This is a genomic window from Pseudomonas sp. PB3P13, assembly GCF_054897735.1.
Map to the genome: position 1 here is coordinate 4,169,103 of NZ_CM142702.1, position 115,343 is coordinate 4,284,445.

103 protein-coding genes, 1 tRNA gene and 2 pseudogenes (1 of these 106 only partly in view) are annotated in these 115,343 nt (G+C 58.6%); 56 read left to right on the forward strand and 50 right to left on the reverse strand.

The features are described 5' to 3' along the window. Positions 1 to 207, forward strand: partial view of a CoA transferase gene (locus ACYZT1_RS19190; protein WP_462016228.1) — the final stretch only. 1,125 nt of this gene lie to the left of the window's left edge; only the last 207 of its 1,332 coding nucleotides appear in the window; the start codon falls outside the window, past its left edge; it ends in the stop codon at positions 205 to 207. A gap of 229 nt (positions 208 to 436) precedes the next feature. Here the strand turns inward: ACYZT1_RS19190 and arcD (ACYZT1_RS19195) are convergent, their stop codons facing one another. Then, positions 437 to 1,864: an arginine-ornithine antiporter gene (gene arcD, locus ACYZT1_RS19195; protein ID WP_462016229.1), complete on the reverse strand. Its 1,428-nt coding sequence runs from the start codon at positions 1,862 to 1,864 to the stop codon at positions 437 to 439. 428 nt (positions 1,865 to 2,292) lie between these two features. Between arcD (ACYZT1_RS19195) and arcD (ACYZT1_RS19200) the strand changes: the two genes are divergently transcribed. From arcD (ACYZT1_RS19200) to ACYZT1_RS19255, 12 genes are all read left to right on the forward strand, one after another. Further along, a complete protein-coding gene (arcD, locus tag ACYZT1_RS19200) occupies positions 2,293 to 3,720 on the forward strand; it encodes an arginine-ornithine antiporter (protein WP_462016230.1) in 1,428 nt (475 codons plus the stop codon). Between the two features lie 32 nt (positions 3,721 to 3,752). Next, positions 3,753 to 5,009 (forward strand): arginine deiminase, encoded by a 1,257-nt coding sequence (gene arcA, locus ACYZT1_RS19205; RefSeq protein WP_462016231.1) that lies wholly within the window; start codon positions 3,753 to 3,755, stop codon positions 5,007 to 5,009. 65 nt (positions 5,010 to 5,074) lie between these two features. Beyond that, entirely contained in the window at positions 5,075 to 6,085 is a 1,011-nt protein-coding gene (locus ACYZT1_RS19210; RefSeq protein WP_462016232.1) for an ornithine carbamoyltransferase, read from the forward strand. A 190-nt stretch (positions 6,086 to 6,275) separates the two neighbouring features. After that, positions 6,276 to 7,205, forward strand: a complete 930-nt coding sequence (gene arcC, locus ACYZT1_RS19215; RefSeq protein WP_462016233.1) for a carbamate kinase — start codon at positions 6,276 to 6,278, stop codon at positions 7,203 to 7,205. 12 nt (positions 7,206 to 7,217) lie between these two features. Further along, positions 7,218 to 7,580 (forward strand): DUF5064 family protein, encoded by a 363-nt coding sequence (locus ACYZT1_RS19220; protein ID WP_462016234.1) that lies wholly within the window; start codon positions 7,218 to 7,220, stop codon positions 7,578 to 7,580. Between the two features lie 226 nt (positions 7,581 to 7,806). Beyond that, positions 7,807 to 9,315 (forward strand): sigma-54-dependent transcriptional regulator, encoded by a 1,509-nt coding sequence (locus tag ACYZT1_RS19225; protein ID WP_462016235.1) that lies wholly within the window; start codon positions 7,807 to 7,809, stop codon positions 9,313 to 9,315. 442 nt (positions 9,316 to 9,757) lie between these two features. After that, positions 9,758 to 10,141, forward strand: a complete 384-nt coding sequence (gene gcvH / locus ACYZT1_RS19230) for a glycine cleavage system protein GcvH (RefSeq protein WP_462016236.1) — start codon at positions 9,758 to 9,760, stop codon at positions 10,139 to 10,141. 11 nt (positions 10,142 to 10,152) lie between these two features. Continuing rightward, positions 10,153 to 13,017 carry an aminomethyl-transferring glycine dehydrogenase gene (gene gcvP / locus ACYZT1_RS19235; RefSeq protein WP_462016237.1) on the forward strand — a complete coding sequence of 955 codons (2,865 nt, stop codon included), beginning with the start codon at positions 10,153 to 10,155 and terminating at the stop codon, positions 13,015 to 13,017. Positions 13,018 to 13,120: 103 nt separating this feature from the next. Then, on the forward strand, positions 13,121 to 14,497 hold the full coding sequence (locus ACYZT1_RS19240; RefSeq protein ID WP_462016238.1) for an L-serine ammonia-lyase: 1,377 nt from the start codon (positions 13,121 to 13,123) through the stop codon (positions 14,495 to 14,497). 41 nt (positions 14,498 to 14,538) lie between these two features. Further along, positions 14,539 to 15,663 carry a glycine cleavage system aminomethyltransferase GcvT gene (gene gcvT, locus ACYZT1_RS19245; protein ID WP_462016239.1) on the forward strand — a complete coding sequence of 375 codons (1,125 nt, stop codon included), beginning with the start codon at positions 14,539 to 14,541 and terminating at the stop codon, positions 15,661 to 15,663. Positions 15,664 to 16,063: 400 nt separating this feature from the next. Then, on the forward strand, positions 16,064 to 16,276 hold the full coding sequence (locus ACYZT1_RS19250) for a cold-shock protein (protein WP_003175786.1): 213 nt from the start codon (positions 16,064 to 16,066) through the stop codon (positions 16,274 to 16,276). A 95-nt stretch (positions 16,277 to 16,371) separates the two neighbouring features. Then, positions 16,372 to 16,860 (forward strand): RDD family protein, encoded by a 489-nt coding sequence (locus ACYZT1_RS19255; protein WP_462016240.1) that lies wholly within the window; start codon positions 16,372 to 16,374, stop codon positions 16,858 to 16,860. Between the two features lie 134 nt (positions 16,861 to 16,994). Here the strand turns inward: ACYZT1_RS19255 and nadA are convergent, their stop codons facing one another. The 19 genes from nadA to ACYZT1_RS19350 all read right to left on the reverse strand — a co-directional run bounded on the left by nadA (position 16,995) and on the right by ACYZT1_RS19350 (position 32,126). Further along, positions 16,995 to 18,053 carry a quinolinate synthase NadA gene (nadA, locus tag ACYZT1_RS19260; RefSeq protein WP_462016241.1) on the reverse strand — a complete coding sequence of 353 codons (1,059 nt, stop codon included), beginning with the start codon at positions 18,051 to 18,053 and terminating at the stop codon, positions 16,995 to 16,997. Between the two features lie 271 nt (positions 18,054 to 18,324). Then, positions 18,325 to 18,400: transfer RNA gene (locus ACYZT1_RS19265), tRNA-Lys, on the reverse strand. A 63-nt stretch (positions 18,401 to 18,463) separates the two neighbouring features. Continuing rightward, positions 18,464 to 19,156 carry a 7-cyano-7-deazaguanine synthase QueC gene (queC, locus tag ACYZT1_RS19270; RefSeq protein ID WP_462016242.1) on the reverse strand — a complete coding sequence of 231 codons (693 nt, stop codon included), beginning with the start codon at positions 19,154 to 19,156 and terminating at the stop codon, positions 18,464 to 18,466. A gap of 1 nt (position 19,157) precedes the next feature. Continuing rightward, on the reverse strand, positions 19,158 to 19,805 hold the full coding sequence (gene queE, locus ACYZT1_RS19275; RefSeq protein ID WP_462016243.1) for a 7-carboxy-7-deazaguanine synthase QueE: 648 nt from the start codon (positions 19,803 to 19,805) through the stop codon (positions 19,158 to 19,160). Positions 19,806 to 19,970: 165 nt separating this feature from the next. Next, on the reverse strand, positions 19,971 to 20,816 hold the full coding sequence (gene ybgF, locus ACYZT1_RS19280) for a tol-pal system protein YbgF (protein WP_462016244.1): 846 nt from the start codon (positions 20,814 to 20,816) through the stop codon (positions 19,971 to 19,973). 6 nt (positions 20,817 to 20,822) lie between these two features. Next, positions 20,823 to 21,323: a peptidoglycan-associated lipoprotein Pal gene (pal, locus tag ACYZT1_RS19285; protein WP_028621922.1), complete on the reverse strand. Its 501-nt coding sequence runs from the start codon at positions 21,321 to 21,323 to the stop codon at positions 20,823 to 20,825. A gap of 55 nt (positions 21,324 to 21,378) precedes the next feature. Further along, a complete protein-coding gene (gene tolB / locus ACYZT1_RS19290; protein WP_462019285.1) occupies positions 21,379 to 22,629 on the reverse strand; it encodes a Tol-Pal system beta propeller repeat protein TolB in 1,251 nt (416 codons plus the stop codon). Positions 22,630 to 22,676: 47 nt separating this feature from the next. Continuing rightward, entirely contained in the window at positions 22,677 to 23,756 is a 1,080-nt protein-coding gene (gene tolA, locus ACYZT1_RS19295; protein ID WP_462016245.1) for a cell envelope integrity protein TolA, read from the reverse strand. Next, complete coding sequence (tolR, locus tag ACYZT1_RS19300; protein ID WP_161781290.1) at positions 23,756 to 24,208, reverse strand: protein TolR; 453 nt, start codon at positions 24,206 to 24,208, stop codon at positions 23,756 to 23,758. The genes tolA and tolR overlap by 1 nt, the downstream gene beginning before the upstream one ends. A 23-nt stretch (positions 24,209 to 24,231) precedes the next feature. Beyond that, positions 24,232 to 24,927 (reverse strand): protein TolQ, encoded by a 696-nt coding sequence (gene tolQ / locus ACYZT1_RS19305; protein ID WP_008147369.1) that lies wholly within the window; start codon positions 24,925 to 24,927, stop codon positions 24,232 to 24,234. Beyond that, the gene (ybgC, locus tag ACYZT1_RS19310; RefSeq protein WP_462016246.1) at positions 24,917 to 25,384 is read right to left on the reverse strand and encodes a tol-pal system-associated acyl-CoA thioesterase; all 468 of its coding nucleotides are present in this window, start codon (positions 25,382 to 25,384) and stop codon (positions 24,917 to 24,919) included. Before ybgC ends, tolQ begins: the two co-directional genes overlap by 11 nt. Before the next feature lie 127 nt (positions 25,385 to 25,511). Beyond that, positions 25,512 to 26,573, reverse strand: a complete 1,062-nt coding sequence (ruvB, locus tag ACYZT1_RS19315; protein ID WP_462016247.1) for a Holliday junction branch migration DNA helicase RuvB — start codon at positions 26,571 to 26,573, stop codon at positions 25,512 to 25,514. Then, positions 26,574 to 27,191 carry a Holliday junction branch migration protein RuvA gene (gene ruvA, locus ACYZT1_RS19320; protein ID WP_462016248.1) on the reverse strand — a complete coding sequence of 206 codons (618 nt, stop codon included), beginning with the start codon at positions 27,189 to 27,191 and terminating at the stop codon, positions 26,574 to 26,576. Between the two features lie 114 nt (positions 27,192 to 27,305). After that, positions 27,306 to 27,830, reverse strand: a complete 525-nt coding sequence (ruvC, locus tag ACYZT1_RS19325) for a crossover junction endodeoxyribonuclease RuvC (RefSeq protein ID WP_462016249.1) — start codon at positions 27,828 to 27,830, stop codon at positions 27,306 to 27,308. Between the two features lie 114 nt (positions 27,831 to 27,944). Further along, entirely contained in the window at positions 27,945 to 28,691 is a 747-nt protein-coding gene (locus ACYZT1_RS19330; RefSeq protein WP_462016250.1) for a YebC/PmpR family DNA-binding transcriptional regulator, read from the reverse strand. A 136-nt stretch (positions 28,692 to 28,827) separates the two neighbouring features. Further along, positions 28,828 to 30,603, reverse strand: a complete 1,776-nt coding sequence (gene aspS / locus ACYZT1_RS19335) for an aspartate--tRNA ligase (protein ID WP_462016251.1) — start codon at positions 30,601 to 30,603, stop codon at positions 28,828 to 28,830. Positions 30,604 to 30,709: 106 nt separating this feature from the next. Then, positions 30,710 to 30,931 (reverse strand): FmdB family zinc ribbon protein, encoded by a 222-nt coding sequence (locus tag ACYZT1_RS19340; protein WP_462016252.1) that lies wholly within the window; start codon positions 30,929 to 30,931, stop codon positions 30,710 to 30,712. Positions 30,932 to 31,063: 132 nt separating this feature from the next. Next, a complete protein-coding gene (locus tag ACYZT1_RS19345; protein ID WP_462016253.1) occupies positions 31,064 to 31,402 on the reverse strand; it encodes a ribbon-helix-helix domain-containing protein in 339 nt (112 codons plus the stop codon). Positions 31,403 to 31,655: 253 nt separating this feature from the next. Continuing rightward, positions 31,656 to 32,126, reverse strand: a complete 471-nt coding sequence (locus tag ACYZT1_RS19350; protein ID WP_462016254.1) for a Dps family protein — start codon at positions 32,124 to 32,126, stop codon at positions 31,656 to 31,658. 308 nt (positions 32,127 to 32,434) lie between these two features. Here ACYZT1_RS19350 and ACYZT1_RS19355 point away from each other — a divergent pair, with 308 nt between their 5' ends. Then, a complete protein-coding gene (locus tag ACYZT1_RS19355; RefSeq protein WP_462016255.1) occupies positions 32,435 to 33,037 on the forward strand; it encodes a cold-shock protein in 603 nt (200 codons plus the stop codon). Positions 33,038 to 33,110: 73 nt separating this feature from the next. Here the strand turns inward: ACYZT1_RS19355 and ACYZT1_RS19360 are convergent, their stop codons facing one another. Beyond that, positions 33,111 to 33,317: a SlyX family protein gene (locus tag ACYZT1_RS19360; protein WP_462016256.1), complete on the reverse strand. Its 207-nt coding sequence runs from the start codon at positions 33,315 to 33,317 to the stop codon at positions 33,111 to 33,113. A gap of 2 nt (positions 33,318 to 33,319) precedes the next feature. Next, on the reverse strand, positions 33,320 to 33,745 hold the full coding sequence (locus tag ACYZT1_RS19365) for an HIT domain-containing protein (RefSeq protein WP_462016257.1): 426 nt from the start codon (positions 33,743 to 33,745) through the stop codon (positions 33,320 to 33,322). 896 nt (positions 33,746 to 34,641) lie between these two features. Between ACYZT1_RS19365 and ACYZT1_RS19370 the strand changes: the two genes are divergently transcribed. Continuing rightward, positions 34,642 to 35,991 carry an OprD family porin gene (locus ACYZT1_RS19370; RefSeq protein ID WP_462016258.1) on the forward strand — a complete coding sequence of 450 codons (1,350 nt, stop codon included), beginning with the start codon at positions 34,642 to 34,644 and terminating at the stop codon, positions 35,989 to 35,991. A gap of 60 nt (positions 35,992 to 36,051) precedes the next feature. Here the strand turns inward: ACYZT1_RS19370 and ACYZT1_RS19375 are convergent. From ACYZT1_RS19375 to ACYZT1_RS19385, 3 genes are all read right to left on the reverse strand, one after another. Continuing rightward, positions 36,052 to 37,274, reverse strand: a protein-coding gene (locus ACYZT1_RS19375) for an IS3 family transposase (protein WP_462016259.1) whose coding sequence is annotated in 2 segments (ribosomal slippage) — positions 36,052 to 36,923 and positions 36,923 to 37,274 — 1,224 coding nt in all. Because the reading frame shifts where the segments join, the coding sequence is not laid out codon by codon here. A 109-nt stretch (positions 37,275 to 37,383) separates the two neighbouring features. Further along, positions 37,384 to 38,226 (reverse strand): mechanosensitive ion channel family protein, encoded by an 843-nt coding sequence (locus ACYZT1_RS19380; protein WP_462016260.1) that lies wholly within the window; start codon positions 38,224 to 38,226, stop codon positions 37,384 to 37,386. Between the two features lie 42 nt (positions 38,227 to 38,268). Continuing rightward, a complete protein-coding gene (locus tag ACYZT1_RS19385) occupies positions 38,269 to 38,754 on the reverse strand; it encodes a YajQ family cyclic di-GMP-binding protein (protein WP_008029244.1) in 486 nt (161 codons plus the stop codon). A gap of 140 nt (positions 38,755 to 38,894) precedes the next feature. On the opposite strand from ACYZT1_RS19385, the gene ACYZT1_RS19390 reads away from it, so the two are divergent. The 3 genes from ACYZT1_RS19390 to ACYZT1_RS19400 are packed head-to-tail and all read left to right on the forward strand — an operon-like array spanning position 38,895 to position 42,479. Then, entirely contained in the window at positions 38,895 to 39,812 is a 918-nt protein-coding gene (locus ACYZT1_RS19390; protein ID WP_462016261.1) for a putative 2-dehydropantoate 2-reductase, read from the forward strand. Positions 39,813 to 39,857: 45 nt separating this feature from the next. After that, positions 39,858 to 41,894 (forward strand): sensor histidine kinase, encoded by a 2,037-nt coding sequence (locus ACYZT1_RS19395; RefSeq protein WP_462016262.1) that lies wholly within the window; start codon positions 39,858 to 39,860, stop codon positions 41,892 to 41,894. Positions 41,895 to 41,897: 3 nt separating this feature from the next. Beyond that, a complete protein-coding gene (locus ACYZT1_RS19400; RefSeq protein WP_462016263.1) occupies positions 41,898 to 42,479 on the forward strand; it encodes a cob(I)yrinic acid a,c-diamide adenosyltransferase in 582 nt (193 codons plus the stop codon). Positions 42,480 to 42,578: 99 nt separating this feature from the next. On the opposite strand, the gene ACYZT1_RS19405 is transcribed toward ACYZT1_RS19400, so the two are convergent. The 4 genes from ACYZT1_RS19405 to secA form a co-directional block, all read right to left on the reverse strand. Next, positions 42,579 to 43,529 (reverse strand): Nudix family hydrolase, encoded by a 951-nt coding sequence (locus tag ACYZT1_RS19405; protein ID WP_462016264.1) that lies wholly within the window; start codon positions 43,527 to 43,529, stop codon positions 42,579 to 42,581. Beyond that, complete coding sequence (locus tag ACYZT1_RS19410) at positions 43,526 to 44,158, reverse strand: glutathione S-transferase family protein (RefSeq protein ID WP_462016265.1); 633 nt, start codon at positions 44,156 to 44,158, stop codon at positions 43,526 to 43,528. The genes ACYZT1_RS19405 and ACYZT1_RS19410 overlap by 4 nt, the downstream gene beginning before the upstream one ends. Positions 44,159 to 44,326: 168 nt before the next feature. Beyond that, a complete protein-coding gene (argJ, locus tag ACYZT1_RS19415) occupies positions 44,327 to 45,544 on the reverse strand; it encodes a bifunctional glutamate N-acetyltransferase/amino-acid acetyltransferase ArgJ (protein ID WP_462016266.1) in 1,218 nt (405 codons plus the stop codon). A gap of 122 nt (positions 45,545 to 45,666) precedes the next feature. Further along, positions 45,667 to 48,402, reverse strand: coding sequence for a preprotein translocase subunit SecA (gene secA / locus ACYZT1_RS19420; RefSeq protein ID WP_462016267.1), 2,736 nt, complete (start codon positions 48,400 to 48,402; stop codon positions 45,667 to 45,669). A gap of 307 nt (positions 48,403 to 48,709) precedes the next feature. On the opposite strand from secA, the gene ACYZT1_RS19425 reads away from it, so the two are divergent. Next, positions 48,710 to 49,165 (forward strand): DUF721 domain-containing protein, encoded by a 456-nt coding sequence (locus tag ACYZT1_RS19425; protein ID WP_462016268.1) that lies wholly within the window; start codon positions 48,710 to 48,712, stop codon positions 49,163 to 49,165. A gap of 117 nt (positions 49,166 to 49,282) precedes the next feature. Here ACYZT1_RS19425 and ACYZT1_RS19430 read toward each other — a convergent pair whose 3' ends face one another. Next, entirely contained in the window at positions 49,283 to 50,761 is a 1,479-nt protein-coding gene (locus ACYZT1_RS19430; RefSeq protein WP_462019286.1) for a helicase HerA-like domain-containing protein, read from the reverse strand. Between the two features lie 227 nt (positions 50,762 to 50,988). On the opposite strand from ACYZT1_RS19430, the pseudogene ACYZT1_RS19435 reads away from it, so the two are divergent. The 5 genes and pseudogenes from ACYZT1_RS19435 to ACYZT1_RS19455 form a co-directional block, all read left to right on the forward strand. Beyond that, a pseudogene (locus ACYZT1_RS19435) lies at positions 50,989 to 51,963 on the forward strand (HAMP domain-containing protein); the annotation flags it as partial. A 93-nt stretch (positions 51,964 to 52,056) separates the two neighbouring features. Beyond that, complete coding sequence (locus tag ACYZT1_RS19440) at positions 52,057 to 52,821, forward strand: methyl-accepting chemotaxis protein (protein WP_462019287.1); 765 nt, start codon at positions 52,057 to 52,059, stop codon at positions 52,819 to 52,821. 146 nt (positions 52,822 to 52,967) lie between these two features. After that, the gene (locus ACYZT1_RS19445; RefSeq protein ID WP_462016269.1) at positions 52,968 to 54,089 is read left to right on the forward strand and encodes a glycosyltransferase family 4 protein; all 1,122 of its coding nucleotides are present in this window, start codon (positions 52,968 to 52,970) and stop codon (positions 54,087 to 54,089) included. After that, the gene (locus ACYZT1_RS19450) at positions 54,082 to 54,858 is read left to right on the forward strand and encodes a DUF2334 domain-containing protein (RefSeq protein WP_462016270.1); all 777 of its coding nucleotides are present in this window, start codon (positions 54,082 to 54,084) and stop codon (positions 54,856 to 54,858) included. The genes ACYZT1_RS19445 and ACYZT1_RS19450 overlap by 8 nt, the downstream gene beginning before the upstream one ends. Beyond that, positions 54,855 to 55,850, forward strand: a complete 996-nt coding sequence (locus ACYZT1_RS19455; protein ID WP_462016271.1) for a lysylphosphatidylglycerol synthase transmembrane domain-containing protein — start codon at positions 54,855 to 54,857, stop codon at positions 55,848 to 55,850. Before ACYZT1_RS19450 ends, ACYZT1_RS19455 begins: the two co-directional genes overlap by 4 nt. Before the next feature lie 574 nt (positions 55,851 to 56,424). Here the strand turns inward: ACYZT1_RS19455 and purU are convergent. Beyond that, on the reverse strand, positions 56,425 to 57,273 hold the full coding sequence (gene purU, locus ACYZT1_RS19460) for a formyltetrahydrofolate deformylase (protein ID WP_462016272.1): 849 nt from the start codon (positions 57,271 to 57,273) through the stop codon (positions 56,425 to 56,427). 337 nt (positions 57,274 to 57,610) lie between these two features. Here purU and mvaT point away from each other — a divergent pair, with 337 nt between their 5' ends. Then, complete coding sequence (gene mvaT / locus ACYZT1_RS19465; RefSeq protein ID WP_007945872.1) at positions 57,611 to 57,988, forward strand: histone-like nucleoid-structuring protein MvaT; 378 nt, start codon at positions 57,611 to 57,613, stop codon at positions 57,986 to 57,988. 90 nt (positions 57,989 to 58,078) lie between these two features. Here the strand turns inward: mvaT and sbcB are convergent, their stop codons facing one another. Next, positions 58,079 to 59,509 carry an exodeoxyribonuclease I gene (gene sbcB / locus ACYZT1_RS19470; protein WP_462016273.1) on the reverse strand — a complete coding sequence of 477 codons (1,431 nt, stop codon included), beginning with the start codon at positions 59,507 to 59,509 and terminating at the stop codon, positions 58,079 to 58,081. A 186-nt stretch (positions 59,510 to 59,695) separates the two neighbouring features. Between sbcB and ACYZT1_RS19475 the strand changes: the two genes are divergently transcribed. The 5 genes from ACYZT1_RS19475 to ACYZT1_RS19495 all read left to right on the forward strand — a co-directional run bounded on the left by ACYZT1_RS19475 (position 59,696) and on the right by ACYZT1_RS19495 (position 67,087). After that, positions 59,696 to 60,421: an RDD family protein gene (locus ACYZT1_RS19475; protein ID WP_462016274.1), complete on the forward strand. Its 726-nt coding sequence runs from the start codon at positions 59,696 to 59,698 to the stop codon at positions 60,419 to 60,421. Continuing rightward, the gene (locus tag ACYZT1_RS19480; protein WP_462016275.1) at positions 60,418 to 61,395 is read left to right on the forward strand and encodes a stage II sporulation protein M; all 978 of its coding nucleotides are present in this window, start codon (positions 60,418 to 60,420) and stop codon (positions 61,393 to 61,395) included. Before ACYZT1_RS19475 ends, ACYZT1_RS19480 begins: the two co-directional genes overlap by 4 nt. Beyond that, positions 61,382 to 62,926 carry a DUF4129 domain-containing protein gene (locus ACYZT1_RS19485; protein WP_462016276.1) on the forward strand — a complete coding sequence of 515 codons (1,545 nt, stop codon included), beginning with the start codon at positions 61,382 to 61,384 and terminating at the stop codon, positions 62,924 to 62,926. The genes ACYZT1_RS19480 and ACYZT1_RS19485 overlap by 14 nt, the downstream gene beginning before the upstream one ends. After that, positions 62,923 to 64,086 carry a DUF4350 domain-containing protein gene (locus ACYZT1_RS19490; protein ID WP_462016277.1) on the forward strand — a complete coding sequence of 388 codons (1,164 nt, stop codon included), beginning with the start codon at positions 62,923 to 62,925 and terminating at the stop codon, positions 64,084 to 64,086. Before ACYZT1_RS19485 ends, ACYZT1_RS19490 begins: the two co-directional genes overlap by 4 nt. A gap of 637 nt (positions 64,087 to 64,723) precedes the next feature. After that, a complete protein-coding gene (locus ACYZT1_RS19495; protein ID WP_462016278.1) occupies positions 64,724 to 67,087 on the forward strand; it encodes a tetratricopeptide repeat protein in 2,364 nt (787 codons plus the stop codon). A 32-nt stretch (positions 67,088 to 67,119) separates the two neighbouring features. Here the strand turns inward: ACYZT1_RS19495 and ACYZT1_RS19500 are convergent, their stop codons facing one another. Both ACYZT1_RS19500 and ACYZT1_RS19505 read right to left on the reverse strand, forming a co-directional pair. Beyond that, positions 67,120 to 67,539 carry a DUF4345 domain-containing protein gene (locus ACYZT1_RS19500; RefSeq protein ID WP_462016279.1) on the reverse strand — a complete coding sequence of 140 codons (420 nt, stop codon included), beginning with the start codon at positions 67,537 to 67,539 and terminating at the stop codon, positions 67,120 to 67,122. An 89-nt stretch (positions 67,540 to 67,628) separates the two neighbouring features. Beyond that, entirely contained in the window at positions 67,629 to 69,656 is a 2,028-nt protein-coding gene (locus ACYZT1_RS19505) for an alkyl/aryl-sulfatase (protein WP_462016280.1), read from the reverse strand. A 146-nt stretch (positions 69,657 to 69,802) separates the two neighbouring features. On the opposite strand from ACYZT1_RS19505, the gene ACYZT1_RS19510 reads away from it, so the two are divergent. From ACYZT1_RS19510 to ACYZT1_RS19525, 4 genes are all read left to right on the forward strand, one after another. After that, positions 69,803 to 70,759: a LysR family transcriptional regulator gene (locus tag ACYZT1_RS19510; RefSeq protein ID WP_462016281.1), complete on the forward strand. Its 957-nt coding sequence runs from the start codon at positions 69,803 to 69,805 to the stop codon at positions 70,757 to 70,759. Between the two features lie 115 nt (positions 70,760 to 70,874). Then, entirely contained in the window at positions 70,875 to 71,327 is a 453-nt protein-coding gene (locus tag ACYZT1_RS19515; RefSeq protein WP_462016282.1) for a hypothetical protein, read from the forward strand. Positions 71,328 to 71,643: 316 nt separating this feature from the next. Continuing rightward, on the forward strand, positions 71,644 to 73,302 hold the full coding sequence (locus ACYZT1_RS19520; protein ID WP_462016283.1) for an arylsulfatase: 1,659 nt from the start codon (positions 71,644 to 71,646) through the stop codon (positions 73,300 to 73,302). 55 nt (positions 73,303 to 73,357) lie between these two features. Then, a complete protein-coding gene (locus tag ACYZT1_RS19525; protein WP_462016284.1) occupies positions 73,358 to 74,365 on the forward strand; it encodes an HAD family hydrolase in 1,008 nt (335 codons plus the stop codon). Between the two features lie 63 nt (positions 74,366 to 74,428). Here the strand turns inward: ACYZT1_RS19525 and ACYZT1_RS19530 are convergent. Further along, a pseudogene (locus ACYZT1_RS19530) lies at positions 74,429 to 74,782 on the reverse strand (transporter); the annotation flags it as partial. 221 nt (positions 74,783 to 75,003) lie between these two features. On the opposite strand from ACYZT1_RS19530, the gene ACYZT1_RS19535 reads away from it, so the two are divergent. Together ACYZT1_RS19535 and ACYZT1_RS19540 are read left to right on the forward strand one after the other, a co-directional pair. Further along, positions 75,004 to 76,272, forward strand: coding sequence for an OmpP1/FadL family transporter (locus ACYZT1_RS19535; RefSeq protein ID WP_462016285.1), 1,269 nt, complete (start codon positions 75,004 to 75,006; stop codon positions 76,270 to 76,272). A gap of 44 nt (positions 76,273 to 76,316) precedes the next feature. Continuing rightward, positions 76,317 to 76,994, forward strand: coding sequence for a DUF3313 domain-containing protein (locus ACYZT1_RS19540; protein WP_462016286.1), 678 nt, complete (start codon positions 76,317 to 76,319; stop codon positions 76,992 to 76,994). Between the two features lie 300 nt (positions 76,995 to 77,294). On the opposite strand, the gene ACYZT1_RS19545 is transcribed toward ACYZT1_RS19540, so the two are convergent. Beyond that, on the reverse strand, positions 77,295 to 78,314 hold the full coding sequence (locus ACYZT1_RS19545; RefSeq protein WP_462016287.1) for an AraC family transcriptional regulator: 1,020 nt from the start codon (positions 78,312 to 78,314) through the stop codon (positions 77,295 to 77,297). A gap of 119 nt (positions 78,315 to 78,433) precedes the next feature. Between ACYZT1_RS19545 and ACYZT1_RS19550 the strand changes: the two genes are divergently transcribed. From ACYZT1_RS19550 to ACYZT1_RS19565, 4 genes are all read left to right on the forward strand, one after another. Next, positions 78,434 to 80,026: a GMC family oxidoreductase gene (locus ACYZT1_RS19550; protein ID WP_462016288.1), complete on the forward strand. Its 1,593-nt coding sequence runs from the start codon at positions 78,434 to 78,436 to the stop codon at positions 80,024 to 80,026. Between the two features lie 292 nt (positions 80,027 to 80,318). Continuing rightward, entirely contained in the window at positions 80,319 to 81,077 is a 759-nt protein-coding gene (locus ACYZT1_RS19555; RefSeq protein WP_462016289.1) for a bestrophin-like domain, read from the forward strand. A 321-nt stretch (positions 81,078 to 81,398) separates the two neighbouring features. Next, the gene (locus tag ACYZT1_RS19560; protein WP_462016290.1) at positions 81,399 to 82,400 is read left to right on the forward strand and encodes an AAA family ATPase; all 1,002 of its coding nucleotides are present in this window, start codon (positions 81,399 to 81,401) and stop codon (positions 82,398 to 82,400) included. Further along, positions 82,397 to 83,728, forward strand: a complete 1,332-nt coding sequence (locus tag ACYZT1_RS19565; protein WP_462016291.1) for a DUF58 domain-containing protein — start codon at positions 82,397 to 82,399, stop codon at positions 83,726 to 83,728. The genes ACYZT1_RS19560 and ACYZT1_RS19565 overlap by 4 nt, the downstream gene beginning before the upstream one ends. Before the next feature lie 262 nt (positions 83,729 to 83,990). Here ACYZT1_RS19565 and ACYZT1_RS19570 read toward each other — a convergent pair whose 3' ends face one another. Beyond that, positions 83,991 to 84,350, reverse strand: coding sequence for a PilZ domain-containing protein (locus ACYZT1_RS19570; RefSeq protein ID WP_462016292.1), 360 nt, complete (start codon positions 84,348 to 84,350; stop codon positions 83,991 to 83,993). Positions 84,351 to 84,588: 238 nt separating this feature from the next. Beyond that, positions 84,589 to 84,963: a tetratricopeptide repeat protein gene (locus ACYZT1_RS19575; RefSeq protein WP_462016293.1), complete on the reverse strand. Its 375-nt coding sequence runs from the start codon at positions 84,961 to 84,963 to the stop codon at positions 84,589 to 84,591. Positions 84,964 to 85,120: 157 nt separating this feature from the next. Here ACYZT1_RS19575 and pyk point away from each other — a divergent pair, with 157 nt between their 5' ends. Next, complete coding sequence (pyk, locus tag ACYZT1_RS19580) at positions 85,121 to 86,572, forward strand: pyruvate kinase (RefSeq protein WP_462016294.1); 1,452 nt, start codon at positions 85,121 to 85,123, stop codon at positions 86,570 to 86,572. A 240-nt stretch (positions 86,573 to 86,812) separates the two neighbouring features. Next, complete coding sequence (locus tag ACYZT1_RS19585; protein WP_462016295.1) at positions 86,813 to 88,111, forward strand: NHL repeat-containing protein; 1,299 nt, start codon at positions 86,813 to 86,815, stop codon at positions 88,109 to 88,111. Between the two features lie 71 nt (positions 88,112 to 88,182). Here the strand turns inward: ACYZT1_RS19585 and ACYZT1_RS19590 are convergent, their stop codons facing one another. Beyond that, positions 88,183 to 89,118 carry an iron-sulfur-binding ferredoxin reductase gene (locus ACYZT1_RS19590; protein WP_462016296.1) on the reverse strand — a complete coding sequence of 312 codons (936 nt, stop codon included), beginning with the start codon at positions 89,116 to 89,118 and terminating at the stop codon, positions 88,183 to 88,185. Then, complete coding sequence (locus ACYZT1_RS19595) at positions 89,111 to 90,217, reverse strand: GGDEF domain-containing protein (RefSeq protein WP_462016297.1); 1,107 nt, start codon at positions 90,215 to 90,217, stop codon at positions 89,111 to 89,113. The genes ACYZT1_RS19590 and ACYZT1_RS19595 overlap by 8 nt, the downstream gene beginning before the upstream one ends. 417 nt (positions 90,218 to 90,634) lie before the next feature. On the opposite strand from ACYZT1_RS19595, the gene ACYZT1_RS19600 reads away from it, so the two are divergent. From ACYZT1_RS19600 to ACYZT1_RS19620, 5 genes are all read left to right on the forward strand, one after another. After that, complete coding sequence (locus ACYZT1_RS19600; RefSeq protein ID WP_462016298.1) at positions 90,635 to 92,158, forward strand: fumarate hydratase; 1,524 nt, start codon at positions 90,635 to 90,637, stop codon at positions 92,156 to 92,158. 108 nt (positions 92,159 to 92,266) lie between these two features. Then, entirely contained in the window at positions 92,267 to 94,027 is a 1,761-nt protein-coding gene (locus ACYZT1_RS19605; protein WP_462016299.1) for an ATP-binding protein, read from the forward strand. Beyond that, positions 94,027 to 95,361, forward strand: a complete 1,335-nt coding sequence (locus ACYZT1_RS19610; RefSeq protein ID WP_462016300.1) for a sigma-54-dependent transcriptional regulator — start codon at positions 94,027 to 94,029, stop codon at positions 95,359 to 95,361. Before ACYZT1_RS19605 ends, ACYZT1_RS19610 begins: the two co-directional genes overlap by 1 nt. A gap of 279 nt (positions 95,362 to 95,640) precedes the next feature. Continuing rightward, on the forward strand, positions 95,641 to 96,963 hold the full coding sequence (locus ACYZT1_RS19615) for an MFS transporter (RefSeq protein WP_462016301.1): 1,323 nt from the start codon (positions 95,641 to 95,643) through the stop codon (positions 96,961 to 96,963). A gap of 237 nt (positions 96,964 to 97,200) precedes the next feature. Then, a complete protein-coding gene (locus tag ACYZT1_RS19620) occupies positions 97,201 to 97,842 on the forward strand; it encodes a flavin reductase family protein (protein WP_462016302.1) in 642 nt (213 codons plus the stop codon). Here ACYZT1_RS19620 and ACYZT1_RS19625 read toward each other — a convergent pair whose 3' ends face one another. Both ACYZT1_RS19625 and ACYZT1_RS19630 read right to left on the reverse strand, forming a co-directional pair. Then, the gene (locus ACYZT1_RS19625) at positions 97,843 to 98,073 is read right to left on the reverse strand and encodes a hypothetical protein (protein WP_462016303.1); all 231 of its coding nucleotides are present in this window, start codon (positions 98,071 to 98,073) and stop codon (positions 97,843 to 97,845) included. It abuts the gene before it with no gap. 40 nt (positions 98,074 to 98,113) lie between these two features. After that, on the reverse strand, positions 98,114 to 98,467 hold the full coding sequence (locus ACYZT1_RS19630; RefSeq protein ID WP_462016304.1) for a putative quinol monooxygenase: 354 nt from the start codon (positions 98,465 to 98,467) through the stop codon (positions 98,114 to 98,116). 334 nt (positions 98,468 to 98,801) lie between these two features. On the opposite strand from ACYZT1_RS19630, the gene ACYZT1_RS19635 reads away from it, so the two are divergent. Then, positions 98,802 to 99,731 carry an AraC family transcriptional regulator gene (locus ACYZT1_RS19635; protein WP_462016305.1) on the forward strand — a complete coding sequence of 310 codons (930 nt, stop codon included), beginning with the start codon at positions 98,802 to 98,804 and terminating at the stop codon, positions 99,729 to 99,731. A 160-nt stretch (positions 99,732 to 99,891) separates the two neighbouring features. Here the strand turns inward: ACYZT1_RS19635 and ACYZT1_RS19640 are convergent, their stop codons facing one another. Next, complete coding sequence (locus tag ACYZT1_RS19640) at positions 99,892 to 100,053, reverse strand: hypothetical protein (protein ID WP_462019328.1); 162 nt, start codon at positions 100,051 to 100,053, stop codon at positions 99,892 to 99,894. Continuing rightward, positions 100,050 to 101,687, reverse strand: a complete 1,638-nt coding sequence (locus ACYZT1_RS19645) for a 5-guanidino-2-oxopentanoate decarboxylase (RefSeq protein WP_462016306.1) — start codon at positions 101,685 to 101,687, stop codon at positions 100,050 to 100,052. The genes ACYZT1_RS19640 and ACYZT1_RS19645 overlap by 4 nt, the downstream gene beginning before the upstream one ends. Before the next feature lie 159 nt (positions 101,688 to 101,846). Here ACYZT1_RS19645 and ACYZT1_RS19650 point away from each other — a divergent pair, with 159 nt between their 5' ends. After that, complete coding sequence (locus ACYZT1_RS19650; protein ID WP_462016307.1) at positions 101,847 to 102,728, forward strand: LysR substrate-binding domain-containing protein; 882 nt, start codon at positions 101,847 to 101,849, stop codon at positions 102,726 to 102,728. A gap of 87 nt (positions 102,729 to 102,815) precedes the next feature. Here ACYZT1_RS19650 and ACYZT1_RS19655 read toward each other — a convergent pair whose 3' ends face one another. Then, on the reverse strand, positions 102,816 to 103,694 hold the full coding sequence (locus ACYZT1_RS19655; RefSeq protein WP_462019288.1) for an MBL fold metallo-hydrolase: 879 nt from the start codon (positions 103,692 to 103,694) through the stop codon (positions 102,816 to 102,818). Between the two features lie 135 nt (positions 103,695 to 103,829). Here ACYZT1_RS19655 and ACYZT1_RS19660 point away from each other — a divergent pair, with 135 nt between their 5' ends. Continuing rightward, positions 103,830 to 104,735 carry a LysR family transcriptional regulator gene (locus ACYZT1_RS19660; RefSeq protein WP_462016308.1) on the forward strand — a complete coding sequence of 302 codons (906 nt, stop codon included), beginning with the start codon at positions 103,830 to 103,832 and terminating at the stop codon, positions 104,733 to 104,735. Between the two features lie 193 nt (positions 104,736 to 104,928). Beyond that, positions 104,929 to 105,105, forward strand: a complete 177-nt coding sequence (locus ACYZT1_RS19665) for a hypothetical protein (RefSeq protein WP_462016309.1) — start codon at positions 104,929 to 104,931, stop codon at positions 105,103 to 105,105. A gap of 10 nt (positions 105,106 to 105,115) precedes the next feature. On the opposite strand, the gene ACYZT1_RS19670 is transcribed toward ACYZT1_RS19665, so the two are convergent. Then, positions 105,116 to 106,012, reverse strand: coding sequence for a helix-turn-helix domain-containing protein (locus ACYZT1_RS19670; protein WP_462016310.1), 897 nt, complete (start codon positions 106,010 to 106,012; stop codon positions 105,116 to 105,118). A gap of 188 nt (positions 106,013 to 106,200) precedes the next feature. Here ACYZT1_RS19670 and pobA point away from each other — a divergent pair, with 188 nt between their 5' ends. Both pobA and ACYZT1_RS19680 read left to right on the forward strand, forming a co-directional pair. Continuing rightward, positions 106,201 to 107,385: a 4-hydroxybenzoate 3-monooxygenase gene (gene pobA / locus ACYZT1_RS19675; RefSeq protein WP_462019289.1), complete on the forward strand. Its 1,185-nt coding sequence runs from the start codon at positions 106,201 to 106,203 to the stop codon at positions 107,383 to 107,385. Between the two features lie 76 nt (positions 107,386 to 107,461). After that, complete coding sequence (locus ACYZT1_RS19680) at positions 107,462 to 108,979, forward strand: MDR family MFS transporter (RefSeq protein WP_462016311.1); 1,518 nt, start codon at positions 107,462 to 107,464, stop codon at positions 108,977 to 108,979. 129 nt (positions 108,980 to 109,108) lie between these two features. Here the strand turns inward: ACYZT1_RS19680 and ACYZT1_RS19685 are convergent, their stop codons facing one another. The 4 genes from ACYZT1_RS19685 to ACYZT1_RS19700 form a co-directional block, all read right to left on the reverse strand. Further along, entirely contained in the window at positions 109,109 to 109,957 is an 849-nt protein-coding gene (locus ACYZT1_RS19685; protein WP_462016312.1) for a cache domain-containing protein, read from the reverse strand. 174 nt (positions 109,958 to 110,131) lie between these two features. Continuing rightward, entirely contained in the window at positions 110,132 to 111,007 is an 876-nt protein-coding gene (locus tag ACYZT1_RS19690; RefSeq protein ID WP_462016313.1) for an ATPase, read from the reverse strand. 105 nt (positions 111,008 to 111,112) lie between these two features. Then, positions 111,113 to 112,105, reverse strand: a complete 993-nt coding sequence (locus tag ACYZT1_RS19695) for an NAD-dependent epimerase/dehydratase family protein (protein ID WP_462016314.1) — start codon at positions 112,103 to 112,105, stop codon at positions 111,113 to 111,115. Positions 112,106 to 112,198: 93 nt separating this feature from the next. Then, positions 112,199 to 113,098: a LysR family transcriptional regulator ArgP gene (locus ACYZT1_RS19700; protein WP_462016315.1), complete on the reverse strand. Its 900-nt coding sequence runs from the start codon at positions 113,096 to 113,098 to the stop codon at positions 112,199 to 112,201. A 95-nt stretch (positions 113,099 to 113,193) separates the two neighbouring features. Between ACYZT1_RS19700 and ACYZT1_RS19705 the strand changes: the two genes are divergently transcribed. The 3 genes from ACYZT1_RS19705 (at position 113,194) to ACYZT1_RS19715 (ending at position 114,976) form a co-directional block, all read left to right on the forward strand. Next, positions 113,194 to 113,595: an ACT domain-containing protein gene (locus ACYZT1_RS19705; RefSeq protein WP_462016316.1), complete on the forward strand. Its 402-nt coding sequence runs from the start codon at positions 113,194 to 113,196 to the stop codon at positions 113,593 to 113,595. A 6-nt stretch (positions 113,596 to 113,601) separates the two neighbouring features. Then, entirely contained in the window at positions 113,602 to 114,204 is a 603-nt protein-coding gene (locus ACYZT1_RS19710; protein WP_462016317.1) for a LysE/ArgO family amino acid transporter, read from the forward strand. Between the two features lie 175 nt (positions 114,205 to 114,379). Beyond that, positions 114,380 to 114,976, forward strand: coding sequence for a superoxide dismutase (locus ACYZT1_RS19715; RefSeq protein WP_462016318.1), 597 nt, complete (start codon positions 114,380 to 114,382; stop codon positions 114,974 to 114,976). The last annotated feature ends 367 nt before the right edge of the window (positions 114,977 to 115,343 follow it).

Below are 115,343 nucleotides of genomic sequence, written 5' to 3' on the forward strand. Positions count from 1 at the left end.
CGCACGGCGAAGCTGTTGATCGAGGGCGGCGCCGGGACTGAGGAGTCGTTACGGCCCGAGGATGCACACGATCAAGGCGTTTTGGTGGAGCAGACGCCATGGGGACCGGCGCATCGCTTGAATGTACCGCTGAAAATCAGCGGGACGCCGTTGCAGTGGACGCTGGCGTCCTGTGAATTGGGTTCCCATCGCGCTCAGTGGTGGTGACTGTTCTGCCGCCCTCGCGAGCAAGCCTCGCTCCCACATTGGTTGACCGCGTGTAACCGCAGCCACTGGGTCGCTGCAGGAGCGAGCGGTTCAGCGCTCCGACTTGCCCGCGAAGAGGCAGCATTGCCCACCTGATTCACCGCGCCATACACAAAACCCTGTGGGAGCAGGGGCTTGCCCGCGAAAAGGTCGGCGTTACCGACGTAAGTTCTGGATCAGTCCACAGCTTTCACAACGTCAACAACCCGCTGTACAACCCATAAGCCGCCAACCCTGCCCCCGCAAGCACGCAGGCAAAAATCCCCTTTTCGATACGCGTGAACAGCGGCAGGCCCTGCTCACGTTTTGCCTTGGCAAACAGAATCACCCCCGGCGCGTACAACAACGCCGACAGCAACAAATATTTCACCCCGCCGGCATACAGCAGCCACACCGCGTAAACCAGCGCAATGCCGCCAATCATCAGGTCCTTGGTGCGTTCCGCCGAGGCATGCTCATACGTTTCGCCGCGTCCGCTCAGCAACACCGCATACGCCGCCGACCACAAATACGGCACCAGAATCATCGAGGATGCCAGGTAGATCAGGCTGGTGTAAGTGCCGGCAGAAAACAGCGTGATCAGCAGAAATATCTGGATCATCACATTGGTCAGCCACAACGCATTGATCGGCACATGATTGGCGTTTTCCTTGGTCAGGAACGCTGGCATAGTTTTGTCCTTCGCGGTGGCGAAGAGGATTTCAGCGCACAGCAGCGCCCACGACAGCAGCGCGCCAAGCAACGAAACCGCCAGGCCCACGCTGATCAGCAAAGCGCCCCAAGGGCCGACGATATGTTCCAGCACCCCGGCCAGTGACGGGTTCTGCAATTTGGCCAGTTCCGGCTGACTCATGATCCCCAGCGACAACACATTCACTAACACCAGCAGCGCCAACACTCCGAGAAAACCGATCACGGTTGCCCGACCGACGTCGCTGCGTTTTTCCGCTCGGGCCGAATAGACACTGGCGCCTTCGATGCCGATGAACACGAACACCGTGACCAGCATCATGTGGCGCACCTGTTCCATCACGCTGCCAAAATCCGGGTTGCTGCGGCCCCAGATGTCCCTCGTGAAAATATCAGCCTTGAACGCCACAGCGGCGATCACGATAAAGATGATCAGCGGCACAATTTTCGCCACGGTGGTGACCTGATTGATGAACGCCGCTTCCTTGATCCCGCGCATCACCAGAAAATGCACGGCCCACAGCAACACCGACGCGCAACCGATGGCGATCGGTGTGTTGCCCTGACCGAAGACCGGAAAGAAATACCCGAGCGTGCTGAACAACAGAACGAAATACCCGACATTGCCCAGCCAGGCACTGATCCAGTAACCCCACGCCGACGAAAACCCCATGTAATCGCCGAACCCGGCCTTGGCATAAGCGTACACACCGGAGTCCAGCTCGGGTTTGCGATTGGCCAGGGTCTGGAAGACAAAGGCCAGGGTCAGCATGCCCACCGCGGTGATCGCCCAGCCAATCAAAATCGCGCCGACGTCGGCCCGGGCCGCCATGTTCTGCGGCAGGGAAAATATCCCGCCGCCAATCATCGAGCCCACGACCAGAGCGATCAGCGCACCCAGCTTCAGTTTGTGCGTCGGTTGCGGCATGCCTGCTTTTCCTTTTTCGGTGCGACCCGCGCCGCAATAACTGTCACATCAATATCTTTAACTTAGGCGAACTAGCAATAACGTTCACTGAAGATCCTCAATCTTTATAGCCGAGCCTTCTATGCAGAGCATCAGTAATAACAGGCTAAAGCAAACGTAAATAAGTTATTCCATCTACGCATCATCGGCAAAAAAATTTGCGTAAAGCGCAAAACCAACTAGCGTAAGTACTCCGAGCAATGCGAAGCGTTCCTGTCTGGTCGCATAAGGCCTCTAGACAGCGCCTTTGCAGCAATGCCGACAGGCTCGCGGAAACCCTTAAGTCTTTCAATAACAATGGAATGTGCCCATGCACTGATCTAAGTCAGCTGATTGATTAGCTAACAGAATTACTCTGTTGTCTCTCTTCTCCTGCACGGAGTCATGCAATGTCTGAATCCCCCGGAAAACTGAAACTCGGCGCATTGGTCGCGCTGGTGGTCGGCTCGATGATTGGTGGCGGGATCTTCTCTTTGCCGCAAAACATGGCCGCCAGCGCCGATGTCGGCGCGGTGCTGATCGGCTGGGCCATCACGGCAGTCGGCATGCTGACCCTCGCGTTCGTGTTCCAGACCCTGGCCAATCGCAAGCCCGATCTGGACGGCGGGGTCTATGCCTACGCCAAGGCCGGTTTCGGCGATTACATGGGTTTCTCGTCTGCGTGGGGTTACTGGATCAGTGCCTGGCTGGGCAACGTCGGTTACTTCGTGCTGCTGTTCAGCACCCTCGGTTACTTCTTCCCGATATTTGGGGAGGGGAACACGCCTGCCGCGGTCATCGGCGCTTCGCTGCTGTTGTGGGCCGTGCATTTTCTGGTGCTGCGCGGGATCAAGGAAGCGGCGTTCATCAACCTCGTGACCACGGTCGCCAAGATCGTGCCGCTGGTGCTGTTCGTGCTGATCGCGATTTTCGCCTTCAAACTGGAAATCTTCACCGCTGATATCTGGGGGGTGAAAAACCCTGATCTGGGCAGCGTGATGAACCAGGTGCGCAACATGATGCTGGTCACCGTCTGGGTGTTCATCGGTATCGAAGGCGCGAGCATTTTCTCGTCCCGGGCGGAAAAGCGCAGCGATGTCGGCAAGGCCACCGTAATCGGTTTCATCACCGTGCTGCTGTTCCTGATGCTGGTGAACGTTCTGTCACTGGGCATCATGACCCAGCCGGAACTGGCCAAATTGCAGAACCCGTCGATGGCCGCCGTGCTGGAGCATGTGGTCGGGCATTGGGGTGCGGTGTTGATCAGCGTCGGCCTGATCATTTCCCTGCTGGGCGCGTTGCTGTCGTGGGTGCTGCTGTGTGCGGAGATCATGTTCGCCGCCGCGAAAGACCACACCATGCCGGCGTTCCTGCGCAAGGAAAACGCCAACCATGTGCCGGTCAATGCCTTGTGGCTGACCAACGCGATGGTTCAGCTTTTCCTGATTATCACGTTGTTTTCGGCCAGTACTTACCTGTCGCTGATCTACCTCGCCACCTCGATGATTCTGGTGCCGTACCTGTGGTCGGCGGCTTACGCCCTGCTGCTGGCGGTGCGTGGCGAGAGTTATGAAAACGCTGTGGCCGAACGCAAGAAAGACTTGTTGATCGGTGGTATAGCCCTGATCTACGCGCTCTGGCTGCTGTACGCCGGCGGTGTCAAATACCTGCTGCTGTCGGCGTTGTTGTATGCGCCCGGCGCAATCCTGTTTGCCAAGGCCAAGCTTGAAGTCAACAAACCGGTTTTCACCAACGTCGAGAAGCTGATTTTTGCCGCAGTCGTCATAGGCGCTCTGGTGGCGGCTTACGGACTCTACGACGGCTTCCTGACCCTGTAACACCCGACTTGTTCATCTGGAGGATCACTGTAATGACCACGGAAAAAGTGAAGTACGGCGTACATTCCGAAGCCGGCAAACTGCGCAAAGTCATGGTTTGCTCCCCAGGCCTGGCCCACCAGCGGCTGACTCCCAACAACTGTGACGAACTGCTGTTCGACGATGTTCTCTGGGTTGCCCAGGCCAAACGCGACCATTTCGACTTCGTTACCAAAATGCGTGAACGCGGGATCGACGTGCTGGAAATGCACAACCTGCTGACTGACATCGTCGCGACCCCTGAAGCACTGGACTGGATTCTGGAGCGCAAGGTCACCGCCGATTCGGTGGGCCTGGGTTTAATCAACGAAGTGAAGTCATGGTTGCGCAGTCTCGAGCCGCGGCATATCGCCGAGTTCCTGATCGGTGGCGTGTCGGCCGATGATCTGCCGGACAGTTTCGGCGGCAAGACCATCCAGATGTTCCGCGACTTCCTGGGCCACTCCAGCTTCATCCTGCCGCCGCTGCCCAACACCCAGTTCACCCGCGACACCACTTGCTGGATCTACGGTGGCGTAACGCTGAACCCGATGTACTGGCCGGCGCGTCGTCAGGAAACCTTGCTGGCGACCGCCATCTACAAATTCCACCCGCAGTTCACCGGCGCCGAATTCGACATCTGGTACGGCGACCCGGACAAAGACCACGGCAGCTCGACCCTTGAAGGCGGCGACGTGATGCCGATCGGCAACGGCGTGGTGTTGATCGGTATGGGCGAGCGTTCATCGCGCCAGGCCATCGGCCAATTGGCCTTGAACCTGTTCAAGAACAAAGCTGTGGAACGGGTGATCGTGGCCGGTCTGCCGAAGTCCCGCGCGGCGATGCACCTGGACACCGTGTTCAGTTTCTGCGACCGCGACCTGGTGACGATCTTTCCGGAGGTGGTCAACCAGATCGTCGCGTTCACCCTGCGACCTGATGAGAGCAAACAGGGAGGTATCGACATTCGCCGCGAAGAAACCAGCTTCCTCGACACCGTGGCCGCCGCGCTTGACCTCAAAGCGCTGCGCGTGGTGGAAACCGGCGGCAACAGCTTCGCCGCCGAACGCGAGCAATGGGACGACGGCAATAACGTGGTGGCGGTGGAGCCCGGCGTGGTCATCGGTTACGACCGCAACACTTACACCAACACCCTGCTGCGCAAGGCCGGCGTGGAAGTCATCACCATCAGCGCCGGCGAACTCGGCCGCGGCCGTGGCGGCGGCCATTGCATGACCTGCCCGATCATTCGCGATCCTGTCGATTACTAAGCGACCATCCCGGCGGCCCATACCCGTGGCCGCCGGGCCGATTACCGAATCCAAGGAGAATCATCATGGCGTTCAATATCCACAACCGTAATTTGCTCAGCCTCGAACATCACACGCCTCGTGAGCTGCGCTACCTGCTTGATCTGTCCCGCGACCTCAAGCGTGCCAAATACACCGGCACCGAACAGCAACATCTCAAAGGCAACAACATCGCGCTGATCTTCGAAAAGACTTCGACCCGCACCCGCTGCGCCTTCGAAGTCGCGGCCTATGACCAGGGCGCGAACGTCACTTACATCGATCCGAACTCCTCGCAGATTGGCCACAAGGAAAGCATGAAGGACACCGCCCGGGTGCTTGGGCGCATGTACGATGCTATCGAATACCGCGGGTTCAAGCAGGAAATCGTCGAGGAGCTGGCGAAGTTCGCCGGGGTGCCGGTGTTCAACGGCCTGACCGACGAATACCACCCGACGCAAATGATCGCCGATGTGCTGACCATGCGTGAGCATGCCGACAAGCCGATCCACGAGATCAGCTACGCCTACCTGGGCGATGCGCGCAACAACATGGGCAATTCTTTGCTGCTGATCGGCGCCAAGCTGGGCATGGATGTGCGCATCTGCGCGCCCAAAGCCCTGTGGCCGCTGGATGATCTGGTCGCACGGTGCAAGCAATACGCCGAAGAAAGCGGTGCGCGCATCACCCTCACCGAAGACCCGCAAGCGGCAGTTAAAGGCGTGGACTTCATTCACACCGATGTCTGGGTGTCGATGGGCGAACCGGTCGAAGCCTGGGCCGAACGTATCCAGCAGTTGCTGCCGTATCAGGTCAACGCCGAACTGATGAAAGCCACCGGCAACCCGCGCACCAAGTTCATGCATTGCTTGCCGGCCTTTCATAACAGCGAGACCAAGATCGGCAAACAGATCGCCGAGCAATACCCGCACCTGACCAACGGCATCGAGGTGACCGACGACGTGTTCGAGTCCCCGGCGTGCATCGCCTTCGAGCAAGCGGAAAATCGCATGCACACCATCAAGGCGATCCTGGTCTCGACGCTGGCTGATCTCTGAGGACCGACACGACTCTCCCGGTTGGAACCAGCCCCTCTGTGGGAGTGAGCCTGCTCGCGATAGCGGAGTAACAGTCAACATCACCGTTGAATGTGAAAGGGTCATCGCGAGCAGGCTCACTCCCACACTGATCGGGTTCAAGCAGGGAGATCGAGTTGCTCGCAACATCTTTGTTTAAAAGGACTGCATTATGCGTATCGTCGTCGCCCTGGGCGGTAACGCCCTGCTCCGCCGTGGTGAACCCATGACCGCGGACAATCAACGCGCCAACATCCGCGTCGCCACTGAACAAATTGCCCGGATCCACCCCGGCAACGAACTCGTCATCGCTCATGGCAATGGCCCACAGGTTGGGCTGCTGTCGCTGCAAGCGGCGGCCTACACGTCAGTTTCACCTTACCCGCTGGACGTGCTCGGTGCCGAAACCGAAGGCATGATCGGCTACATCATCGAACAGGAACTGGGCAATCTGCTGGATTTCGAAGTGCCGTTCGCCACCCTGCTCACCCAAGTGGAAGTCGACGCCAACGACCCGGCCTTCCAGAACCCGACCAAACCGATCGGCCCGGTGTACGGCAAAGTCGAAGCAGAGAAACTCGCCGCCGAGAAAGGCTGGGCGATTGCCCCGGACGGCGATAAATTCCGCCGCGTGGTCGCCAGCCCGAGACCGAAACGCATTTTCGAAATTCGTCCGATCAAATGGCTGCTGGAAAAAGGCAGCATTGTCATTTGTGCCGGCGGCGGCGGCATCCCGACGATGTATGGCCCCCACGGCAAACTGCAAGGCGTGGAGGCGGTGATCGACAAGGATCTGTGCTCGGCGCTGCTGGCCGAACAGCTGGATGCCGATTTGCTGGTGATCGCCACCGACGTCAACGCGGCTTTCATCGACTTCGGCAAACCGACGCAGAAAGCCATCGGCCAGGCGCACCCGGACGAAATGGAAAAACTCGGCTTCGCTGCCGGCTCCATGGGACCCAAGGTGCAAGCGGCCTGCGAATTCGCCCGCCATACTGGAAAAACCGCGGTGATCGGTTCACTCTCGGACATCCAAACGATCGTCCAGGGCACGGCCGGCACGCGTATCAGCACGGCGAAACCTGGTATTACTTACCTGTAAGGAGAGACGTCAATGGCAACGTTCGAGCCAGGACATCTGCACATCGAGCGTCATGCGCTGACCCCCGATGATGTCAACTACAATGTGCACCTGGACTATGAGGTCATGCAGGATCCCAAGGAAGGTAAAGGGATACTGTTCACCATCCATGGCAGCATGCAGGGGAAGGACATGAAGGAGACCTTCTTTCTGCCCAAAGCCGAGGCTTATAACTTTGCCAATAACGTAACAAAAATCGCCGAGAAGTACGGCATCCCAAAGACTCATAGCCAGATCGGCTCTGTTCACAAACATTACGATTTGATGTTTGAAGACATTCGAAAGAAGTTGGACATGAAGTCCGGCGACCCGGTAAATCTGGAGAACTTCGAATAACTTCTGCAAAAGCCCCGCAGAACGTCCAGAGGCAACTGTGGGAGCCAGCCTGCTGGCGATAGCGGAGTGTCAGACGACAAACATGTTGAATGTCCGATCCGCCAATCGCCAGCAGGCTGGCTCCCACAAGGGGTGTCGCGCCCCAAGTCTAGCGCAGGATTTCACCAACCACCCCGCTCCAAGGCATACTTGCCACCCTCCGCACCTCAGAACCCAGAACCGCCTCATGCGTATCCACGTCAGCTTCATCGACCGCGTCGGCATTACCCAGGAAGTCCTGGCCTTGCTCGGTGGGCGCAACCTTAATCTGGATGCGGTGGAAATGGTCCCGCCCAACGTCTACATCGACGCCCCGACCCTCAGTCCGCAAGTGCTCGAAGAATTGCGCGACGCCTTGCTCAGCGTGCGCGGCGTGCAGGCAATGACGGTGGTCGACATCCTGCCCGGTCAGCGTCGGCACCTGCAGCTCGACGCGTTGCTTGCGGCGATGACCGACCCGGTGCTGGCCGTGGACAGTGCCGGGAAAGTCTTGTTGGCCAACCCGGCGCTGATTGCTCTGTACGAGCGCGAACCCGCCGGTGAAAGCGTCGCCGAGCTGTTCGCCGACCCCGCCTTGCTCGATGCCCTGCTGGAAAACGGCTTCCGCCTGCCACTGCGCGAAATCACCGTCAACGGCCAGACCCTGCTGCTCGACGCCACGCCGATCACCGATGCGGGCGCCTTGCTGACGTTGTATCAACCGAATCGCATCGGCGAACGTCTCTCGGCGCTGCACCATGACCACGCCGAAGGGTTCGACGCGCTGCTCGGCGAATCACCCGCCATTCGCACCCTCAAGACCCGCGCCCAACGCGTGGCGGCACTCGACGCGCCACTGTTGATTCAGGGCGAAACCGGCACTGGCAAGGAACTGGTCGCACGCGCCTGTCACGCCATCAGCGCCCGGCACAGTTCACCTTTCCTTGCGCTGAACTGCGCAGCACTGCCGGAGAACCTCGCCGAAAGCGAGCTGTTTGGCTACGCCCCCGGTGCCTTCACCGGTGCGCAACGCGGTGGCAAACCGGGGCTGATGGAACTGGCCAATCAGGGCACGGTATTTCTCGATGAAATCGGTGAAATGTCGCCGTACCTGCAGGCCAAATTGCTGCGATTTCTCAATGACGGCAGCTTCCGTCGGGTAGGCGGTGATCGCGAGATCAAGGTCAACGTGCGGATCCTCAGCGCGACCCATCGCAACCTTGAAAAAATGGTCGCCGAAGGCACGTTCCGCGAAGACCTGTTCTACCGTCTTAACGTGCTGAATGTGGAAGTGCCGCCATTGCGCGAACGCGGCCAGGACATTCTGCTGCTCGCCCGCTATTTCATGCAGCAGGCCTGCGCGCAAATCCAGCGGCCGGTGTGCCGCCTGGCGCCGGGCACCTACCCGGCCCTGCTCGACAACCGCTGGCCGGGCAATGTACGGCAGCTGCAAAACGTGATTTTCCGCGCGGCGGCGATTTGCGAAAGCAGCCTGGTGGACATCGGCGACCTCGACATCGCCGGCACTTCGGTGGCGCGCCAGAACGACGTCGAGATTGATAGCCTGGAGCAGGCGGTGGAAGCATTCGAAAAAACCCTGCTGGAAAAACTCTACGTCAGTTATCCCTCGACCCGCCAATTAGCCAATCGCTTGCAAACGTCGCACACCGCAATTGCCCATCGTCTGCGCAAGTACGGGATTCCCGGCAAGCCGTGAGGCCGGGCGTACAATCTCTTTCCTTCATTAAACCCTGTGGGAGCGAGCCTGCTCGCGATGAGGGCTGGCAGTCGGCATCATCATCGCCTGACCCGCCGCCATCGCAAGCAGGCTCGCCCCACAGGTTCGCAATATTCAAGCGCTTCTCCAAAAACGACATCCACTGTACTGAAAGCGCTACAGCGGAACGTTATCGCTACACCACTCGCCCGCCACGGTAATGCAAGGCTTTGATCCCTGTGAGCTTTTTTCCCCTGTGAAGTCGTAGCGATTTCGCTACAGACGGGCCATCCCGACTTCAATGACGTCCATCTAACCCACTGAATTTACACAAAAAATATACATTGGCAGTGATCTTGCTAGCTCAGACGTTATCAATCCGGGCCTCAGCCCGAGTATTCAACAGCGTCCACCAGACGAGTCTGGTCCCTCAGGAGTGTCCATGAGCGAGTTGCGTTTTACTGAAGATCACGAATGGCTGCGCACCGAAGCCGATGGCACCGTCACTGTCGGCATCACCGCTTTTGCGCAGAACGCCTTGGGCGAAGTGGTTTTCGTACAACTGCCTGAGCTGCAGTCCTACGCCAAGGGCGCAGAAGCCGCCACCGTGGAATCGGTAAAAGCCGCCAGCGGTGTGTACATGCCGCTCGACGGCGACGTATTGGAAGTGAATCCGGCGCTGGACAGCAGCCCTGAACGGGTCAACGAAGATCCGCTGGGCGAGGGCTGGTTCTTTCGCTTCCAGCCTGCCGACACATCGGCCGTTGCCAAACTGCTCGATCAAGACGCGTATGACCGTCTGATCAAAGCCAACGCCGAAGCCTGAGGAGCGCCGCCATGACTCAAATCAATCCTGCTGTAAACGTGAGCACCGCCAACGAATTCATCGCGCGCCACATCGGCCCGCGCGCCGGCGATGAGCAAGCCATGCTCAACAGCCTCGGTTTCGACTCGCTGGAAGCCCTGAGCGCCAGCGTCATTCCGGAAAGCATCAAAGGCACCAGCGTGCTGGGCATGGATGACGGCCTGAGCGAAGCCGATGCGCTGGCGATGATCAAAGGCATCGCCGCCAGGAACCAACTGTTCAAAACCTACATCGGCCAGGGCTACTACGGCACTCACACGCCATCGCCGATCCTGCGTAACCTGCTGGAAAACCCGGCCTGGTACACCGCTTACACACCTTATCAGCCAGAGATTTCGCAAGGTCGTCTCGAAGCGCTGTTGAACTTCCAGACCCTGATCAGCGACCTGACCGGCCTGCCGATCGCCAACGCCTCGCTGCTCGACGAAGCCACCGCCGCTGCCGAAGCCATGACTTTCTGCAAACGCCTGAGCAAGAACAAAGGCAGCCACGCGTTTTTTGCTTCGGTGCATTGCCACCCGCAAACGCTGGACGTATTGCGCACTCGCGCCGAGCCTCTGGGCATCGACGTGGTGGTCGGCGACGAACTCGAACTGAGCGACGTAACGCCGTTTTTTGGTGCCCTGCTGCAATACCCGGCGAGCAACGGCGACCTGTTCGATTATCGTCAGCTGACCGAACGCTTCCACGCTGCCAACGCTCTCGTCGCGGTCGCCGCCGACCTGCTGGCCCTCACCGTACTGGCCCCGCCGGGCGAGTTTGGCGCCGATGTGGCCATCGGCAGCGCGCAACGTTTCGGCGTGCCGCTGGGCTTCGGTGGCCCGCACGCGGCTTACTTCTCCACCAAGGATGCGTTCAAGCGCGACATGCCCGGCCGTCTGGTCGGTGTTTCCGTGGACCGTTTCGGCAAACCGGCACTGCGCCTGGCCATGCAGACCCGCGAGCAACATATCCGTCGCGAGAAAGCCACCAGCAACATCTGCACTGCCCAGGTGCTGTTGGCCAACATCGCCAGCATGTACGCCGTCTACCACGGCCCGAAAGGCTTGACGCAGATCGCCAACCGCATTCATCACCTGACCGCGATTCTGGCCAAAGGCCTGACCGCCCTCGGCCTGAACGCCGAGCAGCAAAGCTTTTTCGACACCCTGACGTTGAACACCGGCGCCAACACAGCGCACTTGCACGACAAGGCGCGCGCGCAACAGATCAACTTGCGCGTCGTTGACGGTGAGCGTCTGGGCCTGTCCCTCGACGAAACCACGTCGCAAGCTGACATCGAAACCCTGTGGAGCCTGTTCGCCGAAGGCAAAACCCTGCCGGACTTCGTCGCGCTCGCCGCGTCGGTGGTCAGCGCAATCCCGGCCACGCTGGTTCGCCAGTCGCCGATCCTCAGCCATCCGGTGTTCAATCGTTATCACTCGGAAACCGAGCTGATGCGCTACCTGCGCAAGCTCGCCGACAAAGACCTGGCACTGGATCGCACCATGATCCCGCTGGGCTCCTGCACCATGAAACTCAACGCCGCCAGCGAAATGATCCCGGTCACCTGGGCTGAATTCGGCGCGCTCCACCCGTTCGCTCCGGCCGAGCAAAGTGCCGGTTACCAGCAACTGACGGATGAACTGGAAGCGATGCTGTGTGCCGCCACCGGTTACGATTCGATCTCGCTGCAACCGAACGCCGGCTCCCAGGGTGAATACGCCGGGCTGCTGGCGATTCGTGGCTATCACCAGAGCCGTGGCGATGACCGTCGCGATATCTGCCTGATTCCGTCATCGGCCCACGGTACCAACCCGGCCACCGCCAACATGGCCGGCATGCGCGTCGTCGTGACCGCGTGCGATGCCCGTGGCAACGTCGACATCGACGACCTGCGCGCCAAGGCCATCGAGCACCGCGAACACCTCGCCGCGCTGATGATCACGTACCCGTCGACCCACGGCGTGTTCGAAGAAGGCATCCGCGAAATCTGCGGCATCATTCATGACAACGGCGGCCAGGTGTACATCGACGGCGCCAACATGAACGCGATGGTCGGCCTCTGCGCACCGGGCAAGTTCGGCGGCGACGTGTCGCACCTGAACCTGCATAAAACCTTCTGCATCCCGCACGGCGGCGGCGGCCCGGGCGTTGGCCCGATCGGGGTGAAATCGCACCTGACACCTTTCCTGCCGGGCCACGCCCACATGGCACGCAAGGAAGGCGCGGTGTGCGCGGCGCCGTTCGGCAGCGCAAGCATTCTGCCGATCACCTGGATGTACATTCGCATGATGGGCGGCGCGGGTCTGAAACGCGCTTCGCAACTGGCGATTCTCAACGCCAACTACATTTCCCGTCGCCTGGAAGAGCACTATCCAGTGCTCTACACCGGCAGCAACGGTCTGGTGGCGCACGAATGCATTCTAGATTTGCGCCCGTTGAAGGACAGCAGCGGCATCAGCGTCGATGACGTCGCCAAGCGCCTGATCGACTTCGGTTTCCACGCACCGACCATGTCGTTCCCGGTGGCCGGCACGCTGATGATCGAGCCGACCGAAAGCGAATCCAAAGAAGAACTGGACCGCTTCTGCGACGCCATGATCCACATCCGTGAAGAAATTCGCGCCGTGGAGAACGGCACGCTGGACAAGCAGGACAACCCGCTGAAAAACGCGCCCCACACCGCAGCGGAAATCGTTGGCGAATGGACGCATCCGTACACCCGCGAGCAAGCGGTGTATCCGGTGGCATCGCTGATCGAAGGCAAATACTGGCCACCGGTCGGTCGCGTCGACAATGTGTTTGGCGATCGCAACCTGGTCTGCGCCTGCCCGTCGATCGAGCTTTATGCCTAAAGCAGCTGCAAGCGGTAAGCTTCAAGCTACAAGTTAAAAGCCAATCGGGCTCTCGCTTGCAGCTCGTAGCTTGCCGCTTACAACTGCTCCACCGGAGCTCATCATGGCTTTAAGCGTGTTCGACCTGTTCAAGATTGGCATCGGCCCTTCCAGCTCTCACACCGTCGGCCCGATGCGCGCCGCGGCGCGTTTTGTCGAGGGCTTGCGTCGTGAAGGGCTCTTGGCCACGACCACCGGCGTCAAAGTCGAGCTTTACGGCTCACTCGGCGCCACCGGCAAAGGGCACGGCAGCGACAAGGCTGTGTTGCTCGGTCTGGAAGGCGAACACCCGGACACCGTAGACACTGAAACAGTCGCCGCACGTCTGCAGGACATTCGCGGCAGCGGTCGTCTGAATCTGCTGGGCGAACACAGCATTGCGTTCAACGAGAAAGAACACCTGGCGATGATTCGCAAACCGTTGGCCTATCATCCCAATGGCATGATCTTTCGCGCGTTCGATGCGGCGGGACTGCAAGTGCGCAGCCGCGAGTACTATTCCGTGGGCGGCGGTTTCGTGGTCGATGAAGACGCGGCGGGCGCCGACCGTATCGTTGAAGATGCCACGCCTTTGACCTTCCCGTTCAAGAGTGCCAAGGACCTGCTCGTCCATTGCACCACCAACGGTTTATCGATCAGCCAGGTGATGTTGACCAACGAAAATGCCTGGCGCCCCGAGGCGCAGACCCGCGCCAGCCTGCTGAAAATCTGGCAGGTGATGCAGGACTGCGTCACTGCAGGATGTCGTAACGAGGGCATCCTGCCGGGTGGTCTCAAGGTCAGACGGCGCGCCGCTGCGCTGCATGCGCAACTGTGTCAGAACCCGGAATCGGCGCTCCGCGATCCACTGTCGGTGCTCGATTGGGTCAATCTCTACGCGCTGGCGGTCAACGAAGAAAACGCCAACGGCGGGCGCGTGGTCACCGCGCCCACCAATGGTGCGGCGGGGATCATCCCGGCCGTGCTCCATTACTACATGCGTTTCATACCAGGCGCGAACGACGACGGCGTGGTGCGATTTCTGCTGACTGCAGCGGCCATCGGCATCCTCTACAAGGAAAACGCCTCGATCTCCGGCGCCGAAGTCGGATGTCAGGGCGAGGTCGGTGTCGCGTGTTCTATGGCGGCTGGCGCCCTGTGCGAAGTCCTCGGCGGCAGCGTACAGCAAGTGGAAAACGCCGCAGAAATCGGCATGGAACACAACCTCGGCCTGACCTGCGACCCGATTGGCGGGTTGGTGCAAGTCCCTTGCATCGAGCGCAACGCCATGGGTTCGGTCAAAGCGATCAACGCGGTGCGGATGGCCTTGCGTGGCGACGGCAAGCACTTCGTCTCGCTCGACAAGGTCATCCGTACCATGCGCCAGACCGGCGCCGACATGAAAAGCAAATACAAGGAAACCGCCCGAGGCGGTTTGGCGGTCAACATCATCGAGTGCTGATGCGCGCACTCTGCATCTGCCCACTTTTTCAGGAACTGGATATGTCCACCGAACAACTGTTGAAAACTCCGTTGCACGCACTGCACATCGAACTCGGCGCCCGCATGGTGCCGTTTGCCGGCTATGACATGCCGGTGCAATATTCGTTGGGGGTGATGAAAGAACACCAGCACACCCGTGATCAAGCCGGGCTGTTCGATGTGTCGCACATGGGCCAGATCCGCTTGCGCGGCGCCAATGCCGCCAAAGCCCTGGAAACTCTGGTGCCGGTGGACATCATCGACCTGCCCGTGGGCATGCAGCGCTACGCCATGTTCACCAACGAAAACGGTGGCATCCTCGACGACCTGATGGTCGCCAACCTCGGAGACCATGAGTTGTTTCTGGTGGTCAACGCGGCCTGCAAGGACCAGGACCTGGCGCACCTGCAACAACACATCGGCGAGCAATGCACCATCGAGCCGCTGTTTGAGGAAAGAGCCTTGCTGGCCTTGCAGGGCCCGGCCGCCGTCACCGTCCTTGCACGCCTGGCGCCGGAAGTGACGAAGATGACGTTCATGCAGTTCACCCGCGTAACACTGCTGGGTGTGGACTGCTTTGTCAGCCGTTCGGGATACACCGGTGAAGACGGTTTCGAAATCTCCGTACCGTCGGCTAGCGCCGAAACCCTCGCCCGCACACTGCTCGCTGAACCGGAAGTGGCGGCCATCGGCCTCGGTGCTCGCGACTCGCTGCGTCTGGAAGCAGGCCTGTGCCTCTACGGACACGACATGAATACCGAAACGACTCCAATTGAAGCGAGCCTGCTGTGGGCCATCTCCAAGCCACGTCGCGCCGATGGTGCGCGGGCTGGCGGCTTCCCGGGCGCGCAAACGGTGATCGCGCAGCAGCAAGCCGGGGTCAGCCGCAAACGCGTCGGCCTGCTGCCTCAGGAACGTACGCCCGTGCGTGAGGGTGCGCAAATCGTCAATGAAGCAGGCGACATCATCGGGGCGGTTTGCAGCGGCGGCTTCGGCCCGACGTTGGGCGCGCCGTTGGCCATGGGTTACGTGAGCAGCGCTTACATCGCTCTCGACACTCCGGTGTGGGCCATTGTCCGTGGAAAAAAGGTACCCCTGCTTGTAAGCAAAATGCCGTTTGTTTCACAACGCTACTATCGCGGCTGATCGCTGTTTCTATAAGTAACGGAGTTGCGTTAACAGTGCACTACTGTGTAACGCAACTGCCATAAAACAGTGCATGAGTTCTGTTCCGGCTTCGATTGTGAACTTTGCTTATAACGATCGAAAACATTTGAACAGGCCCAGCGAACAAGCCGTGCCAGTACGCTCCCTAGTGCCGTGAAGCCGAGCAAATACGGGCCTCTCACGGGGCTTGTTTTTCCTCCCGTAGTTGGCGTAGAGTTTGTCCACTGTGTTTGCATGGGTCGCCTGGAATCGTGACCTGGGCAGTAGCTTACAAGTTAGCTACATCCCGTTCGACGTCTTCTTACTCTCCTGCAACCAGCCCCAGTACTCTTTCATAAGAAGGAGACTGTCATTAATTTAGCGTCAAAGGAAATAAGAAATGTCCCAACGTCAGAGCGGTACCGTCAAGTGGTTTAACGACGAGAAAGGTTTTGGTTTTATCACTCCAGAAAGCGGGCCGGATCTGTTCGTGCATTTCCGCGCTATTCAGGGCAACGGCTTCAAGAGCCTGAAAGAAGGTCAGAAAGTAACCTTCGTTGCAGTGCAGGGCCAGAAAGGCATGCAAGCTGACGAAGTCCAGGCAGAAGCTTAATCTTCTGTAACGAAAAAGCCCCTGATGCTGACATCAGGGGCTTTTTTGTGCGCGTAAGTCCGTAAAATGGCGTTCCTTTTATCGAGAGCCGTGCCATGTCGAAACATCTGCTGCAACCTCAGGGAGAGTTTCCCGCCGCGACCCTGGGTCGTCGCCTGGCAGCGATGTTCTACGATTTCCTGCTGTGCACCGCTCTGCTGATGGTCACCAGCGGCGTGTACAAGATGATTCAAATGGCGATTATCGGCGAAGAGAGAATGCGCGCACTGACCGAGGCAGGAGCGCTGGACGGCGACCCGTTGCTGTCTACGGTGTTGCTGTTTGTACTGTTCGGATTTTTTGCCAAGTTCTGGACATGGTCCGGTCAGACCCTGGGCATGCAGGTGTGGTCGATTCGCGTGCAGAATGCAGACGGCTCATCGATCAGTCTGTGGCAGGCGCTGTTGCGATTTGTGGTGTCGATCGCTTCGCTGCTGTGTGTCGGGCTCGGGTTCTTTTGGTCAGTCTTCGACAAGCAGAACCGCAGCTGGCATGACATGTATTCCAACACGCAGCTCGTTCGCATCCCGAAGAAGACCAAGTGATTGTAAAGAGCAAAAATCACTGTGGGAGCGAGCCTGCTCGCGAAGACGGCATATCAGCAAACATTAATGTCGACTGACACTCCCTCTTCGCGAGCAGGCTCGCTCCCACAGTTTTGCGACTTGACTGACAGACCTCAGGCGTTACCGGCCAATTTCATCCGCGCGGCCTGGTTAAAGTCCAGCATCCGCTTCAGCGGTCGAATGGCTTGCGGTATCAACGCCGGATCGACAAAGATTTCGTCCGTGCCCTCTTTCAGGCAATTCAGCATGCGCTCAAGCGTATTCATCGCCATCCACGGGCAGTGTGCGCAACTGCGGCATGCCGCGCCGTTACCGGCCGTTGGCGCTTCAATGAACACTTTGTCCGGGCACAGCTGCTGCATCTTGTAGAAGATGCCGCGGTCGGTGGCAACGATCAGCGTCTTGTTTGGGAGGCTCTGGGCAGCAGCGATCAACTGGCTGGTGGAGCCCACGGCATCAGCCAGTTCGATCACCGAGGTCGGTGATTCCGGGTGCACCAGAATGGCAGCGTCAGGGTACAGGGCTTTCATGTCCTCGAGCTGCTTGGACTTGAACTCTTCGTGAACGATGCAGGCACCGTCCCACAGCAGCATGTCCGCGCCGGTCTTGCGCTGGATGTAGGTGCCCAGATGCTTGTCCGGGCCCCAGATAATCGTTTCGCCGTTGTCCATCAGGCTTTCAACAATCTCCAGCGCACAGCTTGAGGTGACCACCCAGTCTGCCCGGGCTTTGACCGCCGCCGAGGTGTTGGCATAAACCACCACGGTGCGTTCCGGGTGCTGATCGCAAAACGCCGAAAACTCGTCCACCGGGCAACCCAGGTCCAGCGAGCAGGTCGCTTCCAGCGTCGGCATCAGCACGCGTTTTTCCGGGTTGAGAATTTTCGCCGTTTCGCCCATGAATTTCACGCCAGCGACCACAACGGTCTTGGCCGGGTGAGCATTGCCGAAGCGGGCCATCTCCAGCGAATCGGAGACACAGCCACCGGTTTCTTCGGCCAGGGCCTGAATGACCGGATCACAATAAAAGTGCGCAACCAGCACCGCGTCCTGAGCTTTGAGCTCTGCGGCGATGGCGGAACGGTAATAGGCCTCCTCGTCGGCAGTCAGCGGTTTGGGCTGCTTGGCATCGAGGTGGGCTTGAACCAGAAGGCGTTCGGAAATCTGCGTCATGTTCGCAAGACCTGCAGGCGCGTTCGCGCGAAAGTCGAGTATACACCCGGCTCCGGACCCATCAGGGTACCGCCGGGAGAGTGAGTATCATCAGGCACGGACAACGTTGAAGCTGCGCAAGGCTACAGAATATCCCGGGGATGCAAAAGATGAATCTGATCTGCGTGATGCGGTGCGACCCTGAATCAGTTCGAACTTAAACCGCAGGCAAAAAAAAATCCGGAAATCCTCACTTGCGTGGGCCTTCCAGACTTTTAAAACTGCTAAAAAATGGTGGGTCGTGTGGGATTCGAACCTACGACCAATTGGTTAAAAGCCAACTGCTCTACCAACTGAGCTAACGACCCGCTGTGTGGTGGCGCGTATAATACTGATTTTTAAGGACTATTCAACACCTAATTTGAAATAAATCAGAAATAAGGCGTTGGATCGCTGATTCCGGCCGCGGCGAAGCCTTCCGCACGCAACCTGCAGCTGTCACATTTGCCGCAGGCACGGCCGTTATCATCGGCCTGATAGCAGGAAACGGTGAGGCCGTAGTCAACGCCCAGCTTCACGCCCGCCTGGACGATCTGCGCTTTGCTGAGGTTCTGCAGTGGCGCCTGGATCCGGAAACCATTGCCTTCCACGCCCGCCTTGGTTGCCAGGTTGGCCATGCGTTCGAATGACTCGATGAACTCAGGTCGGCAATCGGGATAGCCTGAATAGTCCACGGCGTTCACCCCAATAAAGATGTCACGGGCGCCGAGCACTTCTGCCCAGCCCAATGCGAGCGACAGGAATACCGTGTTGCGCGCCGGCACGTAAGTGACTGGAATGCCCTCCCCCGGCTCCTGCGGAATGTCGATGCTGTTATCAGTCAGTGCCGAGCCGCCCATACCATCCAGGTTGAGGCCGATCACCTTGTGCTCCACCGCGCCGAGGTCACGAGAGACACGCGCGGCGGCGTGCAATTCGGCGTGAGAGCGCTGACCGTAATCGAAACTCATGGTGTAGCAGCTGTAGCCCTCTGCGCGGGCCATCGCGACGACCGTGGCGGAGTCGAGGCCACCGGAGAGCAAAATGACCGCACGTTTTTCAGCAGTGTTCAGTTGTTCAGTCATATCAGCGCCCCGGCTCATCATTCCAAAGATATTTATGCAGCTGCAATTGCAGACGCACAGGCAAGTTGTCGGCCACAACCCAGTCCGCCAGTTCCCGCGCATTCAGGTCGTGGTGACTTGGCGAGAACAGGACTTCGCCGGCACGCTCGCTCAACCTGTACTGGATCAGCTTGGAAACGGCCCAGTCGTAGTCTTCCCGTGAGCAGATGACAAATTTCACCTGATCATTGGGCGTCAGCAGCTCGATGTTCTCGTAGCGGTTGCGGTGGGCTTCTTTCGAACCCGGCGTTTTCAGGTCGACAACGCGACTGACGCGGGAATCCACAGCCGAGATATCCAGGGCGCCACTGGTTTCCAGTGACACTTCGTAGCCGGCGTCACACAACTGCGTGAGCAATGGGATGGCGTTGGGTTGAGCGAGCGGCTCACCACCCGTGACACAGACATAACGCGGACGAAAACCCGCCACTTGCTCAAGAATGTCGTCGAGCGGGCGTACGGTACCGCCACTGAATGCGTAGGCGCTGTCACAGTATTGGCAACGCAATGGACAACCGGTGAGGCGCACAAAAACGGTGGGCAGCCCGGCGGTCCGCGTTTCACCCTGTAACGAGTAAAAAACTTCGGTGATTCTCAATGTGTCTTGCATAGTCGCCACGGGCGTAACAGCTAAACAGGCTGTCCGCCTCCGTCAGGCACTTCGAGCAACCCCGCCAACGCGCGGATCCCAAGAAGCGTATTTCAGAAAAAGGGCGTGAATTCTAACGAAAAAACCCGCGACAAGCGCGGGTTTCTTCAAAATCATCAAGCAGGTTTACATGCGCTGCAGGTCACGTTGAGCCAGCTGAGCAGCGGAAGTGCCCGGATATTGCGACACCACCTGCTGCAAAATGCCTTTGACCTTGTCTGCATGACCAAGGCGGCGTTCTACATCAGCCAGCTTGTACAGCGAATCAGGCACTTTGTTGTGCTTGGGATACAGCTGCGAAACCTTGGCAAATGCCTGACCTGCACCTTGCAGATCGCCTTTCGCCAGATTGACTTCGCCCAACCAGTACTGGGCATTACCCGAGTACTGACTGTTCGGGTACTTGCGCAGGAAAGCGCCGAAGGCCTGACTGGCCTTGTCGAAATCCTTGGCTTTGATCAAGTCGAAGGCTGCATCGTAATACAGTTTTTCCTTCGCCGGATCTGCCGGTTCGCTACCCGCTGCCGGCCCTTGAGTAGAAGTGGCAGCGGCGGCCGCCCCTGCGCCAGCTGCTGCACCGGCGGCACCAGGATCACCACCGGTTGAAGAATTCTCAGGAGTTACGGCTGGTGCTACGCCGGATCCTATGCGCCGATCAAGATCCTGGTATCGCTCCAGGCTTTCCTGCTTCATGCGCGCTACATCGTTTTGCAGAACTTCGATGATGCCTTGTTGGCGCGAGATCTGTTCCTGCATCGATTGCAGTTGGTTGAACAGCTCGCCCTGTGCCGAGACAGGGGCCGAAACCCCTCCCCCGGCATAGGCGCCGTTCGTACCGTAACCCGCAGGCGGATAACTACTCCCGCTATTGTTATAGCCGGTGTCGTTGTCGACCACAGGAACCGCAGCCCACACCGCAAGCGGTGCGAGGCTGAGGGCCAAAACAGTTACAGCACGACGGCACGTTCGCATGGCGAATTACTTACGCAGTTCGACGCGACGGTTTTGAGCCCAGGACTGCTCGTCGTTGCCGGTAGCAACTGGACGCTCTTCGCCGTAGGAAACCAGTTCCAGCTGAGCTGGGGAAACACCTTGCAGTACCAGGTAGCGCTGAACGGCTTTCGCACGACGCTCGCCCAGTGCCATGTTGTACTCACGAGTACCACGTTCGTCGGTGTTGCCTTCCAGAACAACGCGAGCGCCGTTTGCTTTCAGGTCTTTGGCGTGAACGTCCAGAGCGCGCATGGCTTCTGGCTTCAGGTCCGAACTGTCGTATTCGAAGTAGAAGGTGGTGATTGCGCGCAGAGCAGCTTCTTCGCTCAGCGAACCGTCAACGGCACCGGTATTTGCGCCGTAACCAGCGTTTGGATCAACAGCTGCGCCTTCACCGGCATTGTCGCCGCCTTTAGACGAGCAACCAACGGCTACGGACAAAGCCAGAGCCAGAGCAGCAAACTTACCAAACTTCAGCATTTCCATCGTGAAACTCCTAATGAACCCCAGTGTGTGTCAAGTAAAACGGTAAAGCGCCGCGTCAGTTCAGGTAAGGGGACCAGGAAGGTTCTCTGACTTCGCCTTGTGCGGTAGGAAGCGGGAGCCTTACGCGTCCATTAATGGACACGAGCATCAAGACTCCCCGGCCCTGCTGGCGGGTGGCGTAGATTACCATGGTGCCGTTGGGCGCAACAGTAGGCGACTCGTCCAGAGTGCTATCAGTTAGGATTTTTACACTTCCGCGCTGCAAATCCTGGGCCGCGACCTTGAAATTAGTGAAGCCTTCCTGACGATGGATCATCACCAGAGTCTTCTCATCAGCCGAAAGCTTCGGATTTGCGTTGTAGTTACCAATAAAGGTCACACGTTCCGCACCGCCACCGCTTGCACTGGTTTTGTAGATTTGCGGTTTGCCGCCACGGTCGGAAGTGAAGTAGATGGTCGAACCATCCTTGCCCCAGAACGGTTCGGTGTTGATCCCAGGCCCGTTGGTGACACGAGTGATCTGACGCGAACCCAGGTTCATCACGTAAATGTCCGGGTTACCGTCTTTCGACAGCACGAACGCCAGACGATTGCCATCCGGCGACCAGGCTGGCGCACCGTTCAAGCCTTCGAAGTTGGTGATCTGTTCACGGCGACCGGTGTCGATGTTTTGCATGAAGATGCGCGGACGCTTCTGTTCAAACGACACATAAGCGATGCGCTTGCCATCCGGCGCAAAACGCGGCGACAGGATTGGCTCGCGCGATTGCAGCAGGGTCACAGCGCGGGCACCGTCGTAGTCCGAACGTTGCAGCGTATAACGCGTGTTCTTCTCGGAGAAACGTTCGGCCGTTACGTACAGCAGACGTGTCGAGAACGCACCTTTGATACCGGTAAGTTTTTCGAACGACTGGTCAGCGATGTAATGCGACATGTCGCGCAACTGATCAACACTGCCCGACACGCTGCCGGTCAGCACTTGCTGTTCGGTGGCGACGTTGAACAGCGCGTATTGAACCTGCAGGCGACCGCCGGCAGGAGCAATGCTGCCGACCATGACGTACTGGGCACCGAGTGCCTTGAAGTCACGAAAGATGATTTCGCTGGCCTGACTCGGCTGGCTGATCATGTTCTGTTTTGGAATCGGTGCGTAGTAACCCGAGTTGCGCAGGTCGTTACCGATAATCTCGGCCATGTCGTCCGGCAGCACGCTGCCGCCCTGGTTGCCGAACGGTACGATGGCGATCGGTGCAGCGCGGTCACTGCCGCTGGTGACCAGAATGTTTTTTTCATCGGCTGTCGCCATACCTGCCAGGCAGCAGATAACGACGAGCATTCCTCGAAGAAGGTTTCTCACAAGGCTAGATCCTCAGGTGTGAATGTCATCTTGAATGAACGATACGGAGCGAAATCACTCGGCTTCATTCCCTGCATTTCTGTCAAACGTCCAATATTCTTGACCGCTGCAACTGCTGAAGCGTCAAACGGACCATCGCCGCTGGATTTGGCAACACTGACAGAGGTCACTGTACCGTCCGGCAACATGCCGATTTGCAACACGACCGTCATGCCTTTGCGCGCCGAAGGAGGACGAGCCCAGCCTTCTGCTGCACGAGCACGAATCAGGTCATCGAAACTGCCAGCGACTTCGTCACCCTGCTCATCTGCCAGGGCCTGCTGACGCTGTGGCGTGTCGGAAAGCAGATCTGCCAAGGCCTGAGCCTTTTTCTCTTCGGCGGATTTGCGTGCCGCTTCCTGCGATTTCTTCTTCGCGGCATCGGCAGCCGCTTTCTTCTTCGCGTCTTCGGCGACTTTCTTCTTCGCCTCTTCAGCTTCGGATTTCTTCTTGGCGTCTTCTGCGGCTTTCTTCTTGGCGTCTTCGACGATCTTTTTCTTCGCCTCTTCCGCCGCCGCTTTCTTGGCCTCTTCTTCAGCAGCCTTCTTGGCTTCTTCTTCAGATTTTTTCTTGGCTATATCAGCCAGCTGTTTCTCTTCGGCCTTTTTGGCTTCGGCGGTCTTTTTGGCTTCATCGGCTTTCTTGGCTTCGTCAGCCTTTTTGGCCTCTTCCGCTTTCTTGGTCTCGTCGGCCTTCCTGGATTCTTCGGCTTTTTGAGCCGCGTCTTCCTTCTTTTGTTCCGCGGCCTTGATCGCTTCCTGCTCGATCAGTTTCTGCTCCATCTGTTCGACTTCGGTCTGGCGCGCGGCGGATTTCTTCGCCTCACCCGCAATCTTCTGATTGGTCTGGGTGGTCGCCTGACTTTTCGATTTCAGCTGGTACAGAGTCGCCTGGACAATCGGCTTGGCCGGCGGCAGCTCCGGGGTGAAGGCAAAACTGACGAACAGCATGCCAAACACCAGCACGTGCAGGAAAATCGCCCAGACACTAGGCCAGAAGTAGCTTTCCGAGGCGGACGGCTCTCGCATTTGCTGCATCAGGGCGCCTCGGTAATCAAGCCAACATTACCGACCCCGGCTTTCTGCAATCCGCCCATGGCGCCCATGACCGCGCCGTAATCGACAGTCTTGTCGCCACGAATGAAGACCTGAGTGCGCTTGCCTCCTTCGGTACCGGCGCGAATGATTTTGGTCACTGCGTCAGTCATCTGCGGCAAGGTCATGGCCTTGTCCTGCTGCTTTTCGGTGTCGACTTCGCTGCCAAGGTTCCAGTAATAGGTCTTGTCAGCCTTGATCGAAATGGTCAGGACCTGGGTGTTGTTGTCTTGCGGCAAGGCTTCGCTGGAAACCTTGGGCAGATCAACTTTCACGCCCTGATTGAGCATCGGCGCGGTCACCATGAAGATGACCAGCAGTACCAGCATCACGTCGATGTAAGGCACCACGTTCATCTCGGCAACCGGCTTGCGCTTTTTGCGAGCTCGAGCGATTAAAGCCATTGGAAATTACCTGCTTATTCTTCGCTGGTGTGCACTTTGCGGTGCAGGATCGCCTGGAATTCATCGGCGAAGGTGTAGTAACGGCCCAGCAAGGTTTCGCTGCGTGCAGCAAAACGGTTGTAAGCGATAACGGCCGGGATGGCGGCAAACAGGCCGATTGCCGTAGCAATCAGTGCCTCGGCGATACCCGGAGCCACAGTGGCGAGGGTGGCTTGCTGAGCAGTGGCCAGGCCACGGAAGGAGTTCATGATGCCCCAGACCGTACCGAACAGACCGATATAGGGGCTGACGGAACCAACGGTGGCGAGAAAAGGCAGGCTCTGCTCGAGCTTTTCTTCTTCGCGGGAGATGGCGACGCGCATGGCACGGGCCACGCCTTCCATAACGGCTTCAGGGTCAACGCCTGGCTGCTGGCGCAGACGGGAGAATTCCTTGAAACCGGCGCGGAAGATCTGCTCGACGCCCGAGTCCGGATCAGGATTGCTGCCCGCCTGACGGTACAGTTTGGACAGGTCGATACCCGACCAGAAGCGCTCTTCAAAGCTCTCCAGGGCACGTCGACCGGCGCGCAGCAAGTTGCTGCGCTGAAAGATCATGATCCATGAGGTCACCGATGCGGCTACCAGGATCAGCATTACCAGTTGCACCACGATACTGGCATTGCTGACCAGGCTCCACATGGAGGAATGGTCGACGACGTTAGCTTCCACGCTTTATCTCCTGCTTTGAGTGTGTACCCGCGCCGCTCACGCCGGCAAAGGCCGCACGTAGAGTTTCGGGAATGGCCCGGGGTTTTAAACTTTCAGTGCGCACACAGGCCACCAAAAACTGCCCTTCGCAGAGCAGCGCATCATCTGTAGCCCGTCTGACCTGCTGCTTGAAACGCAGGCTGACACGGTTCAATTCGATTACTTCAGCACTCACCAGAAGCTCGTCGTCCAGTCGCGCCGGCGCGTGGTAACGCGCTTCGCTGGAATGCACGACAAACAACAGGTCCTCGCCTGCCAGCTGGGATTGGGCAAAGCCCAGCTCCCGGAGCCGCTCGGTTCGAGCCCGTTCCATAAACTTGAGGTAGTTGACGTAATACACGATGCCGCCCGCGTCGGTGTCTTCGTAATAAACGCGACAACGATGTGCGAACGGCTCAAGCCCGTTTTGCGCGCGCATACTCTAGTGCTTACTCCTCAGGTTGCCAATCCGGCCAGGCAACTGTTTTTCATTGTTCTGCGCCTTTCTCGCGAAAGTACGGTCCTAGGACAGCACAATGCCCGAAAATTCATTACGCAAAAGTTAATTAATCGTCCACGGCATCGAGAAATTCGTCTACCGCGGGCATCTCGCCCATTCGTGACGGAATGTTTAAGCCGAAATGCAGATAGGCATGCCGCGTGACCACCCGCCCCCGCGGTGTGCGCATGATGTAACCCTGCTGGATCAGATAAGGCTCCAGCACGTCTTCAATGGTGTGGCGCTCTTCACTGATCGCCGCTGCCAGGCTGTCGACCCCGACAGGCCCGCCGTCGAACTTCTCGATCATGGTCAGCAGCAGGCGGCGATCCTGGTGATCGAAACCGCGCTCGTCGACATCCAGCAGATTCAGGGCGAGGTCGGCAATCGGCTTGGTGATGTGCCCCTTGGCCCGGACCTCGGCAAAATCGCGCACCCGACGCAACAGACGGTTGGCGATCCGCGGAGTTCCACGGGCACGTCGGGCAATTTCAAAGGCGCCTTCGGGGTCCAGTGGCAAACCGAGGATGGTTGCCGAACGACTGACGATGGTCGCCAGGTCGGCCGTGCTGTAAAACTCGAGTCGCTGGACGATGCCGAAGCGATCGCGTAACGGGTTGGTCAGCATGCCGGCACGGGTGGTCGCACCGACCAGGGTGAACGGTGGCAGATCCAGCTTGATGGAACGCGCCGCCGGACCTTCGCCAATCATGATGTCGAGCTGGAAATCTTCCATCGCCGGGTACAGCACTTCTTCCACGATCGGGGACAAGCGGTGGATTTCGTCGATAAACAGGACGTCGTGCGGTTCGAGGTTGGTCAGCAATGCCGCCAGATCACCGGGACGCTCGAGTACCGGGCCCGAGGTGCTCTTGATCGACACACCCATTTCCTGCGCGATGATGTTGGCCAGAGTCGTTTTGCCCAGCCCCGGCGGACCGAAAATAAGCGTGTGGTCCAGGGATTCATTACGCCCGCGCGCCGCCTGGATGAACAGTTCCATTTGCTCGCGAACGGTCGGCTGGCCGATGTATTCGGCCAGGCTGACAGGACGAATCGCCCGATCCTGAACCTCTTCACGGTCGCGAGGGGCCGGCGTGGCGGTAATCAGACGGTCAGCTTCAATCACTTAAATCATTCCCTTCAGGGCACGGCGAATCAGGTCTTCACTGCTCAAGCCTTTCTCCTTGATGGCGGAAATCGCTTTGCTGGCTTCCTGCGGCTTGTAGCCCAGAGAAATCAGCGCGCTGACCGCGTCGTTTTCGGCGGTGGCGACCGCTGCTGGCGCATCAGGCCCGCCGGGCTGGTTGGGCACCAGTGCGAACATCGCCGGTACGGTTTCCCAGGCCTTGAAGCGATCCTTGAGCTCCACCAGCAAACGCTCGGCGGTTTTCTTGCCCACACCCGGCACCTTGGTCAGGGCCGAAGTGTCCTGCGATTGCACACAACGCACCAGTTCGTCGACTTCCAGACTCGACATCAAAGCCAGCGCCAATTTTGGCCCTACCCCATTGAGGCGGATCAACTCGCGAAAAAAGTCTCGCTCACGCTTGCTCGCGAAACCATAGAGTAACTGCGCGTCTTCGCGTACGACCAAATGGGTGTGCAGTGTCAGCGGTTCGCCGACCGACGGCAGGCGATACAACGTGGTCATGGGCACTTCCAGTTCATACCCCAGCCCGTTTACATCCAGAATCAGGTGCGGCGGCTGTTTCTCAGCCAATGTGCCGCGCAAGCGTCCAATCACGTTTCAGATCCTTGAGCGTTGGCCAGTTCAGTGCTGGCGACTGACAGAACAAGGGTTTTGCGCCGACGACCCAGGCGCAAAACCCTCATTCCCTATAAATGATTGCTGATGCTATCAGAGACGCAGGCGCCCGCCACGACTGCGTGCGGTTCCCAAGCCGTGCGGCAACAGACTGGACCGGGTGTGGGCATGACAAATAGCGATCGCGAGGGCGTCCGAGGCGTCGATTTGCGGTTTGCTGGTCAATTTCAGCATGTGCATGACCATCATCTGCACCTGCTCCTTATTCGCCGCGCCAGTCCCGGTCACGGCCTGCTTGACCTGGGTCGCGGTGTACTCGGCGATTTCCAGGCTTTCTTCGGCACCGGCGACGATAGCCGCACCTCGCGCCTGGCCCAGTTTCAACGCTGAATCGGCATTGCGCGCCATGAACACCTTTTCGATGCCCATGGTGACCGGGCCGTAGGTCTGGATTACTTCACGCACGCTGCGATAGACGATCTGCAGCCGCTCGTGCAGCTCGCCGGACCCTGTGCGAATGCAGCCGGACGCCACGTAAACACAGCCGCGTCCGGTATCGCATACCACGCCATAACCGGTGATGCGCGAACCGGGATCGATGCCAAGAATTAAAGTCATAACTGCATTCTGTAGGAGCGAGCTTGCTCACGATGGACGTTAACGATAAAGCGCACTGCCTGAATCAGCGGCGCACTCGGGTATATCGCGAGCAAGCTCGCTCCTACAGAGGTATCAACCGAGCTGGGCTACCACGTCTTCCGGAATATCGGCATTGGAGTAGACGTTCTGCACATCATCCAGGTCTTCAAGCATGTCGATCAGCTTGAGCACCTTCTCGGCACCTTCCAGATCCAGTTCAGCATTGGTGGTGGGCAGCATGACGATTTCCGCGTCATCGCCTTTGAACCCGGCCGCTTCCAACGCGTTACGCACGGAATAGAAACCGGCGAACGAGGTGAATACGTCAATGGAGCCGTCTTCATGGGTGACCACATCATCGGCATCGGCTTCCATGGCCGCTTCGATCAGTGCGTCCTCATCAACGCCCGGTGCGAAGGAAATCTGCCCCTTGCGTTCAAACAGGTAAGCCACGGAACCGTCGGTGCCGAGGTTGCCGCCGCACTTGCTGAAGGCGTGACGGACGGCTGCTGCGGTGCGGTTGCGGTTGTCGGTCATGCACTCGACCATCACTGCCACGCCGCCTGGCCCGTAACCTTCGTAGGTCAGTTCGACCATGTCGTCGGTATCGGCCGCGCCGGCACCACGAGCGACCGCGCGATCAATGATGTCGCGGCTCATGTTGGCGCCCAGAGCCTTGTCCAGCGCCAGGCGCAAACGCGGGTTGGAGCCCGGATCGCTGCCGCCCTGACGCGCCGCGACGGTCAGCTCACGAATCCACTTGGTGAAGATCTTGCCTTTCTTGGCATCCTGACGCTCTTTGCGGTGTTTGATGTTCGCCCACTTGGAATGGCCAGCCATAACACAACTCCAAAAATTCTCTAGAAACCTTATCGATCCCGCCCCAGGCGGATTTTGCCCCTTGTAAAGCAAAGGCGCATCCGAAGATGCGCCTTTTAGACTGCGTAAAACCTTATCGCGCTTTCACGCAGCAGCCTTACTCAGCCTTCGGCGTCTCGCGCAGACGGATGTGCAGCTCGCGCAAAGCCTTGGCATCCACCACGCCCGGAGCCTGCGTCATCACGTCGGCTGCACTCTGGGTTTTCGGGAACGCGATCACTTCACGGATCGACTGGGCGCCGGTCATCAGCATCACCAGACGGTCAAGGCCGAAGGCCAGACCACCGTGGGGCGGCGCGCCGTATTTCAGGGCATCGAGCAGGAAGCCGAATTTCTCTTCTTGCTCCGCTTCGTTGATCCCCAGCAGACGGAAAACCGATTGCTGCATTTCCTTGCGGTGGATACGGATCGAACCGCCACCCAGCTCGGTACCGTTCAAGACCATGTCGTAGGCACGGGACAGAGCGCCAGCCGGGTTGGCTTCGAGCTCTTGCGGCGTGCACTTCGGTGCTGTGAACGGGTGATGCAAGGCGCTGAAACTGCCGTCTTCGTTTTCTTCGAACATCGGGAAATCGACAACCCACATCGGTGCCCACTTGCAGGTCAGCAGGTCCAGGTCGTGGCCCAGCTTGATCCGCAGTGCACCCAGCGCTTCGCTGACGATCTTGGCCTTGTCGGCGCCGAAGAACACGATATCGCCGTCGACCGCACCAACTCGATCAAGGATCACGTTGAGGTTGGCTTCCGGAATGTTCTTGACGATTGGCGATTGCAGGCCTTCAACACCCTTGGCGCGCTCGTTGACCTTGATGTAAGCCAGGCCCTTTGCACCGTAGATGCCGACGAACCTGGTGTAATCGTCGATCTGCTTGCGCGGCATGCTCGCCCCGCCCGGAACGCGCAAGGCCGCAATCCGGCATTTCGGGTCGTTGGCCGGGCCGCTGAACACCTTGAAATCGACGTCCTTGAGCTGATCGGCCACGTCGACCAGTTCCAGCGGGTTACGCAGGTCTGGCTTGTCGGAACCGTAGCGGCGCATGGCCTCTTCAAAAGTCATGTGCGGGAATTCGCCGAACTCCAGGTTCAACACTTCCTTGAACAGGTTGCGAATCATCTGCTCGGTCAGGCCCATGATCTCTTTTTCATCGAGGAAGCTGGTCTCGATGTCGATCTGGGTGAATTCCGGCTGACGATCGGCGCGCAGGTCTTCGTCGCGGAAGCATTTGGCGATCTGGTAGTAACGGTCGAAGCCCGCCACCATCAGCAGTTGCTTGAACAGCTGCGGCGATTGCGGCAAGGCAAAGAAGCTGCCGGCGTGAGTACGGCTCGGCACCAGATAGTCACGTGCGCCTTCCGGCGTGGCCCGGGTCAGGATGGGTGTCTCGACGTCGAGGAAACCGTTTTCGTCAAGGAAGCGGCGAATGCTGGTGGTCATGCGCGAACGCAGACGCAGCTTCTCGGCCATTTCAGGGCGACGCAGGTCGAGGAAGCGATAACGCAGGCGGGTTTCTTCGCCGACGTCGGAGAACTCGTTCAGCGGGAACGGCGGAGTTTCCGACTCGTTCAGCACTTCCAGTTCGTAACCCAGTACTTCGATCATGCCCGACGCCATGTTGGCGTTGGTGGCACCGGCCGGTCGCAGGCGAACCTTGCCGGTGATCTTCACGACGTATTCGCTGCGCACGCGATCGGCGGCGGCGAAGCTCTCGGCGCGATCGGGGTCGAACACCACCTGGGCCAGACCGTCACGATCACGGATATCGAGGAAAATCACCCCACCGTGGTCGCGGCGGCGGTGCACCCATCCGCAAAGGGTAATTTCCTGGCCTTCCAGGCTTTCGTTCAGTTGGCCGCAATAATGGCTGCGCATCATGGTCGTGGTCACTTCTCGTAATTCGAAATTCGGTTGGAGGCCTTGCACCCATCGACTGCTGGACGATGCAAGAACCCGCACGTGTGGTTCATACCGGGTCCAGGCCCTAGTCAGCTTTGTCGCCGCCGGCCAGGTTCTTCCTGGAACCGGTCTTGAAGTCGGTTTCGTACCAGCCAGTGCCGCTAAGGCGGAAGCCCGGCATGGACAGCATCTTTTTCAGCTCTGGCGCCTGACAGGCAGGGCAGTCGACCAGCGCTGCCGCGCTGATCTTTTGAATGGCTTCCAACTGATGACCACAGGAAGCACATTGATAGTCGTACATCGGCATGGGGTTGTCTCGGCGATCAGATTGCTACCGCGCACGCTGGGTTTTGCGGCAAAGAGCGGGATTATATCCATTAAATGCAGCCTGTGCAGCCGTAAGTCCGCACAGACTGACACTCCATGCTTGCATACCCGATCAGACCGTGACGACGCAATTCCCTTCTTTCAGGCTGTGAACGACGCAGACGACCCGCACCAGCCCGCTGAAATTTTTCACCCCGCCGTGCCGCAAGTGCACTTCACGGTCCACGTGCGACAATAGCGCGCTGATCGAGCAGCAATTGACCTTGGCCATTTCGGCGAGAATGTCCCAATAAACCTGCTCGAGCCGCAAACACGTCGCAAAGCCGTTCAGTCGTACCGACCGCGACAATGGCTGCGCCAGGCCCATATCGAATCCCCTGATAAACGGATCAACCCTTACATCCTTGAGTAAACCGACCCGAACTCCACTTCGCCCCTCTTCATAAACCATACCGCTGACACTCCTTTGCCATTTCTGGTATTCAAGAACTCTGTTGCAAGTCCTATAAAAACGCAGGCGCAAAGTTATCTCCAGATGACTTTATGACCGTCAACGTAGGATAAGCCAACAACTTCAAGCGGATAGTGGAGAGCGTCCTAGTCCGGACGATTTCCTACATAAGCGTGGGAAGGTTCATTCAGCCGGCAAGGGATAAAACGATTGCGCGAACGACGCCCATGGGCATCATTCGCGCATCGGTGTGTTACTGATCCAGAAGAGACCGCAACATCCACGCGGTTTTCTCGTGAACCTGCATACGCTGGGTCAACAGGTCGGCCGTCGGCTCGTCGCTGACTTTGTCGAGCAGAGGAAAGATACCGCGGGCGGTACGCGTCACCGCCTCCTGTCCTTCCACCAGTTGCCTGATCATGTCTTCAGCGCCTGGCACACCCTCTTCTTCCTTGATCGAAGACAGGCGCGCATAAACTGCGTAGGCACCCGGGGCCGGAAAACCCAGCGCACGGATACGCTCGGCGATCGAATCGACGGCCAGCGCCAACTCGTTATATTGCTCCTCAAACATCAGGTGCAGGGTCCGAAACATGGGCCCGGTGACGTTCCAGTGGAAGTTGTGGGTTTTCAGATAGAGCACATAAGTGTCCGACAGCAGTCGCGAAAGTCCGTCAACGATGGACTTGCGATCTTCTTCACTGATACCGATATCAATTGCCATGTTTTTCCCCTAAAGGTGATCACATTCATCTGACAGGTGCCGGACCACTCTAGCAAGCCTGTCGCCACACTGCAGCTATGGATACCGCCGGCAACTGCGACAAATTGCCCTCAACACACCACTGGACCGCCTGATTTGAGTAGCCGCGAGCTTTGCTGTTAAATAGACAGCGTGTCGCTGGCGCCTATTTTTCCGGGCGCTGCGCATAGGCTGATACCGGGTACGTGTCCAACGCCTCTTTTTGGTCTGAAGCGAACCGTGCTCCGTCAGCTCTTCCTTGTGATCCGTCTTAACGTGAGTTAATCAAAATGTTGAAAATCGTCCACCTGCTAATGGGCGCAGCAGCCTTGCTGCTGTCCTTCATCCCGAGTCTGGGATCCGACGCCGTACCTTACCTGCAACAACCCGATGCACTGTATCTGGCCTTCTTCGGCCTGCTCAACCTCACCCTCGCACCTGTCATCCCGTACTGGAACAAAGGCCCGCGCCACCAGTTGCAAAACCTGGTCAGCGCACTGCTGGTATTGGCAGTGGCATTACAAACCCTGGCACTGCTCGCGCCGATGCCGTTCATCGCGGATCAACCGGCCGTGCTGTTCAGCCTCGTTGTTGCACTGATCGCCGTTCTTCTGCACCTGGCCATCAGCTTCTACAAATCGTCACCGGCCGCAGTTTCGCCGAGCTACGACATGACCAACCGCGATACCGGCACCGTCAAGTGGTTCAACACATCCAAGGGCTTCGGCTTCATCTCCCGTGACTCCGGCGATGATATTTTCGTGCACTTCCGGGCCATTCGTGGCGAAGGCCATCGCGTTCTGGTTGAAGGCCAGCGCGTGGAGTTCTCCGTGATGAATCGTGACAAAGGCCTGCAAGCCGAAGATGTGATTGCTGCACTGCCGCGACGCTGATTGAAGGCATAAAAAAACCGCGACGGGTCGCGGTTTTTTTATGCCCGCATTTAACTGCGGATAATGAGTCGGCTTAATAATGCGGCGGTGGCGCCTCGTCCTCGGACGACCCGAACTGGCCGACCATTTCTTCTTGCCGCTTCAGCAGTGCGCTCATCTGCAACTGCAGACGCTCCACTGCCCGCTGCTGCACCGCCAGCACGTCACTCAACGCCTGGATGGTGTCATCCTGAAACGCCAACTGGCTTTCCAGGTCGGTTACGCGATCTTCCAGACTCATGGTCAACCCTCCAGAAACGTGAAGTCATCGGTCAACACCACACGCAATCGCTCGCGAATTGCCACGATCTGGTCCGGACTGTACGGTTTGGCGGGATGCCTGCCCCACACCGGCGCAGGCCAGGCCGCATCATCACGCTTGCGCACAATCACGTGCATGTGCAACTGACTGACCACGTTGCCCAAGGCCGCAACATTAAGCTTGTCGGCGTCGAACGAATCCTTCAGCCCTTCTGACAACGTGGTGGTTTCCTGCCACAACTGTTGTTGATCGGCAACATCCAGCTGAAATATCTCACTGATACCTTCGCGACGCGGCACCAGGATGAACCAGGGATAATTCGAATCATTGGACAGCAGCAATCGGCTGAGCGGAAAGTCTCCGATCGCCAGTGTGTCTTGTTGCAGTCGTGGATCTAAGGCAAACACTGTGCGCACTCCGGTTTGTCATCAAGTTCAGCCTGGCCGCGCCACGCGAAACGGCGCACCAAGCGACAGAACGTCAGCATACCTGCGAACTGTTGCGGCTTCACGGAAGATGCGAACGACCGCAGTGCAATTCACGCCCCGACATGAGCCATTATTGTTGCGAGCGCACCGTTTCAGAACCTGTGTTACCGGGTGCGCGCGCAAAATGACAGGTGAATCGCGCCCTGCTCGCGCGCGCCTGCGGACCGCATCGTGTTGATCCGGAAAAATACACACGATTTTTCGCACCAAAACCGCACAGTGCGTCTACGCTCAGTGCGGCAGGTAACCGCCATTTACTCAATGGAGGGGTGAACCGGTAACATTTTTCGTTGTCGGGCGAGCGGGCAGGTTTAACCACCACACCGGCCTGCATGCCGTCAAGCAGGATTAAAAAGGGCTTGTAACCCCCGGTTTTATGGGGTTTTTAGCGGTACCTACAGGTGTTTTGAAAAAAATATCGAGGGGTTGCAGGTTTGAGCACGCTTGTTGCATTACTCCACACATCGCCTCTGAAGCGTCTGCGGGAAGTGGATTGTTCAGAGGCCAATAAATAAACGTGGCAGGGCTGCCCGACGGAGATTCGCACGCGGTGCAAGGGACTCTTTTCACCGATGCTAAAGCCTGGAAAAACAGTGCTGAAGTTGCCAAAAGGCATGGCATCGGGTTGTAGATTTGCGACGTCTAGCCAGCTGTTTGCGACAGTGTCGTAAAGAAGTTGAATGGTCGGATTAGCAAGTATCGCCAACAAGGTCGGCGTGATATAAGTTTGCGTCGACACAAAAAGAAAGAGCCGCCCAGATAAAAAAACAGGTGGGACGGCAGAACTCTTCTAAAAACCAAAGGAGCAAATCACGATGCGCGTGATGAAGTGGAGCATGATCGCACTGGCAGTTGCAGCAGCAGCCAGTTCCCAATTGGCAACAGCCGCACCTTTCGTAAGCGACCAGGCCGAAGCCAAAGGCTTTGTTGAAGACGCAAAACTCGATTTGCTGGTGCGTAACTATTATTTCAACCGTGATAACAAAGACCGCGGCCGTGACCAGAAAGACTGGACTCAAGGCCTGCTCGGCAACTTCAGCTCCGGCTACACCCAAGGTACCGTTGGTGTCGGCGTTGATGCATACGGTTATCTGGCGATCAAACTGGACGGCGGCGACGGCACCAGCGGCTCCGGCAACATGAGCCGCAGCGATACCGTTAATCCCAACAATGGCGCTCGCGACGTTAACGACAGCCAGGGTAAAGCCGGCGCGTCGGTCAAAGTCCGCGTTTCCAAAACCGAGTTGAAATTCGGCGACATGCAGCCAAGCACCGCGCCGGTGTTCGCTGTTGGCGGCTCCCGTATCATTCCGCAAACCGCCACTGGCTTCCAGCTGCAGAGCAGCGAGATCCAAGATCTTGATCTGGAAGCAGGTCACTTCTACTCGGCTTCCAGCCAGGATAAAAACGCTCGTGACGGCGGCCTGTACGCTAACTACGCTGGCGTTGAAGCCAACACCATCGATTATTTCGGCGGCAAGTACGGCATCTCCGAAAACCTCAGCGCTTCCCTGTACGGCGCCAAGCTGGATGACATCTGGAACCAGTACTACGCGAACCTGAACTACACCATTCCAATGGGTGACGATCAGTCGCTGAACCTGGACGGTAACATTTACCGTACCACCGACGAAGGCAGCGCCGAAGCGGGCTCCATCAGCAACACCACGTTCTCCCTGGCAGCCGCTTACTCGTTCCTGAAAGCGCACACCGTCACCGTGGGCTTCCAAAAAGTTAACGGCGACACTCCGTTCGACTACATCGGTGTGGGCAAGAACAACCGCGGTGGCGACTCGATCTTCCTCGCCAACTCCATCCAGTACTCCGACTTCAACGGTCCGAACGAAAAGTCTGCACAAATTCGTTATGACCTGAAAATGGCTGAGTACGGCGTTCCAGGTCTGAGCTTCATGACCCGTTACGTGAAAGGTTGGGACATCGATGGCTCCAACACTCCATCGGGCAGCGCTTACACTGGCCTGTATGGCGAAGATGGCAAGCACAACGAAACCAACTTTGAAGCCAAGTATGTTATTCAGAGTGGCCCGGCCAAGGACCTTTCCTTCCGCGCTCGCCAAGCATGGCACTTCGCCAATGCTGACCAAGGCGAAGGCGACGTTAAAGAGTTCCGTCTGATCGTTGACTACCCGCTGTCGATCTTGTAATCGCAAGCAGTTAATTTGCGGTATGTCTAGTCCTGAAATAGGTTTACACCTATTTCAGTCTCAAAACGCCCGGTGCACCGCATCGGGCGTTTTGTATTTCAGGGATAAGTGCGGCCGCTCCCCGTTGTAGATCAGCACCGACTCATCCACCATTTTTACTGCATCCGCCAAATCTTTGGGGCGGTGCAGCAAAAACTCAGTTTTCAGTATTCCGTTTATCCGCTCTGCCATCGCGTTCTGATAGCAATCGTAGCCGTCCGTCATTGAGCACTTGATCCCATGCTTCGCGTGCATTTGCTGGTACAGGTCGGAACAGTATTGGGCTCCGCGATCCGAGTGATGGATGAGCGGCTGCATGGATTTTCGCTGGCTAACAGCTCTCTGCAACGCTTTGACCACCGACTCTGTGTGCAGGCTGTCATGCACATGATGACCCACGATCTTGCGTGAGTACGCGTCTGTTATCAGGCTGACGTAAACAACACTTTCCCGCGTGGGCAGATAGGTAATATCGGCAACCCAAACCTGCTCGGGCCTGCTGGCGATAACTTGTTCCGGGCCTGCTTTGAGCAGGTTGGGATGGCGACGGAACCGATGATGGCTATGCGTAGTTTTATGATAAGCGCGCTTTCGAGGAACCAGCTCTCGCGCTTCGCGCAAGATGGAAAAAAGACGGTCTCGACCAACAAATACCTGCTCTCCCGCCTCAGTACTCATCAGATAATGCAGCTTGCGCGTGCCTAACCTCGGCTGGCGACGCCGCTTTTCCAGAACAAAGTCCACCACTTGCTGGTCTTGGTGAGCTTTCGCATCAAAGGCTCGGTTACGTTTGTAATAGGCTTGGCGCGAAATGCCCATAAACAGGCAAGCCCTGGTAATGCTCAGGTCTTGGATTTGCCCTTGCGAGAGGACTTGCCGGGTCGCTTTTTTACGATGGACACACCGTAATCATTTTTTAAGACGTTCACGACAGCTTCAAAAAATTGGGCCTTCTGATTGCTCAGCGCCAACTGTTCTTCAAGTTCTTTGATCCGCTGCTCGGGTGTCAGCGGGAGGTTGGGGTCGGTCATCGGCCTGCTCCGCAGCGCTCGGATTGAGGCGCCTTGGCTCCAGTCCTGCCGGCCATGCTTGCGCAACCAAACCAGTACCGTGGACCGGCCCTGAATGCCAAAGCGCCGTTGAGCCTCTTTATAACTCAACTCGCCTTTTTCGACTTGGTCTACGACCGACAATTTAAAAGCTAGCGTGTAGTCACGCTGGCTGCGCCTTTTTCCCGTATCCATTGAATCCTCCTGAAGAAAGGTCAGAAGGTGTAAACCTTATTCAGGACGGGACAGTAACAAACAAAAGGCCCATCTTCGGATGGGCCTTTTTTTATTGCATTTTTTTTGCTTACTGCACCGCCGATTCCTGCACCACACGAATCACACGTTGTGGAAAGGGAATATCGATACCGGCATTTTTCAAGCGGTCACGCGCCTGTTCATTGAACATGAACATCACGCTCCAGTAATCCGCAGTTTTTACCCACACCCGCAGTGATACCGTAATGGCACTGTCCCCGAGGGTCGAAATAACCGCCTCTGGCGCTGGATCGGACAAAATCCGCGAATCGTTGGCCAAATCAAGCAACACTTCGCGGGCTTTCTGCAGATCCGCCTCGTAATCCACGCCCACATCAAATACAACTTTGCGCGTCGGTTGACGATTGGTGTTGGTGATGATGCCATTCGACAGGTTGCCATTGGGCATGATGATGGTTTTGTTATCGCCAGTGCGAAGCACGGTGTGGAAAATTTGAATACTGTCGACAGTGCCCGCGACACCTTGCGCTTCGATCCAGTCACCGATGCGGAACGGACGGAACAGCAGAATCAGCACACCGCCAGCGAAATTCGCCAGGCTGCCCTGCAATGCCAGACCAATGGCCAGACCCGCCGCACCAATCGCGGCCACGAACGAAGTGGTTTCCACACCAATCATCGAAGCCACGCTGACAACCAGCAGCACCTTGAGAATGATGTTCGCCAGACTGCTGATGAACCCTTGCAAGGCCAGATCGGCGTTGCGCAGTGCGAGCAGAGCGCCCAGCTTCTGCGTCACTTTATTGATGAGCCACCAGCCAATGGCCAACGTGATGACGGCCAGCAGGACACGGCTGCCGTATTCCATGATCATCGGGATCCAGGCTTGGGACGCCTTGACCAAGTGATCCACTTCAGCATTCAAATCCATCTACGTTCTCCTGATTTTTTACACATCCCTGCCCCTGAGAGGTCAGTCGCGGAAGTTGTTGAACTGCAGCGGCATGTCGAACGTCTTGGCCCGCAGGGCGGCAATCGCTTCCTGCAGATCGTCACGTTTTTTGCCGGTAATGCGTACTTGCTCGCCCTGAATGGCGGCTTGCACCTTGAGCTTGGCATCCTTGACGTGAGCGACGATTTTCTTCGCCAGCTCTTTGTCGATACCTTCCTTGAGGACGGCTTCCTGCTTCATCAACTTGCCCGAAGCGTAGGCATCCTTGACCTCAAGGCACTGCACGTCGATTTTGCGCTTGACCAGCGCCAGCTTGAGGATCTCAATCATCGCTTCGAGCTGGAAATCGGCTTCAGCGGTCAGGTTGACGGTGAGTTCCTTTTCCTTGAATTCGAAGGTGCCTTTGCCTTTCAGGTCATAACGACGATCGAGTTCCTTGACGGCGTTTTCGACCGCGTTGGTGACTTCGTGTTTGTCCAGTTCGGATACCACGTCGAACGACGGCATGTAATCTCTCCAATAGAGGGCGCGCTCAGTGTTGACGGAGCACGCCTGGCTTGCGGTTAAAATCCGCGCTGATTATAACGGGTCTTTCCAATCATTCACTGCGAGCCTCGAATGCGCGCCTCAAACAGAGCAAAAAGCTGATGTCCATTCCCTGGCATGTTCTGGGCGCCGGCAGTCTCGGCACGTTGTGGGCGACACGTCTGACCCGCGCCGGGCGACCGGTGACACTGATCGTGCGGGACGCGGCACGCTTGCAGGCTTACCAGGCTGCGGGCGGTCTGACGCTGGTGGAGCATGGACAAGCAACGACCTATGCAGTCCCGGCCGAAACCGCTGAGAGCAACGAGCCGATCCGCCGGTTGCTGGTGGCGTGCAAAGCCTACGATGCCGTGAAAGCCGTGGCTCAGCTGGCCACTCGCCTGACGCCCGACGCCGAACTGGTCCTGCTGCAAAACGGACTCGGCAGTCAGGATGAGGTGGCGGCGCAAGTGCCGCAGGCGCGCTGCATCAGCGCCTCGAGCACCGAAGGCGCCTTTCGCGAGGGTGAATGGCGCGTGGTGTTCGCCGGTCACGGCTACACCTGGTTGGGAGATGCCAGCCATCCAGTCGCCCCGATCTGGCTCGAAGACCTCGCCGCGGCGGGCATTCCCCACGAATGGAGCCCCGACATCCTGACCCGGTTATGGCGCAAGCTGGCGCTCAATTGTGCGATCAATCCGCTGACAGTGCTGCACAACTGCCGCAACGGCGGCTTGCAGGACCATCAATGCGAAGTGGCCACGCTCTGCGCCGAACTCCGCGAATTGCTCGAGCGATGCGGTCAACCGGCCGCAGCAGAAAACCTGCAGCAGGAAGTCGAGCGAGTGATCCACGCCACTGCCGCCAACTATTCTTCGATGTTCCAGGATGTCAGCAATCACCGACGCACCGAAATCAGCTATCTGCTGGGCCATGCGTGCAAGGTCGCGGCGCGGCACCAACTGAACCTGCCGCATCTTAATCAACTGCAACAGCGGCTAATCAATCATCTGCAGCGCCTTGGATTGCCCAGCGACTGAGCAGCGGCTACGCTGGCCACTTGTTCCTCCTCAGCGATAAAACTGATGCCATTGCGCCAGCGTCTTGAAAACCTTCCGGTCGGCCAGAAACTCCTCGCCGCACTGTTGGTGCTGTTGACCACCGTTTTGCTGGTCGCCAACCTGACCTTTATCAGTGCCGCGTATTACATTTCTCAGGAAAGCATGGCGCCACAGGCCCTGCAGACCATTGGCCGACTGGTATCCAACCCGAGCCTGATATCCGACGCGCTCAAATCGCCACAAAGCGCCGAGCGCCTGCTCAACGAACTCAATAGTTATTCCCCGCTACGCGCCGCCGCTCTTTATGACGGCAAGGGCGAGCGTCTGGCGCAACTGCAAAATGGTGAAAAACTGAAACTGCCGGGCCACTACCGGCAGGTCGAAGCCTGGCAGGCTACCGAATTTCGCAGCAATCAGGTGATCACCCTGCCGCGCCCCGGCACTGAACCCGGCCACCTGTTATTGGTGGCCAGCAGCGAATTGCCGATGGCGTTCTACACAGGCACCCTGACCGCCAGTCTCGGCATTCTGATCTTCAGCGTGCTGCTGTGGCTGGTGATCGCCCGGCAGATCAAACGCTTGATCACCCGGCCGATTCATCAGCTGGAAGAACTTTCCCGTCAGGTGACCCGCGAGGAAAATTATGCGCTGCGGGCATCGCGCGGCAATCACGATGAAATCGGCAGCCTCGCCGAGGCGTTCAACACCATGCTCACGCGCATCGAAGCCCGGGAGCACCAGCTTAAACGCGCCCGCGACGATTCCCAGGCCGCGTATGACCAGGCCCAGGGCCTGGCCGAAGAGACGCGCCACACTAACCGCAAGCTCGAACTCGAAGTCCAGGTGCGCAGCAAGATCGAGAAAAAGCTCACCGGTTTCCAGAACTACCTCAACAGCATCATTGACTCCATGCCGTCCGCGCTGATTGCACTGGATGAGCAGCTTTACGTCACGCAGTGGAATCAGGAAGCCAGCGCGCTGTCCGGCACGCGCCTCGACGAAGCGCTGAACCAGCCCATTTTTCTCGCCTTCGAACCGCTCAAGCCTTTTCTGCCGCAACTCAAGCAGACCGTGGAACAGCACACGGTGGCAAAAATTGAACGGGTGACCTGGCTCAAGGATGAAGAGCCACGTCATTACGCCTTGACGTTTTACCCGCTGATGGGGGGTGCCGGGCGCGGCGTAGTGATCCGGATCGACGACATCACCCAGCGCCTTTCGCTGGAAGAAATGATGGTGCAGTCGGAAAAGATGCTCTCAGTGGGTGGCCTCGCTGCAGGCATGGCCCATGAAATCAACAACCCATTGGGGGCAATTCTGCACAACGTGCAAAACATTCGCCGCCGCCTGTCTTCCGACCTGCCAAAGAACCTTGAACAGGCCGAGCTGGTCGGCATTGAACTGGACACTGTGAACAAATACCTGCAAGCGCGCGAAGTGCCGCAACTGCTTGATGGCATCCAGCAGGCCGGCGCCCGTGCGGCAAAAATCGTCACCCACATGCTCAGCTTCAGCCGCCGCAGCACCCGGCAGATGGCCCCCTGCGACTTGCCGGCGCTGATCGATCAAGCCGTGGAAATTGCCGGCAATGATTTTGATCTGGCGATCGGTTTCGACTTCAAGGGTCAAGCCATCATTCGACAGTTCGACCCCGCACTGGGTCCGGTTCCCGGCACCGCCAACGAACTTGAGCAGGTGCTGCTGAACCTGTTGAAAAACGCCGCCCAAGCCATTCACCAGCGCGAAGACGACCGCGAGCCGGGGCGGATTACCCTGCGCACCCGATTGAACCCGCCGTGGGCAGAAATCCAGGTCGAGGACAACGGCATCGGCATGAGTGAAAACGTGCGCAAACGCACCTTCGAACCGTTCTTCACCACCAAGGAAATCGGTCAGGGCACCGGGCTTGGCCTCTCAGTGTCGTACTTCATCATCACCAACAACCACAAAGGCCAGATGGAAGTGCAATCAACCCTGGGTCAAGGCACTTGTTTCACCTTGCGCCTGCCCTTGGCGAGCACCCCGCTCGTCGCTGAAGAAATCAATCCACCATCGAGGTAACCCATGGGCTTTCGCTTGTCGAAGATCTACACCCGCACCGGCGACAAAGGCGAGACCGGACTGGGCGATGGCCGCCGCGTGCCCAAGGACCATCCGCGCATCGAAGCGATCGGCGAGGTCGATACGCTGAACAGCCAGGTCGGCGTTTTGTTGGCCGGGTTGGCGGCGGAGTCGGCCGTCTATCCGGGGCTTGACGAAGTGATCGAGGTATTGGCGCCTTGCCAGCATCGGTTATTTGATCTCGGCGGAGAATTGGCCATGCCGGACTATCAGGCGTTGAACGCGTCAGAGATCGAGCGCCTGGAGGCGGCGATCGATGTGTGGAATGAAGAGCTGGGACCGTTGAAGAACTTCATTCTGCCCGGTGGCTCGGCGCTGATTGCACAGGCGCATGTGTGTCGAAGCCTGGCGCGCAGTGCCGAGCGACGGTGTCAGCATTTGAACGCGGTCGAACCGTTGGCCGGGGTTGGCCTGGCGTATATCAATCGGTTGTCGGATTTGCTGTTCGTGATGGCGCGAGTGATTGCACGGCGGCAAGGGATTGCCGAGATTTTGTGGCAAGCGGCGGTGAAGCCTGGAGTTTAGACGGCGCCTGTCAGGCCACTTTCGCGAGCAAGCTCGCTCCCACACTGGATCTGTGTACGCCACAATTCATGTGTGCGAGCCTGCTCGCGAGGCCAGATGCTACACCAGCGAATCAGGCCAAAACGCGCGAATCCCCGCGACACCTTGAGCCCCGGCGGCCCAGGCTTTCTCCTGCTCCACCGGGCCAACACCACCGAGCAAAAACACCGGTTTGCTGAACGCTTCGATCAAAGCCGAAGCCTGCTCCCAACCCAGGGGCTGCACATCCGGATGCGTCTGGGTCATCTGCACAGGCGACAAGGTCACAAAGTCCACACCCATCTGCTCCGCCAGCGCCAACTCTTCTGCGTTATGGCAAGACGCCGCCAACCAGCGTGAGGCTGGCAACGGTCGCCCGGCGGCAGCGTACTTGCGCAGTTGCGCCGAGGTAATGTGCCAGCCGGCCGACGGGAAATCGCCCAGCCATTCAAACGGTCCCTTGATCATCAATTGCGCTTTGCCGGCGCACAGCCCCGCCGCATCCACCGCCAGATCCCGGTATTTCGGATCGTAGCCGTTCGGCGCCCGGAGCTGGATCAGTTTGATGCCTCCAGCGATGGCCTTTTGAATACCCCGTAACAGCGCCGGTGTCTCCAGATCTTCCGGAGTGATCAGGTACTGCGCGGGCAAGCGTGCTGCCGCGACGATCGGCTGATTGGCGGCCGGGAACTCATAGTTGGGCAAATCACGCGGGGCGACCCATTCCAGCGGCTGACCTTCGGCACCGTGTGGCTCGCCGGTGAAGGACGAAACTTCCCAAACGTCCAGCAACACCTGCTTGTCCGGGTAATCATGGTGAATCTTGATCAACGGGCGTGCGGCGCCGACCACGATCCCCAACTCTTCCTTAAGCTCGCGAGCCAGCGCGGTTTCGACCGATTCATCCACCTCGACTTTGCCGCCGGGAAACTCCCACAAACCGCCCTGATGCTGGGAATCGGCACGGCGGGCGATGAGGATTTTGCCGCTGCTGTCGCGAATGACGGCGGCCGCTACATGGACTCGTTTCACAACCCGACCTCCTGCAGACCTGCTTCTTGCCACGCCTTGAAGGCTGGCCACTGGTAGATCGTGTTGATGTAAGCCTGGTCTTCACCGGACACCTTTACCTGATAGGTACGCAGGCGCACGGCAATCGGGGCGAAAAAGGCATCGGCCAGGGTGGCGCGCCCGAACAGGAACCGACCACTTTCGCTAGCTGCGGCGCGGCACTCGGCCCACAACGCCAGCATGCGATCGATGTCCGTCTGCACATCAACCGGCATCGGCGACAGCGGTGCGTCGTGACTGAGGTCGAAAGGCATGTTGCTGCGCATCGCGGAAAAACCACTGTGCATTTGCGCACAGGCCGAACGCGCCTGAGCACGAGCGGCAATGTCCGTCGGCCAGAGTTGAGCGTCGGGAAATTGTTCCGCCAGGTATTCGGCAATCGCCAGCGAATCGGCGATGGTGCCATGTACGGTTTTCAGCAGCGGGACTTTCGCGGTGGGTGAATGCTTGAGCAACTGGTCGCGGGTATCGGGCTGATTGAGTTTGATCAGCTCTTCGGTGTAGGTGGCGCCGGCCAGGTCAAGGGCCAGGGCGCCGCGCAGAGACCAGGAGGAGTGCAGTTTGTCGCCGATGATCAGGTGCAGGCTCATGTTCGGGACCTTTTGATGGGGGGGGCAGACCAGACACATGTACTGCCTGGTCGTCCGTCATCGCGGGCAAGCCCGGCTCCCACAGGGTTTAGTGGTGGCCACAAATATCTTGCGCCACCCTCGGTCCCTGTGGGAGCCGGGCTTGCCCGCGATCGGGTCGACTCAGTCTTAAGTACGGTACTCAGCGTTGATCTTCACGTACTCGTGGGACAAATCCGTGGTCCAGATGGTTTCGCTGCAATCGCCGCGACCCAGTTCGATACGGATGGTGATTTCTTCCTGCTGCATCACTGCCGCGCCCTGGGCTTCGGTGTAGGTCGCAGCGCGCGCGCCACGGCTGGCGATGCAGACTTCACCGAGGAACACGTCGATCTTGCTTACGTCCAGGTTTGGTACGCCGGCACGGCCGACAGCTGCCAAAATCCGGCCCCAGTTCGGGTCGGAGGCGAACAGCGCAGTCTTGATCAGCGGTGAGTGCGCCACGGTATAACCAACGTCCAGACATTCCTGGTGATGGCCGCCGCCATTCACTTGCACGGTGACAAACTTGGTCGCGCCTTCACCGTCGCGAACGATGGCCTGGGCCACGTCCATGCACACGTCGAATACAGCCTGCTTGAGCTTGGCGAACAACTCGCCGTTCGCCTCGGTGATTTCCGGCAGGGCCGCCTGACCGGTGGCGATCAGCATGCAGCAGTCGTTGGTCGAGGTGTCGCCGTCGATGGTGATGCGGTTGAACGACTTGTTGGCGCCGTCCAGCAGCAGGTTTTGCAGCACGTCGCGGGCGACTTTGGCGTCGGTGGCGATGTAACCGAGCATGGTCGCCATGTTCGGACGAATCATGCCCGCGCCCTTGCTGATACCGGTGACGGTGATGGTCACGCCGTCGTGCTGGAACTGGCGGCTCGCGCCTTTGGGCAGCGTATCTGTGGTCATGATGCCGGTGGCGGCAGCTTCCCAGTTATTGACCGACAGATCATCGAGAGCAGCTTGCAGCGCGCCTTCGATTTTCTCGACCGGCAGCGGTTCGCCGATCACGCCGGTGGAGTACGGCAGCACCAGGCTGGCGTCGACGCCGGTCAGTTCTGCCAGTTTTGCGCAGGTGCGTTCGGCGGCGGCCAGGCCTGGGTCGCCCGTGCCCGCGTTTGCATTACCGGTATTGGTCAGCAGGTAACGCACCGGCCCTTGCACGCGTTGTTTGGCCAGAATCACTGGCGCAGCACAGAAGGCATTCAGGGTAAACACGCCCGCAACCGTGGAGCCCTCGGCACAGCGCATGACCACGACATCCTTGCGCCCCGGCCGCTTGATGCCGGCCGAGGCGATACCGAGTTCAAAACCGGCAACCGGGTGCAACGTTGGCAAAGGACCAAGACCAACCGCCATGAATGCGCTCCTCATCAATAATGTCAGCACCGTTTTCAGGATTAACGGTGGTTTGAATGGCAAAACGCCGCGACGGCTGTGGCCGGTCGCGGCGCGGGTATTTCAGCGTATGCAAACGGGTTTTACTGGATCTGCCCGTGGCAATGCTTGAATTTCTTGCCCGAACCGCAATAGCACAACTCGTTACGGCCCAGCTTCTGTTCATTGCGCACCGGCACGGTGGCAAGGGCTACATCGATCTCCTCACCGAGAATCTGCGGTTGCTCGAGACCCGGCGCTTCGTCGTGCTGGAACTGCATGCGGGCGGCCAAGGCTTCGGCTTCCTGACGCAAACGCGCTTCTTCCTCGATCGGGTCTTCGCGGCGAACCTGAACGTGCGAGAGCACGCGGATGGAGTCGCGCTTGATCGAATCCAGCAGCTCGGAGAACAGGGTGAACGACTCGCGCTTGTATTCCTGCTTCGGATTCTTCTGGGCGTAACCACGCAAGTGGATACCGTGACGCAGGTGATCCATGGTCGACAGGTGGTCTTTCCACAAGTCATCCAGCACGCGCAGAACGATCTGCTTCTCAAAGGTGCGCAGTGCTTCGGCACCGGCCTGGTCTTCTTTCTCGTGGTACGCGGCAATCAGCTCGTTCATCAGCTTCTCGCGCAGCGTTTCTTCGTACAGGTGATCGTCTTCGTCCAGCCACTGCTGAATCGGCAACGCTACGCCGAAGTCGCTTTGCAGCGCTGCTTCCAGACCCGCGACGTCCCACTGTTCCGGCAACGATTGCGGTGGAATGTGCGCGCTGATGGTCGCGTTGAGCACGTCTTGACGGAAGTCGGCAATGGTTTCACCGATGTTATCGGCGGCCAGCAACGTGTTACGCATGTGATAGATCACTTTACGCTGTTCGTTGTTGACGTCATCGAACTCGAGCAATTGCTTGCGAATATCGAAGTTGCGGCCTTCGACCTTGCGCTGCGCCTTCTCGATGGCGTTGGTCACCATGCGGTGCTCGATCGCCTCGCCGGACTGCATGCCCAACGCCTTCATGAAGTTCTTCACCCGGTCAGAGGCGAAGATGCGCATCAGGCTGTCTTCCAGCGACAGGTAGAAACGGCTGGAACCGGCGTCACCCTGACGACCGGCACGACCACGCAGCTGGTTGTCGATACGGCGCGATTCGTGACGCTCGGAAGCAATCACCTGCAAGCCACCGGACTCCAGAACTTGCTGATGACGTTTCTGCCAGTCGGCCTTGATCTGCGCGATCTGCTCAGGCGTCGGGTTGTCCAGCGAAGCCACTTCCACTTCCCAGTTACCGCCCAACAGGATGTCAGTACCACGACCGGCCATGTTGGTGGCGATGGTCAGCGCACCCGGACGACCCGCCTGGGCAATGATCTCGGCTTCCTTTTCGTGGAACTTGGCGTTCAGAACCTTGTGTTCGATGCCTTCCTTGTTGAGCAGACTGGACATGTGCTCGGACGTTTCGATGGTGGCAGTACCCACCAGCACCGGACGGCCCTGGGTCATGCATTCCTTGATGTCATTGATGATCGCCGCGTATTTCTCGTCGGCAGTCAGGAACACCAGGTCGTTGTAGTCTTTACGCGCCAGCGGTCTGTTAGGCGGGATGACCATCACCGACAAACCGTAGATCTGGTGGAATTCGAACGCTTCGGTGTCAGCCGTGCCGGTCATGCCGGACAGCTTGTTGTACAAACGGAAATAGTTCTGGAAGGTGGTCGATGCCAGGGTCTGGCTTTCGGCCTGGATGTTCAGCTCTTCCTTGGCCTCGATGGCCTGGTGAAGGCCCTCGGACAAACGACGGCCCGGCATGGTCCGACCGGTGTGTTCGTCGACCAGTACGACCTGACCGTCCTGCACGATGTATTCGACGTTGCGATGGAACAGCTTGTGCGCACGCAGACCGGCATAAACGTGGGTCAACAGGCCCAGGTTGTGGGCCGAGTACAGGCTCTCGCCTTCAGCCAGCAGGCCGACGCGGGTGAGCATGTCTTCGATGAACTGGTGACCGGCTTCGTTGAGCTCGACCTGACGGGTCTTCTCGTCGACGGTGTAGTGGCCAGCCTTGGTGACTTCGCCTTCCACTTCTTCGACGTGCAATTCCAGCTGCGGGATCAGTTTGTTGATCTCGACGTACATCTTCGAGCTGTCCTCGGCCTGACCGGAAATGATCAGCGGCGTACGCGCTTCGTCGATGAGGATGGAGTCGACTTCGTCGATCACGGCAAAATTGAGTTCGCGCTGGAATTTTTCTTCCATGCTGAACGCCATGTTGTCGCGCAGGTAATCGAAACCGAATTCGTTGTTGGTGCCGTAGGTAATGTCGGCAGCATAGGCCAGACGTTTCTCTTCCGGCGGCTGAAATGGCGTGACCACGCCGACCGACAGGCCGAGGAATTCGTACAGCGGGCGCATCCAGTTGGCGTCCCGGCGAGCCAGGTAGTCGTTCACCGTCACAACGTGCACGCCCTTGCCGGACAGTGCGTTGAGGTAAACACCCAGGGTGGCCACCAGGGTCTTGCCTTCACCGGTGCGCATTTCCGCGATCATGCCTTCATGCAAGGTCATGCCGCCGATCAGTTGAACATCGAAGTGACGCATACCCATGACACGCTTACCGGCTTCGCGGGCGACCGCAAAGGCTTCTGGCAGCAGTTTGTCGAGGCTTTCCCCTTTGGCGATGCGAGCCTTGAACTCGTCTGTCTTGGCACGCAATTGATCGTCCGAAAGGGCTACCATTTGCTCTTCGAAGGCATTGACGAGTTGCACCGTCTTGAGCATGCGTTTGACTTCACGCTCGTTCTTGCTTCCAAAAAGTTTTTTTAACAAAGGCGCAAACATATCGGCAGGATCTTCCACACTAAAGGGATGGAGGGCGGCCCCATGAGTCGCCCGAGCAGCCCTCATGGCCGCATGCGAACGAGCATTCTACCCGGAAACGGTGGTGAGGAAAGTGGCGTTGTTCCACGATGCTGGCACAGCGTTGTGACGGGGCTCACTTAAAATAGGGGCTTTTTGCTCAAGTTCAAGCCGTATTCGGAAGAAGTTACTCATTGATTTAATGGATAAAGCGCGCGCAAACCAATGGGCCGGGTAGTGCCCGCGCTTTCTGCTACCATGGCCGCTCTGTTACTTCAGGTGTCTGATCATGGCATTTCGCCCTCTTACGGCCAGAGCACCCGCCGTTCTGCTTCGCGAAGCCAAACCGTTGAAAGCCATCTTCGGCCACGCTCAACGCCTGGGTCATTTGCAACGACTGGTGGAAAGCCAATTGCAGCCTGCGGCGCGCGAGCATTGCCATGTGGCGTCGTGGCGCGAAGGCAGTCTGCTATTGATTGTCACGGACGGCCATTGGGCCACGCGCTTGCGTTATCAGCAGAAGCGGCTGCAACGGCAATTGCAGATGTTCGATGAGTTTGCGAGTTTGACGCGGATATTGTTCAAGGTGCAGCCGCCGACCGTTCCGCAGGGAGCGGTGGGCCATACGATGGATTTGTCGACCGACGCGGCCGCGACTATTCAGGCCACGGCCGACGGCATCAGTGATCCGAATTTGCGCGCGGCGCTGGAGCGGTTGGCCGCGCACGCCAAGCCCAAGCTCTGACCACGCCCCTGTGGGAGCGAGCTTGCTCGCGATTGCGGTCCGACATTCGACACCTGTATCGCTGAATCTGCCGCCATCGCGAGCAAGCTCGCTCCCACAATTAACTGTGCCCGCTTGTTAGCGTTTTTTACTGCCACCCAGCAAAGAACCCATCAAACCGCGCACCAATTGCCGGCCCAACTGATTCGCCGCCTGCCGCATGGCCGATTTCAACGCCTGCCCCGCCGCCGTGCCGAGGAGTTCGCCGGCCTTGTCGGTCAAGCTCGGCTCTTGTTTTTCCGGGGTTGCCTGCGGATCAGGCGCGAGCCCTTTGCGCCCCATCAGCACTTCATAAGCGGACTCGCGATCGATCGGTTTGTCGTAACGCCCCTTGAACGGCGAGCCGGCGATCAGCAGCGTGCGTTCGGTTTCGCTCAACGGCCCGATCCGCGACTGCGGCGGGGCGACCAATACGCGCTGGACCATTTCCGGCGTGCCCTTCTGCGTCAACGTCCCCACCAGCGCTTCGCCGATCCCCAGTTCGGTCAGGACCGACAAGGCATCGAACGCTGGATTCGGTCTGAAGCCATCCGCTACGGCCCGTAGCGATTTCTGCTCTTTGGCCGTGAACGCGCGCAAACCATGCTGAATGCGCAGCCCCAACTGTGCGAGCACGTCATCTGGCAAATCACCCGGCGACTGCGTGACGAAATACACGCCCACGCCCTTCGAGCGAATCAGCCGCACCACTTGCTCAAGCCGTTCCTGCAAGGCATTGGGGGTGTCGGCGAACAACAAATGCGCCTCGTCAAAAAACAGCGCCAGCAGCGGTTTGTCGGCATCGCCACGCTCTGGCAGTTGCTCGAACAGTTCCGCCAGCAACCACAACAGGAACGTCGCATAGACTTTCGGCGCTTCATGTACCAGGCGACTGGCGTCCAGCAGGTGGATGCGACCGCGACCGTCGGTCGCCGGTTGCAACATGTCTTCGAGCTGCAGCGCCGGCTCGCCAAACAGCGCTTCGGCGCCCTGCTGCTCCAGTGTCGCCAGGCGGCGTAACAGCGCCTGGCTGGAACCGGTGGTCATCAGCGCCGCGTCATCGCCCAGCAGTTCCGGGTTGTCGCGCAGGTGATTGAGCAGCGCCTTCAAATCCTTGAGGTCGAGCAGCAGCAGCCCTTCGCGGTCCGCGACCTTGAACGCGGCATACAGCGCCGACTGCTGGCTGTCGGTCAGCTCCAGAAGACTGCCGATCAGCAGCGGCCCCATTTCACTCAACGTGGTGCGCAACGGATGACCGGACTGACCGTGAATGTCCCACAGCGTGACCGGGTACGCCTGCGGTTTATGGTTCAGCCAAGGCATGCCGGCGATGCGCTCGGCGACTTTGCCCTGAGGATTGCCGGCGGCACCGAGCCCGCACAGGTCGCCTTTGATATCGGCTGCAAACACCGCCACACCGGCATCGCTGAAGGCTTCGGCCAAGCGTTGCAGGGTGACGGTCTTGCCGGTACCGGTGGCGCCCGCGACCAGACCATGACGGTTGGCCAGACGCATGGCCTGGGCGATCGGCTGCCCTGCAAGGTCGGCGCCGATGATGAGTTGCGATGAGTCACGCATTTTGTCACCCATGGTTAATCTTTGATCCTTGACGGCCGATAAAAGAGTGAGAAGCGTCGGTAATTCCCTAAGGAGAGGATGGAAATATCAGCTTGTTTTCAATACCGCCCCTCCGCGTTCCTTTATAAAAGCACGCCTTGGGCATTAAGACCTTAGCGGAACCTCATGCCATGAATAAAAATCTGCGCTTCAGCCATAAAATCCTGCTCGCCGCCGCCCTCATCGTCATGGCGGCCTTCGCCTCGTTCACGCTGTACAACGATTATCTGCAGCGAAATGCCATCCGCGAGGATCTGGACAATTACCTCAACGAAATGGGCGATGTCACCGCCAGCAACATCCAGACCTGGCTGAGCGGCCGTATTCTGCTAATCGACAACCTGGCGCAGAACATTGCAATCAATGCAGAGTTGGCCACTGTCGCCAGCCTGCTCGAGCAGAAAGCGCTGACGTCGACCTTCATGGCGTCCTACCTGGGCGATGCCACCGGCAGCTTCACTATTCGACCTGACGCAAAGATGCCCGACGGTTTCGACCCCCGCGTGCGTCCCTGGTACAAAGGCGCCGAAAGCAGTGGCACCGCCACCTTGACCGAACCCTATATCGATGCGGCGACCGGCCAGTTGATCATCTCCATTGCCACCGCGTCGAAAAAGGCTGGCCAGAGTGTCGGCGTGGTGGGCGGCGACCTCAGCCTGCAAACCCTGATCGACACGCTCAGCGCCCGCGACTTCGACGGCATGGGTTACGCCTTCCTGATCAGTGCCGACGGCAAGATTCTGGTACACCCGGACAAAACCCTGCTGATGAAAACCCTCGCCGAGGCGTACCCGCGCAATACCCCGCGCATCAGCAGCGATTTCAGTGAAATCGAGGTCGACGGTAAAACCCGAATCGTCAATTTCACCCCGATCAAAGGCCTGCCTTCGGTCAACTGGTACATCGGTCTGTCCGTCGATAAAGACAAAGCCTTCTCGATGCTCAGCGAATTCCGGACCTCGGCGGTGATTGCGACCATTATTGCCGTGGCCATCATCATCGCCTTGCTGGGCATGCTGATTCGCCTCCTGATCCAGCCGCTGCACGTCATGACCCGCGCCATGCAGGACATTGCCGACGGTGAAGGCGACCTGACCAAACGCCTGACCATCCAGAACAACGATGAGTTCGGCGTGCTCGGCACCGCGTTCAACCGCTTCGTGGAACGCATTCACGGCTCGATCCGCGAAGTGTCCTCGGCCACCGGCCAGGTCAATGAAGTGGCGCTGCGCGTCGTGGCTGCTTCCAATTCGTCGATGTTCAACTCCGATCAGCAAGCCTCGCGCACCAGCAGCGTGGCAGCCGCGATCAACCAGCTCGGTGCTGCCGCGCAGGAAATCGCCCGCAATGCCGCCCAGGCCTCGAGCCAGGCCAGCGACGCACGCAGCCTCGCCGAAGATGGTCAACAGGTGGTAGACCGCAGCATTGCCGCGATGAACAAACTGTCCAGCATGCTCAGCGCTTCCAGCACCAATATCGAATCGCTGAACAGCAAAACGGTGAACATCGGGCAGATTCTCGAAGTGATCACCAGCATCTCTCAGCAGACCAACCTGCTGGCGCTCAACGCCGCTATCGAAGCCGCTCGCGCCGGTGAAGCCGGACGCGGTTTTGCGGTGGTCGCCGATGAAGTTCGCAATCTCGCGCACCGCACGCAGGAATCGGCGCAACAGGTGCAGACCATGATCGAGGAGCTGCAGGTCGGCGCCCGGGAATCCGTGAGCACCATGGGCGACAGTCAGCGCCACAGTCAGGACAGCGTCGACATCGCCAATCTGGCGGGTGAGCGATTGAACAGCGTGACGCTGCGTATTGGTGAAATCGACGGGATGAACCAGTCGGTGGCAACAGCAACCGAGGAGCAGACGGCAGTGGTGGAGTCGATCAACGTGGACATCACCGAGATCAATACGCTCAATCAGGAAGGCGTTGAGAACCTCCACGCAACATTGCGAGCGTGCTCCGATCTGGAACAGCAAGCGGCGCGCCTGAAGCAGTTGGTGGGCAGTTTCCGGATCTGATCGCGGGCGGGCCAGCTCCCACGGCGTCCGGAGCCAGAGTGGGAGCGAAGCTTGCAGAAACCTTGAGGCTTGCTGACACCCCCCAAACCCAAACGAACATCTATCCTTCATGAAGGTCAACCTAGGGAGACCAACGGACCGGAGGGATGTTTGCCGTGCATATCGCTGACATAACCATGTTCTACGCCCCTGCCAGCGGTGGCGTGCGCACTTATCTGGATGCAAAACACCGTCGTCTGGGGATCAAACCCGGCATTCGCCACAGCTTGCTGATTCCCGGCGCCAGCCTCAGTGAACGGGACGGCGTCTACACGGTGCCCGCTCCCGCCCTGCCCTTTGGCAAAGGTTATCGCTTCCCCCTCCGCCTCGCGCCATGGCGCAATGTCCTGCAGGATCTGCAGCCCGATCTGATTGAAGTCGGCGATCCGTACCTCACCGCTTGGGCGGCACTGGATGCGCGGCGTCAGCTGGATGTGCCGGTAATCGGCTTTTATCATTCGGACTTGCCGCTGTTGGTGAGCAACCGCATGGGCAACTGGGTAACGCCCAATGTCGAGGCCTACGTGCGCAAACTCTATGGCAATTTCGACCGGGTGCTGGCGCCGAGCCAGATCATGGCGGACAAATTGATCAGCCTCGGCGTGCGGAACGTGTACGTGCAACCGCTCGGCGTTGATCTGCAGACATTCAATCCAGCGGCGCGCGATCCGCAATTACGGGCCGAGCTGGGCATCGCCGAAGACACACATCTGCTGATTTTTGCCGGCCGCGGCTCCAAGGAAAAGAATCTGCCGGTGCTGCTCGACTGCATGAAACGCCTCGGGCGACGCTATCACCTGTTGCTGGTGGGTTCGTCGATGCCGGCCGCGGTCCCGGACAACGTCACGGTGATCGATGAATTCTGCCCGGCGCCGCAAGTGGCGCGGTTGATGGCCAGCGCCGACGCGCTGCTGCACGCCGGCGATCAGGAAACCTTTGGCCTGGTGATCCTCGAAGCCATGGCCAGCGGCATTCCAGTGGTCGCCGTTGCTGCCGGAGCCTTTCAGGAAATCGTCCCTGAACACTGCGGTATGCTTTGCGCTCCGAACGATTCGCTGGCGATGGCCAATGCCGTGCGGGACTTGTTCAGCGCCGACAGCAACACGCTGGGCAAACAGGCACGCGCCCACGTCGAACGCCAGTACTCATGGGACGCGGTGGTCAATAGTTTGCTCGGCCACTATCACGCGGTCCTCGGCGAGCAGTTGCCGATGATTGCCAATGGTTGAGCCCGTGCATACCCCCGCTCTCATGTTGGTATTGCACGACGTCGCGCCGCAGACGTGGGGCGATTATCAACCGTTTGTCGAGGCTGTCGATGCTCTGGGTGCGGTGCCAATGACCTGGCTGGTGGTGCCGGACTTCCACAAGCACAACGCGCTGGATGAGCATCCGCAGTTTTGTCGGGTACTCAGTGAACGCGTCGAGCGCGGCGATGAACTGGCCCTGCACGGTTACTTCCATTGCGATGAGGGCCCGGCGCCCGGTACGCCGCGCGAATGGTTCATGCGCCGCATCTATACCCATGAAGGCGAGTTTTACGGCCTTTCCCGTGAGGATGCGCTTGCCCGTTTGCACGCGGGTATCGACCTGTTTCGACGTCATGACTGGCCGCTCGAAGGCTTTGTCGCTCCTGCCTGGCTGATGAGCGAGGGCACCCGTCAAGCCTTGCGCAAATTGCCGCTGAGCTACACCAGTGATCCGCAACACTTGTATCGTCTGCCGGATTTCACCGTGATGGATGCGCCGGGGTTGGTGTGGAGTGCGCGCAGTGCCTGGCGTCGCGGCGTGTCAAAGCTACTCAGCGACCAGCGCGAACTGCGCTGGCGGCAGGCGCCGGTCATTCGCTTGGGCCTGCACCCGGTGGACATGCGTCATGAATTCTCACGTACCTATTGGCTGCAAACCCTCAAGCGTCTGCTCGATGAGGGCCGCATGCCGATGACCAAGGTCGGTTGGCTGGCGTCGCGAGATGAATTGAGGGGGCGCGTAGCGTGAGTCGCGGCGTTCTGTTGCTCATTGCCTTACTGGTTGCGGTGATGATCCCGGCATTGCTGGGCGGCAACGAAACCTGGTATCGCCTGCAAAGCTTTCCACTGCACTGGTTACTGATCATGTTCGGCATGATTTTGCTGTGCTGGATGCTGAATTCAATGCGCTTGCGTCTGTTGCTGGGCGATGAGCGCGGCAAGGTCAGCCGTCGCAAGAGTCTGGCGGTGGTGATGGCCGCCGAATTTGCCTATTGCGCGACGCCTGGGGGCAGCGGTGGCCCGCTCACTATCATGGCGCTGCTGGCGCGTCAGGGCGTGCGCCCCGCTCGCGGCAGCGCGGTGTTTGCCATGGATCAATTGAGCGACTTGCTGTTTTTTCTGTGCGCGCTGATCGGGATCCTGATTTACGCCTTGTTTCAACACCTCAGCCAGCGCATGGAATGGCTGCTGACGGTCAGCACGGTCTCAATGTTCGGCGGGTTGCTGGGTTGCGTGTTCGTGGCCCGTTACCACCGTTTGTTGATCCGCCTGAGCGGGCGCCTGTTGGCGCGACTCAATGTCACTGCCACGACGCGCATGCGCTGGGCGCGAAAACTCCTGCACTTCCTGGCGGCGTTTACCGACACGCTGAAATTGCCGCTCCGGACGTTGATCATGGTGTTTGCTCTGACCTGCGTGCACTGGATTTTGCGCTATAGCGTGCTGTATCTGGCACTGCGCGGGCTGGGAGCGGACGTGCAATGGGCCTGGAGTTTTTTGATTCAGATGCTTTCGCTGAGTGCAGGGCAGTTCAGCCTGCTGCCGGGTGGCGCGGGCGCCGCGGAGCTGACCTCGGCGGCGCTATTGACGCCGATGGTGGGCAAATCCACGGCAGCGGCGGCGATCCTGATCTGGCGGGCGGTCACGTATTACTTCTATCTGCTGGTGGGTGGCCCGGTGTTTGTGTTGATGCTGGGACGGCCGCTGTTGAAGAAATTGATGAGGTTCAAGCAGGTTTAGTTGGGTGAAGGCAGCGCTGCGTTTTCGCCATTCGTACGCAAAACCTGTAGGCGCCGAGCTTGCTCGCGATGGCTTTGTCTTGGGCGACTTCTGTTTTGAGGGTGTGCATATCCGTTGTTGCAGTTGGGGCTGCTATTGGTTTCGCTCTTACAGCGAGTCACTTTGGAAAAGAGCCCCAAAGTAACCAAAAGGCTCTTGCCCCTCCATTCGGTGCCTCGCTGTGGCTCGGCATGCCCTCACTCCGGCATTGCTCCGGGGGCCCGGAGCGAAGGCATGGCGAGCCTGGGCGAGCCACCGGACGTCAGGGGCTCCTACGTGGACTCAGGCTCACCATCCGCCTCCGGATGCGACGCCTCCCACAACGCCTCGGCCCCCGGAAACTCCGTCCCGTCCTCGGGGCTCAGCTCATCCGGATCGTACCGGCTCAAGCAGCCCTCCCCCAGTGTCGCGGGCGCCCGGGCAGTCGCTTTGTCGAGTGGGTCGGCCATTATCAAATCCTCAATACAGAAACGGCGAAGGGCCTGAAGCGATTGAACGCCCAGGCCCTTCGAATTTCAACCGTCCAATGCTGCTATCAGAACACGACAGTTTTGTTGCCATGCACCAACACCCGGTCTTCGAGGTGATAACGCAAGCCGCGCGCCAACACCATTTTCTCGACATCGCGACCGAAACGCACCATGTCCTCAATGCTGTCGCTGTGACTGACACGCACCACGTCCTGCTCGATGATCGGACCGGCGTCCAGCTCTTCGGTCACGTAGTGGCAAGTCGCACCAATCAGTTTCACACCGCGCATCGACGCCTGGTGATACGGCTTGGCGCCAACAAATGACGGCAAAAAACTGTGGTGAATGTTGATCACCTTGTGCGCGTATTCACTGCACAGCGCCGGCGGCAAAATTTGCATGTAACGGGCAAGTACCACCACCTCGGCATCGTGCTGTTTGACCAGGCGCGAGACTTCGGCAAACGCCGGCTCCTTGTCCTGTGGATTGACAGGCACATGGTAATAGGGAATGCCGTGCCACTCGACCATGCTGCGCAAGTCATCGTGATTGGAAATCACACAGGAGATTTCGCAATCAAGTTCATCGCTGTGCCAACGATGCAACAGATCGGCCAGGCAGTGGGATTCACGGCTGGCCATCAGCACCACACGCTTTTTCTGCGCGGTGTCGGTGATGCGCCAGTCCATGGAAAAAGCGTCGGCGATCGGCGCAAACGCTTCGCGAAAGGCCTCGATGCCGAAGGGCAACGAGTCGGCACGAATTTCGTGACGCATGAAGAACCAGCCGCTCTGATTATCCGAGTGGTGGCTCGCTTCAGTGATCCAGCCGTTATGGGACGCCAGAAAGTTACTGACCTGAGCAACGATGCCGACGCGGTCCGGGCAAGCAATCACTAGCCGAAAGGTGCGCATGAGGGGGAAACTCCAGAACTTCGCAAAGGCCGCCATTCTAGCGATTACGCAGCAAAACTGCAGTATTGACAAGCTGATTCCTGCACACAAATGGTCGCTGCAGATCCTGCCAGATACACATTTTCTCGCTCGACGGTATTTTGATGTGCCTCTTCAAATGCCAATTTGTGAATATCGGTGATGACGGCGTCACACTATTTAACTGCACCCGAAATTTGTCGCCAGTTCTTTGTGAATACATTAAATAAACACGTGTTACATGTTTACTTGATGAAACAGCCTGACTATTATTGCCGCACTGTAACCTGCCATCCAGCGTCCACATAAGGTAGTCCCAATGTCCTTGATCAACGAATATCGCGCCACCGAAGAAGCTATCAAAGAGCTGCAAGCCCGTTTGAAGAATCTTTCCCAAGACGACAAACTGCAAACCGAGCTGGAATTCGAAGGCAAACTGCGCACCTTGATGGGCGAATACTCCAAGTCCCTGCGTGACATCATCGCGCTGCTGGATCCGGAATCCAAAAGCAAGGCTCCACGCGGTGGCGCAGTAAAAACTACCGGCACCAAGCGCGCGCGCAAAGTTAAACAATACAAAAACCCGCACAATGGCGAAGTCATTGAAACCAAAGGTGGCAACCACAAGACTCTGAAAGAGTGGAAAGCCAAGTGGGGCGGTGATGTGGTTGAAGGCTGGGCGACTCTGCTGGGCTAAGCCGCAGACAACGCACCAAAAAGGAACGCCAGCCAATGCTGGCGTTTTTTTATGCCTGATTTTCAGCCAGGTCGTCACCGGGTGACGGAATCAAATACTCAAACGTGCGCGCAATGCCTCGACATATTCATGCCATTCACTCAACACATCCTTCTGCAACGGGGTAGCAGTAACCTCCAGTTCTTCGGCTGCCTGCGTGAAAGACTTCAGCGTATTGGGTGCACCCCACTGCGGATCCGACAGACGCTGCTGACAGAACAATTGCCAACGTTCCTGCTCTTCGAAATTCAACGTATCGGGGAAGTTGCGTGCGCGATATCGAAATAACAGTTCAGGCAAACGTTCATCATCGAACGGCCAGTGCTCTTGTGCTAATTGTGCAGGTTCGGCAGATCTGACTTGCTCACATAAACGTCTATCCCGGTCCCCGATAAAACCTGCGTATAACTGTTGTTCAGGATCATCAGTCCGGGAAAATTCCTCGCTGGCATAAATCGCCTGCACTTTATCTCGCCAGATTTCCTGTGCGTCACTTAGCCGCAGTGCCCGCTTATGTTTAAGCGCCATATCCAGTCCCAGCCGTTGTTGATCTGCGGGGCGCAGCACGGAAAGCGGTGCGACCACCGGGCACTTGTTGATATGGATGAGCTTGAGCGGCACCGGCAACTCGCCCTCAGCCAACTCGTCGCGGCGGGTATATAAGCGCTGACGCAACGTCTCGGCATCCAGATCCAGCAGGCCCTGCGGATCCAGATGCAAGTCGCAGACAATCAAGGCGTTCTTGTTGCGAGGGTGCCAAGCCAACGGGAGCACCACGCCGACATAACTGCGAGCCGCCGAAAACCGCCCGGAAATGTGCACCATCGGTTGCAGCAATCGAATCTGATCCATCACTTTCGGTTTGCTGCGCAACTGGAACAACCAGTCATACAGCTTTGGCTGTTTTTCCCGGATCAAGCGTGCCAGCGCAATAGTCGCGCGAACGTCGGACAGTGCTTCGTGGGCATTACCGTGATCGATACCATTGGCAGCGGTCAGGCGCTCAAGTTTGAGCGTGACCCTCCCCTCTTCATCACTCGGCCAGACAATGCCATCGGGACGCAATGCATAAGCAGCGCGGACCACATCAATCAAATCCCAACGGCTGTTGCCGCCCTGCCACTCGCGAGCGTAGGGATCGAAAAAATTTCGATACAAGCTGTAGCGGGTCATTTCATCGTCGAAACGCAAGGTGTTGTAACCGGCGCCACAGGTTCCCGGAGCGGCCAGTTGCGCATGCACTCGGGTCATGAAATCCGCCTCGCTCAAGCCCTGTTCTGCGAGACGTCCCGGGGTAATGCCGGTGATCGCGCACGCTGCCGGATGAGGCAGGATGTCTGCACTGGGCCGGCAGTAAAGATTAACCGGTTCGTCTATTTCATTGAGATCGAAATCGGTGCGAATCCCCGCGACCTGCAGCGGGCGATCACAACGGGGGTTGATACCCGTGGTTTCATAGTCGTACCAGAAGATCGAGGTCACGGGCTATTCCTGAACTGAAGATAGGCGAAGTCTAGGCGTTCACGTCCTGCCCCGACCAGTCATCCTGTCATTCAACCACTTCTTGCTACTCACCGTGCAATACATAGTTATGTCGTTTCCCCCCGAGAGACTGCTAGCATCGGACGCACAGAGAATCTCCGTTCAGGCCTCAACATCAGGTTGCCCATGCTCGATTCCACAGCACGGCCAGGCAAAGCGACGCTGCCCCCGCCCCTGGATACGCGGTATCAGGTTGAAACCCCGGAAGGCATCGACTTGCCCTTGCGCGCCGCGGGGTTGGTGGTACGCGCACTGGCGTTTTGCATCGACCTTGCTGTGCGCGGGTTGATTCTTGGCGTGCTCTTCGCTGCTCTGGCGTTCCTCGGCAAGCTCGGCGCCGGGCTCGGTTCGATTCTTTTATTCGTGGTGAGCTGGTGGTACATGGTGCTGTTCGAAGTGCTGAATCAAGGGCGCTCGCCGGGCAAGCACTGGATGGGACTGCGGGTGGTGCAGGACGACGGCACGCCGATTGGCTGGTCCGCGTCGCTGGTGCGCAACCTGCTGCGATTTGTCGACCTGTTACCGTTCGGCTACTTTCTCGGTGCTATCAGTTGCCTGCACAACGCCAGTTTCAAACGCCTCGGCGATCTTGCCGCCGGCACTCTGGTGATCTATCGCGAATGCCCGCTGACCCGACCGCAGTTGCCTGAAGCCGAGCCGAGACGTGCTGCGGTCACCCTGACGCTGAATGAGCAACGAGCCATCCTCGATTTCGCAGAAAGGCAAAGCGAACTGACTCCTGCGCGGATCAATGAACTCGCGACGATAGTTGCCAAACCTTTGCAGGTTGCGAGCCCTCGCGCCGTGGCCGAACTCAACGGCATCGCCCGCGGCCTGTTGGGTAGCGCATGAAACAAAGCCTTTTCGAAACTCGTCACAAGGCTGATTGGGAGCGGTTTTCCGTGATGCTGGACCGGCTGGAGCGAAACAGGGACACCGCTCGCCTGACCAGTTTTACCCAGGATTACCGACGACTCAGCCAGCATCTCGCCCTGGCTCAGGAGCGCGGTTACAGCCGTTTCCTCATCGACTCATTGCAGCAACAGGTGCTGCGCGGGCATCAGCAACTGTATCGGCAGCGCAGCCGCCTCGGTGCCAATGTCGTGGCGTTCATTCTTGCGGATTTCCCACGACTGGTGCGTCAGCAGTGGCGCTTCGTGCTGGCCGCCAGCCTGCTGTTCTTCGGCAGCCTGATCGGCTTCGCTCTGCTGGTCTTTCTGTTCCCGGACCTGGTCTACAACCTGATTCCCGCCGAACAGGTCAACCAGATGCAAGGCATGTACGACCCCGAAGGCGGGCACCTGGGCCGCTCGGCCGAACGGGCGGCCAGTGAAGACTGGGTGATGTTCGGGTTCTACATCATGCACAACATCGGCATCGCTTTTCAGACCTTTGCCAGTGGGTTGCTGTTTGGTTTGGGCAGTGCGTTTTTCCTGTTCTACAACGGCTTGATGATTGGCGCGGTGGCCGGGCATCTGACACAAATCGGCTATGGCCAGACGTTCTGGTCGTTCGTGATCGGGCACGGTGCTTTCGAACTCAGCGCCATTGCCCTCGCAGGTGCCGCCGGTCTGCAATTGGGCTGGTCCCTTATCGCACCGGGACGGCTGCCACGCGCCGAAGCGTTGCGATTGGCGGCGCGCAAAAGTGTCCTGCTGATTTGCGGGGTCATGCTGTTCCTGGTGATTGCGGCATTTATAGAGGCTTACTGGTCGTCCATGACCGAACCGGCGCCCCTCACCAAATACCTGGTCGGCGCGCTGCTGTGGCTGCTGGTCGCGACGTATCTGCTGTTTGCCGGACGGCCTCGCCATGCGCCTGAATGACGCGACAATGGTGATCCGCCCACGACCGACATGGGAAGCGATGGACCTGGGCGTGCTGTTGAGCCAGCGCCACCGTCGCTTGCTGATGACCAGCTGGGCCATCGCCACCGTGCCCGTGTTCGCTTTGCTCACGCTGATTTTCTGGGATTATCCATCGCTCGCAGTGTTCGTTTTCTGGTGGCTGAAGCCGGCATTCGAACGTTTGCCGCTGTACATCCTTGCTTCGGCAATGTTCGGCGAAACGCCGACATTGCGCCAGGCGCTGCGCCAATGCCCGCGACTGCTCAAATCGCAATTGCTGGCGAGCCTGACCTGGCGCCGCTTGAGCCTGACGCGCAGTTTTTTACTGCCCGTGGTGCAACTCGAAGGGTTGAGCGGCGATGAGCGAAAACAGCGACTGCGCGCATTATTGCAGCGCGACGCGGGCGCGGCGCGCTGGCTGACGATCATCGGCGTGCATCTGGAAGGCGCGCTGTGGATCGGCCTGATGCTGCTGTTTTACTTGTTCCTGCCGCAGCAGATCGAGCTTGACTGGAGCTGGCAGCGCCTTCTCTCGTTAGCGACTCAGGACTGGCGCTGGCTGGAACACCTGACGAACGTGTTTTATTTTATGGTGCTGGTGGTGTGGGAACCGATCTATGTCGCCTGCGGCTTCAGCCTTTACTTGAACCGGCGCACGGTGCTCGAAGCCTGGGATATCGAACTGGTGTTTCGCCGCCTGCGTCAGCGCCTGAGTGGCACGGCGTTGCTCCTGCTGCTGGGAACATGCGCATTGTTGCCCGTACACCAGCAGGCTTGGGCCGCTGAGCCGGTCGCGACGCCGGAAACGGCGCGGCTTCTGTCTCACCCCCTGACCAGCCAGGCCTCACGGGACAGCATCAAGGCAATCCTTGAACAGCCCCCGTTCAAAAACAGGGAAACGGTCACGCGCTATCGCTTCGCCGAGGACCGGCCCGCTGCCGATACACCAGACAAGGGCAAGGTACCGCAATGGCTGAAGACACTGCTGGGTATGCTCGACAGCCAGCGATTCGGCGCTGTGGCAACACTGATTGAAATAACGTTGTGGACGGCGTTGATGGCTGGAATCAGCCTGCTGATCTGGCGTTACCGGGAATGGCTGCAGGCGTTCGTCAGTCGTCGTCCACTCGAAAAACCCGGACCGGCCCGGCCAGCGCCGCAGCAAGCGTTCGGCCTGGACCTCAACCGCGAAACCCTCCCCGACGACATCGCCAGCAGCGCCGAACAGCTCTGGCAAAGCCACCCGCGCGAGGCGCTCGGCTTGCTTTACCGCGCACTGCTCAGTCAATTGCTGCACGATTACCATATGCCTTTGACCGCTGCCGACACCGAGAGCGAGGTGCTGCGGCGAATCGAAAAACTGCAACATCCCGCCTTGCTGGCGTTCAGCCAATCGCTGACCACACACTGGCAGAACACGGCATACGGACATCGGTTGCCGCCCGAGCACAGCCAATATGAACTGTGCGATGGCTGGCGCGCCCTGTTTGGCCCGGGGGGCGCAGCATGAGCCGGCGTATGTGGTTGACCATCGCGCTGATTGCAGGCGCGCTGTGCTGCGCATTGAGCGTCTGGCTGTACCTGAAGGCGACACCCTACCAGGAAGAAATCGACCACGGACCGGCGCCCGAAGCACGGGCCAATCCCTATCTGGCCGCCGAGCATTTCCTGCGCAAACAGGGCGTTGCTGTCCGCCACGCCAACAGCCTCGACCTGTTGCCGACGCTGGAGCCACATCAAAGCAGCCTGCTGTTACTCGGCGAACGGTCCAACATGTCGCCGCGCCAGGTCGATCAGGTGATGAACTGGACCCGCGCCGGCGGCCGCTTGTTGTTTGTCGCCGAAGCCTTGTGGGACGAAAAACTTGGCCAGAGCGATGACCTGTTACTGGACCGGGTGCACCTGCATCAGTCGCTGAGCAAAGACCTCAAAGACCCGCCGCCGGACACGGGCGGCGAGCCATTGCCGAAGCTGACCAAACTGTATCTGGAGGATGAAGAGGCACCGGCCTACGCCGGTTTCGACACCGCCTTCCATCTCGACGACCCGAAGAACCTCGCCCAGGCCTGGGCCAACAGCGGCAAGGCGACACACATGATGCAGCTTGCTCACGGCCTCGGTTCGATCACAGTCGTGACCGATGCCGAGCTGTGGAAAACCCCGGCCATCGGTCTGTACGACAACGCCTGGCTGCTCTGGTACCTGACCGCGGATACGAACGTGACGCTGCTGTACAACACCGACCACGCCAACCTGCTGACCTTGTTGCTACGCTATTTCCCCCAGGCCCTCGTTGCGCTCATCGCGCTGATTGGCCTTGGCTTATGGCACGTCGGTGCGCGCCAGGGTCCATTGATTGAAGCGACACCCAGAGCCCGTCGACAACTCCAGGAACACTTGCGCGCGAGCGCAGATTTCAGGTTGCGCCACAGTGGTCAGGAGAGTCTTGTGCAAACCCTGCAACAAGACATCCTGCGCCGAGTCCGCCACCGACATCCCGGCTATGACCAACTCGGCGTCGCCGAACAATGGTTGGTGCTTGCGCGCCTGAGCGGTCAGCCGACACGCGCTATCAGCCAGGCCATGAGTCCACGGCCTAAGCAACGGCTTTCAGGCGTTGAATTCAGCCGTCAGGTCGCCCACCTGCAAACATTAAGGAATGCCTTGTGATCTGACACTATCCTGGGTTCCCCATCCTGCTTTGGTTGTCGATGGAGTGTTGCGTTCGGCCAATCGATTCTTTCGCCACATTCTGCTACGCGACGAAATTGGCTCTAAGCGGTTCTGGCCCATTACAGGCTCTGCACGACCGTTTCGGCTTCCTCCAAGCCCATGAACTGGATTGGCACGATGTTGATCGTGGCGCGGCCAAAAGCCGCTATTGCCCGCGGCAATGGTGCAACTGCACGGCCTCCGGCATCAGACCTGCCTTCGCCCACAAATGTCCTATGCTCATCGCAGAATCTACCGACACGCTAGTGTACCTTGCTGATCAGACTCCTGGCACAGAGGACAGGAATACATAAGCGGTGCCACGTTGTAACCTGGATATTCAGCTGGTGTGCATGAGTCGCTGTTCTGTGGGTACGTCGACTCTGATTGCGGGCTGCGTCAAGAAAAGTATTGGCCCAAGACTCGCCATCTTCGATCCTGCCGCCCGGCGGCGGAACGTGGCAGCTCCAGGGGGCGTAGTCGCAAAGTAACGTATGAGCCACGGGCGTGTTCGTGGTCTCCGTAGGTACCACGAAATTTCATCGCGATTGAACGCGCGCACTTAACGGCACGCATCCGGACCAGGGAAGTCGCAATGCCAAAACATAGAAATAAGAGGCCACTGCCCCCCGCTTCGCCTTCGCCTTCGCCTTCGACTTCGATCAATCGCTACGCGTTTCCCGCCAGCATTGGCGTGTTGCTCGTGGCTATCGCGGGCATCGGCTGGTTTCTGTTGAGCAGCACACCTGCCGGCGTGACCTATGCGCCAGCCGCTACACCGCTCACCGCGCCTGTCAAACCGTCACCGGTAGCCATAGCCCCGGCAGCGATGGTCGATGAACAGCAATGTGAAGGCTGTCACAGCGAGCAAGTGAAAGACTGGCGAGGGTCGCATCACCAACTGGCGATGCAACCAGCCAACGCCGAAACGATGCTCGGTGATTTCAATAACGTCAGCGTCAACGCTGAGAAAGAAACCGTACGGTTCTTCCGCAAGAACGACGAGTTCTGGGTCAATACACCCGGCCTTGACGGCAACAATGCGGACTTCAAGGTGGCCTACACCTTCGGGATCGCGCCGTTGCAGCAATACCTGATCGAGGTCGGTGAAGGTCGTTTGCAAGCGCTGAGCGTCGCTTGGGATACCGAGAAGCACCGCTGGTTTCATCTCTACGCCGGCCAGGGTGTGAATTTCAAGAACCCGCTTCACTGGAGCAAACCGAGCCAGAATGCCAATTTCATGTGCGTCGAGTGCCACACCACCGGTTACAAGCGCAACTTCGATGCGGTCAAAAACACCTTCGACAGTCATTGGAACAGCCTCGGTGTCGGCTGTCAGGCGTGCCATGGTCCCGCGTCCAATCACCTGGAATGGACGGCAAACAAAGGCGACCTGATCCATGCAGGTTTCGCCGTAGATCTGCGGGACAAAAACGCCACGGTCGAGATCGAGACCTGTGCCCGCTGTCACTCCCGTCGCGCGCCACTGGGCGATGGCTTCACCGTCGGCAAACGGTTGATGGATGACTACTTGCCGAGTGCACTCACTCGAGAACTGTACGCGTGGGACGGCAAGATCAACGACGAAGTGTTCGAGCACGGCTCTTTTGCCCAGAGCAAAATGTTCGACAAGGGCGTGCGCTGTAGCAACTGCCATAATCCACACAGCAACGAACTCAAAGCACCGGGCAACGGCGTGTGCCTTCAGTGCCACAATACTGCCGGCAAGACGGCGGTCGAGGGGGTCGATGGCAAGGGTTTGCAGGCGAAGAACTACGACTCCGTCGAACATACCCGCCACGCCATGGGCCAGCCGGGATCGCAATGCGTGGATTGCCACATGCCCGGAAAGTTTTACATGGGCAACGACTTCCGCCATGACCACAGCTTCAGCATTCCCAACCCTGAGCGAGCGAAAAGACTCGGCACCCCGGACGCCTGCCTGACCTGTCACCTGGGCAAGGTGGGTGACAAAGTTACCGAGCAATTCAAGCTTTGGAAGACAGCCACCACCGCTCAAGCGCCACGCTACGACGAAAGCCTGTGGCTGATCCGCAACGGTTTACCCGGCGCGGCACAAGCGTTGTACGAGCAACTGCAACGCAGCAACCTGCCGTCGATTCAGCGAGCCACGCTGCTGGCCGAGTTACCGCTGTACCCCAGCGAACAGGCGTTAAAACTGGCGACCAAAGACCTGAGCAATCCGGCACCGCAAGTACGCGAAAGCGCGGTCCGGGCGATCAGCGCGTTCCTGCCGCCACCGGAACGCGCCCCGTTGTTGGTGCCCTTGCTCAATGATCCGATCAAGGCTGTGCGAATCAGCGCAGCACGGGATCTGCTCAGCCTCTCCCGCAATGGTCTGGGCAGTGCTCAGAGCAACTGGAACACCGCTATCGCTGAGTATGAAAATGTACAGAAAAGCCTGACCGAACGTGCGGAAGCCAACCTCAACCTCGCCATGCTTTACCAAGCCAGCGGCCGCAGCGGCGAAGTCGAACCGCTGCTGCGCACGGCGCTCAAACGTGACCCGGATTTCCACCCGGCCCTGGTGACGCTGGTGCAATGGTTGGAAGCGAGCGGACGCCGTCAGGAAGCTCAGCTGCTGCTCGCACAAAGTCTGAAAGAGCACCCGGAGGCCGCACAGCTGCAACATACCCAGGGCTTGTCGTTGGTGCGTGCGGGTAAAACAGCGCAGGCCATGCCGGCTCTGCGTAAAGCCGCGCAGCTGGAACCCGAGAACGCCCAGTACGGCTACGTCCTGGCCGTGGCGCTGCACGACAGCGGCAAGGGCGAGGCGGCCCGCGACGAACTGGAAAGGCTGTTGAAAGTGCAGCCCGCCAACCGCAATGCACGGCTGGCGTTGATTCAATATCTCAGCGAAGCTGGTCAGGAACCAAAGGCACAGGTGCTGCTGCAGGACTGGAGGAAAATGAACAAGGATGATCCATCGCTGAAATGATCCGTCGCTCCGGCCCTGGGCTCGTCGAAGAATTACACATTAAATTTTCGTTGTGCGTGGGTGTCTTCGCTGTCGTGAAGTCGCAGCAACCAACAGGCGACCGGAATGACTGCCAACTCTATGCCCGCATAGAGTTGCAGCAGCATTGAGGGCAATCCATCAATCATGAAGCTGATTAGACGGCCGACAAAAAGCCCACCACAAAAGATGAGAACTGTGAGTATTGCGACATGGTGTGAGGTTGGTCGGAAGGCGCACACCAGCCAAAATATACCTAACGCGAGATACAGGCACATTACGGCACGTAGTATGTGCGCGATGTTGATGTCGAGCGTGTCCATGCCGAAAAATGTGAGGGCAAACCACGTTGGGCTCACGCCGTAGACAAGCGCAATACTGCCTACGGCAAGGAAGGCGATGATCAGAAAGTATTTTTTCAGTGCAGTGTTCATGGAAATCCTTCGCAGGTGTGAATGGGCGCGTCCAAGCAGCAGACGCGCCAGGTTGCCTGGCCTTCAGTGCGAGTGATCGCGTAAGTCGGTCACTGCTTTGTGCCCGGCAACAATTCAAAATCCGGGCTAAACGGCGTCATGGCGGCCATCAGCTGTGCTAACGGTTTGCGATCGCCTTCGAAGGTAGCCTTGCCCTGCGCTACCAGCTCATCGAAGCTGATCTTCTTCGCCATTACGCCCTCAAGTGCTGACCGATCCAGGGTGATGGTCAGATCGGCGTTTTTCGCCTGCTGCCCCTTGATATTGGTCAGTGTTGAATTGCTCAACTCAACCACAAATTGTTCACCGTTGTCGGGCGTTTTGAGGTTCACGACGAAATGCAGATCCGCTACCTTGCTGCCATCCAAACTGATACCCAGATATTCGAGCCACAACTCTGTGCTCATAGCGCGGATGAGGTCAGGACCACCGGTTTTCGGCGGTAAGCCCTTGGGCATGCCGTGGCGCAGTTCATAGGCCGCAGCAAGGAAGCTGTTGCGCACGCCGGCACTTTCTTTCTGATAACCCACCTGCTCATAGACATCCGCCAGCAGATCCTTCGCCTGGCTGTTTTGCGGCTCGGCATACACCAGCTTATTCAGAATTTCATACGCTTCGCGGTACTTGCCCTCATCAAGCAAGGCTTTGCCCTTGGTCATGATCTTTTCTGCGCCGCCCATCATTTCTACATACAGCGGAGCCGAGTCCTTCGGTGACAGCGGCATCAGCGTGGCCGGATTGGCATCCCAATAGCCCAGGTAACGATTGATGACTGCGCGGCTGTTGTGTTCTTCCGAACCGTGATAGCTATGCGTCGCCCAGTTATTCTTCAGGCTCTGGGGCAATTTGTAGACATCGTGGATTTCATTGATGGTGACGCCTTGATTGGCGGCGTGCAGCACAGCGTTATTCAGGTTGGCGTAGGCATCGCGTTGCGCGCGCATCACTTCCTGAATCCGATCATTGCCCCAGCGCGGCCAATTGTGCGAGGCGAGCATCACGTCGGCCTGCTGGCCATAGCGATATAGGGCGTTGTTGATGTTCTTCGACCACACCAGCGGATCACGGACCAGGGCACCGCGCAGTGTGTAGATGTTGTGGATGGTGCCAGTAATATTTTCGGCAGCCCAGAACGCCTTGAATTGCGGGAACCAAGTGTTCATTTCCGAGGGCGCTTCGGTGCCGGGCGTGTTCTGGAATTCCATCTCCACCCCGTCAATGGTCAGTGTTTCAAAATCCCTTTCGATGTATCGATTAGGTGCGATCAGGCCCATGTTGCCGGCGGCGGCGTTTTTGCCGATGGCCATGTCGACATGCCCATACGGACTGCGCGGCAAAAGCAGGCCGTATTGAAAAAACGCACGTCGGTTCATGGCATTGCCGGCGTACACGTTTTCAGCTACCGCGTGCTCCATGAAACCCACGGGAGCGATCAACGCGACCTTGCCACTGCGCACATCCGCTTCCTCGATCACGCCACGAACACCACCAAAATGGTCCGCATGGGAGTGAGAAATCACCACGGCGACTACCGGGCGCTTGCCCAGTTTTTCATTGATGAATTCCAGTGCCGCCCTGGCGGTTTCTTTTGAGGTCAGGGTGTCGAAAACAATCCAGCCGGTATCGCCCTTGATGAAGGTGATATTGGCCAGATCAAAGCCCCGTATCTGATAGATCCTGTCCGGAACTACCTCATATAAACCATACGCCATGTTGAGTACGGCCTGGCGCTGCAGCGACGGATTGACCGTATCGAAGTCCTTGCCATCAAGCAGGAAGTTGTAGCTGCCCATGTTCCAGGCGACGTTGCCTGCTTCGGCCATGATCTTGTTGTAGGCCGGTGCAGCGATAAACCCCTTTTTTGCTTCCTCAAAATCGCGCTTGTCGGCAAAAGGCAGTGTTCTGCGCGCCCCATTTTGCAGTTCTATGGTGTAGGACGAAGGCGCTTTGCCTTTTTTATCGAAATGCCCGTTTTGCATTGCCGCCGGGTCGACCGGGGTGTTGCCCGCAAAAACAGCCGGACTGATGCCATTGCCCAGTGCAATGGCCAAGGCCAGCTGGAAGGTCTTGTTATACATGAAGTGTTCCTTCGCCCAGGGTGTTGATGTCGTTGATGGCGCGGGTTTGTATTTGCTCATATTGACCCGCCAGGCAAGGAATAGCATATTTGTGCAATAACGAAAAATTCCGTTTCAGCACAGTTTGATAACCAAGAGGTTATGAAATGACGCCACGTCGCTTGCGCCAGTTTCTGGCGCTTATTGAACATGCGCATTTTGGACGAACGGCCAAAGCGTTGGGCGTTTCCCAACCGGCACTGAGCAAAAGCATTCTGCTACTCGAACAGGAACTCGGCGTCAGGTTGTTTGATCGGCGCACCGAGGGCGTGACGTTGACAGCATTCGGTCATGCGCTACGAGAAAAGAGTCAACGCTTGTTAGTGGCCGAAGAGGACTTGCGACGCGACATCGCTTTATTGGCCAGCGCAGAAATTGGCGCGCTCAAAGTGGCGTTGGGGCCGTATCCCAGCGTCACCTGCGGCTATCCCGGCATTGCCCGGTTGCACTCGAAACATCCGCATCTCAAGGTGACGGCCCATGTCGCCGCCTGGCGCGAGGTGGCGAACCAGGTCGCCAGCGGTGCGGTGGATCTGGGAATCGCTGAAATAAGCGCACTGCACGGACGGGAGGATCTCACTTGTGAGCTATTGGGAGAGCACCAAGGCCGACTGTTTTGCCGTCCCGGGCATCCCCTGCATTTGAAACGCTCCGTGAGCTTGGCGCAAACGCTCGATTTCCCGTGGGTGGCTTCGCGAATTCCATTGCGCCTGGCCACTCAGGTACTGCCGGCCGCACTGGGATCTGCCGGGGCTTATGACCCTGTCACTGGCGACTTCGTACCCGCCATTGAAATTGACGTGCCCATGCAGATCGCCCAATTCCTTGAAAACAGCGATGCGTTGGCCGTTGGAACGCTATCGACGTTTGAACAAGAGCTGCTTACTGGCACAGTCATCCCCCTTCCACTCCACGACCCAGCGTTATACACCCGTTACGGTTTCATCCATCTTAAAGAGCGCTCGCTGCCCCCAGCAGTAAAGGCATATATGCAAGAAGTGCGAACCCTGGAAATAGAGATTCGTCAAAAGGAACATCAGCTGGCTAAAAACTATTTGAAATAACCGAAGTATTTTAAGCGCCGATTATTCTAACTCAGACTGCGGATAAAAATGCATCCGCAGATTCCTGAGCTATACCAAGTACTCTGCCACGCAATTTCGTCCATCGGAGACTGTCATGAATGCCACCGCGCCAATGGCAGCATTATTGGTTACCGCGAGTTTGATCGGCTGCTCTCACTCATCTAACCATTCATTGAGCGTACCCTTGGCAGCGACTCCGAAGAACCCGGGCCATATTGCCAACACCTCGTTGACTGGCGTAGGCGATCAAACCAACCTCGACTTTTCCATCACTGGGGTTCCAATGGGAACGCTCCTGCCTACGCGCATTTATACCTTCATTTATAAAGGCAGCTGCCAAAAGCCGGGAGCGGTCGCGTATGCAATGAACGACAAGGTCAATACCGAAAGCACCGCGGGAGCCAACGGCTGGAGCTTCTACCGAACGGCACCTGTCTCGATTACCACGTTACTGTCTGACCCACATTCCATTGTTCTGCGCACATCGCCGGAAGATGGCAGCGTCGATATATTCTGTGGTGATATAGCGCAAAAAACTCATCCATAACTGCACTATTTGCACCCCACGGAGTTGGCCTTGAACAGGTCGGCACGAGTGCGGATATATAAATTTTGTTCTCCAGAAAAGTTGTAACCCAGATTTAACACTGCGCTAACCATAACAACTAATTTTTTCTTCACTTTTTTCAAACCACACTAAACTCTGCCCTGGGCCTGAACCTGTACATCGTCATGTAACCTAGGGAAAGCGATTTTGTACCGTATCGAGGCTAATTTCCCGGTGGTAAATGCACCCATGGGTCATTGTTGTGTGCACTGATCACCCAGCCGCCGACACCCTGAAACAACGAGGAAACCCTGGTATGGAAAATCTGACGAACCACTTCAAGCTGTCGATCGCATTGGCGGCATTGCTATCGCTGAATGGCATCACCCATGCGGCCCAGACCGAAAAACCCAACATCCTGTTTATCGTCTCCGACGATACCGGTTACGGTGACCTCGGTCCCTACGGCGGAGGTGTGGGTCGTGGCATGCCCACGCCAAGAATTGATGAGCTGGCTGCCGAAGGTATGACGTTTTATTCATTCTATGCCCAGCCCAGTTGCACACCTGGGCGCGCCGCCATGCAGACCGGGCGAATCCCGAACCGCAGCGGCATGACCACCGTTGCATTCCAAGGGCAAGGCGGTGGTTTGCCGGCCGCTGAATGGACACTCGCTTCGGTGCTCAAAACGGGTGGATACGACACTTACTTCACCGGTAAATGGCACTTGGGTGAAGCTGAATATTCACTTCCCAATGCCCAGGGATACGACGTCATGAAATACGTCGGTCTCTACCACCTCAATGCCTACACCTACGCAGACCCCACCTGGTTCCCGGACATGGACGCGGAAACTCGCGCGATGTTTGTCAAAGTGACCCAAGGTGCGCTGTCCGGCAAGGCGGGCGAAAAACCGGTCGAGGAATTCAAGGTCAATGGTCAGTACGTCGACACACCCGTTGTCGATGGTAAACCGGGCGTCGTCGGTATCCCGTTTTTTGACAACTATGTCGAGAAAGCCGCGCTAGAGTTTCTCGACACGGCGGCCAAGTCCAACAAGCCCTTCTTCATCAACGTCAACTTCATGAAAGTGCACCAGCCGAACATGCCGGCACCGGAGTTCGTTCACAAATCCATCTCCAAGTCCAAATACGCAGACTCGGTGGTGGAACTGGATACCCACATCGGACGCATCATGGACAAGCTCAAGGCGCTCGGTCTGGATAAGAACACCTTGGTGGTCTACACGACCGACAACGGTGCCTGGCAGGATGTCTACCCGGATGCGGGCTATACGCCGTTTCGCGGAACCAAGGGCACCGTGCGCGAAGGCGGCAATCGGGTCCCGGCGATTGCCATCTGGCCAGGCAAGATCAAGCCGGGTGTAAAAAACCATGAAATCATCGGTGGCCTGGATTTGATGGCAACGTTTGCTTCTGTGGCAGGTGTCAAGTTACCCGAGAAAGATCGGGAAGGTCAGCCGATCATATTCGACAGTTACGACATGACCTCTGTGCTGACCGGCGCTGCGCCCTCCCCGCGTAGAGAGTGGTTCTACTTCACCGAGAACGAACTATCGCCAGGCGCTGCCCGGGTGAATCAATTCAAGGCGGTGTTCAACTTGCGCGGCGACAACGGTGCCCAGACAGGGGGACTGGCTGTGGATACCAACCTGGGCTGGAAAGGGCCGACCAGTTATGTGGCAACCATTCCGCAAGTGTTCGACCTGCTGCAAGACCCGCAGGAACGCTACGACATTTTCATGACCAACTTCACCGAGCACACCTGGTCGGTCGTACCGATCAGCGCCGCAATCATGAAACTGATGAAGACCTACGTCGATTACCCGCCGCGCAAATTGCAAAGCATGGGTTATGACGGGCCAGTCCTACTGTCCCAGTACCAGAAATTTGAAAGCGTACGGGAAAGCCTGAAAAAAGAAGGTATCAACCTGTCGATGCCGAACGGTAATTGACACTTCAGTGAAACGTGGTGGCCTCGTGTGAGGCCGCCGACACAGGAGTGAATCCATGAGCGACATCATGTTGGCTCGGCCCGCAGTGCGCTGGTTCTGGCTGTTCTTGTTTTGGCCGCTGTGGTTGCAAGCGGCTGAGCCGTTGCCAGCCTGGAATGACGGTCCTTCAAAAACAGCGATTGTTGAATTTGTTCAGGCAGTGACCACCGACGGTACTACAGACTTTGTGAAGCCGGCGGAACGGATTGCGGTTTTCGATAATGACGGAACGCTGTGGAGCGAACAGCCCATGTACTTCCAAATGCTGTTCGCCCTGGAGGAGGTTCATCGCCTGGCGCCGCAGCATCCGGAATGGAAACAGCAGCAACCCTTCAAAGCGGTGCTCGACAACGATCAAAAGACCCTGGCCGACAGCGGCATGGATGGGCTACTGAAGATCATCGGAGCGACCCATACCCAGGTTAGTACACATGCGTTTTTGACCAATGTTCGAGCATGGTTGGCCAAGGCCGTACATCCCAAAACCCACAAGCCCTACACCGAAATGGTCTATCAGCCAATGCTGGAATTGCTCGCCTATTTGCGAGCCAACGGTTTCAAGACTTACATCGTGTCCGGCGGCGAGGTCGAGTTCATGCGCGCCTGGACTGAAGAGGTCTATGGCATTCCACCCGAGCAGGTCATTGGTACGACCTTCACCGGTGAGTATCAATACAACAACGGTAAGCCGGTCATCATGCGCATGCCGAAACTGGCCCATAACGACGACGGCCCAGGCAAACCGGTCAGTATCGATGCGGTGATTGGTCGACGCCCGATAATGGCTTTCGGAAACTCCGACGGAGATCTGCAAATGCTGCAATGGACTGCGGCAGGCGACGGTAAGCGCTTCATGGGACTGGTGCATCACACCGATGCACAGCGTGAATGGGCGTATGACCGCAACTCCAAAATCGGCAAGTTGGACAAGGCGCTCGATCAGGCCGCAGCGCAGAACTGGACAGTGGTGGACATGGCGAAAGAGTGGCGGCAAATCTACCCGTTTGATACGGCGGCGCCGTAAACAACGCGGTTTCGGCTGACGGTTATTACACAGGACAAAACCGTGCAGATAACGAGGCCTGAACTACTTGGGAAACAACAGCGTAAATGCGACCCGAAACCCCCAGCCTTCAGCGCCGTCTTTCGGGCTTTCGACCCAGTAGCGCGGCCCCGCTTGAAGGCTCATGGGTTGATGCCCGACCTTGAACAACTGGGTGACGAACAAGTTGATCGGAACTGACCATTCCCGGGTCTGCCAGTCGTAAGTGGATTCAGTGTTGATGCCGTAGGTTGTATAGGTATGGGTGGTGTAGCTGAAGAAGGGTTGCATGAAAGTTTGATTGATTTTGTCTTTGTCGTCGGGCGGGCTGTTTTCCAGCGACCAGATGTGATTGGCCAGGATGCCGCGGGTCCAGCCATTGCTTTGTTTAAGTGCAACGACAGGGAGTTTTTCATCAGTAGCTCCTTCTCGTTATTGAGTTATGGACTACCACTTATGTTGGATCGCAAGCGAACGAACCAGACCCGTTCAGCGTAGTTGAAGTTTTCTCGATGATTGCCAGTTCGACTTTAAGAGGGTGCGGGTGCGGCCATTTACAACTTCGGGACAGGTGGCCGCCCGCTCTGCCAATTCGAAATGCGTAGATGCCGAGGTTAATCATGCAAACCAGAATATCTGCCCTGCCAACGCTTACGCTGCTGGCGTTGTGCTGTCCGCAAGCGTGGGCTGGCGGCATCCTGCTGTACGAAATCGGCACGGACAATACCGGTCTGGCCAACGCCGGTGCCGCCGCTCGCGCCCAGGGTCCTTCGACCATTGCCAGCAATCCGGCGGGCATGAGCTACCTGCCCGGCACCCAGATCACTGGCGGTCTACAAGTGCTCTACGGCAACCTTACATTCGATCGCGATGCACAGACCAACGTGCCAGGCAGCGGCAGTGGTAATGCACTCGATCCCATGCCCGGCGCCAGTTTCTTTATCAGCCATGAGCTGGACGAGCATTGGAGCGTCGGCTTCGGTCAGTACGGCGATTTCGGTCTCGCGGTGAATTACGACAATGACTGGTCAGGGCGCTACTTTGCCCAGAACTCCAGTCTGCTCGGTTTGTCACTGGTGCCCAGCGTGGCATATCGCTTCAACGAGCAATGGTCGGTTGGTGTGGGTGTCAAGGCCATGTACGGCATGTTGCAAGCGCAAACCGCTATCGACCGATCCCCTTTCGGCTTCACTGACCGTAGCGACGGCCAGTTCAAATACAAGGACGGCACCTGGGGCTATGGCGCCAACGTCGGAGTGATCTACGCTCCGCAATCGGGAACCCGCATCGGTCTGGCTTACACCAGTCAGGTGGACCTGGATTTCGAAGACCGGCTGGATGTGAAAGGCGACGGACGTCTACTGGAGCGCGTCAACGACACCAAAACCGAACTCGACATGAAGGTACCTCAGACGCTCACCCTCAGCCTGTTCAAGCAGCTGGATCCGCGGTGGGCCTTGCTTGCTTCAGTGAACTGGCAAGACTGGTCCGAGTTCGGCGATATCGCCGTTCAGGTCGACACCACGGCGTTCGGTGCTCAGTCAAGAACGGTCGACGCCGGCTTCAAGGACACCTGGCATCTCTCCCTCGGCGCGCAATTTCAGGCCACCAGCCAACTGTTGTGGAACTTCGGCGTGGCCTACGACAGCAGCGCCGTGTCGGATCAGAACCGCACGGTCACGGTGCCCATGGGCGAGTCCTGGCGTTTTGCAACAGGAGCTACCTACGCGCTGAACAAGGACACCGACGTCAACGTCAGTTGGGTATTGGCCTGGCTTGGCGATCAACCGGTGGACCAGACCAAGACCCTCTCGGGCAATCGAATTTCCGGTGAGTTCGACAATGCCTGGATACAAGCCCTGACCGGAAACATGACCTGGCGATTCTGATCTTCTGCCAATGAAAAAGACTACCCCCTAGGAGCACCACCACGATGAAACTGTCCCGAAACCTGCTCGTCAGCGCGACACTGGCCAGTCTGTTACTCAGTGGTTGTACGTCGAAGGTCACCGAACAAAATCAGTACTCCGGCTTCCTGAGCAACTACAACAACCTGGGAGAAGTCACGACCACCAGTGGCGAGAAAGCCATGCGTTGGGTGAGCCCGTCCTGGAACCCGAATGCGTATGACACGGTAGTGTTCAACAAGCTCGAACTCTATCCGGCACCCAAACCCAACGAGCGGGTTAACCAACAGACGCTGGACGAATTGCAAACCTACATGACCAGCAAGGCCAAAGGCGTGCTGGGTCAAAAATACCGGGTAGTGTCTGATACATCTGCTGCACCGGCCGGGACAAAACCGCTGATCCTGCGTGCAGCGATCACCGGGGTGAGCGCCTCCAATGAAGGCATGAAATGGTATGAAGTGGTGCCAATTGCAGCGGTGGTAGGGGCAACGCAGGCCGCCACCGGCCACCGGGACCAGGACACTAACCTCTTCATCGAAGCCGAGTTTATCGACGCAAGCACCAATCAAACCGTGGCCAAAGTCGTACGCAAGGTATTTGGCAGCCAACTGTCGAACGACAGCCAGAAGATCACCACGCAAGACTTCAAGGTCGCGATCGATAAGTTGAATGCCGATCTCTGGGCGTTCATCCGCAACTGAAGCCTATCTCAAACGCCAACCCTGGTTGGCGGTTGAATAAACCTCAACGCGAGGGCAATCCATACTGGCCTCTCCATCGCTTCGACTCGCAAGACTGCAAATGCCGTTATCGCTGCCGGGCTCATTGCCAGTTCGTTGATGCTGAGTGCATGCGCAACTGTCAATGCTCAGACCACTGCGTATGTAGGGGTACCCAACCGATCAATCCCTCCTTGAGTAAAGGCATCAACGTCTATATCCAGGGCTCGGGTAATGATGCCCGGGTGGTACCGCAAGGCGGATAAAGCCTTGACCCGGTTTTCATTCGAGCAATTGGCGACGCCTTGCTCCCGGCGTCATGGAAAACCAGCGCTGACACGCGCGATTGAACACGCTCTGTTCGCTATAGCCGAGAAGGCCGGCAACCTGGGACATCGGCATGTGTCTCTCCGCCAGATAGTGGTTGGCACGGTCGCGCCGGAGCGTCTCGACCACTTCATCAAAACTTCTGCCCTGCTCGGCAAGCCTTCTTTGCAACATGCGCACATGCATGCCGAGTTGCTCGGCAATCAAAGGTAAACGGCAACGTTGTATCGGCATCATGCGCAGGACCAGGCGCTCGACTTGATTGACGACGTCCGATGCCCCCTGCAAACCGAACTGGTCGAAATACTGCTCCAGTGCATGATGCAGATAGGGGGCCTGCTGCTCCATGCGCTGATTCAATTGTTCCTCGCGCAGCACCAGGGCGTTGCAGGATTGGCCGCTGTACACCGTGGTTTTGAAATAGCGGCGGTAACGTGCCTGCGCGAATGAATGATGGCCGGAAAAAAGAACGTACTGGGCAACGAAATCGGGGCCATACAGCAACTTCATGCCGTTATGCGCCATCCCCATCGCCAGCTCCTCCATTTGCCGTCGCGGGCTCGGTCCGGACAGCCGGATATCGATCACCAAACGCGGGGCCTGTGCCTCTGACATGTCCAGATCCAGCTGGATGCCCGGGCTGTGGTAACCGATAAAACGGATGATTTGCGACAAAGCCTCTCCCGCCGTGGCGCACGTTCGGGCAATCACCGCAATCGGTCCGAGAATGTGCAAGTCCTGATACTCGGCCATGCGCAGACCAAAATCGGGGCACTCCAGCTCTCGCGCGGCAAACTCCAGTAGCCCTACCAACGAGCGTAACGGCACGCGTGCGTCCTCGTCCATCAGCAAGTCCGGGCTGATGCGGAAGCGTTCAAGCATGAGGTCAGCTTGCCCGCCGAGCTGGCTCGTCACTTCACGGAATCCGGTGAATGACGTTGTTCGGATTAAAGAGGTCATGTCATCAAAGATCAAATAAATGTCATGGGAGGTCAATAACTCCCTCTGCATACGCGTTAACAATCCATCCCGGCACCTCCCACACTGCTTCGTGACGAAGCAGCCCCTACTTGCTCGCTCGGGATCAATCTGTGATGGAATTCGACTACGTAATTATCGGCGCCGGCTCAGCCGGCTGCGTCCTGGCTAATCGCCTGAGTGCAAATCCCAGTGTCACCGTATGTTTGCTGGAGGCCGGGCCGGAAGACCGCTCGCCATTGATCCACGCACCCGTGGGCGTCGCGGCGATTGTGCCGAGTCGACATGTCAATTGGGCGTTCCAGACAGTACCCCAGCCTGGCCTGAACGGACGTCGTGGCTATCAACCTCGCGGCAAGGCGCTGGGAGGCAGCAGTTCAATCAACGGCATGGTTTATATCCGTGGACATCACAGTGACTTTGACGACTGGCAGGCCCTGGGCAATCCGGGATGGTCGTTCTCCGATGTACTGCCGTACTTTCGCAAGAGTGAAATGAACTACCGCGGAGCCTGCGACTATCACGGAGCGGACGGCGAGCTTTATGTCGGCAAAAACCCGATGCACCCCGTCACCCAAGCCTTTATCGAGGCGGGACAGATGGCCGGACACCGCCATAATCTCGACTTCAACGGCATCGACCAGGAAGGCGTCGGACAGTTCGACGTGACTATCCGCGACGGTCGGCGCTGGAGCACCGCAACCGCGTTCCTCAAACCCATTCGACATACCCGCAATAATCTCACCGTCCTGACTTCGGTCGCCGCCGAGCGCGTCGTGCTGGAAGGCAAGAAGGCCGTCGGCGTAGAGCTGCACATCAAGGGTAACCGTCAGATCATCAAGGCTCGCCAGGAAGTACTTCTCAGCGCCGGGTGCTTTGGTAGTCCGCATTTGTTGATGCTCTCGGGGATTGGCCCGCAAGCGGAACTCAAGCCTCAGGGCATTCCTGTCCGTCACGAACTACCCGGCGTCGGACAGAACCTGCAAGATCATCCGGATGTCGTGCTCCGCTACAAGAGCCACGATACGTCCTTGATGGGGATCTCCCTACGCGGCGGGGCGAAGATGGGCAAGGCACTGCTCGACTATGCCCGCCATCGACGCGGCCCCTTCGTCAGTAACTTCGCCGAAAGCGGCGCATTCCTGAAAACCAATCCCGGCTTTGCCCGTCCCGATATTCAGCTGCACTCAGTGATCGCGATGATCGACGATCACAACCGCAAGCTACACTGGGGACACGGTTTCAGTTGCCATGTCTGTGTGTTACGCCCCAAGAGCATCGGCAGCGTCGGCTTGCAATCGAATGACCCGAGCGCCCCACCGCGCATCGACCCCAACATTCTAGGACATGACGACGATGTGGAGACGTTGCTCACTGGATACCGAATGACCCGGGAGATTATTCAGCAAGCCCCAATGGCACGTTACGGTCTAAGGGATATGCACAGCGAAGGAATTTACGGTGATGAAAAACTGATCGAACTGTTGCGCCAGCGCACCGACACCATCTACCACCCGGTTGGCACCTGCAAAATGGGAATCGACGAGCATGCGGTGGTGGACAGCCAATTGCGTGTGCATGGGATTGAGGGACTGCGTGTGGTGGATGCCTCCATCATGCCAACACTGATTGGCGGTAACACCAATGCCGCTTCCATCATGATTGCCGAACGGGCCGCCGACTGGCTGTCCGCGAACGGACGCTCCTGATGGTCATTTCATTACTGGGGCCGCCTGTGTTGCACTTCGCGAGCGGCTGCTTTGAATCCATGCTGTGTGGAAACGCCCAACATTGTCTAACCTTCTGAACGTTGAGATCGTGAAGAAGACGGACACAAAACGATTCATTGAAGGCGAGGCGCGAATCCCTATCTTTACCAATGCAACAAAACGATTTGAGTTCGGCGCTCGCATCGTAATTTAAAGGACTTTGCTCGATACGGCACCAACCTTCCCGACGACGGCATGAATGCCAAGGTGATGCGATGCGCACTTTTGTCTCATGAACCATTTCACTATTGGATTGATCGCCTTCATATCTATCTTCGGTGGCGCTCTGATCGGCATCGTTGCTGCGCGATCGTTGCCAGAGCATCACCTCAGTAATGAGTCGCGAAATGCGATTTCTGTTTCGGCGGCGATTGTCGGCACGCTTTCGGCGTTGGTGATCGGCTTGATGATTTCAACGGCAAACAGTTCATTTTCATCACGTTCCAGTGAAGTGTCCAAGATTGCCGTCGACATCGTCCGCATCAACCGCTTGATGCAACGTTACGGACCAGAGGCAGACGGTGTGCGCGCCGAGTTGCGCACCTACGCCAGTGCAAAAATGCAGGAGTTGTTCCCGGTGGCTGGGGAACCTTTTCAATCAAGCGAAGCGACTGTCCGGATGATGGAGGCGATACAAGAATCGATTCTAATGCTCGCTCCGATTGATCCGAGACAGCGCTGGCTGCGCTCGCAGGCACTCACACTTTCGGACGACTTATTGCAGGCGCGTTGGCTGCTGGCAGAACAACGTGGCAGCGACATTCCGATGCCATTCCTGGCTCTGCTGATCTTTTGGCTTGGCTTCGTTTTCTCAAGCTTCGGCTTGTTCGCTCCTCGCAATGCCACCACGATCGCCGTTTTCTGCCTTTGTTCGATTGCGGTTTCGGGAGGAATCACCATGATCCTGGAGCTGGACTCGCCCTTCTCCGGCCTCGTCCATGTCTCCGCCGAGCCTATGCGCCAAGCTTTGACCGAGATAGTCCGATGGTAGATTAGTGAAGGACGGATCGGACAGTGTTTCAAATTCACCTGGCCGAAGACCTCGCTATACTCGGAGCTTTGACACGCGAATATTCCTTTTTCGGGGTGACTAGGGGAGCGAGTCGAAAGCTGCCGGTCCACACGCGCGGCCGTCATGGCATAACCTCCATATCAGAGATACTCCTTTAGGGGTTGCCAACGGGCCGCAATGAGGCTAATTGGCAGCACTCGCTGACTCCATGCGTAAAAAATCCTGAAAAAGTTAATGTAGGTAAGTGACTGATTAATGGAAGATAAAAAACATGTAACGGTTAGTAAAACTCCGGAGCAGATGAGCGAACAGATCGAGCCCGGCGTACCGAGCCACGCGGCGCAACAACGTCAGCGTGCCAGTCAGTTGGCACAGGCCGTCAGGGCGCAATTGCAGAAAGCGCTAATCGGCCAGAACACAGTGATCGAAGACGTGCTCACCGCACTGATTGCCGGTGGCCATGTGCTGCTCGAAGGCGTGCCGGGGCTGGGCAAGACATTGTTGGTGCGCGCCCTGGCCCGCTGCTTCGGTGGTGAGTTCGCGCGTATCCAGTTCACCCCGGACCTGATGCCCAGCGATGTCACCGGGCACGCGGTGTACGACCTGCAGACCGAGCAATTCAAACTCCGCAAAGGCCCGGTATTCACTAACCTTTTGCTCGCGGACGAGATCAACCGCGCCCCGGCGAAAACCCAGGCAGCGCTGCTCGAAGCCATGCAGGAACGCCAGGTCACCCTCGAAGGCCGCGCGCTGCCGATCGTGCAGCCGTTCATGGTGCTCGCGACACAAAACCCCATTGAACAGGAGGGCACTTATCCCCTGCCGGAAGCCGAGCTGGATCGCTTCATGCTCAAGGTGCGCATGGACTACCCCGACGCCGAACAAGAGCTGGATATGGTGCGCCAGGTCAGCCGCTCCACCCGCGCCGACATGCTCGACGTGCAACCGCTGCGCACGGTGTTGCAAGCCAAGGACGTGCTGGCTTTGCAGCGCATCGCCAGCGATTTGCCACTGGACGATCAGATCCTCGATTATGCCGTCCGTCTCGCCCGCTCCACTCGCACCTGGCCCGGCCTGACCCTCGGCGCCGGCCCGCGGGCCTCCATTGCACTGGTGCGCTGCGCACGGGCGCGGGCCTTGCTGCGCGGTGGTGAATTCGTAATACCGGATGACATAAAAGGCTGTGCACTGGCGGTGCTGCGCCATCGTGTGCGCATTGCACCGGAGCTGGATATTGAAGGGCTGGAGGTTGATCAGGTATTGCAACAACTGCTCGCTCAAGTACCGGCACCGCGTTTGTGAAACCCTCGCGCCTGCTATTGATCTGGCTAGCCGTGCTGCTGGCCATCGGCATTGTGACGGGCGCATTGCGGGCGCTGGAAATCGCTGTTCCATCAACACTGTTGTCGATCAACTGGGGATTGTTGCTGGCGCTGCCAGCCCTGGCGATATTCGATGCTGTCCGCCTCAAACGCCTGCCATCGCCGCGGGTGAAACGACACATCCCCGGTAGCCTGGCGCTCGGTCGTTTGGGCGAAGTGCGCATGAACATTGAACATGACTTCGCCCAACCACAGACGATTCGACTATTCGACCACGTGCCCGACGGCTTGAGTTTCGAGAACCTTCCCCTGTCGGTCGAGCTGCATCCCGGCCAACGCAGCCAACTCGGTTATCGCCTGCGCGCGCTCAAGCGCGGTCACTTCAGCTTTGAATATTGCGAAGTGCACCTGCCCAGCCCGATGGGCCTGTGGTCCGACAAACGCCTGCTGAGCGTGCCCGACAGCACTCGCGTCTACCCCGACTTCGCCCGCCTGTACGGCGGCCAATTGCTGGCGGTGGATAACTGGCTCAGCCAGCTCGGCGTGCGTCAGCGGCAACGACGCGGCCTGGGCCTGGAATTCCATCAGCTACGGGAATTTCGCGAAGGTGACAGCCTGCGCCAGATCGACTGGAAAGCCACCGCGCGCCAACGTGCGCCGATCGCGCGGGAGTACCAGGACGAGCGCGACCAGCAGATCATGTTCATGCTCGATTGCGGTCGCCGCATGCGCAGTCAGGATGGCGAATTGGCGCATTTCGATCACGCGCTCAATGCCTGTCTGTTGTTGAGCTACGTGGCGCTGCGCCAGGGCGACGCGGTGGGCCTGTACACGTTTGCCAGCGACCACCCTCGTTACCTCGCCCCGGTCAAAGGTGCCGCCCAACTTAACGTCTTGCTCAACACCGTCCACGACCTGAACAGCAGCCAGCGCAGCGCTGACTACCCAACCGCCGCAATGCACCTGTTGGCCCGCCAGAAGCGCCGGGCGCTGGTGGTGTTGGTAACCAACCTGCGGGATGAAGACAATGAGGAATTGCTCACCGCGGTCAAGCGCTTGAGCAAGCAGCATCGGGTATTGGTCGCGAGCCTCAGGGAAGGTGTGCTCGACACCCTGCGTCAGGCGCCCGTACAAACCGTGCAGGAAGCGCTGACCTACTGCGCAACTGTGGATTATTTGAATTCACGGGCGCAATCCCATGAGCGATTGAGCGTTCAGGGTGTGTCGGTCGTCGATGCCAAACCAGAGGAATTGGGGAGTAAGCTGGTCACGCACTACCTTGCTCTGAAGCGTGACGGAGCTTCTTGAGAAGCCCGGATGGCAAGTGACTACATCATCTTGCGCAACAGACTACAGATCAGCCGGAATGCGCCGGCTTGTGTGCCCTCTGCCCACCCCGTAACTTGATCCGCGTCGCTGAACTCCAGTGATCGGGTTTAGTCGCCCGGGCGGATAAGGATGTGCACAAGTGTCATGAAGTCAGGTGATCCCCATCCCTGAATTCCATGATGGCCGTGCGCAGCGGTTCCTTGTCCTCCCTGTCGACTAAACCTGCGTTCAGCCGCAACCCTCAAGCCGACGCCGGCCACGGTTGAAAACTGAAGTACACCTTCAATGCCTCCACCAGATCCCCGTACTCCGGCGGCGCCCGTAGCAGGCTGAACCCGGCGTCGTAGTGCTGAGGGGTTGCATCTTCATGACACCACAAACAACACGCCTTGAGGTCGATCACCTGCTCGCAGCCGTCGGCCATGGGGATTAGCAGACGCAGATCAAAATCAGCGCCGATCATCATCGGCAACTGACTGATGAGCATCAGCCCGTCTTCAGAGACGTTGCCCAGAAAGCCTATCGGTTTGCCGGTGACGCTGTTGAACACTTTCAGAAAATACGGCAGTTGATGCCGCTCGATTCGGCGGTCAGTGTACATGCTGAATTCGCTACGCAAGGCCCTGAAACAGAGCCGCACCAATGCTTCGGAACGGGCCAGCCGTTTGATAGGCGGTGCACGCTCTCCCCGATCCCGCTGCGACAGTCCATGAAACCGCTATCGCTCAATCACGCCGATCACAGGTGTTGCCTCGGTATAGAGGCACAGGCCCTGACACCGGTCTACTCGACTATAGCTCACTGTCGCGGGTGAGCCGGCCGTTGCATGGCAACTGCAATCAAAAGCGTGTCGGCCGCACCACCGCCGCACTGCGCAACGGGTAATGACCCAGCGACTGCAAAGTTTCCAGGCGGGCTCGGGCGCGGTAGGCGTATTCGCTTTGCGGGTATGACGCGAGGATGAACTGGTAAGTCTGCGCCGCGTCGACAAACAGTTTTTGCCGTTCCAGGCACAAACCGCGCAACATCGACACTTCCGGCCACACATAAGGCCGCGCGCGGCTGGCGCGTTCGACCTTGGACAATTCGAGTGTCACCTGCTCGCAATTGCCACGCTCATAAGCGCTGTAGGCATTATTCAAATGATGATTCATCGAAAAACGGGTGCAGCCCACAACACTGAGGGCAAGCATGGCTATGAGCATGAATCGCATGGGGGTTCTCCTGTCTTGAGCTCTGTATCGACCCTTCGGCGAAAATCTTCAGGAATGTTCATTCAAAGATATAAACGAATAAGTAGTGCAAACGAACAATGACTACACCCCCAGAGCATAGTAGCCTCACTCTGCGCTTGAACTCAGGAGTCTTTGCATGTCCGTCCGTCGTACCAAAATCGTCGCTACCCTTGGCCCGGCCAGTAACTCGCCGGAAGTTCTCGAACAGCTGATTCTGGCTGGCCTGGACGTCGCCCGCCTGAACTTTTCCCACGGCACCCCTGACGAGCACAAGGCTCGCGCGAAGCTGGTGCGGGACCTCGCGGCCAAGCACGGGCGCTTCGTCGCCCTGCTGGGTGACCTGCAAGGCCCGAAAATCCGTATCGCCAAATTCGCCAACAAGAAAATCGAGCTGAAGATCGGGGATCACTTCACTTTCTCCACCAGCCATCCTCTGACCGAAGGCAACCAGCAAGTGGTCGGCATCGACTACCCGGATCTGGTCAAGGATTGCGGCGTGGGCGACGAGTTGCTGCTCGACGACGGTCGTGTGGTGATGCGCGTTGAGACCCAAACTGCCGATGCACTGCATTGCACCGTGACCATCGGCGGCCCGCTGTCGGATCACAAAGGCATCAACCGTCGCGGCGGCGGTCTGACCGCACCGGCCCTGACCGAGAAAGACAAGGCCGACATCAAGCTGGCTGCCGAAATGGAAGTCGACTACCTCGCCGTATCCTTCCCGCGTGACGCGGCCGACATGGAATACGCGCGCAAGCTGCGTGACGAGGCCGGCGGTACTGCCTGGCTGGTGGCGAAAATCGAACGCGCCGAAGCCGTGGCCGACGACGAAACCCTCGACGGCCTGATCAAGGCTTCCGACGCGGTGATGGTTGCCCGTGGTGACCTCGGAGTGGAAATTGGCGACGCCGAGCTGGTGGGCATTCAGAAGAAAATCATTCTGCATGCACGCCGCCACAACAAAGCCGTGATCGTCGCGACCCAGATGATGGAGTCGATGATCCAGAACCCGATGCCGACACGCGCCGAAGTGTCCGACGTGGCCAACGCCGTGCTCGACTACACCGACGCAGTGATGCTGTCCGCCGAATCCGCCGCCGGTTTGTACCCGCTGGAAGCGGTGCAAGCCATGGCCCGCATCTGCATCGGTGCGGAAAAGCACCCCACCGGCAAAACCTCCAGCCACCGTATCGGCAAGGAGTTTACCCGCTGCGACGAGAGCATCGCGCTGGCGACCATGTACACCGCCAACCACTTCCCGGGTGTCAAGGCGATCATCGCTTTGACCGAGAGTGGCTACACGCCGCTGATCATGTCGCGCATCCGCTCGTCGGTGCCGATCTACGCGTTCTCGCCACACCGCGAGACCCAGGCGCGCGCGGCGATGTTTCGCGGTGTGTACACCGTACCGTTCGATCCTGCGTCGCTGAAACCGCACGAAGTCAGCCAAAAGGCGATCGACGAGCTGGTCAAGCTGGGCGTTGTCGAGAAAGGTGACTGGGTCATCCTGACCAAGGGCGACAGCTATCACACCACCGGCGGCACCAACGGGATGAAGATCCTGCATGTGGGTGACCCGCAGGTCTGACTGATCGGTTTCTGAAACAACCAAGCCCCGCCATGTGAATGGCGGGTTTTTTTTACTTTTTAGATCAGCCAGTTAGGTACCACCTGTCAGATGTGACAGTAGACAGCCTTTTGCGCCCCTCGCTTAATACGGTTGGCCTCGCGCCAGATCTCAGCCGTCACGGTGCGCTGTATCCGACAGAAACAGTCCTTCATGAACCGCGCCCGGGGCTCAACCGTTGTTTTATCGAAGGAACCAAAAATGAACACCTCTCTCACAGCTGGTCCAGGTGATCGTGATCCGACATTCGCTAACGATGGGGCACTGGTACTTAAATTAGCCAATTTCGAAATCACCCACGGACAATTCGTAGCAGAAGGCCCCGACGGAAATAGCTATATCGCCGGCACCAGTTGGGAGAAAAATACTCAGGCAAGCGAACATGTTAGCGTTACTCGACTCTTGCCCGATGGAACACTCGACTTCGGATTCGGCGAATACGGCACCCGGCATGTAAAGATAATTAAGGAAAATCTGTCCAGACGGCCCATGCAGATGTTTTTTGTGACTGATCAGGGCGAAAATTGGATGATTGTATGTTTGGGTTACTATCCCCGTGGACTAGGTACGGTGACGGAAGCCCATGTCTTGATGGGTTTAACCGATAACGGCGAGCTGAAGACTGATTTCGGCGACGGTGGACTTGTTTTTCTAACATCCCCCTTTGAGCCTGGCCCGCAGCAGTCAGTAGCGGCAGACGCAAATCAGTTCGCTACGTCACCCAATAGCAGTGTTTGTTTGAGTGACGGCAAGATCTATCTCATGACCAGTGGTATTGATCCGAAGCTTGGAGTTGTCGTCGGCGTAGTTTCTTGTTACGACCTCAAGGGCACCTTGATCCCGACATTCGGGGACAAAGGGCATGCAACTCTTTCCAGCGTGCTCGCTGTCCGCCACTCGTTCAACGGTATTGACGTGCACGATACAGGCATCACCGTATGTGGATGGGTGGGCCGCGATGCACTGGTCGCGCGCTTCCACATGGATGGGAGCATTGACCGAAGCTTAAATGAAGTAGGGTACATAACAGAAGTCGGACCGAGCATTCAATATGATGGTCTTAAAGTTCTGCCAGATGGCCGGACAGTAGCTGTCGGTTTCGGATTTTCCCCGCGTCTGGGTTTGCTGTCGCTTTACACAAAGACGGGGCTAAAGGATCCGACATTTAATAAAGGCGAGCGCATTGAGGAAAGTTTTGATTCTCCTCGCCAAGTCATATTTTCAAGCGTAGCCATCGACGACGACAAGATCATCGCTGCGGGCAGAATCTTCGCTGGTATTGAACCAAGTTTCGTGACCGCAAAATACCAAATGGATGGGCAGCGCGATCCAGGCTTTGGTAAAGGCCAGGGCTATTCCATTACCGAGGTTACCGGGCACACACCCGTCGCCAACGGAATGACTCTGCAGGCCGATAAAAAAATACTGCTGGTAGGCGACAACCTTCCCGGCATCTTCAGCGACGCTGCGATCGTCATCCGCCTTCTGAATGGCGGCTAACCGTAGCAATTCAGTTGCTTGAAAAACCAAGCCCCGCCATGTGAATGGCGGGGCTTTTTGGTTTCCAGCGCTCAACCGCGCGGTAGGAACACATCGGCCAGCAGTTGATTGCGCGGCAGCCCCGCCAGGTACAGGCGTCGGGCGAAGGCTTCGACACTGGCGGGTGACCCGCAGAGCAGGGCCTGGGTTTGCCGCGACACAAGCCGCAGTTGCGCCAAAGCCTCGGGCAACCCGGGCGGCGTCCATAGCTCGACACTCAGGTTCGGGCGGCTGGCGGCCAGGGCTTGCAGAGGTTTGGCCAGATAATGCTCGTCGGCCTCATGGGCGAGGTGAATGATGCGGATGTCACCTTGATGATCCTGCCGCAGGGCTTCGCGTAACACGCCAAACAACGGAGCCAGCCCGGTGCCGGCGCCCAGCAGCCACAGCGGCCGGGAGTGCCAGTCGGCGTCGTAATGCAACGCGCCGCCGCGCAATTCGCCCAGACGCAGCGTATCGCCAATCTGTAACCGACGTGCGGCGTCACTGAATTCACCCGAGTGACGACAGTCGAGGTGAAATTCCAGAAAGCGGTCTTCTTCCGGCAGGCTCGCGAGGGAATAAGGCCGCGCCACGTTGCTGGCCCACAACACAAGATGCTGTCCGGCGCTGTAGCGCAACGGCCGTTGTGGCGTCAGGCGCAAACGCAAAACGTTGCTGCTCAACCAGTCGACCGCAGCGACTTCTGCCGGGTGACCGTCCTGTTGGGGATCGAAGGCGTGCACCTGCAAATCCTCGACGATCTGGCACTGGCACGCCAGCCGCCAGCCCTGCGCCCGCTGCTCTGCGCTCAGGGCGTCGGGCCGACTGTCGCTGGGCAAACCCTGCACGCATTGCACCAGACATGCATGACAACTGCCGGCGCGACAGCTGTAAGGGATGGTGACACCATTGCGATTCAAGGCATCCAGCAGATTGCTGCCAGGCGCTTCCGACCATCGGCGATCGCCGACCCGCACCTCAGGCATCGACGTTTTCCCAGGCCGCGGCACAACGGTTACGACCGTCACGCTTGGCCCGATAAAGCGCCTGATCGGCGCGCTGCAAGGCGTCGTCGAGATCGTCGCCAAGCTCCAGCAGCGTCATGCCTGCGGACAAACTGAGGTGAGCGACATCAAGACCGACCAACTCGACATCGGTGAATGCAATGCGCAGCCGCTCGCAACACGCGGTCAAACGCTCGGGATCGCAATCGGGCAACAGCAAGACGAATTCTTCACCGCCGTAACGGGCCAGCACGTCACCCTCGCGCAAGCACGCCGTGGCGACGCCGGCAAACGCTTGCAGCACCTGATCGCCAGCGGCGTGGCCGTGCACATCGTTGATGCGTTTGAAATGGTCAAGGTCGATCAACGCCAGGCCGTGGACTGCGCCGGATTCCATGGCGCTGAGTTCACGGGAGGCCAGGCGCAGGAAATGCCGGCGGTTGAACAGCCCGGTCAATTCGTCCGTAGCAACCAGGTCTTCGAGCTGGCGCATCATGCCGCGCAAGGTGTCCTGATGCGCCTGCAAAGCGAAGCGACGCTGGCGCATGCGTAGCCGCGAGGCCTGGACATAACGGGCGTAGAGTTCGAGCCAGATCAGCACGATCAGCAATACGCTTACTTGCAACGCCGACAGCGCCGGGTCGGTCAGCTCAAAGTGATAGCCTTCCCACAGGGTGATCGCGCAAAAACTGAAAAACACCAGGAGTGCGCATCGCACGAATGCGCGGCGGGTCAGGTGAAACAACCCGAACAGCAGAATCAGCAGGTAGAACACCAGAAACGCACCACGCGCCTCATCGAGGTTTGCGATCAGCCAGGTTTGCCAGCCAATCCCGAGCAAAACCTGCGGCTCGGTCAGGCTGGGATCGGGAAAACGCAAGTTCCAGCCGCCGTAAAAAAGCACGAACAGCGTCGCCTGGCTGATGACCACCAGGGCGCTGCCGACGGCCACATTGGCCAGCGGCTCATCGTAATGGCCCGTGAAAAACGCCAGCCACAGCAGCAGCAGGGCCAGAGCATAGGTGCCGGCTGCGAGGGCGAAGCGTTTGAGCAAAAGGCGTTGAATTGCGTTATGGGTCAATCGTTGACTCACCGTGCGAAAAAGGCTGAAAGAGCGTCCTGTTCTACAGACCGAATGCCACTTTAGTGGCCAGTCGGGTAAATGACCATTGAATTTTTGGGGAGAAAAACTGACGTCAAAGCGATGACCCGTTTTTGCTGACGGCACCTCTGTGCACCAGCTGCCGGGTTCGTGCAGGCGACCAACGATTGACTGCCGGCGCGTGTTTACGCCGGCGACCCGCGCTATACTGCCGCGCCTTTTTAGCGTCGCGCCAGCATGCCCGGCGCGACTTGTGACCCAGAGGGTCAGCTTCAAGTTTCAAGCTTCAAGCGGCAAGTCCAAAGCGCTCCACACGAACCGCTGTGAGCTTGCCGCTTGAAGCTTACGGCTTGCAGCTCAACCCCCATGTTCCCGTCTTTTAGAGGAGCGCGACTGATGACCGTGATCAAGCAAGATGACCTGATACAGAGCGTTGCCGACGCCCTGCAGTTCATTTCCTACTACCACCCCGTTGATTTCATTCAGGCGATGCACGAAGCCTACCTGCGCGAAGAGTCGCCGGCAGCCCGTGATTCGATGGCGCAGATCCTGATCAACTCGCGCATGTGCGCCACCGGCCACCGCCCGATCTGTCAGGATACCGGCATCGTCACCGTGTTTGTCCGCGTCGGCATGGACGTGCGCTGGGATGGCGCCACCATGGGCCTGGACGACATGATCAACGAAGGTGTGCGCCGCGCGTACAACCTGCCGGAAAACGTTCTGCGTGCCTCGATCCTCGCCGACCCGGCGGGCGCTCGCAAAAACACCAAGGACAACACCCCGGCCGTTATTCACTATTCCATCGTTCCGGGTAACACCGTGGAAGTGGACGTGGCAGCCAAGGGCGGCGGCTCCGAGAACAAGTCGAAAATGGCCATGCTCAACCCGTCCGACTCGATCGTCGACTGGGTATTGAAAACCGTGCCAACCATGGGGGCCGGCTGGTGCCCGCCGGGCATGCTCGGTATCGGCATCGGCGGCACCGCCGAGAAAGCTGCGGTGATGGCCAAGGAAGTGTTGATGGAGTCCATCGACATTCACGAGTTGAAGAAGCGCGGTCCGTCCAATCGCATCGAAGAAATGCGCCTGGAACTCTTCGAGAAGGTCAACCAGCTGGGCATCGGCGCCCAGGGCCTCGGCGGTCTGACCACCGTGCTCGACGTGAAGATCATGGATTACCCGACCCACGCCGCCTCCTTGCCGGTGTGCATGATCCCCAACTGCGCCGCCACCCGTCACGCGCACTTTGTGCTCGACGGTTCCGGCCCGGCCTCACTGGAAGCGCCGCCGCTGGACGCCTACCCGCAAATCGTCTGGGAAGCCGGCCCGTCGGCCCGCCGCGTCAACCTCGACACCCTGACGCCGGAAGACGTGCAGAGCTGGAAGCCGGGCGAAACCGTCCTGCTCAACGGCAAAATGCTCACCGGTCGCGACGCTGCACACAAGCGCATGGTCGAGATGCTCAACAAGGGCGAAACCCTGCCGGTGGACCTCAAGGGCCGCTTCATCTATTACGTCGGCCCGGTTGATCCGGTGCGCGAAGAAGTGGTGGGGCCTGCCGGTCCGACGACGGCCACGCGGATGGACAAATTCACCCGTCAGATTCTCGAGCAAACCGGCCTGCTGGGCATGATTGGTAAATCCGAGCGCGGCCCGACCGCGATCGACGCGATCAAGGACCACAAGGCGGTCTACCTGATGGCAGTTGGCGGCGCGGCTTATCTGGTCGCGCAAGCCATCAGGAAATCCCGCGTGGTCGCGTTTGCCGAACTGGGCATGGAAGCGATTTACGAGTTTGACGTGAAGGACATGCCGGTGACCGTTGCAGTCGATAGCAACGGCGAGTCGGTGCACATAACCGGCCCTGCGATCTGGCAGCAGAAAATCAGTGAAAGCCTGGCGGTGGAAGTGCAGTAAGCGCTACGACTGGACGAGCGAAAAGGCGACCGGGGCTGATCCTCCTGTCGCCTTTTTTGTTGCTCATGGTATGGTGCGGCCCTCCGAATAGAGTGTGTAACGCCCGGCATGTCTGAGTCCTCTCGCACCCTGCGCATGGCGCTTTATACCCTTCTGATTCTCGCTGGCGCAGCCCTCGCCGCCGCCCTCGCCATCCGCCAGGCCGAGCGCCAGGCCCTGGTGGAAGACGCCGCCCGCGCCAGTCAGCAACTGGGGTTGTACGCCACCTCCCTGCACACCTTGATCGAACGCTACCGCGCTTTGCCCGCCGTGCTGGCACTGGACCCGGAGTTGCGGTCGGCGCTCAACGGTCCGCTGACACCTGATGTGCAGGACGCGCTGAACCGCAAACTGGAAAAAATCAACGGCGCGGCCGCTTCTTCGACCCTGGAACTGCTCGACCGCACCGGCTTGGCCATTGCGGCGAGCAACTGGCGTCTACCCAGCAGTTACGTCGGTCACAATTACGCGTTCCGCCCCTATTTCAGCCAGGCGCGAACCCAGGGTACCGGGCGTTTCTACGCGGTCGGTGTGACCAGCGGAATTCCCGGCTACTTCCTCTCCAGCGCAGTGACGGCTGACGACGGCCGGTTCCTCGGCGCCATGGTGGTGAAACTCGAGTTTCCGGAACTGGAACGCGAATGGCGTCAGGGCAGTGACACGTTGCTGGTCAGCGACGCGCGCGGAATCGTCTTCATCGCCAACCAGCCCGGCTGGCGCTACCGCTTGTTGGAACCGTTGAGCGACAGCGATCACGCCGAACTCAAATCAACTCGCCAATACGACAAACAAACGTTGACGCCCTTGAAGTTCGAGTCACTGCGCCGCTTCGATGACGACAGTGATCTGGCACGCGTCGAGGGCCCGGACGGCAGCGCCGATTACCTGTGGGAATCAGCACCACTGGCTGCCGAAGGCTGGACGTTGCACCTGTTGCGTCGGCCGCAAATCGTTTCCGAAGACACTCGCAACGCCGCACTCGCCGCTGCCGGTTTATGGCTGGCGCTGGTATTTTTGTTGCTGTTCCTTAACCAGCGCTGGCGTCTGGCGAAAATGCGCCAGCGCAGCCGCGAAGAACTCGAACAGCTGGTGGAGGAACGCACCCGTGACTTGCGCACTGCACAGGACGGCCTGGTGCAATCGGCCAAACTGGCGGCGCTGGGGCAGATGTCGGCGGCGTTGGCTCACGAAATCAATCAACCGCTGACCGCGCAGCGCATGCAACTGGCGACGTTGCGCCTGCTGCTCGATCACGGCCGGGTGGACGACGCCTACAAGGCACTCAAACCGGTGGACGACATGCTGACACGCATGGCCGCCCTCACCGGTCACCTGAAAACGTTCGCACGCAAGAGCCCCAGCGGTTTGCGCGAACGTCTCGACCTGGCGGCGGTCGTCGACCAGTCGCTGGAACTGCTCGACACCCGGCTGCGCGATGAGCAGGTCAGCACAGTACTGCACCTGACGCGCCCGGCCTGGGTGCGTGGCGATGCGATTCGCCTCGAACAGGTGCTGATCAATCTGCTGCGCAACGCCCTCGATGCGATGCGCGAAAAACCCTGCAAACGTCTGGAAATCCGCCTCGAAGCCGATGACCAACTGTGGCGCCTGACAGTGGCCGACAACGGCGGTGGCATTGCCGAAGAACATCTGCCAAAAGTCTTTGATCCGTTCTTCACCACCAAACCGGTGGGCGATGGCCTGGGCATCGGTCTGGCCGTATCCTATGCCATCGTGCACGAGACCGGCGGCCGCCTGAGTGCAGAGAATCGCGACAACGGCGCGATGTTCACCGTTACCCTGCCCATCGATGTGGAGACCCAGGCCTGATGCTCAACTCAGTGATGGTGGTGGACGACGAAAGCAGCATCCGCAGTGCTGTCGAACAATGGTTGAGTTTGTCGGGATTCGAGGTGCAGCTGTTCAGTCGCGCTGATGAATGCCTGGCCCAGTTGCCGAAGCACTTTCCCGGTGTGATTCTCAGCGACGTGCGCATGCCCGGCATGACCGGGTTGGAGCTGCTGGCCGAAGTGCAGCGCCGTGATGCCGATCTGCCGGTGATTCTGCTGACCGGCCATGGCGATGTGCCGATGGCGGTGGATGCGATGCGCGACGGTGCTTACGACTTTTTGGAAAAACCGTTCAGCCCGCAAACCCTGCTTGGCAGTCTGCGCCGGGCGCTGGACAAGCGCCGGCTGGTGCTGGAAAACCGTACGCTGCACGAGCAGGCGGACAACCGGGCCAAACTCGATGCCACCTTGCTTGGGGTGTCCCGTGGTTTGCAGACCTTGCGCCGACAGGTGCTGGACCTCGCGGTGCTGCCCGTCAACGTGCTGATCCGTGGGGAAACCGGCAGCGGCAAGGAACTGGTTGCGCGCTGTCTGCACGACTTCGGGCCGCGCGCCGACAAACCGTTTGTGGCGCTCAACTGTGCAGCGATACCCGAGCAGTTGTTCGAAGCCGAGCTGTTCGGCCACGAGAGCGGCGCTTTTACCGGCGCGCAAGGCAAGCGCATCGGCAAGCTCGAATATGCCGACGGCGGTACGGTGTTTCTGGATGAAATCGAAAGCATGCCGCTGGCCCAGCAAGTGAAATTGCTGCGCGTGTTGCAGGAGCAGAAGCTTGAGCGGCTGGGGTCGAATCAAAGTATTCATGTAGACCTGCGGATCATTGCTGCGACTAAACCGGATCTGCTCGACGAAGCCCGGGCCGGCCGTTTTCGTGAGGACCTGGCCTATCGTTTGAACGTCGCGGAATTGCGCTTGCCGCCATTGCGCGACCGTCGCGAGGATATCCCGCTGTTGTTCGAGTCGTTTGCCTACAAGGCTGCGCAGCGCCTGGGACGTGCATCGCTGCCGTTGAGCGGGCCGCAGCTGAGCCATCTGCTGAGTCACGATTGGCCGGGCAATGTGCGCGAGCTGGCGAATGTCGCCGAGCGGCAGGTGCTGGGTCTGGATGAACCTGCTCCGGCGGGCATCGACCCCGGCAAATCGCTGGCGGCGCAGCAGGAAGCTTTTGAAGCGCACTGCCTGCGCGCAGCGTTGACCCGGCATAAAGGCGATGTCAAAGCAGTGCTTGAAGAGTTGCAACTGCCCCGTCGTACCTTCAATGAAAAGATGCAGCGCCATGGGCTGAGCCGCGAGATGATCCTGCAAGACACCTGATTTCTGTGGTGTTTGTGCCTGCCTCATCGCGAGCAAGCTCGCTCCCACAGGGATTGGTGAACACAGTCCAAATGTGATGAGGCCGGGACAGGCAACACATCTCACGACCTGTAAGCGGAATTCCGCTCACGCCTTTTCCAGCATGAGCGGAATTCCGCTCAGCCAAACCTTGAAACCCCTCTAAACCGCCACTCTCTTCGTTGGCACAGCTCCTGCTATAGCCCACGCAGGCTGCGTTCTATCGCGCTCCACAAAAACAATTAAATGAAGGATCCTTCGATGGATAACTCCAACACCCTGCCCCTGGGGTCGGCTGCCTCGCCGGCCAAAGAAAGAACCACCGCCAGCCGGATCAAATCGATCTTCAGCGGTTCGGTCGGCAACATGGTCGAGTGGTATGACTGGTACGTTTATGCCGCCTTCTCGCTGTACTTCGCCAAAGCGTTCTTCCCTAAAGGCGACACCACCGCACAACTGCTGAACACTGCGGCAATCTTCGCCGTCGGCTTCCTGATGCGCCCGATCGGTGGCTGGCTGATGGGCCTGTACGCTGACCGCGCCGGTCGTAAAAAAGCGCTGATGGCTTCGGTCTACCTGATGTGCTTCGGTTCGCTGCTGATCGCCGTCAGTCCGGGTTATGAAACCATCGGCATCGGCGCACCGATCCTGCTGATTTTCGCCCGCTTGCTGCAAGGCCTGTCGGTGGGTGGCGAATACGGCACCTCGGCGACTTACCTCAGCGAAATGGCGACCAAAGAGCGTCGCGGCTTCTTCTCCAGCTTCCAGTACGTGACCCTGATTTCTGGCCAGCTCATCGCGCTGGGCGTGTTGATCGTGCTGCAGAACATCCTCACCACCGAAGAGCTGTACGCCTGGGGCTGGCGAATTCCGTTCGCCATCGGCGCGATGTGTGCCGTGGTCGCGCTTTACCTGCGTCGAGGCATGGAAGAGACCGAATCGTTCAACAAGGTGCAGAAGGAAAAGAAAGAAAGCGCCATGCGCACCCTGATGCGCCATCCGAAGGAACTGATGACCGTGGTCGGTCTGACCATGGGCGGCACCCTGGCCTTCTACACTTACACCACGTACATGCAGAAATACCTGGTGAATACGGTCGGCATGAGCATTTCAGACTCCACCACCATTTCTGCGGCAACCCTGTTCCTGTTCATGTGCCTGCAACCGCTGATCGGCGGCCTGTCGGATAAAATCGGTCGTCGGCCAATCCTGATTGCCTTCGGCGTGCTCGGCACGCTGTTCACCGTGCCAATCCTGACCACCCTGCATACGATCGAAACCTGGTGGGGCGCGTTCTTCCTGATCATGGCCGCGCTGATCATCGTCAGCGGTTACACCTCGATCAACGCCGTGGTCAAAGCCGAACTGTTCCCCACCGAAATTCGTGCGCTGGGCGTCGGCTTGCCGTACGCATTGACCGTGTCGATCTTCGGCGGCACCGCTGAATACATCGCGCTGTGGTTCAAGAGCATCGGCATGGAGACCGGTTACTACTGGTATGTCACCGCCTGTATCGCCGTGTCGCTGATGGTGTACATCACCATGAAAGACACGCGTAAACATTCGCGGATCGAGACGGATTAATCTGCAAGCGCCACAAAAAAAGGGGCAGACCTGAACGGGTCTGCCCCTTTTTGCCAACTCCATATAACTCCTGTAGGAGTGAGCCTAGTCGCGATAGCAGTCTCCCTGACAACATGAATGGTGAATGTCAGTCCGCCATCGCGAGCAGGCTCACTCCCACAGGGACAGGGTCCGCTGGAAATTAAGTGTTTGTCCTTGCACTATGAACGCTTTCTGCACAGCTCAGGAATTCTTCCAATGCCCGATGACATCCACTTCTACGAACCCGCCAACGGCCACGGCCTGCCTCACGACCCGTTCAATGCGATCGTCGGCCCGCGTCCTATCGGCTGGATTTCTTCTCAGGATGCCGACAGTCGGCTGAACCTCGCGCCTTACAGCTTTTTCAACGCCTTCAACTATATTCCGCCGATCATTGGTTTCTCCAGCGTCGGGCGCAAAGACAGCCTGAACAACATCGAGCAGACCGGCGAATTCGCCTGGAACCTGGCCACCCGGCCATTGGCCGAGCAGATGAACCAGAGCTGCGCCATGGTCGATCCGCAAGTCGACGAGTTCGAATTGTCCGGACTGACGCCCGTCGCCTCGAAAATCATTCAGGTACCACGGGTTGCCGAAAGCCCGGTGTCGTTCGAGTGCAAGGTCACGCAGATCATTCAGCTGCAACGGGCCGATGGTAACGCGGTACCGAGCTGGCTGATTCTCGGCGAGGTAGTCGCCGTGCACATTGCCAAATGGCTGTTGAAAGACGGTGTATACGACACCGCCGCGGCAGAACCGATTCTGCGCGGCGGCGGGCCGGCGGATTATTTCCAGCTGGGGCCTGAGGCGTTGTTCAAGATGTTCCGCCCGGGAGCCGTTCCGGGCGCAGTCAAGTAACTACCAGATCAGCTCGCCATCTTCGCCCACACCCTGCAGACGGGTCAGTTGTATGGCGGCTGCATCATCCGCTGCTGAGGCAGTGGCAAAGGTCTGTTCTTCCAGAAGTTTGTTGAAGCGCGGCGCACCGGAGCCACCGATTTTCTTGGTGGCGATCGCTGCGTAGTAACCACCCTCGCGGGGTACTACGGCGGATACGGCTTCGAAGGTTTCAAAGGCTTTACGTGCCATGTCGCGGATCCTGGCTGATGAGAATGGAGCCATTAAACCCTCAACCCGCCATTTTGTGTACCCACGACTCGGTACGCCCCCGCGCCTGTTCCGCGGACACTTCCTTGAACGTGTGGAAATCCAGGCTGTTGACCACCAGGCCCTGCACCAATTCGGCAAAAACCTGCATGGCCGGCGTGCTGAAATACGCCGTCATCGCCTGTTGATTGACCCAGAAACCGGACACCAGCCACAACTGCGGATCGCATTGCGAATGTTGCAGGGAAAAACTCAGGCAGCCTGGCGCAGCACGCGACGGCTCGATCAAGGCGCTGAGCCGCGCACCAAGTTCCACCGAGCGTCCGGCGCGAGCACGAACGAAGGCCATGTGACTGACGGGGATCTGCGTAGACATGTTCAACCCTCCCAGGTAGTCGACCGCAACCAGGGGACGGGCTGCGACAGGATCCAAGGTTAAGGGCGACAGGACCGTCGCGGTTAGTCGATTCCTGCCGGCTTGTTGCACAATCCTGCGGGAGTGCGCAGCGGTATTCGTAACCAGGTGTAAAACCGCCCCTCGTCTTGCAACACTCGTTTCAAGCAAGTTTTAGGGGTGATAAACGGACTCTGCCACGCCTGTTATCCGTGCCGTGCAGAATCAGGCAAGCTTCTCGCAGAATGTGTCTACCGTTGCACCTTGCACAAACTTAAGCTCAGCTCCTTCCATTGATACGCCGAGGATGCCCCGCATGTCGTCGCTCGATCATTTTCAAGCTCCGCTGGACACCGACATGGAAAAGCAGCGCGCGGAGCTGGCCACCATCATTCGCCGCAACACGCGGGAGGATGGCACCTACGCCACGGGCGTCGGGTCGCTGTACATGTCGCGGCACAGCAAGTCCCACGACTTTGCCCCGGTGCTGGCGCAACCGGCGCTGTGCATCATGGCCCAGGGCCGTAAAGAAGTTCGCCTGGCCGATGAATTCTTCAACTATGACCCGTTGAATTACCTGGTGGTGTCGGTCTCGATGCCGTTGAGCGGGCGCGTGGTGAATGTCACTTGCGAAGAACCGATCCTGGCGGTGCGGCTGGATATCGACCCGGCAGAAATCACCGCGCTGATTGCCGACGCCGGACCGCTTGGCGTACCGACCCGCCCCACCGGCCGCGGCTTGTATGTTGAGCGGATAGACAGCGCCATGCTCGACGCAGTACTGCGTCTGGCGCGGTTGCTGGATGCGCCGAAAGACATCGCCATGCTCGCGCCGCTGATTCGCCGGGAAATTCTTTATCGTTTATTACGCAGTCCACAGGGTCATCGGCTGTATGAAATTGCTATCGCCAACAGTCAGAGCCATCGCATCAGCCAGGCGATCAAGTGGCTTAACGGAAATTTTGAGCAACCGTTGCGGATTGATGATCTGGCCAGGGAAGTGAACCTGAGCGTGTCGACTTTGCATCATCGGTTCAAGGCGATGACGGCGATGAGCCCGCTGCAATATCAAAAGCAACTGCGCCTGCAGGAGGCACGTCGTTTGATGCTGGCTGAAGGGCTGGAAGCCGCGGCGGCCGGGTATCGGGTGGGGTACGAAAGCCCCTCGCAGTTCAGCCGTGAATACAGCCGGCTGTTCGGCGCGCCGCCGTTGCGGGATCTGGCGCGGCTGCGGTTGACGGTTTGAGGGTGGAGTGATTTTCGAAATCACCCCCACCCCGAGCCGTTTATGTCTCACATGGCTTTGATCACGTGCTTGATTTCCTGAAACGCCTGCAAACCCCACGGCCCCAATTCGCGCCCGATGCTGCCCTGCTTGAAACCACCCCAGGCGGTCTGCGGGAAGATCACTTGTGGCGCGTTGAAGCTCGGGCGTCGCCGCCATTGACGGTGGTCAGCAGCGCTTGGGTAGCCGGGTTGATCACGCGCAGGTGTTCACTGCCGGCCGACCATTGGCCGTCAATGAAGAGACCGTCGAGGGTGGTGGGGAACGACGTGGAAAAATTCATTCCGCCACCGCCTTCATCCACTGCGCCTGATCGACTTCAATCAGCGTCGGGCCCTGGCGATCCGACGCGGCACGCAGCGCATGGCGCAATTGATCGACGCCGTCCACCGCTTCAGCCATACAGCCGAGCGCCTTGGCGACATTGATGAAGTCCGGGGTGTAAATGTCCACGCCGACCGGCTCGATGGCGCGGTTGACCATGTATTTCTTGATCTCCTCGTAGCCCTGGTTATTCCACAACAGAACGATGACCGGGGTGCGCGCTTCCACAGCGCTGGCCAGTTCCGGCAAAGTGAATTGCAGCCCGCCATCACCGATCAGGCACACGACCGGAGGATGCGCACCGTTCGTGCTGCTGCCACCGAGCCAGGCGCCAATCGCCGCCGGCAACGCATAACCGAGGGTGCCGTAACCGGTGGACGAATTGAACCAGCGGCGCGGCCGTTGCGGGTTGAAGGTCAGATTGCCGGTGTACACCGGTTGCGTCGAATCACCGACGAAAACCGCGTTTGGCAGCTCCTGCGAAACGGTCTCCAGGAAGCTCGTCCGGGCCAGCGTCGCAGCGTCCCAGGTGGCGGCCAGTTCGCTGCGCAAAAGCGCCGCGCGGGCGTGGCCCCAATCGCTGCGGCGCTCGGCCAGCGGGGTTTGCGACAGTGCGCCGAGCAGAGCCAGGGCCGCATTGCGCGCGTCGGACACCAGCGCCACGGTCGGTGGATAATTGCGCACGGTCTGATCCGGATCAATGTCTATGCGCAGCAATGCGCCAGGGATCTCAAAGCCGCCGGCGAAGGTCACGTCGTAGTCGGTCTCGGCGAGTTCGGTACCAATCGCCAGCACCACATCGGCCTCGGCCACCAGGGCGCGGGTCGCCACCAGGCTCTGGGTGGAACCGATCAGCAGCGGATGAGTGGATTCGAGCATGCCTTTGGCGTTGATCGTCAGGGCCACGGGCGCATCGAGTTTTTCCGCCAGTTGTTGCACGTGTGCGGCGGCATCGATGGCACCACCGCCCGCGAGAATCAGCGGGCGTCTGGCCGTGGCGAGCAGTTCGCTCATGCGCACAATCGCGCTCGGCGAAGCGCCGGCGCGGTCAATGTTCACCGGTCGACTGGCGAGCAACTCATCGGCTTCTTCTACCAGCACGTCCAACGGAATTTCGATGTGCACCGGACGCGGACGACCGGCCTGGAACAAGGCAAAAGCCCGCGCCAGCACGCCTGGCAATTGCGCCGCCGACATCAAGGTGTGGGAAAACGCCGACACGCCACCGATCAGCGCGCTCTGATGCGGCAACTCGTGCAGTTTGCCGCGACCGCCCCCCAACTGGCTGCGCGATTGCACGCTGGAAATCACCAGCATCGGGATCGAATCGGCGTAGGCCTGGCCCATGGCCGTGGTGATATTGGTCATGCCCGGCCCGGTGATGATGAAGCACACACCCGGTTTGCCGCTGGTGCGTGCGTAGCCATCGGCCATGAAACCGGCGCCCTGCTCATGACGCGGCGTGACGTGGTTGATGCTCGAACCGGCGAGCCCGCGGTACAGCTCCACGGTATGCACGCCTGGAATGCCGAACACCTGCTCGACCCCGTAACCCTCGAGTAACTTGACCAATACTTCGCCGCACGTCGCCATGATTTTGCCCTTCCTGTTCGTCTGAGACGCCTCGCCTGCGCGCTGTTTATGAAGATTTGGCAGGTCCGGTAATGGCCTCATTGGAACGGGCGACACGTAGCCGCAACAATCGATAAAAAGTCATACTAGCCATGTCGTCACGTCATAACTCGGATCCCCATGAAACGATTGCCTCCCCTGCCGGCGCTGCACACTTTTCTGATCACGGCACAGTGCTGCAACTTCACCCGCGCGGCAGAGCAGTTACATATCACCCAAGGCGCGGTGAGCCGTCAGATCGCCGGGTTGGAGGATCATCTGGGTTATGCGTTGTTCATTCGCCATGCGCGGGGTTTGAAACTCACGGACGAAGGTCGTGAATGGCTGCCACGGGTGCAGCAGGTATTCGGGCTGATCGCGGAGGCGGTGGAGCAGATCGGCGAGAAACGTGAAGCCCTGCGCCTGAAAGCGCCTACCTGTGTGATGCGCTGGTTGTTGCCGCGGCTGATGCAGTGGCAAAAAGAGCGCCCCGATGTGCCGGTGCAGCTCACCAATACGATCAGTCACGGGGTGGATTTTCATCGTGAACAGTTCGATGCAGCGGTGATCTACGGAGCGGCGCCGGAGACTGCGCTGGCCTCTTTTCATTTGTTCGATGAGCAACTGACGCCGGTGTGTTCGCAGCCGCTACTGGACGGCGCGATGCCGCTTCACACGCCGGAGGATTTGCAGCAGCATTTATTACTGCATCCGACCCGGGATGAGCGGGACTGGAATGCCTGGCTGAAAATCGCCAATGTGCAGTTGAGCAACGTCAGCCGGGGCCAGCATTTCGAAACGCTGGATCTGGCGATGTCGATGGCCTCTCAAGGTACGGGGGTGGCCATCGGGGACTGGTCACTGATCGGCGATGACCTGAGCGCCGGCCGACTGGTGATGCCGTTTGATTTGAGGGTGAAAACGGGGTTGGCGTATTACCTGGTATTCCCGGAGAAACCAGTGCCATCAACGAAGTTGCGAGAATTGATGGGGTGGCTGGTGGAGCAGGCTCAAAGCCGCTGAACAGCATCGTCAGCAAGCAGGCTCCCATAATGATCTGCAGGAGCCGGCTTGCTGGCGATAAATTCAACTGTGATCAGGTGAATCGGGTTACCACTTCATCTCACCCTTGGCAACTTTGGCGCTCAGCTCCAGCGAGCTTTCCTCGCCCAGCGTGGGGAAACGTTTTTTCATCGCAGTGATCAGCGCAGCGGCGTCTTCGGCCTTGGCGGTTTCCTCGTCGAACGCCTTGATATAGTCGGCAGTGAACTTCACGGCGGCCACGGAACGGCTACTCTCGCCCAGGTAATGGCCCGGCACGATGGTGTTCGGCTTCAAGGTTTCGATGGCGTGCAGTGTCGCCAGCCAGTCGGTGTGGGATTCTGCGGTTTGAGTATCGGCCATCCACACGTGAATATTCTGGGCGACGACAACGCCACCGACCACGGCCTTGATCGACGGGATCCACACGAAGGTACGGTCCGGTTGCTTACCCTCCAGACCGACCACCTGAAGTTTCTGCCCTTCAAGCATCAGGCTGTCGCCCTTGAGCACGTCAGGCACGATGGTTGTGGCGGGGACATCGACGCCCATTTTCGGCCCCCAGAACGCCAGCTTGCCGTCGACGGTTTTCTTGATGTGATCCACGGTCGGTTGCGAAGCGAGGACTTTGGCGTCTGGGAATGCAGCGGTCAGCGTGTCGAGGCCGAAGTAGTAATCCGGGTCACCGTGGCTGATGTAGATGGTGGTCAGTTGTTTGCCGCTGGCGCGGACTTTTTGCACCACCTGCTCGGCTTGGGACTTGCCAAATTGCGCGTCCACCAGAATCGCCTCTTTCTCGCCGCTGACCAACACCGAGGTCACCGGGAAGATGGCCTTTTCGCCAGGGTTGTACACGTCCAGCGTCAACGTGGAAGCCGCCGCATGCGCCGCAAAGCCAAGGGTGACGGTGGCCAGTAACAGTCGTTTGAGAGAAGTGAAACCGATCATTTGATGCTCCATGGAGTACGCGGTTTTTTGTAGGAACAAGCTCGCTCCTACAGAAGAAAGGCTGAGCTTAGTTGCGTAAACGGATACAAAAAATGCGATGCTGGAACATAGTTTGTTTCAGAAATCGGGCAAATCATGGATCGTCTTCAGGCAATGCAAGTGTTTGTCACGGTGGTCGACCTTGGCAGTCAGTCGGCCGCTGCCGATCATCTGGAGCTGTCACGGCCGGCGGTCTCGCGGTATCTGGCGGAGCTGGAAGACTGGGTCGGCGCCCGGCTGATGCACCGCACCACGCGCAAACTGAGCCTGACCGCTGCCGGCAACGAGATGCTGCCGCGCTGTCGGCAATTGCTCGACTTGTCTGCAGACATGCAGGCCGCCGTCAGCGAACCCGACGACACACCCCGTGGGCTGCTGCGCATCAGCGTCAGCACCTCGTTCGGCCAGGCGCAACTGGCGGACGCCATGGCGGCCTACGTGAAGCGGTACCCCGGCGTCAGTATCGATTTGCAGATGCTCGACCGCACGGTGAACCTGGTGGATGAGCGTATCGATTTGGCGATTCGCACCAGCAATGACCTGGACCCAAACCTCATCGCACGACGACTGACGGTTTGCCGTTCAGTGATCTGCGCCGCCCCCGCCTATCTGCAAGCGCATCCTGCGCCGACGCGGGTCGAAGACCTGAGCCGGCACAACTGCCTCACTCACTCCTATTTCGGCAAAAGCCTGTGGCATTTCGAGCAGGACGGCGAGGCGGTTTCGGTGCCGGTCCAGGGCAACATCAGCGCCAATGAAGCCAGTACGCTGCTGCGCGCGACGATGGCCGGCGCCGGCATTGCGATGCTGCCGAGCTATCAGGCCGGTGTGCACATCCACCGGGGCGAACTGACCCGCCTGCTGCCCCACGCCGAACCGCGCCAGATGAACATCTACGCCGTATATGCCTCGCGCAAACACATGCCGGCAGCGCTGCGCAGTTTGCTGGATTTTCTGGTGCAGAGATTCCCGCAAAAGCCGCAGTGGGATGTCGGACTCTGACCCCAAGGAGCTGGCTTGCTGGCGATCGCGGTGGGCACCGTCAACAGGCTCGCCTGAACGGACGCTATCGCCAGCCAGCCGACTCCTGCAGGGGGATCATCGGCGTCGTGAATGTCGGGACACACTGGCAACTCACCACCGCTGACCTAAACTGAAAGCAGTACCCAAGGGTATTCGTTCAGAGGTCTACGCCATGAACATCAAAACAAGAAGATATCTCACGATTTTCATCACCTGTGCGGCAACGCTGGCGCTCTACGGCACCGCCGCCTGGCGGGTGGAACAGTTGCGACAACTGCCCCGTGAATACGCGAGTTGTAACCTCGAGCGCTGCATTCCCCACAACGCGACGCTCAACGCCCTCCGCTAACAGGAGGGCGTCAGATGTCATTGTCCGGATCGGCCTTCAAGCGGTCACGGAAGGCTTTGGGCGAAATCCCCACCCGGCGCCGGAACAGGCGCGTGAAGTTGGTCGGATCGGAAAACCCCAATACGTCGGACATTTCGTAAATGGTCATGCTGGTGTAGGTCAGCAGGCGCTTGGCTTCAAGCAATTGCCGCTCGTGCATGATCTGCAACGCCGGCTGCCCGGCCAGCTCACGACAGGTGCCATTGAGGTGTGAAACGGAAATTCCCAGGCGATGGGCGAGGTCTTCGACCTTGACGTGCTGGCGATAGGTTTCTTCCACCAATTGAATGAAACCGTTGAGGTATTCCCGGGCCCGCTGCGGCCGCTGGCTGGCCTTGTGACGCTGAATGACCTGCCGACTGACCCAGACCATGATCACGCTGACCAACGCATGCATGAGCATTTCTCGTGCCGGCTGATGACCCGTGTACTCAGCCAGCAGTGCGCAAAACTGGCTGTTCAGATAGTCGCTGTCGACGCCCGCCGGGTAGCTCTGCGCGTGAGCCAATGCGTTCACCGAGTTGCCCAGCTGCGACTGTAGATGGGCCACCAGCGGCGCCGCGAGCGTCACCACATACCCGTCGACATCCTCGGAAAACCGATAGCCATGCACCGACAACGGCGGCAGTACCAGCACCGTAGGCTCGCTCAGCTGCGTACGTTTGCCTTCGATTTCAAGCTCTGCCTGACCTTTGAACACAAAGAGCAACTGACATAAATCGGCGTGGCGGTGCGGTTTGATTTCCCACTGGTGTTCGCGGCTGCGTTTGGAAATGGTTTCACAGTGCAGCAAGTCCGGGGTTGGCCAGTCCAGGCTTTCGCCGTAGAGCTTGAACACGGGAATGGAAGGCAGGTCAGGCTTGTTCATAACGTCAATCCAGGCCTCTGGGGGTAACGGGCGATAATCGCACCGATTGGCAGAATGTGCAGCTATCGGCTCAGTTTTCACCTTCAATTGACAGACTCGCAAGGGAAAAATGCAAGCACTCGATTCATAAAAATAATCCACCGACCTGCGTCGCGTGAGCCTTGCGAGCCATAAAAACAATGAAAACACTGAAAACTCAGATCGCCATTATCGGTGCCGGCCCCGCTGGCCTGCTGCTGGGTCAACTGCTGCATAACGCCGGAATTGACACCCTCATCCTTGAACGCCAAACCCCCGATTATGTGCTCGGGCGAATTCGCGCCGGCGTGCTGGAACAAGGCATGACAGAGCTGTTGCGGCAAGCCGGCGTGGGCCAGCGCATGGACGCCGAAGGACTGCTGCATGGCGGCTTCGAACTGGCGCTTGACGGGCGGCGCGTGCACATTGATCTGCACGGTTTGACCGGTGGCAAAAACGTCATGATCTATGGCCAGACCGAGGTCACCCGCGACCTGATGGCCGCCCGTCAGGACGCCGGTGCCCGGACGATTTACCAGGCAAGCAACGTCGTGCCCCACGGCATGAAAACCGATGAGCCTTTCGTCACCTTCGAGAAGGACGGCGAAACCTGGCGACTCGATTGCGACTACATCGCCGGTTGCGACGGTTTCCACGGTGTGGCGCGGCAGTCGATCCCAGGCGAATGCCTCAAGGTGTTCGAAAGGGTCTATCCGTTCGGCTGGCTGGGCGTTCTGGCCGACACGCCACCGGTTCACGATGAACTGGTTTACGCCCGTCACGAGCGTGGTTTTGCCCTGTGCAGCATGCGCTCGCCAACCCGCACCCGGTATTACGTGCAGGTGCCGGCGGAGGAAAAGGTCGAGGACTGGTCAGATCAGCGATTCTGGGAGGAATTGAAGGCGCGACTGCCGGCTGAGCTGGCCAAGTCGCTGGTAACCGGTCCGTCCATTGAAAAAAGCATCGCGCCGCTGCGCAGCTTCGTGGTTGAGCCGATGCAGTACGGGCGGATGTTCCTGGTCGGCGACGCTGCACACATTGTCCCGCCGACGGGCGCCAAGGGCTTGAATCTGGCCGCCAGCGATGTCAGTACGCTGTTCAATATTCTGCTGAAAGTTTACCGCGAAGGCCGCGTCGATCTGCTCGAGAAATACTCCGGCATCTGCCTGCGCCGGGTCTGGAAAGCCGAACGCTTTTCCTGGTGGATGACCTCGATGCTGCACCGATTTGACGATCATGACGCGTTTAGTCAGCGCATCGCGGAATCGGAACTGGATTATTTTGTCGACTCCGAAGCGGGTCGAAAAACCATTGCAGAAAATTACGTCGGACTCCCATACGAGGCTATCGAATAGCCTGCTACCGACTTACACTGGCGAGCACTTGCCCGCCCGCCTCGCCTTGCGGGAATCACCGCCCGCAGGTTTTATCGTGAACACTGACAACCAGCCCGACTCACCGAAACCGGCCATTCGCAGCGTGCTGATCGCCCTCATGCTGGCAATCTTTCTTGGCGCACTGGATCAAACCATTGTCGCGGTTTCAATGCCGGCGATTTCCGAGCAGTTCAAGGATGTCGGCCTGCTGGCCTGGGTGATTTCCGGTTACATGGTGGCGATGACCGTGGCCGTGCCGATCTACGGCAAACTTGGCGACCTGTACGGTCGTCGCAAGTTGATGTTGTTTGGCATGGCTGTGTTCACACTCTCGTCCCTGTTTTGCGGCATGGCCCAGAGCATGGAGCAACTGGTCCTGGCGCGGATCCTCCAAGGCATCGGTGCGGGCGGGATGATTTCGGTCAGCCAGGCGATCATCGGCGACATCGTGCCGCCTCGCGAACGCGGGCGCTATCAGGGTTATTTCAGCAGCATGTATGCGGTGGCGAGCGTCGCAGGGCCAGTGCTGGGGGGTTACATGACCGAGTATCTGTCGTGGCGTTGGGTTTTCCTGATCAATCTGCCGCTGGGACTTGGCGCATGGCTGGTGGCTCATCGCACGCTGGTCGGATTGCCGGTGCCACAGCGTAAGCCGGTAATCGATTACTTCGGCACGCTATTGATGATCATCGGGTTGACGGCGTTGTTGCTTGGAATCACCGAGTTTGGCCAAGGTCATGCCTGGCGCAGCACCGAGGTGCTGGGCTTGCTAGCTGGCGCGGTGATCGTGCTGGCGGCGTTCGTATGGCATGAGCATCGCGCCCGCGAGCCGTTGTTGCCCATGCATCTGTTCGCCAATCGCACTGCCGTACTGTGCTGGTGCACGATTTTCTTCACCAGTTTCCAGGCCATTTCGCTGATCGTACTGATGCCGCTGCGCTTTCAGAGCGTGACCGGCGAGGGCGCCGACAGCGCCGCGCTGCATCTGCTGCCGCTGGCGACAGGCTTGCCAATCGGTGCGTATTTTGCCGGGCGCCGGACGTCGGTGACCGGCCGCTATAAACCAATGATCCTCACCGGCGCCCTGCTTATGCCGATCGCGATCATCGGCATGGCGTACAGCCCGCCCCAGGCGCTGGTGCTTAGCAGCCTGTTCATGGTGCTCAGTGGCATCGCCGGCGGCATGCAATTCCCGACCTCCCTGGTCGGCACACAAAATTCGGTTGCGCAACGGGATATCGGCGTGGCCACCAGCACCACCAACCTGTTCCGCTCCCTCGGCGGCGCGGTGGGGGTGGCATTGATGTCGGCGTTGCTGCTGGCGTTGTTGCAGGACTCCAGTCTCGCCCATCTGGCCGGGTCAGCGTTGATGATCGAGGGCAGCTCAGGGAATGTCTTGCTCGACGGTTTGAACGGGGCGCCGGGCGATGCGCAAAACGCCTTGCGTGCCGAGCTGCTGCTGACCTTCCGCCATTTACTGATGGTCAGTGCGGCCGTGTCATTGCTGGGCCTGGTGGCCGCAATTGCAATGCCCAACCATGTACTGCGGGGGCGGGAGGACAAGGTTCGGTAGATGGACCGGGCTGTTTGCCTTCGCGAGCAGGCTCCCGCACAGGTGCAGGCCGTACACAAATCTGTGCGCGACAAAAACTCATGGCGGGATTAGGCCTGCTCGCGAAAGCGGTGTTTCAGCCATCGAAAATCAAGGGCTGTAATACCCGACCGCCACCAGAAAACGCCCGACCTTTTTCAGGTACGCGTGCTTGTCCTCGATCTTGCCGGTCACCGGGTTCTTCCAGCGATATTCGTATTCGCCGTAATCCTGCCTGGCAATCAGCGCCAGAATCGGCTCGCCCACCGGTTTGCCTTCCGGGTCCTTGATCTTGCCGAAATCGGTGTTCATCAATCGCAGGTTGGTGCCATGCGCGACGTAGCGCTGGGTATCCAGATCGACGACGAACACATACAGGTCGTCCTGCAAGTACCCACCTTTGAGCGAGTTAATTGACGTCAGCGTGCCCTTCTCGTCCTTGGTCAGATCCGTCGCCGCCTTGTTCAGCAAGGCCATGGCCTGCTCAGCCGATGCTCGCGGCAAATAATAACCCACCGCCAGAATGCGCTCGCCGATACGCCGGTAAAACACGCGCTTGCGCTCGACCTTGCCGTCGGACCAGTTCTGCCAACGGTATTCCGCCTGCTGGATGCCGTTGGCTTCAGGCACTTTCAACGCATCCTTGAAGGCTTTCTGCACATCCGGTCCAAGCACATCCGACACGTCACGCCCAATCAACGCCGAAGACGGACCGCCGCTGGCCAGCATCACGCCTTTGGTGTCGACAACGAACACATAGCGGTCCTTATCGACAAACTCCCCCTGACGACTGAACGCCGCAAACGCCTTGTCGCCGTTCTCGTGATAGTAGGCCAGCGCCTTTTCCAGCAAGGCCCGCGCGGCCTGACTGTCCTGTTGTTCTGTCCCGGCCGCCTGAGCCTGGCCGAGGCACAGCAACAACATTCCCCCCAGCAGGGCCAACTTGTGCAAAACCGCCATTGCGCCTTCCTCGTTCTTGTCGGTGTTTGAAGAGCGTAGACGGGTTGGCGGGATGTATGGATGTTGAGCAACATCCGGAATGGATTGACTGTCCGACCTTAGGCCTGGTTTGACATAGCTCCGCGAGCAATGTCCGTAGCAGCTGCTAGCCTATGGCGTGTTGCGTTGGTCGGACTACGGCTTCGCCCGCAACTGCTGCTGCAGATTCTGAATCTGCGCCTGCAGCGTATTGATGCTCCTGGTGACCTGCCCACGGAACGCATCGAACTCGGCCGTGCTGGCCGCGCCTTGGGCCGGTGTCGGGCGGTTGTCCTGCTGGCTTTTCAGCACGATGAAGTCTTGTTCGAGCCGCTCGATGGCGGCGTTCGGGTTGCCCTGTTTTTTCAATGCAACGATGTCGGCACCGATACTTTTCAGTTGGGCGTCGTATTGTCCGCCGTCAGCGGTGGCAGTTTTTAACGCAGTCACTTCGCCGGTCAGGGTTTTGACCTGTGCTTGCAGTTGGGTATTGGCAGTCTGCTGCTCGGTACTCTGGGTCGAGAGCTGAACGAGCCGCTTGTCCAGATCGGTGGTTTGCGCGGTCATCTGCGCCAGACGCTTGTCCAGTTCCGAGGCCTGGCCGGCCACGCCCTGTTGCTGCTGGCTCTGGTCCTGCAATCGGCTTTCCAGCTGCTTGATCTGCAGCTTCAATGCTTCGCTGTCGCTGCTGACATTGGTCTGACTGGCGACGACCTTGCCGGAAATGTCCTGCAAGCGCCCCGCGGCTTCTTCACTGATGCGCGCGAAACTTTCCTGCGTAGCCACCAGTTGCTGCTCCATCAGCGAAATCTGCTGAAAACTCCACCAGGCGAGGCCGGCGAACGCGAACAACAAGGCGCCGACCAGCGCCCACAGTGGACCGGTGCTGGCAGCCTTGACCTTGACCACCGGCGCAGTACGCGAATGCACGCTGTTGCGCGCAGTGGTCGGAAAATCATCGTCATCGAGGATGTCGGCACGCAGGCTCGGCACATTGTCGAAATCGTCGTTGGCATCGTTACGCATGGGCATTCAATCAACCTTTGTGAAACATGGTGATGGCTTGATGCGGCGAGTATAACCCCCACGGCCGCAGGGATTGACCCTGAACCTGAGGCTCGGTTCAGTGCCGCCGATTCAGCGAATGTTCTGGGCCTTCCACCAGCCGCAGAATTCATCGAGGGCCGTCCACAGACTGACCTTGGGATCGTAATCCAGATAATGCCGGGCGCGGCTGATGTCCAGGGTGAAATTCCTGTTCATGACCTGCATGCCGAGGCGCGACAGGGTCGGCTCCGGACGACCGGGCCAGAGCATGCAGGCACCTTCATTGAGCGCGGCCACGGAGTAGGCCAAACCGTAGGAACGGTAGCGGGTGACTTGTGGGACATCCATCTGCCGCATGACGTAATTCACCACATCCCACAACGGAATCGGCGTGCCATTGCTGATGTTGTACGGCTTGCCCAAGGCTGATCCGCTGGCCAGCAAACTGCTGAGCAGCGCTTCATTAAGGTTTTGTACGCTGGTGAAATCGACCTTGTTCAAACCGTTACCGATGATTGCCAGACGTCCTTTGCGCTGCATGTTCAGCAAGCGCGGAAAGATGCTCATATCACCTGCGCCAGTCACAAAACGCGGGCGCAGCGCCACGGTTTCGAGACCGAATTCCTGAGCGCCAAAGACCTTTTGCTCCGCCAGGTACTTGGTCGCGGCATAGGGATGCTTGAAGCGCTTGGGCACTTGCTCCTCGGTCAAGCCAAGATGATCGTGGCCGTCGAAGTAGATCGACGGTGAGGACAAATGCACCAGGCGCCGAACCCGTTGCTTCAGGCAGGCTTCGACGATGTTTTCGGTGACCTGGACATTGCCTTGATGAAAATCCTGATAACGCCCCCACACACCAACTGCGCCGGCGCAATGCACCACCGCGTCTACGTCGGCGCACAGCGTCCGCGCCAGATCCGCATCGTTCAAATCGCCTGCAATGAACGCCGCGCCGCGCCGTACCAGGTGTTCGACGCTTTCGGCCCGGCGACCGTTGACCCGTACGTCCAGGCCCTGTTCCAGAGCGAAACGCGCAAAGCGTCCGCCGATGAAACCGCTCGCGCCGGTAACCAGAATTTTCATGAATTGCTCCAACCAATGCAGTTGCAAACTTCAAATTTAAAACAGATAAAAAACGGGCCGCATGGGTATTGCTTGCGGCTTGCAGCTTGACGCTTATGGCTGATCCCAAGGCACCAACCACTGCTTCGACGAACGCACCAACTGATCGGTGAGCAGACCCAGCAATTGCCCGCCATTGCGCCAATGATGCCAGTACAGCGGCACATCAATCGGTTTATCTGCCAGCAACTCGATCAATTGACCGTTTTTCAGCTGCTCGCGCACCTGTAATTCCGGCACCAGTCCCCAACCCAGGCCGGCCTCGGTCAGGCGAATGAAACCTTCGGACGATGGGCATAAGTGGTGTTCGAAGCCGCCGTCTACGCCGAGGGAGGCAAGGTAGCGATGCTGCAGGAAATCGTCCGGCCCGAAGACCAATGCCGGCGTTTTCGACAACAGCTCGGCCCGCACGCCATCAGGAAAATGCCTGGCGATGAATGCCGGGCTGGCTAACGCCCGATAGCGCATCGCACCCAGCAATACGCTGCGCGCACCGGCCACCGGGCGTTCACTGGCGCAAAGACAGGCTGCCACCTCACCCGCACGCATCCGTTTAAGACCGACTGTCTGATCCTCGACGATCAGGTCGAGCAACAAATGCTGTTCTGCGCAAAAATCGCCGATCGCCGGAGCCCACCAGGTCGCGAGGCTGTCAGCATTGAGGGCGATACGCAGACGTTCCGGCAGGCCCTCGTCATCCAGCGCCGGCACCAGTGTTTGCAGGTCGCGCTCAAGCAAACGCACTTGTTGCACGTGGTTGAGCAGCCGTCGACCGATCTCGGTCGGTGCCGGGGGCGTCACTCGCACCAGCACCGGTTGGCCGACCCGCGCCTCCAGCAATTTGATGCGTTGGGAGATGGCCGACTGCGACACGTTGAGGACCTGCGCGGCGCGTTCAAAACCGGCCTGTTCGATCACGGCGGCCAAGGCAGACAGTAATTTGTAGTCGAACATCAGTTTTCCTAATGAGCGATGAGGATGATTGGTTTTTCTTATACATCCAACGGTTGGAGAATGGCCAGCAACCACTCTTGACATGGAACATCGACATGACCGGCGAAACGTCCCTGGTAACGCTTATCCGCAGCATGAGTCCGCAGTTGAATGCGGGCGAATACGTTTTCTGCACCCTCGGCAGCGGGAAAATGCCGACGGACGTGGAGATCGTCGGCAGCTTCCGCGAGCAGGAAGGTCTGACCGTCATTCTGGAGCGCACCGACGCTGAGCGATCCGGGTTCCATTTCGATTATGTCGCAGCCTGGATCACGCTGACGGTGCACTCGTCCCTCGAGGCCGTCGGCCTCACCGCCGCGTTTGCCGGCGCATTGGGCCAGGCAGGCATCAGTTGCAACGTGGTTGCCGGTTATCACCACGACCATCTGTTCGTCGGCCAGGCCGATGCCGAGCGTGCCTTGCACGTGCTGCGCGATCTCGCAGCCAACGCGGAGTAGATCCTTATGTGGCAGAGCTATGTAAACGGCCTGTTGGTGGCCGCAGGACTGATCATGGCGATTGGTACGCAGAACGCGTTCGTGCTGGCCCAGAGTCTGCGCCGCGAACATCATCTGCCAGTGGCGGCCCTGTGTGTTATGTGCGACGTGCTGCTGGTCGCCGCGGGCGTCTTCGGCCTGGCGACGGTGCTGGCGCAAAACCCGACGTTGCTGGCGTTCGCGCGCTGGGGCGGTGCGGCATTCTTGCTCTGGTACGGCAGCCTTGCGCTACGTCGAGCCTTCTCGAAGCAGAGTCTGCAGCAGGGGGAAAACCAGACCGTGCGCTCGTTACGCGCGGTGATGCTCAGCGCGCTGGCGGTCACGTTGCTCAACCCGCACGTTTATCTGGACACCGTGTTGCTGATCGGCTCCCTCGGCGCCCAGCAGACCGAACCCGGCGCCTACGTCGTGGGCGCCGCCAGTGCGTCACTGTTGTGGTTTTTCAGCTTGGCACTGGGCGCGGCGTGGCTGGCACCCTGGCTGGCGCGGCCGGGCACCTGGCGAGTCCTCGACCTGTTGGTGGCGGTGATGATGTTCGCCGTCGCCCTGCAATTGATCGTCGCCGGCTGATTATTCCAAAAGGCTCTGGAACCTCTATTCCACACAGTTGTTGCGTGGTTATGCCGCACCCCCGGTGCTATGATCCGAACCCTGCGCCGCAAAGAGTACAAACTCCCCGGCGCTTGTCTGGCCGCCCGTGATCGGCCTTGCGCTCACCGCAACTGACCTGATTAGGAGAATCATCATGGCTTTCGAATTGCCGCCGCTGCCTTATCCACACGATGCCCTGCAGCCGCACATTTCCCGGGAAACCCTGGAATACCACCACGACAAGCACCACAACACCTATGTCGTGAACCTGAACAACCTGGTGCCAGGCACTGAGTTCGAAGGCAAGACTCTGGAAGAAATCGTCAAGACTTCCTCCGGCGGCATCTTCAACAACGCCGCTCAGGTCTGGAACCACACCTTCTACTGGAACTGCCTGGCGCCAAACGCCGGCGGTCAGCCGACCGGCGCACTGGCCGAGGCGATCAATGCTTCCTTCGGTTCGTTCGACAAGTTCAAAGAAGAGTTTAGCAAAACCTCCATCGGCACTTTCGGTTCCGGTTGGGGCTGGCTGGTGAAAAAGGCTGACGGTTCCCTGGCCCTGGCGAGCACCATCGGCGCCGGCAACCCGCTGACCAGCGGCGACACCCCGCTGCTGACCTGCGACGTCTGGGAACACGCTTACTACATCGACTACCGCAACCTTCGTCCGAAGTACGTCGAAGCGTTCTGGAACCTGGTCAACTGGAAATTCGTGGCTGAGCAGTTCGAAGGCAAAACCTTCACTGCTTGATTAACGCCAGTCAGTAAAACCCGGCTTTTTTGCCGGGTTTTTTTTGCTGTGGGGAAGCGTTGGGGGCGTTCATCCGATGAAACGGGTTGGCTGACAGGCCGCTTTCGCGAGCAAGCTTTGCTCCTGCATAAACCCGCGTCCCCACAAAAAAAGGCCAATTTCCCACACTGAAACCAGCCTCCAGCCCCTTGCCCCAACGCCACAGCCGTCTAACATCAATCAACAGAAAAATTAGTCCGGTTTCCCTCTAAAGCTGAAGGGTCCAACAACCGACACAGTACTAATCCAGACGCCAGCACTACGGCCAACCCACAGGCTAATCCCGCTGTGTTTGATTGTCCCTTTGACTGCCATCACCGGATTGCCA

Bases quoted from the DNA above. Each gene is read 5' to 3' on its own strand.
- arcD (WP_462016229.1), bottom strand. From the start codon at position 1,864: ATGCCGCAACCGACGCACAAACTGAAGCTGGGTGCGCTGATCGCTCTG.
- arcD (WP_462016230.1), top strand. From the start codon at position 2,293: ATGTCTGAATCCCCCGGAAAACTGAAACTCGGCGCATTGGTCGCGCTG.
- arcA (WP_462016231.1), top strand. From the start codon at position 3,753: ATGACCACGGAAAAAGTGAAGTACGGCGTACATTCCGAAGCCGGCAAA.
- ACYZT1_RS19210 (WP_462016232.1), top strand. From the start codon at position 5,075: ATGGCGTTCAATATCCACAACCGTAATTTGCTCAGCCTCGAACATCAC.
- arcC (WP_462016233.1), top strand. From the start codon at position 6,276: ATGCGTATCGTCGTCGCCCTGGGCGGTAACGCCCTGCTCCGCCGTGGT.
- ACYZT1_RS19220 (WP_462016234.1), top strand. From the start codon at position 7,218: ATGGCAACGTTCGAGCCAGGACATCTGCACATCGAGCGTCATGCGCTG.
- ACYZT1_RS19225 (WP_462016235.1), top strand. From the start codon at position 7,807: ATGCGTATCCACGTCAGCTTCATCGACCGCGTCGGCATTACCCAGGAA.
- gcvH (WP_462016236.1), top strand. From the start codon at position 9,758: ATGAGCGAGTTGCGTTTTACTGAAGATCACGAATGGCTGCGCACCGAA.
- gcvP (WP_462016237.1), top strand. From the start codon at position 10,153: ATGACTCAAATCAATCCTGCTGTAAACGTGAGCACCGCCAACGAATTC.
- ACYZT1_RS19240 (WP_462016238.1), top strand. From the start codon at position 13,121: ATGGCTTTAAGCGTGTTCGACCTGTTCAAGATTGGCATCGGCCCTTCC.
- gcvT (WP_462016239.1), top strand. From the start codon at position 14,539: ATGTCCACCGAACAACTGTTGAAAACTCCGTTGCACGCACTGCACATC.
- ACYZT1_RS19250 (WP_003175786.1), top strand. From the start codon at position 16,064: ATGTCCCAACGTCAGAGCGGTACCGTCAAGTGGTTTAACGACGAGAAA.
- ACYZT1_RS19255 (WP_462016240.1), top strand. From the start codon at position 16,372: ATGTCGAAACATCTGCTGCAACCTCAGGGAGAGTTTCCCGCCGCGACC.
- nadA (WP_462016241.1), bottom strand. From the start codon at position 18,053: ATGACGCAGATTTCCGAACGCCTTCTGGTTCAAGCCCACCTCGATGCC.
- queC (WP_462016242.1), bottom strand. From the start codon at position 19,156: ATGACTGAACAACTGAACACTGCTGAAAAACGTGCGGTCATTTTGCTC.
- queE (WP_462016243.1), bottom strand. From the start codon at position 19,805: ATGCAAGACACATTGAGAATCACCGAAGTTTTTTACTCGTTACAGGGT.
- ybgF (WP_462016244.1), bottom strand. From the start codon at position 20,816: ATGCGAACGTGCCGTCGTGCTGTAACTGTTTTGGCCCTCAGCCTCGCA.
- pal (WP_028621922.1), bottom strand. From the start codon at position 21,323: ATGGAAATGCTGAAGTTTGGTAAGTTTGCTGCTCTGGCTCTGGCTTTG.
- tolB (WP_462019285.1), bottom strand. From the start codon at position 22,629: ATGGCGACAGCCGATGAAAAAAACATTCTGGTCACCAGCGGCAGTGAC.
- tolA (WP_462016245.1), bottom strand. From the start codon at position 23,756: ATGCAGCAAATGCGAGAGCCGTCCGCCTCGGAAAGCTACTTCTGGCCT.
- ybgC (WP_462016246.1), bottom strand. From the start codon at position 25,384: ATGCGCGCGCAAAACGGGCTTGAGCCGTTCGCACATCGTTGTCGCGTT.
- ruvC (WP_462016249.1), bottom strand. From the start codon at position 27,830: ATGACTTTAATTCTTGGCATCGATCCCGGTTCGCGCATCACCGGTTAT.
- ACYZT1_RS19330 (WP_462016250.1), bottom strand. From the start codon at position 28,691: ATGGCTGGCCATTCCAAGTGGGCGAACATCAAACACCGCAAAGAGCGT.
- aspS (WP_462016251.1), bottom strand. From the start codon at position 30,603: ATGATGCGCAGCCATTATTGCGGCCAACTGAACGAAAGCCTGGAAGGC.
- ACYZT1_RS19340 (WP_462016252.1), bottom strand. From the start codon at position 30,931: ATGCCGATGTACGACTATCAATGTGCTTCCTGTGGTCATCAGTTGGAA.
- ACYZT1_RS19345 (WP_462016253.1), bottom strand. From the start codon at position 31,402: ATGGTTTATGAAGAGGGGCGAAGTGGAGTTCGGGTCGGTTTACTCAAG.
- ACYZT1_RS19350 (WP_462016254.1), bottom strand. From the start codon at position 32,126: ATGGCAATTGATATCGGTATCAGTGAAGAAGATCGCAAGTCCATCGTT.
- ACYZT1_RS19355 (WP_462016255.1), top strand. From the start codon at position 32,435: ATGTTGAAAATCGTCCACCTGCTAATGGGCGCAGCAGCCTTGCTGCTG.
- ACYZT1_RS19360 (WP_462016256.1), bottom strand. From the start codon at position 33,317: ATGAGTCTGGAAGATCGCGTAACCGACCTGGAAAGCCAGTTGGCGTTT.
- ACYZT1_RS19370 (WP_462016258.1), top strand. From the start codon at position 34,642: ATGCGCGTGATGAAGTGGAGCATGATCGCACTGGCAGTTGCAGCAGCA.
- ACYZT1_RS19380 (WP_462016260.1), bottom strand. From the start codon at position 38,226: ATGGATTTGAATGCTGAAGTGGATCACTTGGTCAAGGCGTCCCAAGCC.
- ACYZT1_RS19385 (WP_008029244.1), bottom strand. From the start codon at position 38,754: ATGCCGTCGTTCGACGTGGTATCCGAACTGGACAAACACGAAGTCACC.
- ACYZT1_RS19390 (WP_462016261.1), top strand. From the start codon at position 38,895: ATGTCCATTCCCTGGCATGTTCTGGGCGCCGGCAGTCTCGGCACGTTG.
- ACYZT1_RS19395 (WP_462016262.1), top strand. From the start codon at position 39,858: ATGCCATTGCGCCAGCGTCTTGAAAACCTTCCGGTCGGCCAGAAACTC.
- ACYZT1_RS19400 (WP_462016263.1), top strand. From the start codon at position 41,898: ATGGGCTTTCGCTTGTCGAAGATCTACACCCGCACCGGCGACAAAGGC.
- ACYZT1_RS19410 (WP_462016265.1), bottom strand. From the start codon at position 44,158: ATGAGCCTGCACCTGATCATCGGCGACAAACTGCACTCCTCCTGGTCT.
- argJ (WP_462016266.1), bottom strand. From the start codon at position 45,544: ATGGCGGTTGGTCTTGGTCCTTTGCCAACGTTGCACCCGGTTGCCGGT.
- secA (WP_462016267.1), bottom strand. From the start codon at position 48,402: ATGTTTGCGCCTTTGTTAAAAAAACTTTTTGGAAGCAAGAACGAGCGT.
- ACYZT1_RS19425 (WP_462016268.1), top strand. From the start codon at position 48,710: ATGGCATTTCGCCCTCTTACGGCCAGAGCACCCGCCGTTCTGCTTCGC.
- ACYZT1_RS19430 (WP_462019286.1), bottom strand. From the start codon at position 50,761: ATGCGTGACTCATCGCAACTCATCATCGGCGCCGACCTTGCAGGGCAG.
- ACYZT1_RS19440 (WP_462019287.1), top strand. From the start codon at position 52,057: ATGTTCAACTCCGATCAGCAAGCCTCGCGCACCAGCAGCGTGGCAGCC.
- ACYZT1_RS19445 (WP_462016269.1), top strand. From the start codon at position 52,968: ATGTTTGCCGTGCATATCGCTGACATAACCATGTTCTACGCCCCTGCC.
- ACYZT1_RS19450 (WP_462016270.1), top strand. From the start codon at position 54,082: ATGGTTGAGCCCGTGCATACCCCCGCTCTCATGTTGGTATTGCACGAC.
- purU (WP_462016272.1), bottom strand. From the start codon at position 57,273: ATGCGCACCTTTCGGCTAGTGATTGCTTGCCCGGACCGCGTCGGCATC.
- mvaT (WP_007945872.1), top strand. From the start codon at position 57,611: ATGTCCTTGATCAACGAATATCGCGCCACCGAAGAAGCTATCAAAGAG.
- ACYZT1_RS19475 (WP_462016274.1), top strand. From the start codon at position 59,696: ATGCTCGATTCCACAGCACGGCCAGGCAAAGCGACGCTGCCCCCGCCC.
- ACYZT1_RS19480 (WP_462016275.1), top strand. From the start codon at position 60,418: ATGAAACAAAGCCTTTTCGAAACTCGTCACAAGGCTGATTGGGAGCGG.
- ACYZT1_RS19485 (WP_462016276.1), top strand. From the start codon at position 61,382: ATGCGCCTGAATGACGCGACAATGGTGATCCGCCCACGACCGACATGG.
- ACYZT1_RS19490 (WP_462016277.1), top strand. From the start codon at position 62,923: ATGAGCCGGCGTATGTGGTTGACCATCGCGCTGATTGCAGGCGCGCTG.
- ACYZT1_RS19495 (WP_462016278.1), top strand. From the start codon at position 64,724: ATGCCAAAACATAGAAATAAGAGGCCACTGCCCCCCGCTTCGCCTTCG.
- ACYZT1_RS19500 (WP_462016279.1), bottom strand. From the start codon at position 67,539: ATGAACACTGCACTGAAAAAATACTTTCTGATCATCGCCTTCCTTGCC.
- ACYZT1_RS19505 (WP_462016280.1), bottom strand. From the start codon at position 69,656: ATGTATAACAAGACCTTCCAGCTGGCCTTGGCCATTGCACTGGGCAAT.
- ACYZT1_RS19510 (WP_462016281.1), top strand. From the start codon at position 69,803: ATGACGCCACGTCGCTTGCGCCAGTTTCTGGCGCTTATTGAACATGCG.
- ACYZT1_RS19515 (WP_462016282.1), top strand. From the start codon at position 70,875: ATGAATGCCACCGCGCCAATGGCAGCATTATTGGTTACCGCGAGTTTG.
- ACYZT1_RS19520 (WP_462016283.1), top strand. From the start codon at position 71,644: ATGGAAAATCTGACGAACCACTTCAAGCTGTCGATCGCATTGGCGGCA.
- ACYZT1_RS19525 (WP_462016284.1), top strand. From the start codon at position 73,358: ATGAGCGACATCATGTTGGCTCGGCCCGCAGTGCGCTGGTTCTGGCTG.
- ACYZT1_RS19535 (WP_462016285.1), top strand. From the start codon at position 75,004: ATGCAAACCAGAATATCTGCCCTGCCAACGCTTACGCTGCTGGCGTTG.
- ACYZT1_RS19540 (WP_462016286.1), top strand. From the start codon at position 76,317: ATGAAACTGTCCCGAAACCTGCTCGTCAGCGCGACACTGGCCAGTCTG.
- ACYZT1_RS19550 (WP_462016288.1), top strand. From the start codon at position 78,434: ATGGAATTCGACTACGTAATTATCGGCGCCGGCTCAGCCGGCTGCGTC.
- ACYZT1_RS19555 (WP_462016289.1), top strand. From the start codon at position 80,319: ATGAACCATTTCACTATTGGATTGATCGCCTTCATATCTATCTTCGGT.
- ACYZT1_RS19560 (WP_462016290.1), top strand. From the start codon at position 81,399: ATGAGCGAACAGATCGAGCCCGGCGTACCGAGCCACGCGGCGCAACAA.
- ACYZT1_RS19570 (WP_462016292.1), bottom strand. From the start codon at position 84,350: ATGTACACTGACCGCCGAATCGAGCGGCATCAACTGCCGTATTTTCTG.
- ACYZT1_RS19575 (WP_462016293.1), bottom strand. From the start codon at position 84,963: ATGCGATTCATGCTCATAGCCATGCTTGCCCTCAGTGTTGTGGGCTGC.
- pyk (WP_462016294.1), top strand. From the start codon at position 85,121: ATGTCCGTCCGTCGTACCAAAATCGTCGCTACCCTTGGCCCGGCCAGT.
- ACYZT1_RS19585 (WP_462016295.1), top strand. From the start codon at position 86,813: ATGAACACCTCTCTCACAGCTGGTCCAGGTGATCGTGATCCGACATTC.
- ACYZT1_RS19590 (WP_462016296.1), bottom strand. From the start codon at position 89,118: ATGCCTGAGGTGCGGGTCGGCGATCGCCGATGGTCGGAAGCGCCTGGC.
- ACYZT1_RS19600 (WP_462016298.1), top strand. From the start codon at position 90,635: ATGACCGTGATCAAGCAAGATGACCTGATACAGAGCGTTGCCGACGCC.
- ACYZT1_RS19605 (WP_462016299.1), top strand. From the start codon at position 92,267: ATGTCTGAGTCCTCTCGCACCCTGCGCATGGCGCTTTATACCCTTCTG.
- ACYZT1_RS19610 (WP_462016300.1), top strand. From the start codon at position 94,027: ATGCTCAACTCAGTGATGGTGGTGGACGACGAAAGCAGCATCCGCAGT.
- ACYZT1_RS19615 (WP_462016301.1), top strand. From the start codon at position 95,641: ATGGATAACTCCAACACCCTGCCCCTGGGGTCGGCTGCCTCGCCGGCC.
- ACYZT1_RS19620 (WP_462016302.1), top strand. From the start codon at position 97,201: ATGCCCGATGACATCCACTTCTACGAACCCGCCAACGGCCACGGCCTG.
- ACYZT1_RS19625 (WP_462016303.1), bottom strand. From the start codon at position 98,073: ATGGCACGTAAAGCCTTTGAAACCTTCGAAGCCGTATCCGCCGTAGTA.
- ACYZT1_RS19630 (WP_462016304.1), bottom strand. From the start codon at position 98,467: ATGTCTACGCAGATCCCCGTCAGTCACATGGCCTTCGTTCGTGCTCGC.
- ACYZT1_RS19635 (WP_462016305.1), top strand. From the start codon at position 98,802: ATGTCGTCGCTCGATCATTTTCAAGCTCCGCTGGACACCGACATGGAA.
- ACYZT1_RS19640 (WP_462019328.1), bottom strand. From the start codon at position 100,053: ATGAATTTTTCCACGTCGTTCCCCACCACCCTCGACGGTCTCTTCATT.
- ACYZT1_RS19645 (WP_462016306.1), bottom strand. From the start codon at position 101,687: ATGGCGACGTGCGGCGAAGTATTGGTCAAGTTACTCGAGGGTTACGGG.
- ACYZT1_RS19650 (WP_462016307.1), top strand. From the start codon at position 101,847: ATGAAACGATTGCCTCCCCTGCCGGCGCTGCACACTTTTCTGATCACG.
- ACYZT1_RS19655 (WP_462019288.1), bottom strand. From the start codon at position 103,694: ATGATCGGTTTCACTTCTCTCAAACGACTGTTACTGGCCACCGTCACC.
- ACYZT1_RS19660 (WP_462016308.1), top strand. From the start codon at position 103,830: ATGGATCGTCTTCAGGCAATGCAAGTGTTTGTCACGGTGGTCGACCTT.
- ACYZT1_RS19665 (WP_462016309.1), top strand. From the start codon at position 104,929: ATGAACATCAAAACAAGAAGATATCTCACGATTTTCATCACCTGTGCG.
- ACYZT1_RS19670 (WP_462016310.1), bottom strand. From the start codon at position 106,012: ATGAACAAGCCTGACCTGCCTTCCATTCCCGTGTTCAAGCTCTACGGC.
- ACYZT1_RS19685 (WP_462016312.1), bottom strand. From the start codon at position 109,957: ATGGCGGTTTTGCACAAGTTGGCCCTGCTGGGGGGAATGTTGTTGCTG.
- ACYZT1_RS19690 (WP_462016313.1), bottom strand. From the start codon at position 111,007: ATGCCCATGCGTAACGATGCCAACGACGATTTCGACAATGTGCCGAGC.
- ACYZT1_RS19695 (WP_462016314.1), bottom strand. From the start codon at position 112,105: ATGAAAATTCTGGTTACCGGCGCGAGCGGTTTCATCGGCGGACGCTTT.
- ACYZT1_RS19700 (WP_462016315.1), bottom strand. From the start codon at position 113,098: ATGTTCGACTACAAATTACTGTCTGCCTTGGCCGCCGTGATCGAACAG.
- ACYZT1_RS19705 (WP_462016316.1), top strand. From the start codon at position 113,194: ATGACCGGCGAAACGTCCCTGGTAACGCTTATCCGCAGCATGAGTCCG.
- ACYZT1_RS19710 (WP_462016317.1), top strand. From the start codon at position 113,602: ATGTGGCAGAGCTATGTAAACGGCCTGTTGGTGGCCGCAGGACTGATC.
- ACYZT1_RS19715 (WP_462016318.1), top strand. From the start codon at position 114,380: ATGGCTTTCGAATTGCCGCCGCTGCCTTATCCACACGATGCCCTGCAG.